The following is a 113671-nucleotide window of genomic DNA, read 5'->3' on the forward strand; positions in this document are numbered from 1 at the left end:
TTGATCACGCCGTCAATGGCGCGGATGGTTTGCACCTGGCGCAACAACAGGTTTATGACCTGATCATTCTCGATGTGAACCTGCCGGAACTCGACGGCTGGAGCGTGCTGGAACAACTGCGTCGCACCCACTCCACCCGGGTGATGATGCTCACCGCACGCGGGCGGCTGGCGGACAAGATCCGCGGTCTGGATCTGGGCGCCGATGATTATCTGGTCAAGCCGTTCGAGTTTCCGGAACTGCTGGCGCGGGTACGCACGTTGATGCGCCGTAGCGAAAACATCCCGGTGCCGCAGGTGCTCAAGGTCGCCGATCTGGAACTCGATCCGGGCCGTCACCGGGCGTTTCGAGGCACGCAGCGCATCGACCTGACCACCAAGGAGTTCGCCCTGCTGCACCTGCTGATGCGCCAGTCCGGCGAAGTGCTGACCCGCACCCAGATCATCTCGCTGGTGTGGGACATGAATTTCGACTGCGACACCAACGTGGTCGAAGTTTCGATCCGCCGCCTGCGGGCGAAAATCGACGACCCGTTCGACAGCAAACTGATCCACACCCTGCGCGGCGTCGGCTATGTGCTGGAGGCCCGGGAATGAAGCCGGCCAGCCTGTCGCTGCGGCTGGGTCTGACGGTCAGCATTCTGGGTGCATTGCTGGTGGTGTTCCTGGCCATCCTCGCGTATTTCGCCCTGACCCATGAGCTGAACGCGCTATCGCGCGACAGCCTGGAAAAGAAGATGGAACAGGTCGAGCACAGCTTGACGCTGTACGCCGACACCGGTGAGATCAGCGCCAAGCCACACATTCTGCTCGATCAGGTCATGGGGCATGACAACCTGACCCTGACCATTTACGACCTGAACAACCTGCGCACCCCGCTGCTCAAGTCCGGCTCGGGCCTGACCGATCCACGGATTGAACTGAAGGCAGTTCGGGCGACCACCGATCAGTTGACCCACACCGACAGCGCCGATGCTGAAGGCGCGAAGTTTCTCACCGTCTCCAAGCTGATTCGCCTCAAGGACGGCAGCAACGTACCGGTGCTGCTGTCGATGGATAACGCCCACGATCAGGCTCTGCTCAGCGCCTACCTGCGCTCGACGCTGATGGCCTTGCCGTTGCTGCTGGTGTTCATCGGCCTGACCGCATGGGGCGCCGTGCAGCGAGGGCTGGCCCCGCTTCGGGAGTTTCGCAAAGTGGCGGCACGAGTGACGACGCAGGATCTCGATCACCGGTTGTCGGTGCTGAACATGCCCCAGGAACTCAGCGAACTGGCGCAGGGCATCAACGTCATGCTCGATCGACTGGACAGCGGCGTGCAGCAGTTGTCGCAGTTCTCCGATGACCTGGCCCACGAACTGCGCACGCCGATCAACAACCTGATGGGCAAGGCCCAAGTGACGCTGTCGCGAGAGCGCTCGGTCGAGGAATACACCAACGTTCTGGTGTCCTGCACCGAAGAGCTGGAGCGGGTCGCGCGGATTGTTTCGGACATGCTGTTCCTGGCCCAGGCGAGCCAGCCTGCGGCACACACCTCGTTCGAGCCGATTGCGCTGGAGGAAGAGGCGTTCAAAGTGGCCGATCTGTTTTCTCTGACGGCACAGGACAAACAGATCGATCTGAAGGTCATCGGCAGCGCTCAGGTATCGGGCGACCGGCTGATGATTCAGCGAGCGATTTCCAATCTGCTGTCCAATGCCCTGCGCCACTGCCCGTCCGGCAAGACCGTTTCGCTGTTCATCGAAAAGGCGCCGAACGAGGTGTCGCTGCGGGTGAGCAATCCCGGCACAGGCATCGAAGCGCAGCACCTGCCGTATCTGTTCGACCGTTTTTACCGGGTCGACAGCAGTCGCACCCGTTCACAGGGCAGTACCGGGCTGGGGCTGGCCATCGTGCATTCGATCATGACCTTGCATCAGGGCTCCGCGCAGGTTCAAAGCCGTCCGGGGGCGATGACGGTGTTCAGTCTGGTGTTTCCTGTGATGCACCGGGAACGGCACTGAACCGTCAAGCCGATTTGTGCGGTGTTTTCTCAAACCTCATGGGAAAAATCACCGCACAAGTGCTGCATCCATCTCCGTAAATCCTTCAGTACGAATTTGCGTCGTCCCCGCGCTGAAACGTCCGACAGCGGCACACGACAGAACGCCTCAAACCGCTGACTCCTTTCGCATGGTTCGCCCGTTGCCACGCAGTGCTGCCCCCCAGAAACACATCCGCCCGGCGTCAATTCACGTTTTATCAGTACGTATTTCGACACCGCTGAAACCCGCGGCTGGAAACGTCCGGACATTTTTGACCCCGCCCTCACCGCCCTTTTAGATTCGGTTCGTGCTTGCAACAGCACTCCCAAACAACAACCAAGGAGCAACATCATGGGCTACATGGGCAGCTTGAACGCAAACCCTATCGATGAACTGGAAGAGCAGGAAGCACCCTCGCCAGAGCAGATCGAAGCGCTGCAACTGACCGAGGAAGAACAGGCGGAACTCAACGCCGAGTGACAGAACCCGCGGGGGCCCTGCGCCCTCGCGGGCTTTCCAGGAAGGGAATCATGGACAAGACAACGTTGGCCGAGCGTGAGCTCACGGCCGCTCAGGCAGAACGGCGTATCCACACCGAACTTTCACGCCTGGGCCTCACACCACACACCCGCACCCTCGGCAGCAAAGTGGTTGCCGTTCAGGCCAGTCTGCATGGCAGCGACAACCGTCATGCCCGTGGCTCCGGCAAGGGCTATGCGAATCAGGCGCACCTGGGCGCGCTCTATGAAGCGCTCGAGCACTATTGGACGGATGAGCTCTGTACCTACGATGTTCACCACGAGACGGAAGGCTATTTCAAAGACACGCCGGTGTTTGCCGATGACTCGCTTCTGCACAGGCTCACTTGCCAGCAAAACGTGCGCATCACCTGCCGGACCTATGTCTGTCCGCCGTGGCATGACCGTTTTTCCTATCCGGTGGCGCTGACCTCGCCGAACGGTTCACGTTTGCCCTCGTCACCGGATATGGCGGACTACCGCGCCGTGCAGCGCTACGCCAGCAACAGCGGCACCGCGATTGGCGCCACTTACAACGAAGCGATGCTGCACGCCGCCAACGAATGCATCGAGCGCGACGCCGTGTCGTTGTTTTTGCTCAACCATTTTTACTACGAAAATCATCCACCACTGCGGCGGGTGGCGCGTCTCACTGAAAGCGACGAACTCGGTCGTCTGTGGGCCGATGCCGAACAGGAGATCGACGGCGAAATCGTGCTGGTGGATATCAGCACCGAGTTCACGACCCGGACTTTTCTGGCCCTCACCACGAAGCCGGGCGCTCACCCACAGGTATTCGGCAGTGGCAGCTCCCTCGACCCGCGCCACGCGGCGTGGCGGGCGCTCACTGAACTGGTGCAATTGCAACTCAGCGCCGCCGAACCCGAATACCGACAGACGCTGAACAACGCGCTGCGCAATCTGCAGCCCTTCCCGCGCCTGCTGCGCTGTGCGCAGTTCGATCCGCAGACGCTCCTGCATCGCTGCGTTCAACACGAAATCAGACTGCCGGATTCCGCTAAATACCTGTCGGTGGAAAACCAACTGTACTTGCTGACTCAAGACCTGCGGATTCATGGCCGTACGCTGGGGGCCGCCATCCTGCAGCGAACCGAGCTCGGCACCACCCTGCTCAACGTGGTGATCCCCGGACTGGAACGCTTCTTCGTGGTCTCCAGCGGCAACGTCGTCATTCCGCAAGCCCGAGGCCGTACGCTGGAGAGGCCAGCCGTATGAACCGACTCGATCGCACCCGGGAACTGACACTGGCCCGTTCGATGCGCCTTTACCTCAACGAGAACGGCACGGTTGGCCACTACCTCGAACCACGAGGCAGCGGACTGCACCACGTTTTTTTCCTGCGGGTGAACGATGAGCTCTGGGTCGGCCGCAAGCTCCTGCAACGTGGCCGGCATTTTCAGTGGCAGGCTAGCAGCGCGCTTAAACCCGACATGTTGTTTGGCCCGCACCTCCACTCATTGTGGGGTGATGACGGGTTGTCGATCGGCTATCGGACGGTCTCCCCCGCAGACAAAGCGCATTTCTTCGAGCACGCCTTGCATCAGGCTGACAGCGAGGTCCTGTTTCCCTTTCCGCTGCTGGATGAGGCGGGCCGGGAAGCGGTCTGCCCGGCAGACTTCTGGCAATACAACGAATCACTGGCCGAACGGCTGAACACTGACGAACACCACTTGCGCGAATACTGCGCCGGGCTGCTCCAGGCCATCACTGAAAAAGGCGCGCTGATTTACGACCCGGCCTGTTCGACCGGCGCGTTCATCGCCCACCTCGCCCGCGCCCTGCCCGACTGTCTGTGCCTGGGCAGCGACCGTTCGGCCTCGATGATCGAACACGCCAGGCGCTGGCACAGCGGAACATCCATCGAATTCGACGTGCTGGAGGCGAGTGAAGCTTTCGATTCCGGGATTCGCTGCGATGTCTTGGTCCTGCGGTTCCTCAACGCCGAAGTCTTGACCCGACGGGATGCCCAGGCCGCATTCGAATCGCTGATCCGCTGCGTCAAGCCCGGCGGCACGATCCTTGTTTTCGGGCACACCCCGGTGTTGATTTCGGTCACCTGGCTCGCCTCCCTCCACCACCTGAAACTTGAATCCAGCGTCGCGGCACGGCCCGGGCAGGTCGAGCTGTTCCAGTTCTATCGTCTGACGGTTCCGGCGCCATGAGTTTTTCCCTGCACAGCCGAGGTTATTACCCGACCGGCGACGGCCATCAACTCTATTGGGAACGGCATGGTGTTCCGGGACACGAACCGGTGTTTTTTATCCATGGTGGTCCCGGCGGGCGTATCAGCCGCCACCATTTGCAGTTCTTCGACACGGGCCGGTTCGACATCATCCTGTTTGATCAACGAGGTTGCGGACGCTCGACGCCCTACGGCGAACTTCGGGATAACACTACCGGGCAGTGTGTCGAAGACATCGATGCCCTGCGCCAGCATTTCGGCTTCGAAAAAATCAGCGTGCTGGGGGTGTCATGGGGTAGCTGGCTGGCGATCCAGTACCAACAGCGCTATCCGCAGCACCTGCTGAAAACCACGCTGGTCTCGGTATTCGTGCCGTTTGCCGACAATGTCCGGGCCTACGATCAGGCGCTCAATGACGGGCTGGCGCAATCGCCTCAAGCGTCGTCAGGCCATCGCGCGAAGGACATCTACCGGATCCTTGGCGAAGGCTGTCCATCGCAGCAAAACCGCGCCGCCATCGAATGGTTGAACGCTGTTCTACGTCGCACAGGGCAGACGATTTGCCCCGACACATTGGAGCGCTTCGTCGATCAGGAAGCCGTGCTCGCGATTCGTCTGGAACTGCATTACCACCTGCAGAACTACTGCTTCACGCCAAAGGATGAAGACCTGACCCTCGATGACAACACCCTGCTGATCCAGGGCATCCGCGATACCCATGGCATGGCCAGCGTGCGCTGGCTCAGGCAACGCATGAACATCCATTGCCGGCTGCTGCACGCCGGGCACAACGCCTTTGAAAACGCCCTCCTTAAAGCGGTGCGCCGAGCGGTGAAACGTGAAATCGAGGGCTAAAAAAAACGGCACCCGAAGGTGCCGTTCCGTCCCGCAAAAGCGCTTACTTGCGTGCCGCCTCCCACGACTTGAGCAGTTCGTTGTAGCTCACGGTTTCGCCCTTCGGCTTCTCGTTGGCCAGCTTCGGTTTTGGTGCGCCCGGTTGGTCGAACCAGTATTGCGCGTCGCGCTCGGGGTTCATTTTCGGTGCGCACACCGCTTGGGCCTTGGACCGTTCCAGACGGGTCATGATCGCGTCCTGATCCTTGGCCAGACCGTCGAGGGCCTGTTGCGGGGTCTTCTCGCCGCTGGCGGCCTCAGCGATGTGGCTCCACCACAGTTGCGCCAGGCGTGGGTAGTCCGGCACGTTGGTACCGGTCGGGGTCCATTGCACGCGGGCCGGGCTGCGGTAGAACTCGACCAGACCACCGAGTTTCGGCGCCAGATCGGTCATCGCTTGCGAGTTGATGTCCGACTCACGAATCGGCGTCAGGCCGACGATGGTTTTCTTCAGCGACACGGTTTTCGAAGTCACGAACTGCGCGTACAGCCAGGCCGCGAGTTTCTGTTTCTCAGGCGTGGACTTCATGAAGGTCCACGAGCCCACGTCCTGATAACCGAGCTTCATCCCTTCTTCCCAGTACGGCCCGCGTGGCGACGGTGCCATACGCCATTTCGGCGTTCCGTCGGCGTTGACCACCGGCAGGCCCGGTTTGGTCATGTCGGCGGTGAAGGCGGTGTACCAGAAGATCTGCTGGGCGATGTTGCCCTGGGACGGCACCGGGCCGGATTCGGAGAAGGTCATGCCCGCCGCTTCCGGTGGCGCGTACTTCTTCAGCCAGTCGACGTATTTGGTGGTGGCGAACACCGCCGCCGGGCCGTTGGTGTCGCCGCCGCGGGTCACGCTGGAACCGACCGGGTGGCAATCCTCGACGCGAATCCCCCACTCATCCACCGGCAAACCGTTGGGAATGCCCTTGTCGCCGCCACCGGCCATGGAGAACCAGGCATCGGTGAAGCGCCAGCCCAGGGACGGGTCTTTCTTGCCGTAGTCCATGTGCCCGTAAATGCGTTTGCCGTCGATTTCCTTGACGTCTTCGCTGAAGAACTTGGCGATGTCTTCATAAGCCGACCAGTTCACCGGCACGCCCAGTTCATAGCCGTACTTTTCCTTGAACTTGGCTTTCAGGTCGGCGCGTTCGAACCAGTCGGCGCGGAACCAGTACAGGTTGGCGAACTGCTGGTCGGGCAATTGATAGATCTTGCCGTCCGGCGCGGTGGTGAAGGAGATGCCGATGAAGTCCTTGATGTCGAGGGTCGGCGAGGTAAAGTTCTTGCCTTCGTTGGCCATCAGGTCGGTGATCGATTCGGTCTTGCCGTAGCGAAAGTGCGTACCGATCAGGTCCGAGTCGTTGACCCAGCCGTCGTAGATGTTCTTGTCCGACTGCATCACGGTCTGCATTTTTTCCACGACGTCGCCTTCCTGCAGCAGGTCGTGGGTCAGCTTGATGCCGGTGATTTCGCTGAAGGCCTTGGCCAGCACCTTGGATTCATATTCGTGGGTGGTCAGGGTTTCCGAGACGACCTTGATGTCCATCCCGCGAAACGGCTCGGCCGCCTTGATGAACCACTTCAGTTCTTCGAGTTGCTGCTCGGCCGTCAGGGTCGACGGCTTGAACTCGCTGCCGATCCATTTTTTTGCGGCATCTTCGTAGGCGTCGGCCCAGGCGGACGCGCTCAAACCGCTGAGTGCCAGCATGGCTGCCAATGAAATGCTATGTCGCAGCTTATTTTTCTTATCGAACATAGAGACCTCCTGTTAGGTTTTCGGAGCAAGATTGCCGAGCGATTCGACTAGCCCCAACGCATCACAGCCAACAGCCACACCAGGGACAACGCGGACGCTACCCAGATGCTCCAGTCGGTCACGCCGATTACCAGCAGATGCAGGTAGGCGCTGCCGAGAAGACCGATGAACAAGCGATCGCCACGGGTGGTGGCAATCGGCAGAAACCCTCGCCGCAAGATGCTCGGCGAGCGCAATTCCCAGGTGGTCATGCCCACCAGGATCAACCCGATCACGATGAAAAACGCCGCCGTCGGGACGGTCCAGCTCATCCATTCCATCATCAGTTCCTCAGACCCGGCCCAGGGCAAAGCCCTTGGCCACGTGGTTGCGAACGAACCAGATCACCAGCATGCCGGGGAGAATAGTCAACACCCCCGCCGCCGCCAGTACGCCCCAGTCAATGCCGGACGCCGACACCGTGCGCGTCATCACCGCCGCGATCGGTTTGGCGTTCACCGAGGTCAGCGTGCGCGCCAGCAGCAGTTCGACCCAGGAAAACATGAAGCAGAAAAACGCCGTCACACCGATGCCGGAGCCGATCAGCGGAATGAAGATCTTCACGAAGAACTTGGGAAAGCTGTAGCCGTCGATGTAGGCGGTTTCGTCGATCTCCTTCGGCACCCCGGACATGAAACCTTCGAGGATCCACACCGCCAATGGCACGTTGAACAGGCAGTGCGCCAGCGCCACGGCAATGTGGGTGTCGAACAGGCCGATCGACGAGTACAGCTGGAAGAACGGCAGCAGGAATACCGCCGGTGGCGCCATGCGGTTGGTCAGCAGCCAGAAGAACAGGTGCTTGTCGCCAAGAAAGCGATAGCGCGAAAAGGCATACGCCGCCGGCAGCGCCACGCTCAGGGAAATGATCGTGTTCAGACTGACGTAGTACAGCGAGTTGATATAGCCGGTGTACCAACTCGGGTCGGTGAAGATCACCTTGTAGTTCGCCAGCGTGAAATCCTGTGGGAAAAGGGTCAGTCCGCCGAGGATTTCGGTGTTGCTCTTGAACGACATGTTCAGCAGCCAGTAGATCGGCACCAGCAGGAACAGGATGTAGAGCAGCAGTGGGATCACTTTTTTCATAGGGGTAAGACGTTTGCTCATGGCCGGGCCTCAGCGGTTGGCATCGTTGTGGGTCATGGCGGTGTAGAACAGCCAGGACACCAGCAGGATGATCAGGAAGTACACCAGCGAGAATGCCGCCGCCGGCCCCAGGTCGAATTGGCCTACGGCCATCTGGGTCAGGGTCTGACTCAGGAAGGTCGTCGAGTTACCCGGCCCGCCGCCGGTGAGCACGAACGGCTCGGTGTAGATCATGAAGCTGTCCATGAAGCGCAGCATCACCGCGATCAGCAGCACGCTCTTCAACTTGGGCAACTGAATGTGCCGGAATACCGCCCAGGCCGAAGCCCGGTCGATGCGCGCGGCCTGGTAATACACGTCGGGAATCGCCCGCAGCCCGGAGAAACACAATAGCGCCACCAGCGAAGTCCAGTGCCAGACGTCCATCACCAGCACGGTGACCCAGGCATCCATGGTGTTCGCCGCGTAGTTGTAGCTGATGCCCATGGCGTTGAGGCTCGACCCGAGCAGGCCGATGTCGGCGCGGCCGAAAATCTGCCAGATGGTGCCGACCACGTTCCATGGAATCAGCAGCGGGATCGCCAGCACGATCAGTACCACCGACGACCAGCGACCCTTGGTCGGCATGGTCAGCGCAATGGCGATGCCGAGGGGGATTTCGATCAGCAGCACACACGCCGAGTAAATGAACTGGCGCAGCAGCGAATCGTGCAGGCGCGGGTCAAGCAGCACCTGTTTGTACCAGTCGGCGCCGACGAAGTAGCGGCTGGACTGGTCGAAGATGTCCTGCACCGAATAGTTGACCACGGTCATCATCGGAATCACGGCACTGAAGGCCACCAGCAGGAATACGGGCAACACCAGCCACCAGGCCTTGTTGTTCTGCACCTTGTTCATGGCTGTACCTCGCTGTCGGTGGCATCCAGCAGAAATTCGTCGGCATAGACCATCAGCCACTGCGCCGGAAAACTGATGTAGGCCGTACCCTGCGGCACCGGTTTGTCCTCGGCCAGGCGCACTTTCAGCGGTGCGCCGTCCAGATCCAGGGTCATTATCTTGTAGGTGCCGAGATCCTCGACGTGTACGACCCGTGCCTGCATCGCATCATCAAACGGCTCGTCCCACACATGGATGAACTCGGGACGGATGCCGACCTTCAGATTTTTCCACTGGCCGTGTTCGATATGGCGCTGTAAGCCGTCGGAGAGCGGCAGATGAGTCGAATTGAAAGCGACCCCGCCCGGTTGCGGCTGCACTTCGATCAGGTTCATCCCCGGGCTGCCGATGAAGTAGCCGACAAAGGTGTGGCTCGGCCGCTCGAACAATTCCCGTGGGGTACCGAACTGGACGATCTGGCCGCCGTACATCACCGCGATCTTGTCGGCGAAGGTCGACGCCTCCAGCTGATCGTGGGTGACGTAGACCATGGTGATGTTGAATTGCTCGTGGATCTGCTTGAGCTTGCGCCGCAGTTTCCATTTCAGGTGCGGGTCGATCACCGTCAGCGGCTCATCGAAGAGGATCGCCGACACGTCATCGCGCACCAGGCCACGGCCCATGGAAACTTTCTGTTTTTCGTCGGCGGTGAGGTTGCGCGCCTTTTTGCTCAACAGGTTCTGCAGGTCGAGGACTTCGGCGATTTCCTGCACCTTGCTGTGTACTTTCGCTTCGGCCAGGCCCTGATTGCGCAAGGGAAAGGCCAGGTTGTCGAACACGGTCATGGTGTCGTAGACCACCGGGAACTGGAAAACCTGCGCGATGTTGCGCTTTTCCGGGGTCAGGTCGTTGACCTCTTTGCCGTCGAACAGCACATGACCCTGGGACGGGCTGAGCAGACCGGAAATGATGTTGAGCAAGGTCGACTTGCCGCAACCCGACGGACCGAGCAAGGCATAGGCGCCGCCCTGCTCCCAGATGTGGCCCATCTCGCGGATCGCGTAATCCTCGGGCCCGCTCGGGGTTTTGCTGTAGCTGTGGGCGAGGTGCTGCAAACGGATTTCGGCCATCAGGCAACCCTCGCGACGCGCCGGCCCGGTGCCTGCACCAGACGGCCCTGCGCATCGAACACAAACAGTTTATGAGTCGGGATATAGATGCGGATCGGCGCATCGACGTCGTATTCGTGAACCCCCGGCAAATGCAGCACCAGCAGAAAATGCTCGTTGCGCACGTGGAGGAAGGTTTCCGAACCGCTGATTTCCGCCACCTCGACGGTCACCGCCAGTTCCAGGTCGTCGTCGTTGCTCGGCACCAGCGAGATGTGGCTCGGGCGCACGCCAAAGCGGAACTCGCCCTCGCCCACCGGCCGCAGGTCGACGTTCAACGGAAAGTGCACGAAGTTGGCGAAACTCACTTCGTTGCCGGCGATGCGCCCCTGCATCAGGTTGATCGGCGGTTCGGAGAACAATTCAGCGGCCAGCACCGTTTGTGGCTGGTGATAGACCTCGGTCGAGGGGCCGCTCTGGATCACCCGGCCTTCATGAAGAATGGTGGTGGTGCCGCCCAGCGCCAGCGCTTCGTTGGGCTCGGTGGTGGCGTAGATGGCGATGGTGTGGCGCGCCTTGAACAGCTCGCGCATTTCCTGGCGCAGCTCCTCGCGCAGTTTGTAGTCGAGGTTGACCAGCGGCTCGTCGAACAGAATCAGTTCGGCATCCTTGACCAGCGCCCGGGCCATGGCGGTGCGCTGCTGCTGGCCCCCGGACAGTTCCAGCGGATAGCGCTTCAGAAACTTCTCGATGCGCAGCATCTTCGCGGTTTCCTGCACCTTGCTCTGGATCTGCTCGTTGGAGATACCGGCCTGGCGCAGCGGCGAGGCGATGTTCTCGAACACCGTCATGGTCGGGTAATTGATGAACTGCTGATAGACCATCGACACGTTGCGCAGACGTACCGGGCGCTGGGTGACGTCGACGCCGTTCATCAGGATGCGGCCGCTGTCGGGCTTGTCCAGACCGGCCATCAGGCGCATCAGACTGGTTTTACCGGACAGCGTGCGCCCGAGCAAAACGTTGAAGGATCCAGGTTCGAATTTCAGGCTCGCATCGTCGATCCAGGTCTGGCCCTCGACGGTACGGCTGACGTGCTCCAGGGTGAGTGACATGGCTCGGCCTTTTTATTATTGGAGTCAAGCGACCTGTCCTGTAGAGCGACATTCGTGCCAGAAACGGCAAGCTGTTGATTTACCGGAAAATTCGATGGAGGCCACGCAAACCGGGGTTCGTAGCTGAACACAAGTGAACAGTCGCGACTGAACAATTGAACAGTCGGGCGATTGACAATGAACAATAGTGAACAACACTCTATGGATGCTTTTTTGCTCGTCGAACGAGCCATAACAAAAACAACAAAGCACCCTTCAGAGACTGCCAATCATGGCCGCACCTGCCCCGCCGCTTTCCCATGACGCCATCGTCCAGGACTCCTGGTCCCGTTGCCGCGCCTTCGGTCTCAATCATCAAAGCGCCCCGGCCTTCGATCAGTTGCCCGCTGCCGGCATCGCGCAGTTGCTCGACCGTCATCATTCGCTGGTGCAGACCACTCACCAGGAAGTGCTGCCGTATTACGAGAACATCCTGAGCAACTCAAACTGCCTGATCATGCTGGCCGACAATCAGGGCCAGGTGCTGACGTCCTGGGGCACCCAGCGCTTTATCGAGCCGAACCTGGCGCGCGGTTTTCAGGCCGGCGCCAGTTGGGTCGAGCGCGCCAGCGGCACCAACGCCATCGGCACGGCGCTGGCCTGCGAGCAGGCGGTGCACATTGAACACGATGAACACTTTCTCAAGGCCAATCGCTTCATGACCGGTTCCGCCGCGCCGATTTTCGATGCAGAGCGCAAGGTCATCGCCGTGCTCGATGTGTCCAGCGACAGCTATCTGCCACCGTCGCACACCCTCGGCATGGTCAAGATGATGAGCCAGACCGTGGAGAACCGGCTGATCCTCAACCTGTTCCATGGCCAGCACTTTCAACTGACCTTCAACACCGGGTTGAACAACCTCGACAGCCAGTGGGCCGGGCTGCTGATCTTTGATGAGAGCGGTCAGGTGCTATCGGCCAACCGACGGGCCGACAATCTGTTGGGCGTGCGGTTGTCGCGGGTCAGCGTTGAAAGCCTGTTCAAGGTGTCGTTGCTGGAGTTGATCAATCAGCCGGACGGTTTGCCGTTTGCCTTGCAGACCTCCGGGCGCAATCGTTTTCAGTGTTTGTTGAAACGGCCTAAACAGGCGCCGATTCAGGCCCGGGTCTTTGCTGAAACCAGAACCGCTGAACCGAAAGTCGTCGTACCTACGGCCATCAGCCTGAGCACGTTGCACTTCGGCGACAGTCGCGTGGAGAAAGCCGTGCGCCAGGCCGAACGCCTGCTGGAAAAGGACATTCCGCTGCTGATTCACGGGGAAACCGGGGTCGGCAAGGAAGTCTTCGTCAAGGCCCTGCACCAGGCCAGCTCCCGCAGCAAACAGGCGTTCATTGCCGTCAACTGCGCGGCGATCCCCGCCGAACTGGTGGAGTCCGAGCTGTTCGGCTACGAGAAAGGCGCGTTTACCGGCGCCAACCAGAAAGGCAGCATCGGACTGATCCGCAAGGCCGACAAGGGCACGCTGTTCCTCGACGAAATCGGCGACATGCCGCTGCCGACCCAGGCCCGCCTGTTGCGCGTGTTGCAGGAGCGTTGCGTGCAACCGGTGGGCAGCAGCGAGCTGTTTCCGGTGGATCTGCGGATCATTTCCGCCACCAACCGTTCGCTCAGGGAACAGGTGCAACTGGGGCGCTTCCGCGAGGACTTGTACTACCGCATTGGCGGCTTGACTCTGGAATTGCCACCGCTACGCGAGCGCAGTGACAAGCAGGCGCTGTTCAAGCGGTTGTGGGAACAGCATCGCGAGCCATCGCAGTGGGCGGGATTGAGTCGCGAGGTGCTGGACTTGTTTGAACGACACCCGTGGCCGGGTAATCTGCGCCAGGTCAGCAGTGTGATGCAGGTGGCGCTGGCGATGGCCGAGGAACAACCGATTCGACCCGAGCATTTGCCGGACGACTTCTTCGTCGATCTGGAGATGGAGCCCGTGGAAGTGGCCGAGCCGTTGGGCATCGATTTGAACGATGCCGAGGCGTTGAACCGGGAGTTGCAACTGGCCGGGGGCAATATTTCCCATCTGGCCCGACGGTTGGGGGTGAGCCGCAATACGCTGTACAAGCGATTGCGGCAGCTTGAGAGCTGAGCGCCTTCATAGCGGATCAGGCCGAAACGGCGGGCTCAACAGGCGCAGCCGATGCGGCCGCCAACGTCCGCAGGCCCATCAACACCACAACCATCATCATCAGACCTGCGGCTATCGCAACGCCGAATCCTGCCCGTGCGCCCCAGGCATCAATTACCAGCCCCGCCAGCATGCCGCCGAGCGCCACGCCGATGCTGATCCCGGTGGTCATCCACGTCAGCCCTTCGGTCATTCTCGCCGCCGGGATGATGATCGTCCCCAGCTTCATGACTACAACCATGGTCGGCGCAAACGAGATGCCGGCGATAAACAACATCGCGGACAGGACATAAACGTCCGGTGAGAACACCGGCAATACGCCGGTGACTGCCGTGACCAGGATCCCGATAAAGAACTGTTTTTCAATCGCCAGCGAAACCCGCAACGCGCCGAAGGTCAGGCCCGCCACCAGCGAGCCGAACGCATAGGCGGCGAGGATGAAGGTGGCAGCCGATGGCCAGCCCTGGGCATTGGCGAAGGCCACAACGGCGACATCGATCGACCCGCCTATGGCCCCCATCGCCAGCAGCGCCAGGACAATGGTGCGAACGCCGGGAATCAGAAGGGTTGAACCACTGTTTTTCCGGTTGCTGGCCACCACTTTCGGTTCGGTCTGACGCTGCATGAGAAACGCCGTCACGCCGACGGCCAGCAGCCCCACCGCCACCAGCGGCCCGGCTTCCGCGAAGAAACTCACGCTCAAACCGATCGCCAGGGGTGGGCCGACGATGTAAGCCAGTTCGGTGAGGACGGTGTCCAGCGAGAAAGCGGTGTGCAGCTGCGGCTTGCCACGAAACAGCTGCGTCCAGCGTGCGCGGATCATGGACGGCATGCTCGGCATCGTCCCCGCCAGTGCCGCCAGTACAAAAAACAACGCAGCGGGCGCCCTCAGGTGCACGGCCACAATCAGCGCCAGCAACATGACGATGCTGAAAACCGTGACGACGGGCAGCACGCGACTCTGGCCATACTGATCAACCTGTTTCGAGATGCGCGGGCCGAGCAGCGCATTGGCCAGGGTAAACGTGCCGGCGACTGCGCCGGCCAGCCAGTAAACGCCGGTCTGCTGCACCAGCATGGTGATGATGCCGATGCCGATCATTGCCTGGGGCAGTCGGGCGATGGAGCTCGCGAGGATCAGCCCGGTGGCGCCGGGTGTCGATACCAGTTCGCGATAGTGGTTTGCCATGATGTCTCCATTCCATAAACGTCGCCGATCAGCATCCGGCTGAGCGCGTTGCCGACATCAAGACCTACGCGAACGTCAAAAGCAATCCCTCACCCCAGCCCTCCCGAAACGTCGGACCGCCCGGAGGGAGAGGGAGCCGACCGAGGTGTCTGGCGTTCTACATCGACCTGAGAGATTGCGTCGATTATGGATTCGGAGAAAACCTTTCAGGTCGGCGTATTTCTTGAATATCCCCCATTCAGTCCCCTCTCCCTCTGGGAGAGGGTTAGGGTGAGGGGCTCTTCTCGCAGCCAAACAAAAACCCGCACAAGGCGGGTTTTGTTTGTAGCAAGCGCAGCGATCAGTCAGCCAGACGCCAGGTCGTGCCGCCCTTGCCGTCTTCCAGCACCACGCCCATGGCGGTGAGCTGGTCGCGGATGCGGTCGGATTCGGCCCAGTCCTTGCTGGCACGTGCCGCCAGACGCGCAGCGATCAGCGCCTCGACTTCAGCTGCATCGACACGCCCTTCGGCGCCGGCCTGCAGGAAGTCATCGGCTTCGAGCTGCAACACACCCAGCACGCTGGCCAGTTCTTTCAGGCGCGCTGCCAGACCGGCCGCTGCATCGAGATCGCTCTCGCGCAGACGGTTGATCTCACGCACCATCTCGAACAGCACCGCGCAGGCTTCCGGCGTGCCGAAGTCGTCGTTCATCACCGTGGTGAAACGCTCGACGAACGCTTCGCCGCCCGCCGGCGCCACGTTCGGCAGGCCTTTCAACGCGTGGTAGAAACGCTCCAGTGCGCCCTTGGCGTCCTTGAGGTTGTCTTCCGAGTAGTTGATCGCGCTGCGGTAGTGGCTCGACACCAGCAGGTAACGCACGACTTCCGGGTGGTACTTGTCGAGCACGTCGCGAATGGTGAAGAAGTTGTTCAAGGACTTGGACATCTTCTCGCCATTGATGCGGATCATGCCGCAATGCATCCACGCGTTGGCGTAGGTCTTGCCGGTGGCCGCTTCGCTCTGGGCGATTTCGTTTTCGTGGTGCGGGAACTCGAGATCGCTGCCGCCGCCATGAATGTCGAAGGTCTCACCGAGGCAGCAGGTGGACATCACCGAGCACTCGATGTGCCAGCCCGGACGCCCGGCGCCCCACGGCGATTCCCAGCTCGGCTCGCCCGGTTTGACGCCTTTCCACAGCACGAAGTCCAGCGGATCTTCCTTCGCTTCGTCGACCTCGATCCGCGCACCGATGCGCAGGTCTTCGATCTTCTTGCGCGAGAGCTTGCCGTAGCCCATGAACTTGCCGACGCGGTAGTACACGTCGCCATTGCCCGGGGCGTAGGCGTAACCCTTGTCGATCAGGGTCTGGATCATCGCGTGCATGCCAGGGATGTGATCCGTGGCGCGCGGCTCCATGTCCGGCTTCTTGATGTTCAGGCGCGCTTCGTCTTCGTGCATCGCGGCGATCATGCGCTCGGTCAACGCTTCGAACGACTCGCCGTTCTCGTTGGCCCGGTTGATGATCTTGTCGTCGATGTCGGTGATGTTGCGCACGTAGGTCAGGTCATAACCGCTGAACCGCAACCAGCGGGTCACCAGGTCGAACGCGACCATGCTGCGGCCATGGCCCAGGTGGCAGTAGTCGTACACGGTCATCCCGCAGACATACATGCGCACCTTGTTGCCATCCAGCGGCTTGAAGACTTCTTTGCTCTTGGTGAGCGTGTTGTAGATCGTAAGCACGGTGTTTCCTTAAGACTTGATCACTGGCCCCACGAATCGCGCAGGGTCACGGTACGGTTGAATACCGGCTGGCCTGGTTTCGAGTCCTTGATATCCGCGACGAAGTAACCTTCGCGCTCGAACTGGAAACGGTCTTCCGGCTGTGCATTGCCCAGCGAAGGCTCGGCACGACAACCGGTCAGCACTTGCAGTGAGTCAGGGTTGATGTTGTCCAGGAAACTCGCGCTGTCTTCGGCCTTCTCCGGGTTCGGAGAACGGAACAGGCGATCGTACAGACGCACTTCGCACTCGATGCTGGCAGCGGCCGGCACCCAGTGGATCACGCCCTTGACCTTGCGGCCTTCAGGGTTCTTGCCCAGGGTGTCCGGATCGTACGAGCAACGCAGCTCGACGATGTTGCCGTCGGCGTCCTTGATCGCTTCGTCGGCACGGATCACGTAGCTGCCGCGCAGACGCACTTCGCCGTTCGGCTCCAGGCGCTTGTAGCCCTTTGGCGGCTCTTCCATGAAGTCATCGCGGTCGATGTAGATTTCACGAGCGAACGGCAGCTTCCGCACGCCGAGTTCTTCTTTCTGCGGATGACGCGGCAGTTCGAGGTTCTCGACCTGATCTTCCGGGTAGTTGGTGATCACGACTTTCAACGGACGCAGCACGCACATGGCGCGCGGGGCGTTCGCGTCCAGGTCCTGACGGATGCTGAACTCGAGCATGCCGAAGTCGACCACGCCGTCGGAACGGTTGGTGCCGATCATCTCGCAGAAATTGCGGATCGACGCCGGGGTGTAGCCACGACGGCGGAAGCCCGACAGCGTGGACATGCGCGGATCGTCCCAGCCGTTGACGTGTTTCTCGTCAACCAGTTGCTTGAGCTTGCGCTTGCTGGTGATGGTGTAGTTGAGGTTCAGACGGCTGAACTCGTACTGACGCGGGTGCGCCGGCACTGGCAGTGCGTCGAGGAACCACTCGTACAGCGGACGATGGCTTTCGAACTCCAGGGTGCAGATCGAGTGGGTGATGCCTTCGATGGCGTCCGACTGACCGTGGGTGAAGTCGTAGTTCGGGTAGATGCACCACTTGTCACCGGTCTGATGGTGATGGGCGTGGCGGATGCGGTACATGATCGGGTCGCGCAGGTTCATGTTCGGCGAGGCCATGTCGATCTTGGCGCGCAGCACACGGGCACCGTCCGGGAACTCACCGGCGCGCATGCGGGCGAACCAGTCCAGGTTCTCTTCCACCGAACGGTCGCGGAACGGGCTGTTCTTGCCCGGCTCGGTCAGGCTGCCACGGTATTCCTTGGCTTGCTCGGGCGTCAGGTCGTCGACGTAGGCCTTGCCGGCCTTGATCAGCTCGATGGCCCAGTCGTGCAGCTGGTCGAAGTATTGCGAGGCGTAGCGCACTTCGCCGGACCATTCGAAGCCCAGCCATTTGACGTCGCTTTCGATCGCGTCGATGTATTCCTGGTCTTCCTTGGCCGGGTTGGTGTCGTCGAAACGCAGGTGAGTGACGCCGCCGAACTCCTGGGCCAGGCCGAAGTTCACACAGATCGACTTGGCGTGGCCGATGTGCAGGTAGCCGTTGGGCTCAGGCGGGAAACGGGTGACGATCTGCGTGTGCTTGCCCGAGTCCAGGTCTGCCTGGATGATCGGCCGCAGGAAATTGACCGGCACGGCAGGGCCGGACTTGGCATTCGAGGTAGGGTCGACAGTGGGCTTGCTCATAGGATCCTTGACTTACATGTGCGCGGCCGCAGAGGGGGCCAGACAAAACAAAGCCGCTATCATAGCCGATGCTGTCAAGGGGCTGACAGAGCAGGCCCTATAAAGGAGTGCATTTAATCGCAGGGATTTGGAAAAACAGCCTCGAAATTCGCGCCTGTCACGCTAAACTGCGCACCTTGGCCCTCACGGGCTGAACCGGTAAAGGGCGCAAATGTCCCAATACCCACGAATTCCTTATAAAGAGTAGCGATCATGACTCAAGTAAAACTGACCACCAACTTCGGTGACATCCTCATCGAACTGAACGCTGAAAAAGCCCCGATCACCGTGGCCAACTTCATCGAGTACGTGAAAAAGGGTCACTACGAGAACGTCGTGTTCCACCGCGTCATCAAAGGTTTCATGATCCAGGGCGGCGGTTTCGAGCCAGGCATGAAAGAAAAGAAAGACAAGAGCCCGAGCATCCAGAACGAAGCCGACAACGGCCTGAAGAACGAGAAGTACACCCTGGCCATGGCTCGCACCATGGATCCGCATTCGGCCTCGGCTCAGTTCTTCATCAACGCCACCGACAACAGCTTCCTGAATCACACCTCCAAGACCGCTCAGGGCTGGGGTTATGCCGTGTTCGGTAAAGTGGTTGCGGGCACCGACGTTGTCGACAAGATCGAAGGCGTTTCCACCACGTCCAAGGCAGGCCACCAGGACGTACCAGCAGACGACGTGATCATCGAGAAAGCCGAGATCATCGAAGCGTGATATTGCTGATTTCAGACTTGCATCTGGAAGAGGAGCGCCCGGACATTACCCGGGCGTTTCTGGATTTGCTCGCCGGACGCGCCCGCTCGGCGAGTGCGTTGTACATTCTGGGCGACTTCTTCGAAGCGTGGATTGGCGACGACGCCATGACCCCCTTCCAGCGTTCCATCTGCCAGGCCCTGCGCGAACTCAGCGACAGCGGCACGGCCATTTTTCTGATGCACGGCAATCGCGACTTCATGCTCGGCAAGGCCTTCTGCAAAGAGGCCGGCTGCACGCTGTTGAAGGACCCGAGTGTCGTGCAGTTTTACGGCGAACCGGTGCTGCTGATGCACGGCGACAGCCTGTGCACCCGCGACGAAGCCTATATGAAGCTGCGCCGCTACCTGCGCAATCCGCTGAGCCTGTTCATCCTGCGTAATCTGCCGTTGCGCACCCGGCACAAGCTTGCGCGCAAGTTGCGCAGCGAAAGCCGGGCGCAGACGCGGATGAAGGCCAATGACATCGTCGATGTCACGCCGGAGGAAATTCCGCGGATCATGCAGGAATACGGGGTGAAAACCCTGGTTCACGGGCACACCCATCGCCCGGCGATCCACAAGTTGCAGATCGGCGATCAGGCGGCGAAGCGGATTGTGCTGGGGGATTGGGATCGTCAGGGCTGGGCGTTGCAGGTGGATGAGAACGGGTTTGCGTTGGCGCCGTTTGATTTTGCGCCACCGCCAGCACTGCCCGCTCCCGCCACCGTCTGATCGTTCCCACGCTCTGCGTGGGAATGCCTCAATGGACGCTCCGCGTCCGCTTCGGCATGGGACGCGGAGCGTCCCGGGCTGCATTCCCACGCAGAGCGTGGGAACGATCTGTCGGACTTAGTGACCGCTGGCGGCCGGGCCTGCCTTGGCAGCAAACGGCGGCTTGGCCAGCCACACAATCAATATCAACCCCATAAACCCCCATCCCAGCAGCGTGAAGTAATCCACTGTGGAGAGCATGTACGCCTGACTGGTGAGGATCTGATCCATCTGCGCATAGGCCGATTGGCTCGCACCACCCAGCGAATGCAAAGTCTCGCGAGTCGCCGGCTCATAAGTGCTGATGCTTTCGCTCATATACGCATGATGCTGATCCGCCCGGCGAATCCAGATCCAGGTGGTCAACGACGCCGCAAAGCTGCCGCCCAGTGTCCGCAGGAACGTCGCCAGACCAGCGCCATCGGCAATCTGGCTCGGCGGCAGGTCCGACATCAGAATGCTCAAGGTCGGCATGAAGAACAGCGCCACACCAATCCCCATGAACAACTGCACCAGGGCGATGTGCTGGAAGTCCACCTCGTTGGTGAACTCGGCACGCATGAAGCAGCTCAGGCCGATCGCCAGGAACGCCAACCCGGCCAGCAGACGCAGGTCGAACTTGTGCGCGTACTTGCCGACAAACGGCGACAGCAGCACCGGCAGAATGCCGATCGGTGCCACCGCCAGCCCGGCCCAGGTCGCGGTGTAGCCCATCTGGGTCTGCAACCACTGCGGCAGGATCAGGTTGATGCCGAAGAACCCGGCGTAACCCAGCACCAGCACCAGCGTGCCGATGCGGAAGTTGCGATAGGCAAACAGCCGCAGGTTGACCACCGGATGCTGGTCGGTCATTTCCCAGATCACGAACACCGCCAGCGCGATCACCGAAATCGCCGCGCCGATGATGATGAAGTTCGACTCGAACCAGTCCAGGTCATTGCCCTTGTCGAGGATCACCTGCAACGCGCCCACGCCGATGATCAGCGTGATCAGCCCGACGTAATCCATCGGCTGATGACTGGTGACCACCGGGCGCTTGGCCAACTGCTGGCGCACTACCATCACCGCGAAAATCCCGATCGGCACGTTGATGAAGAAAATCCACGGCCAGCTGTAACTGTCGGTGATCCAGCCGCCGAGGATCGGCCCGGCAATCGGCGCCACCACCGTGACCATCGCCAGCAACGCCAGGGCCATGCCCCGCCTCGCCGGCGGATACACCGCGATCAGCAGCGTCTGGGTCATCGGGTACAACGGCCCGGCCACCAGGCCTTGCAGCACGCGGAAGCCGATCAGTTCCGGCATAGACGTGGAAATACCGCAGAGGAACGAAGCCAGCACAAACAGGATGGTCGCCCACAGAAACAGCTTCACCTCGCCGAAGCGACGGCTCAGCCACCCAGTGAGTGGCAGCGCGATGGCGTTGCTCACGGCGAACGAGGTGATGACCCAGGTGCCCTGCTCCGAACTCACGCCGAGGTTGCCGGAAATGGTCGGCAACGCCACGTTGGCGATCGTGGTGTCGAGCACCTGCATGAAAGTCGCCAGCGACAGGCCGATGGTGCTGAGCAACAGGCTGGGCGGCGTGAAAGAGGCGTTATTGCTCATCGCGAATCCTATGAAGCCGGGTTGGCGCCGTGTCTGTTACGGACACAGCTGCCCTTTGTGGGAGCGGCGGTGCGACGATTCGACTTGCTCGCGAAAGCGGTGTGTCTGACAACATCTATGTTGAATGTCAGGCAGCATTCGCGAGCAAGCCCGCTCCCACAGGGGGAAAGAGGTCAGCGTTGCGCAGTCTTGCTGACCGCCGCGCTGTTGTCGTGGATCAACTGGGTGATCATCGCGTCGGCTTCGGCCAGTTGGCGGTCGTAGACGTTGGTGCTGAACGAGGCCTTTTGCGGAGGCTGCTGGGCCAGTACCGGACCGCTCTGGTCGTGCAGGTTGACCTCGACATTGGTCGACAGACCGACGCGCAGCGGGTGCTTGGCCAGTTCTTCGGCGTTGACGTGAATCCGTACCGGCACACGCTGCACGATCTTGATCCAGTTACCGGTGGCGTTCTGCGCCGGCAACAGGGCGAACGCGCTGCCGGTGCCTGCGCCGAGGCTGTCGACGGTGCCGCTGAACTTGACGTCGCTGCCGTAGATGTCCGACTCGATCTCCACCGGTTGGCCGATGCGCATGTCACGCAGCTGGGTTTCCTTGAAGTTGGCGTCGATCCACAGCTGATCCAGCGGAATCACCGCCATCAGCGCGGTGCCCGGCTGCACACGCTGGCCAAGTTGCACGGTGCGCTTGGCGACATAACCGGTGACCGGCGCGATCAAGGTGCTGCGTGCGTTGGTCAGGTAGGCCTGACGCAGTTGCGCGGCGGCGGCCATCACGTCCGGGTGCGACGAGACCACAGTGTCATCGACCAGCGCGCTGGTGGTTTTCAGCTGCTGTTTGGCGTTGGCCAAGGCGTTCTGTGCCGAGGTCAGGTCATCGCGGGCGTGGGACAGTTCTTCCTGGGAAATCGCCCCGCCGGCCGCGAGATTTTTCCGGCGGTTGAAGTTGTCCTGGGCTTTTTGCACTTCGGCCTGTTGCGCATTGACCTGGGCCTTCATGCCGTCGACGTTGCTGTACAAGCCGCGCACCTGACGCACGGTGCGGGCCAGATTGGCCTTGGCACTTTGCAGGCCGACTTCGGCGTCGTTCGGGTCGAAGTTGATCAGCACCTGGCCTTCATGCACCAGATCGCCATCGTCGGCACCGATGCTGACCACGGTGCCGGTCACCAGCGGGGTGATTTCCACCACGTTGCCGTTGACGTAGGCGTCGTCGGTGCTTTCGCTCCAGCGCCCGATGAATTCGTGATACGCCCAGACACCGGCACCGGCGAGGGCAACCACAACGGCCAGCACCAGCAGCATCACCTTGCGTTTGCGCGGATTGCCAGTGTCCTGGGCGTTGTCTTGAGCTTGTGTGTTTTCGGCAGTGGCCATGACAAGTACCTTGAATTAGTTGTGCGGCGTGGCTGGGGTGGCGTTGGCTGCGGTCAGGGTTTGCCCCTGGAAGCCGCCGCCCAGCGCTTGCATCAGTCGAATCGACAGGTCGATCTGCTCGGCATTCAGGTTGGCCAGCTGACGCTGGGCCTGCAGCAATTGCTGCTCGATGCTGAGCACGTCCAGGTAGTTGCCGATGCCGGAACCGTAACGCTGGACGACGGTGTTGTAAGAATCCTGGGCAATCTCGGTTGCGTGCTGCTGGGCGCCGATCTGCCGGCCGATGTCACGCAGTTGGTTAATGGTGTCGCTGACATCGCCCAGGGCTTTCACCAGGCTTTTGTTGTACTGCGCCACGGCGAGGTCGTAATCGGCGTCGCGGGCATCGAGGTTGGCGCGCAGGCGTCCGCCATCGAAGATCGGCACCGAAATCGTCGGGGCAATGTTGAAGAAGCGACTGGCGGAACCGAACATCGCGTCCCCCAACAAGGATTCGGCACCAGCGGAAGCCGACAGGTTCAGGTTGGGATAGAAGCGGGTCTTGGCCGAGTCGATGTCCTTGCTCGCCGCCTCGACACGCCAGCGCGCGGCGACCAGATCCGGGCGACGGCCCAGCAGTTCGGCGGGAAGCACCGATGGCAGTGCGACAGCGCTGGCTTGCAGGACTTTCGGCCGAGCGATTTCGTTACCGCGATCCGGGCCTTTGCCGAGCAATACGGCCAGGGCGATTTTGGCGCTGTTCAGGCGCTTTTCAGCGTCGATCAGGCTGGCTTCGGAGCTGGCTTCCAGGCTTTGGGTCTGCTGGAACTGGTACTGGCTGTCGATCCCGGAACTCAGGCGGCGCTGGCTCAGGTCGAGCATCTGTTTGGTGCGTTTGAGGTCTTCGTTGGCCAGGTCATAAACGATGTGCGCCTGACCGAGATCGCTGTAGGCCCGGGCCACGTCGGCGGCGAGGGTCAGTTGCGCGGCCTGACGGTCGACTTCGGCGGCGCGGGCCTGACCGAGTGCGGCTTCCCAGGCGTCACGCTGACCGCCCCACAGGTCGAAGTTGTAATTGAAGCCGGCGCTGATGTTGCGCACGGTGGAGTAAGCCCCGCCCTGCCCCAGCGGATCCTGATCCCGGGCCAGACGCGAACGGCTGATGCCGGCGCTGGCGTCGAGGGTCGGATAGCGCTCGGCATCGGCGGCGTACGCGGCGGCGCTGGCCTGATGGGCGCGGGCGTCGGCGATCTGCATGTCCGGGCTGTCTTTCAGGGTTTCGCGGATCAGACCGTCGAGCTGCGGATCGCCGAGGCTGGTCCACCAGTCGCTCTTCGGCCACGCGGCCTGTGACAGGGTCACGCCGTTGAGCGATTGCCCGGTCTTGAGGGTTTTCGCATCGAGGCTGGCGCCCTGGGTATCGAGGCCACTGTAGTTGGCGCAACCGGCGAGGATCATCGCCGACAGCACCAGTGTCAGGCTGCTGCGCAAGGTTTTACCGCTCATTGTGTTCACCTAACCGCTGGATGGTGATCGGGTCACCGGCTGCCAGCAAAATTTTCTTGAGGATGTATTCCAGGGTTTTCAACTCGTCCGGGGTCACGGCGCCGGCCAGTTCATTCATGGCGTCGGCGCCGATGTGCGGCAGGCGATCGGCCAGTTGCTGGCCCTGCTCGGTGAGTTTCAGTTGCACCTGACGGCGATCGCCTTCGCTGCGTTGGCGAACCAGGAAACCTTTCTGCTCCAGACGGTCGAGCATGCGGGTCATCGAACCGCTGTCCAGCGACAGATGCCGGCACAGCTCGGCCGGGGTGTCGACGCCGAACTGGGCCATGATGATCAACACCTTGAACTGCGCGGCGGTGATGCCGTGGGGTTCCATGTGGGTGTCGATGATCTTGTCCTTGAGCAAGGCCGCACGGCCGAGCAACAGGCCGAGATGGCAATGCTTGAATTCGTCTGGGGTGAAATGCTTCATGTGCTCACCTAATAACTGCCTAGGCAGTGAATGTATGTCGAGATGTTACTGCCTAGGCAGCGAATGTCAACGTAATAGTTAGGTTGCTTTGTAATTAGTTGACCAGTGGACTGGTTTTTTCTGTCGTCCGTGCAGACGCCATCGCGAGCGGGCTCGCTCCCACAGGGGATCTCACGCATACACGGATCAATGTGGGAGCGAGCTTGCTCGCGAAGACAGCGACTCGGTGTAGAGCCGTTCAGGATTTGTCGGAGGGGTGATTCATCGGTGGTGGCTGAAGGGGATGGACTTCACGCCCACGCAACGCAGTTGCCACATAACCGCAGGCACGCCTGGCTCCCGCGTAAATGCCGTGCCAGCCCGGCGGTGCCGGCTCGATGGCGGCATGCAACGCCCGCGCATAATCAAGCACCAGGCCCGGCGTCCAGGCCATGGCCTCGGCGCGTTTGCGCACCTGAGCCGCGACCCAGAATTCGGGGCTGATGATGACCCGGGCGAAATCCAGCATGCTCGAATGCCCCCGGTTCATCGCACCTTCCAGTGCCGCTTCCAGGCTGTGCGCAACGGCACTCGAACAGTTGCGGCTGGTGAGGTTGTAGGTGGTGGTCTGTCGATAGGCCGCCCAGAACGCCTGAAGCCGCGCGGCGTCGTAGTGCGCGAAGCTGACCTGAACCGACGACGGGCACCAGTCGGCGACCTCGCTCGCATAGTCCGGCAGAAACCGCCCCACCACGTCGTTGTTCGGCGTAGCTCGCAGCAACCGCACGAAATCCCGCGCCGAGCGATCGATATCGTCCAGCGGGTAATGGCTGATGTAAATGTCCGGCCCACATTCCAGTGCCGCGTGGCCGGCAGAGATGACGCCGTTGATATCGACCGCCGCGATATAACGATTGAGGAAGCGGTTGCGCACCAGGGTGTCTTCAACCGTACCGCTGGGTGTCCAGACATGGATCACCATTGCGCTGTTGCATGCAGGGGCATGGACCGGGGAAGGCGTCACCGGCGACGGTCTGTTCTTGAACCGCCATGCCTGCTGCAACAAGGCACAGCCCGAAAGAAAGATGCTCATGCCGATGCAGAACGGCACCGTCCCCTTGTAGAGGCTCGGATACGGTTCGAGGATGAACACGCCAAAACCGATCTCGAACAGCGCCACCAGCAGTGACATTCGCCAACCGACAAAGCGCACCACCACCGCAGCCGCCAGTCGAAAACCGCCATCGAGCAGAAAAGCCGCACCGAACAGCACCGCGAGAATCACACCGGCAGCATGCTGTCGGTCGACGATCAGCAGCCCCAGCAGCAGAAACGCCAGACCGCGAGCCTTGCGCAAAACCGCCGCTGTGCCGGTTTTCGGGGCCGGCACCAGCAGAATGATCAGGGCTTCGAGCAACAGCAGATAGCCGAACACATGCAGCGGAAAATACAGAACGCCGTCCAGCGCATCGATGAAGATGGCCACTCCGGCCGCACCCCAGACAACGCCGGTCAATGCCAGTGCTGACCAGCGCCGGCGGACAAAATCGTGACCGAGCAAGACCATACTCAAACGAACCATTGGCGCCCCCGGGGCGTTTCGGGCAGCCGCAAACGGCGCCCTTCAAGCTGCGGTCAGTCTAATACATCCAGAAAAAAGCCGGATCGTGGTGACACGATCCGGCCAGGGGGAACGCGGGCTAGAAATCCCGCTTGTAGAAGATGTCCAGCGAACTGGCCACGCCGCTGGCGGCTTCGAGGTAGACCTTTTTGCTCAGCTTGTAGCGCAGGGCGATGGTGTTGGCCGGCTCGAACACGCCGACGCCGTAACGCAGGCTGAGTTTTTCCGAGATGTTGCCGCTGGCCACCACGCTGGTGGTGTTGCCGCTGCCCTGGGTGTCGAGCTGGAAGTCCTGAATGCCCAAATCACTGGCCAGACTGCTGGTGACCCCGGAACTGCCCATCAGACCCAGACCGAGCGCCGCCTGCGCGAGCATGTTGTTGTCCTCGCCGGTGGTGCTCAGCGGACGCCCCAGCACCAGATAAGACAGCGCTTGTTCCTGGCTCATGGCCGGTTCCGAGAAGATCTGTGTCGTCGGCTGCTCGGCGCTGCCGCTCAGGCGGATACCGGCGATCACATCATCGGTCTGGCGAATCGCTTCGATGTCCAGATACGGCTGGTCGATCGGCCCGGCAAACAGCAGACGCGCGCGACGCACCGTCAGGCGCTGGCCGTAGGCGCGATAACGCCCGTCGTTAAGCCACAGTTCGCCACGGGTATCCATGTTGTCGCCGATATGCACCTGACCTTGCAGATTGGCGGTCAGGCCGAATCCGGCGAAGCTCAGCTTGTCCTGGCCGACCACCACGTCGATGTCCATTTTCATCGCCAGCGGCGGCTTGCCCTCTTCGGTCTGCGCGCCGACGATGATCGTGTCATCGGAGACTTTCACCGTTGATGGCGGCAGTTCGCGCACGGTGATTTCGCCTTTCGGTACCAGCACTTTGCCGGCAATCGCCAGCTCATCGCCGGCCATGGAAATCTTCAGGTCCGGCGCTACTTCCAGTTTCGCGTAGGGCTCGACCGTGACCGGCAATTGCGTGCCCTTGAGCGCCAGATCCACCACCAGCGCCTGACCCCAGGCGATGTTGCCGTTCAGACTGCCCTGCCCGCTCTTGCCGCTTTTCCAGCCGCCGTTCAATTGCACGGCTTCACCGGCGATCACCGCTTGCAGTTGCAACGCTTGCAGCTCGATCGGCAACTCCGGCCCGGACACTTCGCCGTCGCTAAGCTGCACGGTGCCGTTGACCAGCGGCGCGAGCAGCCCGCCGGAAATCGTGCCGCTGCCGTTCAGCCGCCCGGTGAGTTTCTCGACCATCGGCACAAACGGCCGCGCCACCGACAGATCCAGTCCGCTGAGGCGGAATGTACCGCTGAGCGGTTTGTTCTTCGGCAGCGGGTTGAGCTGCGCCTGCACCATCAGCTCACCGAGCTTGCCGCCGACGAAGTTGAGATCAGTGTCGATGCGTTTCGGCGTAAGTTTGCTGGTGAGCTTGAGGGTCTGGTACGGGAAGTCGACCCACTGATCCTTTTCCTTCATGCGCAAGGTGCCGCCGCTGGCGTCAACGCTGATCTGGCCGTTCGGGCCGCTGGCCGGCAGGTCCAGTTGCAGGTCGGCGTTGAGCTTGCCCTGCCAGGCGAAATCCTTCGGCAACCACTGCGCCAGGCTTTCGATCGGGAACTGCTTGAGGTGATAACGCAGCTTCGGCTCCGGCATAAGGCGTTGATCTTCACCGCACAGGCTGGCATTGCCGGACATCCAGCAATGGGCGCCAAAGTTGATCTTGCCGTCGGCCAGACGTTCGAGTTTGGCCGGGTTTTGCAGCTTCCAGTCTTGGCCGCCGGCCTGAATGTCGCCGCTGGCCAGACGCCCGCGCCAGTTGCCCTTGTCCAGATTGCCGTCCAGACCCAGCGCCAGTTTCAGCTTCGGCCCGAGCAGGTCGAGGTTGAGTTTCTGGTTTTTGATATCGCCCTGGGCGCTGGCGGTCAGGGTGCCCAGCGACGTATCGCCGGCCTGGATGCCGCTGCCCTTGAGGTCGATTTTCGCCCGTTGCGCGCTGTCGAGGGCGGCGTCGAGGTTAAGGCTTTGCAGGCGATTTTCCTGGAACGCCAGTTGCGAACCTTGCAGACCGAGCTTGCCCTGCGGTGCCTTGAGCGTACCGGCAACATCGACCCGACCGTTGATCTGCCCGCGCAGCTGCGGCCAGAGCTGGGCCAGACGCGCCAGTTTGATGTCGATCTGCCCGATGAGCTTCTGTTGCAGACTGCCCTTGCCGTTGATGCTGTTATCTCCAAGGCGGATTTGCAGGGCATTCAGATTCCACTGCTCGCCCGCGCCGTCGGCCTTGGCTTGCAGGATCGCCGGTTGCCCGCGCAGTTTGCCCTTCAGGTCGAGGTCGGCATTCAGGCTCAGGCGCTCGTTTTTCATTTCGCCTTTGCTTTTCAACGGTCCGGCCAGGGTGCCCGGCAACTCCGCAACCCAGTACGCCGGGTTGAGCGCCGACAACTCCAGCGCGGTATCCCAGGCAATGCCATCGGCGAACTGCACGTCCACATGGCCTTCGGCCTTACCCTGCCCGGCTTCGAGTTTCAGTTGTGGCAGGAAAATCTGCTTGAGATTGCCGCTGAACGGACTGCTCAGGGTGAACGCTCCCGCCGGCCCATCTGCAGCGGCGGCAAAGTTACCGAGGTACTGACCGTCGGTGTAGGAGACTTCGCCGGTGAAGGTACGCAACGTGACCTGCGGCTCGTCGATCTCCGGATAGAGCCGGTGCCAGGGAAAATCCAGCCAGTTGATATTGGCTTGGGCGCTGAGGCCTTTGCTCCAGTCGACGTTGCCGGTGAGCTTCAGGCTTTGCTTATCGTTGGCTGTCAGGTCGAGGCCGGCAATCTGCGCGCCTTTGGCGTCGACCTTGCCTTTGAGCAGCAACGCCACCGGGCCTTTTTCAGCAGGCAGTGTCGCATTGGCGAGCAATTGGTAACCGTTCTTCAGGTCGCCTTCGCCGGTCAGTACCAGTTGATTGAATTGCAGGGTGTCCGGCAGATCGGCGCTCGGCTTGAACGCCTCCGAGGTGATCCGCACCTTGGCCGGCAGATTCTCCACCAGCGGTTGCAGTTCGCCGCTCAACTGGCCGTCGAGGTAGCCACGGCTGTCGGCGTGCAGGTTGAGAGTTTTCAGCAGGTCGCCGTCGACTTTCAGCGCCAGCGTCCACGGCTCGGGAGCCGGCGACGGCAAGGTCAGATCACCGGTGATGTTCAGCGGCCAGTTGCCGGTCGGTTGCAGCAGGCCGGACAGATTCAGGCTCAACTCGTCGCGTTGCAGTTTCACGCTGTCGATCTGCATTCCCTTGGCGGTCCAGTGCGCCGCCAGTTGCAGGCCTTTCAACTCTTCACTGCCGTTGAACAGCAGGCTGCCGACCTGCACGTCGCCCAGCTCGATGGCCACGGGCAATTGCAGATCAGGAAGCTTGATCGGGCCGCTTTCAGTGACTTCTTCGCTCGGCGGAAATTGCAGGCTGACGGTATCGGCCTTGAGCTGCTGGATGCACAACGTCATGCGCGTCAGGCACAGCGGCGACCATTCGAAGATCGGCTTGCTCAGCTCGACGCGGCTGGTGTCTTGCTGCCAGAGCAGGTGATCGGCACTCCACTGCCCACCGAGACGACCCTGGAAATTGTCGACGCTCAGGCCCGGCACCAGACCCATCACCCAACGGCTGCCGGCCTGCGTTCCGAGCACAGCGGTAATGCTCAATACAATCAGCAGCACCAGCGACAACAGCGCCAGCGCCGATATTTTCAAACCACGCTTCACAGCTCAGGCCCCATGGAAAAGTGCAGCCGGATGCCGCCATCGTCGTCGAGCGCATGAGCCAGGTCGAGGCGGATCGGCCCCACCGGCGAAACCCAGCGCACACCGATACCGACCCCGGTCTTGAGGTTCGGCAGTTCGAGTTTATTGAAGGAGTTGCCCTGATCGACGAAGGTCGCCACGCGCCACTTCTCGGCAATCGAATATTGGTACTCGACGCTGCCGGCCACCATGTAGCGCCCGCCGATGCGGTCGCCCTCGGAGTTTTCCGGGGACAGGCTCTGATAGTCGTAGCCGCGCACGCTCTGATCACCGCCAGCGAAGAAGCGCAGCGACGGCGGCACCGATTTGTAGCCGTTGGTGGCGCTGCCGCCGACCTGTACCCGGCCGAGCAAACGGTGCTTGTCGAACACGGTGGTCAGGCCTTTGACCAGCGCCGTGCCGTAAACCAGGTTGTTGTCCGAACCGAGGCCTTCTTTCGCAACCTTGCTTTCGAAGGTCAGGCGATAGCCATTGTGCGGATCGATGCGGTTGTCGCTCTTGAGGTAGGAATAGCTGACGCCGGGCATCAGCAAGGTGCTCAGACCGGAGTCGTCGCCGAGCTGGTATTCCTCGCGCTGCCATTTCAGCGAGATCACCCGCTGCCAGCCGCTCGGCAGTTTGCTGTGCCATTCCGGGCCGAAGGTCAGCAGCTTGCTCAAGGTGTCGGAACCGTCGATGTCCTCATATTGATAACCGCCGGCCCAGCGCAGTTTGTCGGTCAACGGCGGGTCCAGCGGGATGTCGTAGAACAGGCCGACGTTTTGCCGTGGCGCCGACAGTTCGGCCTCCCAGCCATAACTGTCGCCCTGCGGGTTGACCCAATGGCGGGTCCAGTTGGCCTTGATCCGCGGGCCGACGTCAGTGGAATAACCAAGACCCAGGCCCATGGTGCGCGGCTTGCGGGTGTCGAGTTTGACGTCCACCGGGATCACGTCGTTTTTGGCGGCGGTCGGCGCGGCGTCGACCCGCACGCCTTCAAAATATCCGCTTGATTGCAGGTCGCGGTTGAGTTCGGCGATCAGCTCGGAGTCGTAGGGTTCGCCGGCCTTGAACGGCACCATGCGTTGCAGCAGGTCTTCATCGAACGGTGTGTCGCCCTCGAAACTGACTTTGCCCAGCGCATAACGCGGGCCGCTTTCGTAGATCAGTTCGACGTCGGCGACCCCGGCGCGGGGATCGACCATCAATTTCTGGCTGGTGAAGCGGCCACTGAAGAAGCCATAACGCGAGGCCTGATTCTGAATCAGGCGTTTGGCGTCTTCGTAACGCCCATGGTTGAGCACCGCGCCGGGTTTGAGCACGTCACTTTTCGGGACTCGAAAGGATTTGAGAGAGGCCGCCGGGCCGTCAACACGCACGGTCACGTTGCGCAGGCGAATCGGCTCGCCGGGATCGATGTTCAGCACCAGACGCGGTTTTTCTCCGCCCTTGACGTCACTTTCGATCTGCGGCTGGTAATAACCCAAGGCCTGGGCGGCCTTGCGCGCCTGCTCTTCGGCGCCGCGACTGAAGCGCTGCAAGGCTTCTTCGTCACGATCGCCGAGGCTGCCGATATAGCCTTCTATATTGGCTTTCAGTTCATCGTTGGACGGTTTGATCCGCACATCCAATTCACTTTGCGCCAGCGCCGCGCAGCTGGTTAACAGCATGAGCACGCCACTGGTAAATCTTCCTGGAAACTTCATAGGCGCGGATGCTATCACGGGCTTGGGAGCGTGATAGAACAGGAAATTCCCCCAAAAGTTCGACGGTCATCCCGTTGCTGTTTGTAACACCTGTGGGTTGGCGTGGAAAAACACGTGCTCGCGCACCGGGCCGACGGCCACTTCACCGATTTCCTCGTAACCCTGACGCTTGTAGAACTCCAGGTAACGCGGGTTGCCGGTGTCGAGGATCACGCCTTGGGAGCTTTCGTCCACCGCGCACCAGTTGTGCACCGCTTGCAGCAGCTGTTCGCCGAAGTGTTTGCCTTGAAATTGCGGATGCACGCCGAGCAGCGGCAGCATGTGCACCGAGTCGGTCGGCACGCAGGCCTCAACGGCGGCGTGATATTCCAGATAGCGACGTGTGCAACGAAAACCGGTGCTCAGCACCATGCGCAAACGCCAGGCCCAACTCTCGGTAACACCCAGGCGCCGTTGCGGCGGTGCAATCAGGGCGATACCGATCAGGCGATCGTTGACTAACAGGCCGATGGCGGGCAGATCCTGCAAAAAATGCTGTTTGACCAGCTCCCGTACCGTGGCGCGCACCCGTTGTTCGTAACCCGGACGCTCGGCTTCGAACAGGTAAGCGAAGGTCGGCTCGTGGCGGTAAGCCTGATAAAGAAGGGATCGCGCTTCCCGGGAATAGCCGCGGTCGAGCATGTGGATGTCGGCGATGGCGGTTTGGGTTTCAGGCATGACGGTGATTCTCCCTGGACGGGACTCAACAGGCCCCGTTCTTGTTATACGAGCCTTGGGCTGAAGGGATCGTTCCCACACCCGAAAGACATTAGCAGCGCATATGGACTACCGCCACGCTGGCCCAGATCCTACATGTCAGCTAGCATCGCCCTTTTGCCAGGACTGCCGACCATGAAGATCGTTTCCTTCAACATCAACGGACTGCGGGCCCGTCCGCATCAGCTGGCGGCGCTGATCGAAAAGCATCAGCCGGACGTCATCGGCCTGCAGGAAACCAAGGTCCACGACGACCAGTTCCCGCTGGAAGAAGTGCGGGCCCTGGGGTATCACGTGTATTTCCATGGCCAGAAAGGCCATTACGGTGTCGCCCTGCTCTCGCGTCAGGAACCGATTGCCGTGCACAAAGGCTTCGCCACCGATGAAGAAGACGCGCAGCGGCGCTTTATCTGGGGCACTTTCGCCGACGCCAACGGCGTTCCGGTGACGATCATGAACGGCTATTTCCCACAGGGCGAAAGCCGCGACCACCCGACCAAATTCCCGGCCAAGCAGCGCTTCTACAGCGATCTGCAAGCTCTGCTGGAAAGCCAGTTCCACAATGAACAACCGCTGGTGGTGATGGGCGACGTCAACATCTCCCCGGAAGACAGCGACATCGGCATCGGCCCGGACAACATGAAGCGCTGGCTGAAAACCGGTAAGTGCAGCTTCCTGCCGGAAGAGCGCGAGTGGATGGCCCGCCTGAAAAACTGGGGCCTGACCGACAGCTACCGTCACCTGAACCCGGACGTGACCGACACGTTCAGCTGGTTCGACTACCGCAGCCGCGGGTTTGAAGACGAGCCGAAACGTGGCCTGCGCATCGATGTGATTCTGGCGTCCCACGGTTTGCTGCCACGGGTGAAAGCCGCCGGCGTCGACTATGAACTGCGCGGGATGGAAAAGCCTTCGGACCATGCGCCGATCTGGCTTGAATTGAGCTAATCCGCTTGAGGCAGAAGATCACAACCAGTGGTTGTGATCTTCTGGCCTGTCATCTTTCAGCAACCTCACTGACTTAATCTCCCCGGCAATCCCCTTGGCTGCAATCGGTGCCGGCATGACCATGCGTGTTCTGTTCGTCTTTCTCCTGAGCGCCTGGCTGCAGGTTGGGTTTGCGGCGTTGCCCATTCCCGAGAACGGCCCGGTATTGCGTATCCAGGGTTCCAACACCATTGGCGCGGCGCTCGGTCCGGCACTGGTGGAAGGCCTGTTGCAAGATCAGGGGCTGTTGAAAGTCCACAGCGAAACCCCGGACACCGCCAATGAACAGCGGGTCGTCGGCCTGACGGCCCAGGGCCAAAGAGTCGTGGTGGAGATCGCCGCCCACGGTTCGAGCACCGGTTTCACTGCACTCAAGAACGCCAGCGCCGATCTGGCCGCCTCCTCGCGCCCGATCAAGGACAGCGAACTGCTGAACCTGCAAGCCCGGGGCGATCTGAAAAGCCCCGCCGCAGAGCAGGTTATCGCCATCGATGGCCTGGCAATCATCCTCCATCCCGACAATCCGCTGAATCAACTGAACACCGAACAACTGGCGCGAATCTTCAGCGGCGAGGCGAAGACGTGGGAAGACATCGGCGGCAAGGGTGGGACGATTCATTTATATGCGCGGGATGATCAGTCCGGCACCTACGACACCTTCAAGGAACTTGTCCTCAGCCGTCGTGGGAAATCCCTGAGCAATGCCGCGAAACGGTTTGAATCCAGCGAGCAGTTGTCCGACGCCGTGAGTGGCGATCCGCAGGCCATCGGTTTCATCGGCCTGCCCTATGTGCGACAGGCCAAGGCCGTGGCGATTGTTGACGGGCAATCTCAGGCGATGCTGCCGCTCGCCAGCCTGATCGCCACCGAAGACTATCCGCTGTCGCGGCGGCTGTTCTTCTATCTGCCGCCCGACAGCAACAATCCCTGGGCCAGGGCGTTTGTGGAGTTTGCGCAGAGCCGTCGGGGCCAGGCGATTGTCGCGGCCAACGGTTTTATCGCCCAGACCGTGCAGGCTATCGCCGTCACGCCGAATGCGCTGATGCCCGAGGGTTATCAATCCCTCAGCCGCCACGCCCAGCGTCTGACGGTGAACTTCCGTTTCGAAGAAGGCAGCGCCAGCCTCGACAACAAGGCCCGCCAGGATCTGGCCCGGGTGTTCGACTATATAAAGCACCACGACAAGACCGACCGCGCGGTAACACTGGTGGGCTTCGGCGACGCCAAGGACGACCCGGCACGGGCGGATTTGCTGTCGAAGCTGCGGGCGATGGCGGTACGCAGGGAGCTGGTGAAAAACGGCGTGGTATTGCGCGAGGTGCGCGGGTTTGGCGCGCTGATGCCGGTGGCGACCAACAGCGGGGATGAAGGCCGGATCAAGAATCGGCGGGTTGAGGTTTGGGTTTACTGAATCTGATGGTGATGCGTTGCAGCCACTGACGCCTTGGCGGGCAAGCCCGCTCCCACAGGGATCTTCGGTGAACACAAACGGTGTGAACACCACAGACTTGTGGGAGCTGGCTTGCCAGCGATGAACGACAACGCGCTTTTGGATCAGCGCTCGCTACGCAGCATTTCCTTCGGCACGTACTTGCCGATCTCGAACTTGCCGATCGCGGCGCGGTGCACTTCGTCCGGGCCGTCGGCCAGGCGCAGGGTGCGTTGCATGGCGTACATGTAGGCCAGCGGGAAGTCGTTCGACACCCCTGCCCCGCCATGAATCTGGATCGCCCGGTCGATCACCCGCAACGCGACGTTCGGCGCCACGACCTTGATCTGCGCGATCTCGCTCTTGGCGACTTTGTTACCCACGGTGTCCATCATGTACGCCGCTTTCAGGGTCAGCAGGCGTGCCATGTCGATTTCCATCCGCGAGTCGGCGATCTTGTCGACGTTACCGCCCAGACGCGCCAGCGGTTTGCCGAATGCAGTACGGCTCACCGAACGTTTGCACATCAGTTCCAGTGCACGCTCGGCCATGCCGATCGAACGCATGCAGTGGTGAATCCGGCCTGGGCCAAGGCGACCTTGAGCAATTTCGAAGCCGCGTCCTTCACCGAGCAGGACGTTTTCGTACGGCACTCGCACGTTGTCGAACAGCACTTCGGCGTGACCGTGCGGTGCGTCGTCGTAACCGAACACCGGCAGCGGACGGACGATCTTCACGCCGGGGGTGTCGACCGGCACCAGGATCATCGAGTGCTGGGCATGGCGCGGGGCATCGGGATTGCTCAGGCCCATGAAGATCAGGATCTTGCAGCGCGGATCGCAAGCGCCGGAGGTCCACCATTTCTTGCCGTTGATGACCCACTCGTCGCCATCGCGCACGGCGCGGGCGGCCATGTTGGTGGCGTCGGAGGACGCAACGTCCGGTTCGGTCATGGCGAACGCCGAGCGGATCTCACCGCGCAGCAGCGGTTCGAGCCAGCGCTGTTTCTGTTCTTCGTTGGCGTAACGCACCAGCACTTCCATGTTGCCGGTGTCCGGCGCCGAGCAGTTGAACGGCTCGGGCCCGAGCAGCGAACGGCCCATGATTTCCGCCAACGGCGCGTATTCGAGGTTGGTCAGGCCAGCACCCAGCTCCGACTCAGGCAGAAACAAATTCCACAGCCCTTCAGCCTTTGCCTTGGCCTTGAGTTCTTCCATGATCGTCGTCGGCTGCCAGCGATCGCCTTCTGCGACCTGGCGTTCGAACACGGCTTCGGCCGGGTAAACGTAAGTGTCCATGAACGCGGTCACGCGCTCACGCAGTTCTTGCACCTTGGGCGAATAAGCGAAATCCATGAGCAATTACCTTTTTTCGGCAGGTTGTTTAAGTCATGCAATCGATGCTAGAACAGCGTTGATAATTTACCTAGCCTATTCTCGGCGTGTATAAACATTCATCACCGATATATGATTGATTGATTTTCCTGGCCGCCCTGACCCGCGCCATTCACCTATAACAAGAGAGCCGCGTAATGAATCTGAGCAAGGTCGACCTCAACCTTTTCATCGTCTTCGACGCGATCTACACCGAAGCCAACCTGACCCGCGCCGGGCAGATTGTCGGCATTACCCAGCCAGCGGTGTCCAACGCATTGGCGCGGTTGCGCGAGACCTTCAACGACCCGCTCTTCGTACGCACCGCCCAGGGCATGGTGCCGACGCCCATGGCGCAGAACATCATCGGCCCGGTGCGCAACGCGCTGTCGCTGTTGCGGGTATCGGTTCAGGAAAGCCGCATTTTCAACCCCTCGCAAGCAGTCAAGACTTACCGTATCAGTATGACCGACCTGACTGAGGCTGTGATTCTGCCGCCGCTGTTCCAGCGCCTGCGTCGCCTGGCGCCGACGGTGATCATCGAAAGCTTCCTGTCCAAACGCCGGGAAACCACCAAGGAACTGGCCGCCGGGCGCCTCGATTTCGCCGTGGACGCGCCGCTCAACACCGACCCGCAGGTGCGCCACGTCAAGCTGATGGAAGACCGTTACGTCTGCGCCATGCGCAAGGGTCATCCGCTGGCGACCAAGGAAAAATTCACCCTCGACGATTACCTGTCGCTGACCCACATTCATATTTCCAGCCGGCGCAGTGGCCTGGGCCATGTCGATCTGGCGCTGGGCAAAATGGGCATCCAGCGCAAGATCGCCCTGCGCTCGCAGCACTATCTGATGGCGTCCCAGGTGTTGCAGCAGACCGACATGGTGATGACCGTGCCGGAGCGTTTCGCCCGCCGCCATGACCTGCATGCGTTCAATCTGCCGGTCAACGATGTGCCGCCGGTGGAAACCCATTTGTACTGGCACGAAAGCACCGATCAGGACCCGGCCAACCGCTGGATGCGCGAGCAGATGATCGAGTTGTGCCAGCAAGTGACAGCGCACGAGAAGAAGCTCGACAAGCTGCAGGCGCCCGCTACTTGACGTAAACGTCAACCTGCCATTAGCTTAGCGCCAAGCCCCTTCTTCGAGCGCTTTCATGAGCAGCCAGACCTACAGCATTTCCGACCTCGCCCGCGAGCTGGACATCACCACCCGGGCGATCCGCTTCTATGAAGAACAAGGCCTGCTCAGCCCTGAGCGCCGAGGCCAGGAACGCATCTATTCGCCGCGCGACAAGGTCAGCCTGAAGCTGATCCTGCGGGGCAAGCGCATCGGTTTTTCCTTGGCCGAGTGCCGCGAGCTGATCGAGCTCTATGACCCTTCCAGCGGTAACACCAAACAACTCAACAGCATGCTGGCGAAAATCAGCGAGCGCCGGGCACAGCTTGAACAGCAACTGCTGGACATCGAACAGATGAAGCTGGAACTCGACACCGCCGAAGAACGCTGTGTGCAGGCGCTGGAGCAGACGCTCAAGAGTCAGCAAGTCGCGCAGTAGCCTCCCGACAACCACAACAGGTCAACGCCATGTCCCTCCCCTCCCAAGTACGCCTGATTGAAGTCGGCCCCCGTGACGGCCTGCAGAACGAAGCCCAGCCAATCAGCGTCGCCGACAAGGTGCAACTGGTCGACGCGCTGAGCGCCGCCGGCCTCGGCTATATAGAAGTCGGCAGTTTCGTTTCGCCCAAGTGGGTGCCGCAGATGGCCGGTTCCGCTGATGTATTCGCGCAGATCCAGCGCAAGCCCGGCGTGACCTATGGCGCGCTGGCGCCGAACCTGCGCGGTTTTGAGGATGCGCTGGCCGCCGGGGTCAAGGAAGTCGCGGTGTTTGCCGCTGCGTCCGAAGCGTTCTCGCAGCGCAACATCAATTGCTCGATCAGCGAAAGCCTGGCGCGGTTCGCGCCGATCATGGAATCGGCGAAACAGCACGGCGTTACCGTGCGCGGTTACGTGTCCTGCGTGCTCGGCTGCCCTTATGAAGGCGAGGTCGCCCCGGAACAAGTGGCCATGGTCGCCCGCGAGCTGTACGCGATGGGCTGCTACGAAGTATCGCTGGGTGACACCATCGGCACCGGCACTGCGGGCGCCACCCGCCGACTGTTCGAAGTGGTCTCGAATCAGGTGCCGCGAGAGAAACTCGCCGGCCACTTCCACGACACCTACGGCCAGGCCATGGCCAACATCTACGCCAGCCTGCTGGAAGGCATCGCGGTGTTTGACAGCTCCATCGCCGGCCTCGGCGGCTGCCCGTACGCCAAGGGCGCCAGCGGTAACGTCGCCACCGAAGACGTGGTGTACCTGCTCAACGGCCTGGGGATCGAGACCGGTATCGACCTCGACGGCTTGATTGCCGCCGGCCAGCAGATCAGCGCCGTGCTGGGTCGCCCGACCGGTTCGCGCGTGGCCAAGGCTCGCAGCGCACAGTGAGGGGATGGTGTTACCGCCGAGCGCGAAACGTGGGCACAAGCGAGTAACACGGAAACAAATTGTCTGGTTTTGCCTGAAGGAAAAATCCTTCAAAAAACCCAAACCCTTGATTTACAAGGGTTTATAAAAGTTGGCACGGCTTCTGCTATCTCTATGGCATAACAAGAATAAAAAGCAGCAAACCAATAAAAATAAGACGTACCGACTCTGACATAACAAAAACAACACGGCAGAGACGCAGCTAACAGATTTTTTTGGAGAAGGTGTGCTTTTCAGGGTATTCCTCGGAATGACCCGCAACCGGGCAGAGAACAATAAAACTACCTTCAGGTAGCTCCCGAATCGGTTGGATCGCTTGGCGAGAAAGCAGATCAGCGCTCAAAAAAATACGTTTGCTCTTGACCCCGGATGGGGGTCGCCAAAAAACAGCGGTAAAGGGCCACGGTTGCTAAAAACAACAACAGACCGCCCCTCAATAATAAAAAAGAGCACGCGACGACAAAATTAAAGGGGAGCTTCGGCTCCCCTTTGTGCTGTCTGGCGTTCTGAAATTGTCCGCGACGGATCTCCTCCCCCTTCTCGATCTAGCCCCCACATACAAGTAATCCCCAAAAAAACACGGAGGGTTTACGGCTTTCGCTGTGTGTAAACACGACGCCGCATGGGCGTTTAAAGTACACGAACCGTTACGCCACGAGGGCTACAACACCTTGCGTCGTTGCCTACGCGTACGCCAGAATCCGCCGGCTTACGCGGCTATGGGGTGGGCTATATCGTTTCCCTGTCACTGAAAAACAGTGATCGGGTTTGGTAGCCCGTCTGTAATAGCTGTATGGCAACACCGTATGCAGGCCCTTTTGGGGGCTCTGTTTTATGGTGGTCATGCGTGGGGCTCATTCGTGAGCGCCGGGTTCCTATTGCAGCCGGTCTACCAACCCGCGTATGGCCGCCACCCATCGTTTGGTAGCGTGGGTGATGGCTCCTTGAGATCTGCGATAGGAGTTACACGTATGTTCAAAGCCACACCAAACCCACCAGAAACCGATTCAATCCCCTACGACGCCGCACTCGAAGCCGAAAACATAAAAACGGCCACCGAGCGGGCGATCAATCATTACCTCGATCCTGGGGCGCAGAAGACGTCCAAGCCATCGCGCAAGCCCGGCAAGATCTATCTGGTCAATCCAACGATGGATGACGAAACGCTGCTGGTCGAAGCGTGCGAAACGCTGTCGTCGGCCAGTGACATGGCCCGGGATATTGGCGAAACCGTCGATCCGTCGCAGCGCAAGGCGATGCAGATTCTGCAGCAGGTCATCATGCTGAGTGAGCTGCTGGTCAATCGTGTGCTGGATAACCATCACGTCTCGCGGTAGTTGCCGCCTCGGTGAGGGGCTTGTCCCCTCACTGCCTGGCAGCCGTCTATAAAAATCCTCAAGCGACTCTTTTCCGGAGTTCCAGCTGATGTCCAAGACCGTCATTCCACCGTTAGAAGATCCGGTGTCCCCCTACGAGTTTCCCGATTCTAGAAAGCTCCACGACGCCGCCGAACGCGCCCTCGACTATTACCTGACCCCCGCAGCCCAGATCATGGCCACGCCTTACACCCCCAACGACATGTTCATGGTCAACCCGCAAACCGACACGGAGTCCTTGCTGGCCAATGCCTGCGAGTCGCTCGCGTCAGCCACGGTCATGCTCGGCGACTTTGCCGGCCTGCTGGAAGGGCCGAACCGCAAGACCCTGTTGGGCATTGCGCAAGTGGTGATGTTGGGGGAGTTAGCGGTTAATCAGGCGTTGGAAAATGTAGAAGTAAAGCAATAAGCGCCGCTTTCGAAGCCAGGGTGCGCGCCCTGGCTTCGAAAGCTCTAATCGTCAGCCCTCGTTGCTACGTAACTCCTCGATACTGATCTCGCGCATCCGGAATTTCTGGATCTTGCCCGTCACCGTCATCGGAAACTCCTCGACGAATTTGAAGTACCGCGGCGTCTTGAAGTGAGCGATGCGCTCCTTGCACCACGCTTGCAGTTCTTGTTCGGTGGCGCTGTGGCCGGGATGGAATTTGATCCAGGCGACGATTTCCTCACCGTAACGCGAGCAAGGAATGCCGATCACCTGCACGTCCGCCACCGCTGGATGGGTGAAGAAGAACTCTTCCAGTTCGCGCGGGTAAATGTTTTCGCCGCCACGGATGATCATGTCCTTGTTACGGCCGGCGATGCACACGTAACCCTCGTCGTTCATGCTCGCCAGGTCGCCGGTGTGCATCCAGCCTGCCGCGTCGATGGCTTCGGCGGTGGCATTCGGGTTGTTCCAGTAGCCGAGCATCACGCTGTAGCCACGGGTGCACAGTTCGCCGATGGTGCCGCGTGGCACCGGGTTGCCGGCCTCGTCGATGATTTTGCTTTCGAGTTGTGGCTGGGTGCGGCCGACGGTGGTGACGCGCAATTCCAGTTCGTCAGATGGGCCGGTCTGCAGGGACACGGGACTGGTTTCGGTCATGCCGTAGGCGATCTGCACTTCGCTCATGTGCATTTCGTTGATGACCCGGCGCATCACTTCGATCGGGCAAGTCGCGCCGGCCATGATCCCGGTGCGCAGGGTCGACAGGTCGAACTCGGCGCGCTGCGGCTGATCGAGCATGGCGATGAACATGGTCGGCACGCCGTACAGCGCGGTGGCTTTTTCTTCGGCGACGGTGCTCAGGGTCAGCAGCGGATCGAAGGCATCGTTGGGATAAATCATGGTGCTGCCGTGGGTGATGCAGCCGAGGTTGCCCATGACCATGCCGAAGCAGTGATACAGCGGCACCGGGATCACCAGGCGATCAGCAGCGGTCAGGCCGAGGCTTTCGCCGACCATGTAACCGTTGTTGAGGATGTTGTAGTGACTGAGGGTCGCGCCCTTGGGGAAACCGGTGGTGCCGGAGGTGTACTGGATGTTGACGGGCTGATCGAAGTGCAGGCTGTCGCTGCGTTCACGCAATTGTTCTGGAGAGACACTGGCGGCCAGATCGGCCAGTTGCGACCACGGGAGAAAACCCGAAGGCGGCTGTGAATCGAGGCTGATCAGGCCACGCAACTCCGGCAGGCGCTCGCTGCGCAGTTCGCCGATGGATTGCTCGGCCAGTTCCGGAAGCAAGCCTTGCAACATGCCGTGATAGCTGGAGCTCTTGAACGCCCCGGCGCAGACCAACCATTGGCAGCCGGATTGCTTGAGCACGTATTCGAGTTCGGAGCTGCGGTAGGCCGGGTTGATGTTGACCAGGATCACGCCGAGCTTCGCGGTGGCGAACTGAGCGATGCACCACTGCGCGCAGTTCGGCGCCCAGATGCCAAGTCGGTCACCGGTCTGCAAACCCAACGCCAGCAGCGCTCTGGCATGCACGTCTACCGCGTCGGCCAGTTGCCGCCAGGTGTAACGCAGCTGCTGATGGCGCACCACCAGCGCCTCGCCGTCCGGGTACTGCGCGACGGTCTCGTCGAACTTCTGCCCGATGGTCATCGCCAGCAAGGCTTTGCTCTGGGAACCGCGGGTGTAGCTGCGCTGCGGGTTTGCACTGGGTTGATCCATGACGACCCCTATTGTCTTTATTAGTGGGTGTTGGAACGGAGCTGCGGCAGCTCCGACCATTCAGAACTGGCTCTACTCTCGCTCAAGTTGACGTTAACGTAAAGGGTGATTGACAGCCATTCGTCACAGGCTTACGTTAACGTAAAGGTGAGAACTGAAACGCCCTTCTCCCCACCCTACAAAAAAGCCAAAAGGTGACCCATGAGCTACCCATCCCTGAACTTTGCCCTCGGCGAAACCATCGACATGCTGCGCGATCAGGTTCAGTCCTTTGTCGCCAAGGAGATCGCCCCGCGTGCCGCGCAGATCGACAGCGACAACCTGTTCCCTGCCGATCTGTGGCGCAAGTTCGGCGACATGGGCCTGCTCGGGATCACCGTACCGGAAGAGTACGGCGGCGCTGGCCTGGGTTACTTGGCGCACGTGGTGGCGATGGAAGAAATCAGCCGCGGCTCCGCTTCCGTGGCGTTGTCCTACGGCGCCCACTCCAACCTCTGCGTGAACCAGATCAACCGCAACGGCAATCACGAACAGAAAACCAAATACCTGCCGAAGCTGATCAGCGGCGAACACGTCGGCGCTCTGGCGATGAGCGAACCGAACGCCGGTTCCGACGTGGTCTCGATGAAACTGCGCGCCGATAAACGCGGCGACCGTTTCGTGCTCAACGGCAGCAAGACCTGGATCACCAACGGTCCCGACGCCAACACTTACGTGATCTACGCCAAGACCGACCTGGAAAAAGGCCCGCACGGCATCACCGCATTCATCGTCGAGCGTGACTGGAAAGGCTTCAGCCGCAGCAACAAGTTCGACAAGCTCGGCATGCGCGGCTCCAACACCTGCGAGCTGTTCTTCGATGATGTCGAAGTACCGGAGGAAAACATCCTCGGCGTGCTCAACGGCGGCGTGAAAGTGCTGATGAGTGGCCTCGATTACGAGCGCGTTGTGCTGTCCGGTGGCCCGACCGGAATCATGCAGTCGTGCATGGACCTGATCGTGCCGTACATCCATGACCGCAAGCAGTTCGGCCAGAGCATCGGCGAATTCCAGCTGATCCAGGGCAAGGTCGCCGACATGTACACCCAGCTCAACGCCAGCCGCGCGTACCTTTACGCCGTGGCCCAGGCCTGCGAGCGCAACGAAACCACGCGCAAGGACGCTGCCGGCGTGATCCTCTACACCGCCGAACGCGCCACGCAAATGGCCCTCGACGCGATCCAGATTCTCGGCGGCAACGGCTACATCAACGAATTCCCGGCCGGCCGTCTGCTACGTGACGCCAAGCTGTACGAAATCGGTGCCGGTACCAGTGAGATTCGTCGCATGCTGATCGGTCGCGAACTGTTCAACGAAACCCGCTAAACGGAGCTGTCCATGGCTATCCTGCATACCCAGCTCAACCCTCGTTCATCGGAGTTCGCCGCCAACAGCGCAGCGATGCTCGAACAGGTCGACGCCCTGCACACTCTGCTCGCCCAAGTGGCCCAGGGCGGCGGCGCGAAAGCTCAGGAACGGCACACCTCGCGCGGCAAACTGCTGCCGCGTGAGCGGATCAACCGCTTGCTCGATCCGGGCTCGCCGTTTCTGGAAATCAGTCAGTTGGCCGCCCACGCTGTGTATGGCGAAGAAGTGCCGGCCGCTGGCGTGATTGCCGGGATCGGTCGCGTGGAAGGCGTCGAATGCATGATCGTCGCCAACGACGCGACGGTGAAAGGCGGCTCGTACTACCCGCTGACCGTGAAGAAACACCTGCGTGCCCAGACCATCGCCCAGCAAAACCGTCTGCCATGCATTTATCTGGTGGACTCGGGCGGCGCCAACCTGCCGCGTCAGGACGAAGTGTTTCCGGATCGCGAGCACTTCGGGCGGATCTTCTTCAACCAGGCCAACATGAGCGCCATGGGCATTCCGCAGATTGCCGTGGTCATGGGTTCCTGCACCGCCGGCGGCGCCTATGTGCCGGCGATGGCCGACGAAGCGATCATGGTGCGCAATCAGGCGACGATCTTCCTCGCCGGCCCGCCCTTGGTGAAAGCCGCGACCGGTGAAGTGGTCAGCGCCGAAGATCTCGGCGGGGCCGATGTGCACTGCAGGATTTCCGGGGTCGCCGACCATTACGCCGAAAGCGATGAGCACGCCCTCGCCCTCGCCCGCCGCAGCGTCGCCAACCTCAACTGGCGCAAGCTTGGCGAAGTGCAGCAGCGCACGCCGATTGCGCCGCTGTACGCCAGCGATGAGTTGTACGGCGTGGTTTCGGCGGACGCCAAGCAGCCGTTCGATGTGCGCGAAGTTATTGCGCGACTGGTCGACGGTTCGGTGTTCGATGAATTCAAGGCTTTGTTCGGTACGACGCTGGTGTGCGGTTTCGCTCATCTGCATGGCTACCCGATCGCGATCCTCGCCAACAACGGCATCCTGTTCGCCGAAGCCGCGCAGAAAGGCGCGCACTTCATCGAACTGGCCTGCCAGCGCGGGATTCCGCTGCTGTTTCTGCAGAACATCACAGGCTTCATGGTCGGCCAGAAATATGAGGCCGGCGGCATCGCCAAACACGGCGCCAAACTGGTGACCGCCGTGGCGTGCGCCAAGGTGCCGAAATTCACCGTGATCATCGGCGGCAGCTTCGGCGCCGGTAACTACGGCATGTGCGGGCGGGCCTACGATCCGCGCTTCCTGTGGATGTGGCCGAACGCGCGGATCGGCGTGATGGGCGCCGAACAGGCGGCCGGCGTACTGGTCCAGGTCAAGCGCGAGCAGGCCGAACGCAGCGGCCAGGCGTTCAGCGCCGAGCAGGAAAGCGAGATCAAACAGCCGATCCTCGACCAGTATGAAGAGCAGGGTCACCCCTACTACTCCAGCGCACGGCTATGGGACGACGGTGTCATCGACCCGGCGCAGACCCGCGATGTGCTGGCCCTGGCCTTGTCCGCGTCGTTGAACGCGCCTATCGAACCGAGCCGCTTCGGCGTGTTCCGGATGTGATCGGGAGATCCCTATGAGCGACTTCAACACCCTCGAATTGCACAGCGATCCACGGGGTTTCGCAACCCTGTGGCTGAGCCGCGAAGAAAAGAACAACGCGTTCAACGCCGAGATGATCCGCGAACTGATCCTGGCGCTGGACAAGGTCGCCAGCGATGCCAGCCTGCGCTTTTTACTGGTACGCGGACGCGGCAAACACTTCAGCGCTGGCGCGGATCTGGCCTGGATGCAGCAATCGGCCGAACTCGATTACCACACCAACCTCGACGACGCCCGGGAACTGGCGGAGCTGATGTACAACCTCGCCAAACTGAAAATCCCGACCGTGGCCGTGGTGCAAGGCGCGGCGTTCGGCGGCGCGCTGGGTCTGATCAGTTGCTGCGACATGGCGATTGGCGCCGATGACGCGCAGTTCTGTCTGTCGGAAGTGCGCATTGGCTTGGCGCCGGCGGTGATCAGCCCGTTCGTGGTGCAGGCCATCGGCGAACGCGCGGCGCGGCGTTATGCGCTGACGGCTGAGCGATTCGGCGGGCAGCGGGCGCGGGAAATCGGTTTGTTATCGGAAAGCTATCCGGCAACCGAACTTGAACAGAAAGTCGAGCAATGGATCGACAACCTCCTGCTCAACAGCCCCGCCGCCATGCGCGCCAGCAAGGATCTGCTGCGTGAGGTCGGCAACGGCGCGCTGACCCCGGCCCTGCGCCGTTACACCGAGAACGCCATCGCCCGCATCCGTGTCAGCCCGGAAGGCCAGGAAGGTCTGCGGGCGTTTTTGCAGAAACGTCCACCGAGCTGGCAAGCCGCAACCACCACCAAGGAGCCGCGTTGATGAGCGCACCTGTTCTCACCACCCTGCTGGTGGCCAACCGTGGCGAAATCGCTTGCCGGGTCATGCGTACCGCCAAGGCGCTGGGCCTGACCACCGTCGCCGTGCACAGCGCCACCGACCGTGAAGCGCGGCACAGCCGTGAAGCGGATATCCGCGTCGATCTGGGCGGCAGCAAAGCGGCCGACAGCTATCTGCAAATCGATAAATTGATCGCAGCGGCCAAGGCCAGCGGCGCTCAGGCGATTCATCCGGGTTATGGCTTTCTGTCGGAGAACGCTGGTTTTGCTCGCGCCATTGAAGCCGCCGGCCTGATTTTCCTTGGCCCGCCCGCCTCGGCCATCGACGCGATGGGCAGCAAATCCGCCGCCAAGGCCCTGATGGAAACTGCTGGCGTGCCGCTGGTTCCGGGATATCACGGCGAAGCTCAGGATCTGGGCACCTTCCGCGATGCTTGCGAGCGCATTGGTTATCCAGTGCTGCTCAAGGCCACCGCTGGCGGTGGCGGTAAAGGTATGAAAGTTGTCGAGGACGTCAGCCAGTTGGCTGAAGCGCTGGCCTCGGCCCAGCGTGAAGCGCAGTCATCGTTCGGCGATTCGCGGATGCTGGTGGAAAAATACCTGCTCAAGCCGCGCCACGTGGAAATCCAGGTATTCGCCGATCAGCATGGCAATTGCCTGTACCTGAACGAGCGCGACTGCTCGATCCAGCGCCGGCACCAGAAAGTTGTTGAGGAGGCGCCGGCACCGGGGCTGAGTCCGGAGCTGCGTCGTGCGATGGGCGAAGCGGCCGTGCGTTCGGCGCAGGCCATCGGTTACGTCGGCGCTGGCACAGTGGAGTTTTTGCTGGACGCTCGCGGCGAGTTCTTCTTTATGGAGATGAACACGCGGTTGCAGGTCGAGCACCCGGTGACCGAAGCCATCACCGGGCTCGATCTGGTGGCCTGGCAGATTCGTGTCGCCCGTGGCGAAGCGCTGCCGATCACTCAGGATCAGGTGCCGTTGAACGGGCATGCAATTGAGGTTCGGCTGTACGCGGAAGATCCTTCGAATGATTTCCTGCCGGCGACCGGGCGTCTGGATCTGTATCGCGAATCCGCCGCAGGGCCGGGGCGCCGTGTGGACAGCGGCGTTGAGGAAGGCGATGAGATTTCGCCGTTCTATGACCCGATGCTCGGCAAGCTGATTGCCTGGGGCGAGGACCGTGAACAGGCGCGTTTGCGGCTGCTGAGCATGCTCGATGAGTTCGCGATTGGCGGGCTGAAGACCAACATCAACTTCCTGCGGCGGATCATTGGTCATCCGGCGTTTGCGGCGGCGGAGCTGGATACTGGGTTCATTCCGCGCTATCAGGAGCAACTGCTTCCAGCGCCTGCGGCGCTGAGCGATGAGTTCTGGAGTGTGGCGGCGCAGGCTTTTGCGCAGAGTCTGCCGGGGATGGCTCGGGCAGATGATCCGGCCTCTCCTTGGGCGCTTCACAGCGGTTTGCGCGCCGGGTTGCCACGTGAAATTACTCTGCATCTGAGCTGCGAGGGGCAGGATCGGGCGTTGACGCTCGGTGCTGGCGGCAGTGCAAAACTGATCGGCGAGCAACTGATACTCGAGCACGACGGGCTGCGTCGACAGCTGCGGGCGATTCGTCGTGAAGAGGTGCTATTTCTGCAATGGGACGGCGAGTTGCGACGCGTTGAAACGTATGACCCGATCAGCGCTGTCGAAGCCAGTCACAGCCATCAGGGTGGTCTGACGGCGCCGATGAACGGCAGCATCGTCCGAGTGTTGGTGGAGGCCGGGCAAGCGGTTGAAGCCGGTGCGCAACTGGTGGTGCTAGAAGCGATGAAGATGGAGCACAGCATCCGCGCGCCCCACGCCGGGGTGATCAAGGCGCTGTATTGCCAGGAAGGCGAAATGGTCAGCGAAGGCAGCGCACTGGTCGAACTGGAAGAAGCTTGAAAGATGGATCGATCCTACGCCTGGCGAGGATCGATCTGACTAGTATTTGGCCGTTGCCTGAACCACGACGCCGATAATTCGGCACTCGTCGGTCAACAAGGCTTTCGGCCAGGTCGGATTGAGCGGCACCAGGTAACGCTGGCCGCCCTCTTCGATCAGTTTGCGGAAAATCGCCTCGTCGCTGTCAGGCCACTGGGCGATCACCAGTTTTCCGGGCTCGGCTTCCAGCGCCGGGTCCACCAGAATCATCATCCCTTCGCCGATGCTCTGCCCCGTGGGCGCAGTCATCGCATTCCCCATCACGGTAAGCCAGAACGCCGGGCCACGGGCGTGGTAATCCGTCAGTTCGAAACGCCGCTTGTCCTTGGCACTCGAATACGCTGGCTGGCTCTCACGGGCCTCGACCGGCGCATTCCACTCGCTGACCGGGTAGCGAAAGTAAGGGTTGTACTTCTGCGCCAGAGGCATTTCGTCATCCGCATCGATCTGCGGTTCGCGAATCACCACCGCGACCTCGAGATACTCCATGCCCAGCGCTTTCAGCACGCGGTTCATCTGCGTGATGCCGGGCTCGCGGCGCTTGTTCAGCCAATGGCCGATACCGCCCTGAGACATGCCGACGCGCTCGCCGAGCTCGACTTGAGTGACGTTGAGTTCACTCATTTTGGCCTTGACCAACTCAATCCATTTATCCATGTGCGGCACCATACGTGGACGCCTGCGGCCGGCAAAACACATATTGTAGTATTTAAATTCTGGTCACAAATACTGATAGTACTATGCTTGAGTCACGGATTTGAATCGACCAAGGAGTGACCTTTCACCATGAATATCACCAGCAAAGACTTGCCCGACCTGCAAATGGACACCACCTTCACGTCCCCGCAAGGGTGCGCCGCTGCGCAACGGGCGTTGGACTATTACTTGAAACCAGCTGTGTCAGAACCGGAAGTGGATGAGCGCTTTTTCGGCGTAAACAGCAATCTGAGCGGCGAAGAATCCCTGGTCCACGCCTCCGATCTGCTGCGATGTGCAGCAGCGACGGCGTTCAAGGCGGCGGACGGCCTGCAGGGCGTCAATCGGGATCTGGCGTTTTCGGTCGTGCACATGGTGGACATGGCGCGGGCGATGGTTGATCACTCGCTCGATGGCGCAGTTCGCTGAACACGGGAGTTCGGACGGACGGGAAAGAATTTTCCAATCGCGCAGATAAAAACATTTGACTTGCAAATGATAATGATTATTATTGCAAGCAACTGGTCGCGAGATCAGTCGATGGACCAGAGACCTTAGGTCGGTCTTCTGGACTATCTCCTCATCAGGCTAATCACGGTTTTTGACCCGGCTTTTTGCCGGGTCTTTTTTTTGCCAGTTTTCTGGCTTGTGGCTTCAGGCTAATGAAGTCTTTGGATGCCGCAAATTCGATGGCGCGGATAGTATCAAAAGAATATTGCTTGGCAAGCGGACCCCGGCCACATTGGGGCAAAGTAACGCCAATTAGCACTTGAGAATCAATCGCACAGCCACTAAGCTGCATCCGCGTCATGGAAGACGCCCCCCGCCGCAACCCGCAATTTCCCTCGGTTTCACCCCTGTCTTGCGTGTAAAGTAGCCGCCATAAAAATCATATTCAGGAACCGATTATGACCGTGGCCAAATCTTCGTTCGACATCAGCGCCAACTTCGACAGCGGCAACATCCAAGTCATCGACATCAGCAATCCGCTCAACCCGGTTCTGGCAATTCGGCCAGATACCCGCAGCGCTCATTTCCAGTGGTTCCACTTCAAGGCCAGCGGCCTGCACGTCCATCAGGAACATTGGTTCCGCCTGGTCAACGCCAGCCAGTCTTCCTACAACAAAGCCTGGACCGGCTATCAGGCGGTCGCTTCCTACGACCACGTCAACTGGTTCCGTATCCCGACTCAATTCGAAGGCGACAGCCTGCGCTTCTGCCTTGAAGCCGAGCAGACCCACGCCTGGTTCGCCTATTTCGAACCTTACAGCCGTGGCCGTCATGACTGGCTGATCGAGCAAGCACTGACCAAGGCCGGCACCGAACTGCTGGCCACCGGCAAAAGCGTCGAAGGCCGCGACATCCAGTTGCTGCGCAAAGGCACTGGCGCCGAAGGTCGCCGCAAGATCTGGATCATCGCCCAGCAGCATCCCGGCGAGCACATGGCCGAGTGGTTCATGGAAGGCGTGATCGAACGCCTGGAGCATCATGACGATCCGGTACTGAACAAACTGCTGGCCAGCGCCGATTTGTACCTGGTGCCGAACATGAACCCGGACGGCGCCTTCCACGGTCACCTGCGCACCAATGCCATGGGCCAGGACCTGAACCGCGCCTGGCAGAACGCCAGTCAGGAAGTCAGCCCCGAAGTACTTTTCGTACAACAGCAGATGGAAAAGTACGGCGTCGATCTGTTCCTCGACGTACACGGCGACGAAGAAATCCCCCACGTGTTCACTGCCGGTTGCGAAGGCAACCCGGGTTACACCCCGCGCCTGGAGAAGCTCGAAGAGCACTTCCGCAGCCACCTGAAGCACACCACCAAAGATTTCCAGACCAAGTACGGCTACACCCGCGACGAGCCGGGCCAGGCCAACATGACTCTGGCCTGCAACAGCGTCGGCCAGAAGTTCGACTGCCTGTCGCTGACCCTGGAAATGCCATTCAAGGATCACGATGACGCGCCGAACCCGCTCACCGGCTGGTCGGGCAAACGCTCGAAGCAACTGGGCAAAGACGTGCTGACCACCATCGCAGACATGGTCGACACCCTGCGCTAATCCCCTCGGATTTTCGCTTCACGAAAGATCGCAGCCTGTCTGCGATCTTTTTTTTGCGCCGACTTTTACCCAATCAGGTTGCAAATCAAAACTGGATTACTTACCGTCAATCAAGTTTCAACTTGAAACCTGAAAGGATCCGGGACATGAACACTGCAACACTCGATAAAGGTGTCGTACTGCTTTTCGCCATCGCTTGCGGCCTTGCGGTGGGCAACGTGTATTACGCCCAGCCGCTGCTGGATGCGATGGCCGACGCCTTCGGCCTGTCGCCGGGCAGCATCGGTATCGTCATGACGCTGACCCAGGTCGGTTACGGCCTCGGGCTGTTATTGCTCGTGCCCCTCGGCGACATGCTCAACCGCCGCCGGTTGATCGTCACGCAAACGCTATTGTCCGCCGCAGCCTTGCTGATGATCGCTCTGGCCTCGAACAGCGCCTGGCTACTGATCGGCGTCACCCTGACTGGCCTGCTGGCCGTGGTCACCCAGGTGCTGGTCGCCTACGCCGCTACCCTGGCCGTCCCGGCACAACGCGGAAAGGTTGTGGGTGTGATCACCAGCGGTATCGTCGTCGGCATTTTGCTCGCGCGAACGGTGGCTGGGGGGATGGCTGATCTGGCCGGCTGGCGCTCGATCTATCTGCTGTCGGCGGGGTTGACGCTGGTGATGGCCGCGCTGCTGTTTCGGGTGTTACCCAAAGATGAAGACGCACGACCGACCACGCGTTACGTGGCACTGATCGCCTCAGTGTTCAGCCTGTTTCGTGAGGAACCGGTGCTGCGCCAACGAGCAATCCTCGCCCTGCTCACCTTCGCCAGCGCCATGGTGTTGTGGACGCCGATGGTGTTGCCGCTGGCCGCCCCGCCGCTGTCACTTTCCCACAGTGAAATCGGATTGTTCGGACTCGCTGGCGCGGCAGGCGCACTGGCCGCGGCCAGAGCCGGACATCTGGCGGATCGAGGATTGGGGCAATGGGTCAGCGGCCTGTCGCTGCTGCTGATGCTGGGCTCGTGGCTGCCAATCGCACTTACCCAAACTTCGTTATGGGCACTGCTGCTTGGCGTCATCACCCTGGATCTGGGCTTGCAGGCCGTGCACGTCACCAGCCAGAGCATGATCTACAGCGTCCGCCCAGAGGCACAGAGCCGACTGACTGCCGGCTACATGCTGTTTTACTCGATTGGCAGCGCCTTGGGCTCAATCGCCTCGACGGCCATGTACGCCTGGGCAGGATGGCCGGGCGTGTGCTGGCTGGGTGCCGCAATCAACACGGTCGCGCTGCTTTATTGGTGGAGCACCGTGGCCAAACAGAAACGTGGCGAGGCTGCTTGCGCCCTCGCCACGTCGGACTGACACACGATCAACCGCGATTGCGTCCCCGCAGCATGCTGTCGAGCACCTCGTCGCGGCGCACCCAGCCATGGAACAGCGCCGCCGCCAAATGCAGCAGCACGGTCAGGAACAGCAGATACGCCATATACCCGTGAGCCTTGCGCAGCAACGCAAATACCTGCGCATCCGCCGGCACGATCGACGGCAATTGCAGCGACGTGCCAAGCATCACCGGATCCCCCGCCGCGCTGATCATCGCCCAGCCCAGCAGTGGCAACACCAACATCAGCGCATACAACAACAGATGAGAAGCCTTGGCCGCCATCACCTGCCAGCCCGGCAGATCCGCCGGCAGCGGCGGCTGACGGGTGCCGAGCCGCACCAGAATGCGCACGATCACCAAAGCGAGTATCGCGATGCCCAATGGTTTGTGCAGATTGATCAACCATTCATGCCGCGCCGACACCGAGGTCACCATGCCGGCGCCGATGAACAACATCGCGATGATCATCAACGCCATCAGCCAGTGCAGCAACCGCGCCAGCGGATTGAAATGAGTCGGTTGCGTGCTCATGGGCGAGCCTCCTTTTTGCCGGTTGGCAGTTGGCTGACTTCGCTGGTGCGACGCAGGTAGGAATCGGCGTAACCGGCCGAACGCGCGGCCAGCAACGGATCGTCGGAACCCTGAATGCCGGCCGGCAGCACCAGCGGATCGTAGTTGATGTCACGGCATTCGCCGCTGAGTTGCGGCTGGGTCTTTTCCAGCACCAGGGTGCCGGCGTTCAACACCTTGCGACCGGCGGGCCAGGTCTTGCTCGCATCGTTCACCGGATCGTCGGCGTTGGCCAAGGTGATGTTCAACTGAAAGCGCAGCGGCCCTTCGGCCAGGCGCTGCACCAGATCCTTCTCAAGGAAATCGCTACCTTCGGGCGCAGTCGCACCGGCAGCATCCTGGGCCAGAGGCGTCATGCTCCAGCGCACTGCTTGCTTCTTGCCGCTGGCATCCACCAGATAGAACGCGTTGACGCTGTTGTAGGTTTCCGTCGCGTAACTGGCCGAGGGTTTGGCGGTTTTTATCCAGGTCAGAAACGGCACGGCTTCCGGGTGTGAGGCAAAAAATGCCGGCACTTTGGTCGGATCCGGTTTACCGGTGGCGGGATCCGGCGATTGCGCCTGCTGCAACTGATAGAACGCCTCGGGCGTGCCGACCGGGAACACCGGCATGCTGTTCATCCCGGTGCGCCACTGCTGGCCGTTTGCCTGAGTGAAACGCAGCGCCAGACTGCGGATCGGTACGGCGCTGTCCGGCGCATACGGACTGCCGGCCGGCAACGCAAAGCGCCCGACCACCGGCGTGCGCGGCTCATTGAACACTTGCGCGACAGAATACGCGCGAGCCTCGCCGCTGCTCTCGAAATGTCCGATCACGCAAACACCTTTGGCGTGATTGCGACGAAAGCCGGGATGCACACCGTTGTTCTTTTCCAGCACATCGACCAACGCTTTTGGCGTCAGGCGTTGTGGGTCAAATGAACCATGGACGTAGGCAAACGCCCCGGCCAGGGCTGCGACCACTACGGCGATTCCGCCAAGACGCAACACCAGGTTCGCGGCACTCAGTGGCGGGCGTTGAGGCCCGCCGGGCGGTGAGCTGCGATCAACCATGAAAGACTCCAGGGCCATCGGCCATAGGGAAAGGTGCTATGAGACGCACGCCTCGTAGGATTATTCCCTCTGAACTGTAGTTTCTTTCATGGAGTGGCGTCGGAGTCCAATCGCGGCCGGCTAAATCTGATCGAAACGCGGCGCGCGTTTTTCCAGAAACGCCTGCATGCCCTCCTTCTGTCCAGGTGTCGCGAACAGGCCGTGAAACGAGCGTCGTTCAAACAGTATGCCCTCGCGCAATCCCGACTCTGACGCCCGGTCCACCGCTTCCCGGGCAGCCCGTGTCGCCGTGCGGGGAAATCCGCCGATGCGCTGTGCAATGTCCATGGCCTGCTCCAACAGGTGATCGGCGTCTGTCACCCGCGACACCAACCCTGCCTGCTCGGCCTCACGGGCGGACATGGTGCGACCGGTCAGTATCATGTCCATGGCTTTGGCGCGGCCAATCAACCGGGTCAGGCGTTGCGTACCGCCCATGCCCGGCATCACGCCCAGAGTGATTTCCGGCAATGCGAACTTCGCGGACTCGGCCGCCACGATCACGTCGCACATCATTGCCAATTCACAGCCTCCTCCGAATGCGAAGCCCGCCACCGCCGCGACTTTTGGCGTGCGCAGAGCGGCAAATGCATCCCAGCCGGCGAAATGGTCTTCCTCGATCATTTCCAGGCAGGACTTTTCGTACATCTCCTTGATGTCGGCTCCGGCAGCGAAATAATCCCGGGTACCGGTGATGAGGAAACATCCGACACCCGGATCACTGTCCAGCGGTTGCAAGGCCTCCAGCAATTCGCGCATCAGTGATGTATCCAGCGCATTTCGTGCGTGCGGGCGGTTGAGGCGGATCAGTACCACGGGGCCGTGTCGTTCAATCAATAGGTTCATCGCAATCTCTTTGAATAGCGGAGTGAGTGGAAAAACACCGACGCGCCGTCAGGAATCCCAGATCGCGCCGTAGGCCGGAATACCCCGGGATTCCATTTCCTCGACCACTCGCTCGGTCAGCTTCTGATTGGAAATACAGATCACCGCCTCCGCACCGCGGGCTCGAACGGCGGCATACGCCAGCGCCACCAGATCTGGTTTGCCCAACCGGTCGGTGTCCCAGATATGGGCATCGGGTTGTGCCTGCAGGATTTCCTCCACCAGCGCATCACCATAGGTCTCGCGCGGGCTGCGGGTGGACCAGATCAGGTGGATCGGCACCTGCCGCGCCAGCAGATGCGGCAGCACCGGCCCAATGCCACTGCCGGTGGCGACGTACACCACTGACTTGAACAGGGTTTCGATATGGGCGACGCCTGCCGTGGTGATGCCCTTGACCCAGACATGGCTCGGCGGCTGCTCGATCAGTTCACCGGTCCAGTCGCCGGCACGGGAAATGATCAGGCGAAAACCCTGTTCGTCCGGTGCAGGAATGTTGGCAAACGAGTGCCATTCCCACAGCGGATGGCGACTGATTGCGGTAGAGGATCCGGCGAACGGTGTGTGGTGATTGAACCGGGCAATCACCGCATGCGACGACGGTTTGACCAGCGTCACTGGCACCTTGCGCAGGCGCAGCCAGGGCAAGGCAATGCTGAGTGTCAGGAGCGGCAGCATCCAGAATGAAACGGACGTCAACAGTACTTGCGCCAAGTCGGCGCCAGGATGACGATCCCGGGCAAACACCAGCGTCATGCCCCAGAACAGCAGCAGCGCCGCCCAACCGGCGAACCGATGTGTGCGTTCGAAAGCGTTGTGAAACCGTGAGCGAATCCCCGGCAACGCCATGATCGCCATCAGCAGCAACAACCCCAGAAGCGCGGCGCTGATGGCCAGCAGCGTCAGCGAAACCCCACCTGCCCCGTCGGTCCTTTGCCAGATCATCGAGCCGAGCAGCGCAACGAACCAGACAATCGCGGCCATCGCCCCGCCACTGTGCAAACCGCCGAAGTGATAAACCTTGGCCAGCGAGCGACGAATCGCCAGCGGCCAACACGTGGGAGCCCGGGTCGCCAGCCAGAACAGCAGATTGATCAAGTATTGCTGACGAATCAGGATCGCCATCGACAGGTTCGCCAACACCAGCTGCGACAATGCCTCCAACGCAACCTCCGAGGCCGACCACCACTGTCCGACGGTGATCCCGTACACCAGCGCCCCGAGGTTCGCCAGCAACACCAGCGCAACCAGGCGGTTGTAATGTGAAAACAGCGGCAGCGTTCCCAGGCGCCGCCAGAGCGGACGTCGCGGTGGCAGGGCAAAAGCGTCGTCGACCTGACTCATTGCCCCGCCTCCTGCCGGGCGGCAGCGAGCTGCGCCTGATGCGCCTGTGCCCGCTCAAGCAACAAGCGTTTGTCGACCTTGCCCCTTGAAGTCAGCGGGATGTCGTCCACCGGCAGAATCATCGAAGGCACGCAGTAATAGGCCAGTCGTTCCTCGCAACGGCGTCGCGCCACATCGGTGTCCGTGGATGCAGGGAAGACGAAAGCCACCAGATGACGGTTATCGAACTTCAAGGTCACCGCGCGCTCGCAGCCCGGTGCGGACTCCAGCGCAGCCGACACCGAGTCCAGTTCAACGCGAAAGCCCCGGACTTTCACCTGATCGTCCACCCGGCCCAGGTGCTCCAGTTCGCCGTCAGCAGTCCAGCGCCCCAGATCACGGGTGCGAAACATCATGCGGCCCTGTCCCAGAAACGGATCGAGGCGGTAACGCTCGGCAGTCAGGGCAGGATTGCCCAGATACCCGGCCGTCACACAGTCGCCACCGGCCCACATTTCGCCCTGCTCACCCGGCGCGCACAGTTGGCCCGTTTCATCCAGTACATACACGGTGTTGTTCGGCGTTGGCTTGCCGATCGTCAACGGGCCCGTGCCTCGGTAATGCTGCATGGTGTTGACGATGGTGGTTTCTGTGGGGCCGCAAGCATTGTAGAAATCGCAAAAGGACGCCCAGCGATCAGCCAGGGGCTGCGGGCACGGTTCGCCGGCCAGGGCCACCACCTTCACCTGACTGCAGCGCTCCGGATCCAGCGTGGCGAGAATCGATGGGGTCGCGATGAGCACGTCACACTGCTCGGCGGTTTCGGCAATGTCCTTGCCCCGGATCAGCAGCGTCGCGCCATGGGCCAGACAGCCAAGGATTTCCCAGGCGGCCATGTCGAAGGCGATATTGAGAATCTGCCCGACGTTCATGCCCGGCCGCATGCCGAGATTGCCGGGGCCGGTCAGCAGAATGTTGCAGACATTGCGCTGGGTCACCCTGACACCGTTGGGCTGGCCGGTCGTACCGGACGTAAACAACACAAAACACAGGGCATCCGGTGACGAAATGTCCTCCCCCACATTCACGTCATCGGCAGCCGAGCCCGGTGAGTCGATGAACGTATCCAGATGAATGCAATGCTGCCCGGCTGTCAGCGGAATCCCGTGGGCCAGTGTTGAAAGCGTCAACACCACCTGCGTCGAAGCAACCGACATGATGTGGCTCAACTGCGTGGCCGGAGTAATGCCGACATGCTGGGGAATATAGGCGGCCCCCACCTTCAAGGTCGCGAGCATGCCCACCAGCATCGGGATCGAACGTTCGACAAACAGCGCCACGTGATCGCCCGGGGCTACGCCATGACTCGACAACAAACTGGCCAACCGGTTGGCCTGGCGGTTCAACTCGCCATAGGTAAGGATCTGCCCCTGAAAACGCGCGGCCACATGCTGCGGATGAGTCGCCGCCCGCGCTTCGATCGCACGGTGGATCAACGAGAACTCGGGCTCGGCCACCGGGCCGCAGCCGAATGTCCGCCAGGCGTCATAACCTTCGCTCGGTGTGGCTGGGGTATTCATTACGATTGCATGCATCTCAAACATCCCTTTTGCTCAAATCATCGTTTCAGCCGCTTCGGCCACCGATTGCCTGCTGGCGACATCGGTGGCTGCTTGCGCTTGTCGGACGGGTTGAGCCGGGAGATTTGAATCCATTACACGCACTACAGAACGCGGCGAACTTTCCTACGTCGCCAGTAATGAAATCTTTCAACTCCTGGAATGGAATAAGCTGTGTCGAGAGGCGTCTTTCCTACCACTACCGCGCTTCTGGCCCAGAGCATGTCCCTGTCATGAATACACTCGACGAGCAATTACGCGATCTGATTCCCAGATTGCGCCGCTTCGCGCTTTCGCTGACACGCAACAGCAGCAGCGCCGACGACCTGGTACAGGCCAGCCTCGAGCGGGCACTGTCGGCTTGGGGCGAGAAGCGCGCCGACGGCGATCTGCGCGCCTGGCTGTTTTCGATCCTGTACCGGCAGTTTCTCGATGCGCATCGGCGCTCGCGGCGTTATGCGCGGATGCTCGAATTCTTCACCGGCCGCGATGACGCCGAGCCCTCGGTGGAACGCACCGTGATTGCCCAATCGACCTTGCAGGCTTTCGACCGACTGCCCACCGAACAGCGCGCGCTGCTGCTGATGGTGTCGGTGGAAGGCCTGACTTATAAGGAGGTCGCCGAGATTCTCGACGTCCCCACCGGCACCGTGATGTCGCGCCTGTCCCGTGCTCGCCAGGCCCTGCGCCAGCTCAGCGACGGGGAAATCAGCAGCCCTTCCTTGCGGATACTCAAATGATCAGTCTGCCCCCCAACGAACGTGACCTGCACGCCTACGTCGACCACCAGCTCAGCGAGGCCGACCGGCATGTGCTGGAAACCTGGCTCGCCAGCCATCCGGACGAAGCGGCGCAGGTTCGCGCCTGGCAACAGGACGCCCAGCACCTGCGCGCCGCCCTCGGCGGTGCCTTGCAACAACCGGCCAATCCGGACCTTGATCCGTCGCTGATTCGCCAGCGACTCAAACGCCAGTCGCGCCGCCAATGGGCCAGCGCGGCAATGCTTTTGATTGCCGTCAGCCTCGGCGGTGTCGGTGGCTGGAAAGCCCGGGACATGACCGTGTTTCATCCCCCGGCACCGATGACGGACGCCTTGCAGGCGTACCGCTTGATCGCCCAGCGAGGACTTCTGCCGGCGGACTACAAGGTCGATGGTGACGGCGACATCCAGCGTTGGCTCGACCGTTATTTCACTCAGGCCAATCGCCTGCCGGACCTGACGTCGGCCGGTTTTGCACCGGTCAGCGGCCGTCTGCTGAGCACCGATGAAGGCCCGGCGGCGATGGTGATGTATGAAGACCAGAGCGGGCACAAGGTGAGTTTCTACGTGCGCCCACCGGGACCTAAAAATACCTTTCTGCCCCGAGGCAGCCGCCAGGACGGGGATCTGCAGGCCGAGTACTGGTCCGGCAAGGGCTATAACTACGCGATGATCAGCCCGACCGACACACCCGCAGCGAAAATGCTCAAGCAATCCGTGAGTTTCTAGCCGGTTCAGAACCCCACATCCAGCACCACATTGTCCAGATAGGTTCCGGCGGGTGGTGTGGTCTGGTCGGTGTAGATTTTCGCGTTGTAATTGAAGATCTGGCTGCCGGTGCCCAGCCCGTTGCCGGGGTTGACCTCGGCATCGCTGCTGGCCCGACGGGCCGCACCGACACTGCCCCAACGGGTGGTCCCGGCGCTCTTGAAAATGTCGTAGGCCAGATAGTTGCTGCCGAAAATCATCCGCCGCCGTCCGCCGACACTCAGCGCATTCTGCCCGTCGTTCAGCCCCACGGTGTAGGCACTGCCCTTGGTGCAGGCGAGGTTGATGGTCTGCCCGGTCACCGGGGTGAACGCGCTGACCACCGGCGCGCTGCCGAAAGCGATGTTCGGGGCAGTGATGGTGCAGTCGTTGGACACCGTCAGGTTGACCGTCAGCGTCGTCGTGCCGCTGTTGATGTCACGACCCAGGCACAGCCCGCCCGCACCGATGCCCGAACAATAATTCCAGTTCCAGAAAATGCTCAGGGTTTCGGTGTATACCCCCGCCGCCACGTTGCTGCCGATGGTGGTCCCGAAATAGAGCGGAACGGTTTTCGGCACCGTACCGCCCAGCAAACCCAAGGCATCGATAATGCCGTTGCGGGCGAAGTCATAGGCGGTGCCACGCGTCAGCGGGTAACTGGTGCTGTTGTTGGCGTAGATCGTGTAACCGATCACGTCGCCGGTGGGCCCGAGCAAACCGCTCTGGGTCGAGGTAACGGTGGCCCAGAAATGGTCATTGTTGGTCAACAGAGACAGCAGCGAACCGGTGCAACTCAAGCCTCCGTTCAGGGTAGAACTGAGTTGCGAGGTGGTGCGCACGGCGATCGAACTGATGTTCCCGAACCCGGCCGGTGTGGTGGTGACCACCGAACACAGCGCCTGCGCCAGTCCCGGCAACAGCAACAGCAGCCACAAAACAAACCGCGCCCGGATCATTGGCACACCAGCGGGCCGATCAGCGGCACTTCATCCTGCTGCAGGTCGACGCTGAATTGCGCCTTGCAGGTCTTGCCGTCCGCGAGAGTCACCCGCAGCGAATTCTGCGCCTGAAGATTTTCCAGATAGACCAGCCCATCCCAGCCGACCACCGTCCGCGTACCGCTCTGCTCGTGCAGCACGCCGCTGCCCAGCGGCAATTCCTTTTGTTGCGCGTCCACCAGCACGATACTCGCGGCGATCACCCGGCTCAGCGGAAACTCCAGCAGATAGCCACTGCCCCGGCGCACCGCTACACGCTGTTCGACATTCGGGCTGCGTACGTTGGCCGGAAGGTTCAGCGGATCGATTTCGTACTTGCCGCGGTAATAGGCGCTGCTCCACGGCACCAGCAAGTGGCCGTTACGGTCGGTCTGGCCGACCTGCTGGTTCTCGTAACGCACCGGAATGTCCGCGTAGCCGTCGGTGCTGACCACCACGAACGCATCGTCGATGCGATTGGCAGCGAACACTTGATCATCCATCCACACCAGCGAACCGCTGGCATCGGCCCAACGGGTTTCGGCGTCGGACGTGCCGTAGACGCCCGCCTGCAATTGCACCGATTGCAGGCGCCAGGTCACGTCGGCCTGGCGGTAATCGGCGCCGTCGCCCTTGGCGTAGCCGAGATTGAAGCCCACCCCGCCCTCGGACGGTACGGCGCGGCTGTAGTTGACCCGCTGCTGCGTCTGCCCGGTCTTGCTGCGTTCGCTGCTGATGGCCAGGCTGCCGCGCAGGTCGAACGGAATCACCAGTTGCGCCTGCACCGCCCAGTTGCTGTCGCCGATTTCGCGGTTGGCCGACAGGTAGAAACTGCTGTTGCGCCACAGCGGTTTGCTCCAGCTCAGGTTGAGCAACCGTGTGCGCGTTTCGTCTGCCGCACGAATGTCGAAATACCCGACGCCGAGACTGCCCCAGCGTTCGAGGTTGAGGCTCAGGGTCGCCTGCTCACTGCGCTTGCTGAGTGTGGTGTAAGGGCTGTCGACCACGGTCAGGTCGGCGTAACGGTCGCGGCGTTGCAAACGCTGATAGGAAAAGCTGTAGCGTTGGCCGCTGTATTGATAACCGAGGCTCAATTGCTGACCGCCATCGCCGTCGAAACGACTCTGGCTGATCGCGCTGTTGAGCACCCCGAAATTGCCCAGCCGCAAGTTACCGCCCAGTCCCCCGAGCGTCAGGGTATCCGCCGCCTCGGCGTGACTCTCCAGAGTAAAGGTGTCGCTGACGCCATAACGCAAACTGCCCGAGGTGACGCCCGGCCCATAGCTGAAATCCTTCAGGCCGTAATCCCGGCGTAGCGTACCAGCGGCCACCGAAAAATCGCTCAGGCCCTTTTGCAGCAGGCTGCTGGTGACATAGAACGGCACCGTGGTCGACACCTGCCGGCCCAGCGCATCGGTGGTCACCACCACCGCCTCACCCGCGCCGTTGATAAACGGAATGTTGGTCAGGGTGTACGGCCCCGGTTGCAGGTCGGTGCTGCTGGATTTGTAGCCGTTGATGAACAGATCCACCGAGGACGGCACCGCCGCTTCCCCGGCGAACTGCGGCAGCGGATAGGTCACCAGATCCGGGCGCACCGCAAAATCCCTCGAGAATTGCACGCCGCCCAGCCGCACCGAACTGCTCCAGGGCAAGGCGCCGCTGACCAGGTCCCCGGCCTCGTAGGTCAGCATCCGCTCATCATCGGAGTAGCGCCAGGTGGTGTCGTAACGCAGATAGCCGTTGTCCAGCGTGCTGACCGCATCCCCCGACAACGTACGGCGATATTGCCCGGTGTTCGACAACGTGCCCCAACTGTCGAACACCCGCACTTCGTTCCACGCCGCCAGATAGGTGCCGGCGTCGTCGGTGTCATTGAGGTACAGGTCATAGTTGAACAACGCGCCGAAACTGCTCAGCGCCGGGGTGCGCGGATAGACTTCACGGTTGCCGATGAACTGCTCCGGCAGCCAGTCCGGTGGCACGTCGAGCAGCAGTCGCTGGCTGACGCTGTCGTAATCGCTGTGCAGGCCCGGCAGGCCGTCGAGATCGACTTCGGTACCCGCCTCTTCCGGCAGCTTCATGCCGGTGTCGCGCAATACGCTGGCCGGCAGGAACAGGCGCCCGCCGCGCTGCTCCACCGCCACCACCCGGCCGGTATTCATCTGGTTGACCACCAGTTCCAGAAACAACTGTGCATCGCTGACGGCCTCCATGCCGCTGGGAGGCGGCGGCAATTCGCCGGCCCCGGATGGATGAATGAACATCAGGCACCACGCGCCGGTCATGAGCCACAACGGACGCTGAATACGTCGAGCCCATCCTGGACTCATTAGCGTGTTACGTCCGTCAATGGACTGATTCCTCCTGAAACCGCTGGCGCCGAAGCCTGATCACTTCGACATGACTCGCTACGGCTATCGCGCCGGCGGAATGCTCTGCACCTTCGCCGCGCCATTGATCCGCCCGGCCAGCTCTCCCGTCACCGGTCCCGGTGCCGGCCAGCGCATTACCGCGCCGGGCAATACGTAGCCGAGCAATCCCTCGGCCAGCGGCTTGCTTTGGCTGCCCTGCTTTATGGCCACATCGGTCAGTCGCGCATGAACCGCGCCCTGATTGCGCACTTCCACATAAGGACGCCCCTCCACCGCCACCGTGCGCCAGCTCAGTTGCGGCAGGCCGATGCCCTTGGGGTCACGTTGACGGGCGCTGTCTTCCTTGCTCCACAAACCCGCGCCATAGGCGAACAGCGGCACCGAGTAGCGCATCTGGAAGCGAATCGCCGCAGCGGTCTTGCCGTCTTCGGCAACGGGGGGCTGAGCCGAGGGGATTTCATCGATGATGATCCGGTACGCCAGTTCCTGGCCTGGCGGCACGTCCTTGGTGCGGGTCAGGCGCACCAGTTGCTTCTGGCCCGGCTCGATCTTCGCCACCGGCGGGCTGCCGATCACCTCGCGCTGATTGCGGTATTGCTCTTCGAAACCGCTCTGGCTCCAGCCGAACACGCGGATCTGCAGGTTGGCGGTTTCCGTGCCGCGATTTTCCAGCCACAGCGCACTGGCCTGCTGATCGGCCTCCAGCACCGGATCGATCGGCCAGATCAGCACCGAACTGGCGGCCTGGGCCTTGAGCGTCCCGAACATGACCAGCGCCAGCACGGCGCAACAAACGGACGAATAACGTGACGTGAAAAACCCCATAAACCTGCTCCTTGTCATTTCACATCACCACGACAGCTGCACCTGCAACACATCGCTGTATGTCCCCCCGGGCTGATTGCCCGGCAATTGCACCTGACCGTAGATCGGCAGACTGATGTTGTTCGCGTCGCTGTAGGCCACCGCCACACTCTGGCCAATGCCCAGGCTCTGGCTGTACGCCGCATCGCGAAACAGCGCATACGCCACCTTCGCGCTGCCTCCACTGATCTGCATGCGTCGCCCGCCGCTGTTGTACTGGCCACCATCGACCGTCATGTTCAGCGCCACCCCCGGCGTGCATTGCAGCGTGACGCCACCGGTCAACGCGACCTGCACCGTGCCGGTAGCCAGCGCCGAACGCGAACCGAAATTCAGCCCGCCATAGTTCGATACGCCCCCCACCACCAGACAACCCGGTGTCACCGTGGCACTGACCTGAAAACTCTGGCTGGTCACCGCCGCCAACGGCAGCGGCAAGCTGCCCGCACACAGCAGAAGCAGCGCCGCACAGCGATGTCGGCCCATGACACTAGAACGTCAGTTCAACGGAAATCGTGTCGGTGTAGGTGCCCGCCGGCAGCCCGGCCTTGCCCACCGCCTGACCGTAGATGTTCACGGTCTGCGCCACACCGGTACTGGCGGCGAGGTTGATCACCCCGTCGATGGCCAGCAATTGCGAGTGCCCGGCGTCGGTGTACAGATCGTACGGCACATAGTTGGCAACCCCGTCGTACAACGCGCGGGTACCACCCGGCGAGAGCCCGTCATGGGCGCCGGCGCGGACCTTGACCGTCGGCGTGGTGCCGGCCGAGCACAGGATCGACAGCGCCCCGCCCCCGCCACCCAGCACCTGCCCGGTGGCTGTGGTGAACAGGCTGTTGGCGGTGCCGAAGTTCAACGCACCGAAGTTCAGCCCGGTAGAACCGCCGGAACCGTTGACCTGGCAACTGCTGATCAGGATCAGGCTGGAGGTGATCTGGCCGGTGACCGTGGTGGCGGCATTGACGCTGGAAGCGAGCGTCAGGCCGAGCAACGACAAACCTATCCTTGATGCAATCGTACGCATGGTGTCCGTCCTCTACGGGGTTACCAGTCGAGCGTCACCGTCAGGGTGTCGGTATAGACACCGGCCGGTACCGCACGGGTGTTCGCCACCACCGAGCCAAATACCGGGATGGGTATCTGTGCGCCGCTGGTGACAGCGAAATTGTGTTGTTGACCGATGCTGTAGCTCTGGCTGCCCGAGGCATCGAGGAATAGCTGATAGGGGAGCGTCTGGCGCCCGTTGCTCAGGCGGCGTGTGGTGCCGTCGCCATGGCTACCGCCGTCGATGGTCACGGTGAACCCGGTGACCGAAGGATTGCAGGCGACATTCAGCTGGCCGCTGCCCGCTTCGCTGAGACTGGCCTTGATCGGTGCGTTCCAGGTCGGGCCCTGCTGGCCGAAATCGAGAGAGCCCAGCCCATCCACCGGGCTGGCGGGGCTGGTTGCGTTGGTCACTTCGCAGCCGGCAATCAGCGTCAGCCGCGCAAGGATCTGCCCACTGACTGCCGCTGCCGCGGTCTCGGTGAACAACAGCAATGTGGCTGCGGCGATTACCCGCCCGTGTCTGCCCATCATTGAGCCCCTACTCCTTCAGGATCACTCGACCACTGCGCTCGTCATTGAACGCCCTTCCCTGCGCCACCCGGCTCCACCGAATGGCTGAAAAACTCCGCGATCACCAGGTGACCGTCACCTTCACCAGATCCGAATACCGGCTGACCCGTGGCACCTCCGCCATCCGCTCGATCCGCCCGTATAACGGCAAGTCCACCGTGCCGCTATCCGGCACCCGGCCGCTGACCGGCACGTCTACCACCAGCGGCACCCGCCGTGCGGCGTCCTGATACAGGCGATAAGGAATCGGCTTGCTGCCGGCCTCTCCCGCCATATAACGCACCTCGCCAATGCCACCGTGCAGGCCGCCATCGACGCGCAACTGGTACGGGGTGTCCGGATTGCATTCCAGACGCGGCAGGCGCGAATTGGTCAGCGCCGCACCGAGTGGCCCGTCCCGGTCGCCGAGCCGCGCCGTGGTGCCGAAATCGAGCACGCCCAGTTGCTCGATACCGGCCTCGCGTTGCTGGCCGATCAACTGGCAACCGCGCTGCACATCGACCCGCACCTCGACCTGAAGGTCGGCGGCGTGGACCGGTATCGCGAGCCCGCCCAGCAATGCCCAGACCATCCCTGCATTCACCGCCCGTTCCTTGATGGCGACAGCGTCTCTGTCGTTACAGTGTTTCAGGTTAGCAACGCACGCCGATTGCGCCAGTCGATTGGATCCAGTTACCCGCCGGGATTTGTTTCGAAAGGTTGGCAACATGTCGATTTAAAGTGTTGAAAAATCCTGTACACGCCGCAGATTGCTCTGCGGAAAAACGACAAGGCGCAGTGGAAGCAAAACTATCCGTCTGGTTAAACTACCCCGCCGCGCTCGCGGGGAGCCGGCCCGATGATGACGGAGTGAATGCAGTGCCCGCCCGACCGCCCGAACGTTCGCGTCTGACCCAGCGCTGGTCAGCCTTGCGCCATTTCTTCGGCAAACGCTCCGTCACAAACGCGGGCCAGTGCGCCGCCAGCGCGCAATCGGTGCGTGACTATTTCCGGCAAAAGGCCCACGGCCAGGGCTACACCCTCAGCCACAGCCAGCAGCGGGTCATCGACTGCATGGCTCATCAGGCCGGTCTGTTGTTCGGCACCCCTGCGCAAACCCCGCCCAGCCTGTATCTGCACGGAGCGGTCGGGCGCGGCAAGAGCTGGTTGCTGGACGGATTTTTCCAGGCGTTGCCGATCGAGCAAAAACGCCGCCTGCACTTCCACGGGTTCTTTGCCCAGTTGCATCAGGGCATGTTCGAGCACCGCGACCGCGATGACGCCCTCGCCGTCACTCTCGATACGTTGCTGACGGACTGTCGGGTGCTGTGTTTCGACGAATTTCATGTACATGACATCGGCGATGCGATGCTCATCACCCGTCTGTTCAAGGCGCTGTTCAAGCGCGGAATCCTGTTGCTGGTGACCTCCAACTACCCGCCCGAAGGTTTGCTGCCCAACCCGCTGTACCACGCGCGGTTCAAACCGGTAATCGACCTGATCAATGCGCGCATGCAGGTCATTGAAGTCGGTGGCCCGCACGATTACCGCAGCCAGGCGCGTCGTCACGCGCATCAGGTGTTCACTCAGGGCCATTACGTCTGGCCGGCCAGCCCGGCGCAGCGCCAGGCCTTGAACCTGCCGCCACTCGACGCCACGCCGTTGCCTCTGGCGGTCGGCAGCCGGCATTTGCAGGCGCGGCTGTGCGAAGACCGGCGCATCGGTTTCACCTTCAACGACCTCTGCGAACAGCCCACGGCGGTGATGGATTATCTGGAACTGTGTCGACGCTTCGACCACTGGATCATCGACGAACTGCCGGAGCTGGGCGAATGTTCGATCGCCGCCCAGCAGCGCTTTATCAACCTGATCGACGTACTCTACGACCAGGACAAACACCTGACCCTGCTCGGCCAACTCCCCTTACACGAAAGCCTCGGCGGCCAGGCCATCGATCTGGCCCGCACCCGCAGCCGGCTCGGGCAATTGCGCGAAGTGCACGAACAGGGCTGATTTGCCGTTATCATGCGGCCCATTTCCGGCGCCCCGCGCCTTCTCGAAAGCGATCCTTTTCATGCACACCCTTGCACAACTGCGCGCTGGCGAACTGTCGGGCATCACCCGGCTGGATCTGGCCGAAGGCCTGACTGAATTTCCGCCGGAGATTTTCAACCTGGCCGACACGCTGGAAGTGCTCAACCTCAGCGGCAATGCCCTGAGCAGCCTGCCGGACGACTTGCATCGTCTGACGCGCCTGCGCGTGCTGTTCTGCTCCGACAATCGGTTCACCCAATTGCCGGCGTGCCTGGGCCAGTGCCAGACGCTGTCGATGATCGGTTTCAAGGCCAACCGCATCACTCAGATACCCGGCGCGGCGCTGCCGCCGCAGTTGCGCTGGCTGATCTTGACCGACAACGCCATCGAAACCCTGCCCACGGAACTGGGCGAGCGCCCGTTGCTGCAAAAACTCATGCTTGCCGGCAATCGCCTGCGCACCCTGCCGCCGTCACTGAGTCAGTGCCATCGGCTGGAGCTGATCCGCATCGCCGCCAATCAGTTGACCGAGTTGCCGCAATGGCTGCTGACCCTGCCAAGCCTGACCTGGCTGGCCTACGCCGGCAATCCGCTGGAAACCGAAGCCGATGCCGCCGCCCTCGACAAAGCGCCCCTGATAGACTGGTCGGCGCTGCAGCTGGAGCAACGGCTGGGCGAAGGCGCTTCCGGGGTCATTTACCGGGCGCAGTGGCAGCCTGCGGATCAGCAGGCCACGCCAGTGGCGGTCAAGCTGTACAAGGGTGAAATGACCAGCGACGGCTCGCCGCTGCATGAAATGAACGCGTGTATCACCGCCGGGCTGCACCCGAACCTGATCCGCGTCGAAGGCCGCATCGACCAGCATCCCGATGACCAGCAAGGCCTGGTGATGCAGTTGATCGATCCGAGTTACCGCAACCTCGCCGGGTTGCCGAGCCTGGCGTCCTGTTCAAGGGATGTGTATGCCGAGGATTGCCGTTTCAGTGCCGATGTTGCCCTGCGCATCGCCCGGGGCATTGCGTCGGTCGCCGGGCATCTGCATCGTCACGGCATCACCCACGGTGATCTCTACGGACACAACATTCTGTTGAACGATCAGGGCGACTGTCTGCTGGGGGATTTTGGTGCGGCGTCGTTCCATGCCACGGCGGACACGCCTGAAACCCGTGCACTGCAACGCCTCGAAGTGCGGGCGTTCGGGATTCTGCTGGGGGAACTGCTGGCGCGCACTGACTCGGGGTTGAGCGATGAACAGCGTCAGGTGCTGGAAGACCTGGAACAGCGCTGCTGTCAGCCGCAAGTGCTGGCGCGGCCGGGGTTTGGCGAGATCAGTCTGGCGTTGCAACACGCCTGAAAAAAATCGCAGCCCGAGGGCTGCGATTTTCTGGTGTGTCAGCCGGCCAGACCGACGAACATGTCCTGCACGTCGTCATGGTTGTCCAGGCCTTCGAGGAACGCCTCGACTTCAGCCATCTGCTCGTCGCTCAGGCCGCTGACCGGGTTCTTCGGCTGGTAGCCCAGTTTGGCCGACAGCACGGTGAAGCCTTGTTCCGGCAGGGCTTTCTGCACGGCATCGAGGTCGGTCGGATCGGTCAGGAACAGGGTCGCGCCCTCTTCGCCCGGCTCGAAATCCTGGGCGCCGGCTTCGATCGCGGCCATCTCAGGATCGGCGTCCGGGGTGTCCGGCGACGCTTCGATCATGCCGACATGGTTGAAGTCCCAGGCAACGGAACCGGAAGCACCCAGTTGGCCCTTGCGGAACGCCACGCGGATTTCCGCCACGGTGCGGTTGATGTTGTCGGTCACGCACTCGACGATCAGCGGCACCTGATGCGGTGCGAAACCTTCGTAGGTCACGCGATGGTATTGAACGGTTTCGCCCAGCAGGCCAGCACCCTTCTTGATGGCGCGGTCCAGGGTTTCCTTGGGCATCGAGGCTTTCTTGGCCTGTTCGACCACCAGACGCAGGTGTGCGTTGGTGGCGGTATCGGCACCGTTACGCGCAGCAATGGTGATTTCCTTCACCAGTTTGCCGAAGATCTTGCCCTTGGCGTTGGCTGCCGCTTCTTTGTGTTTAACCTTCCACTGTGCGCCCATTACTCACTCTCTTGATCTGTGGCGCCGAGACATCTATTGGCCGACGCATGGCGCCAAGTTTATACGGCCTAAAGTCGGCAATCGACCAAAAATTCCGATGCGCATCGACATCTTCTACGCGCCTTGTAGGGCGATTCTGAAAAACCGGTTTGCCACGTCCATTCAACGTCGTGTTTTCGTACCCTCTGTGGCCCGTATTGCCTGAACAGAGCCCGCCCGAATGCTCAATGACAAGGAAAGTCCGTTTTCGCTGACCCTGGCCGAAGGCGGGATAAGCCTGCCGGTCCTGCGCTTCAGCGGTCATGAAGCGCTGAATCAGCCCTTTCGGTTTGAAATCGAAGTCATGGGCCTGGCACCCGCCTGGTCACCCGGCACGCTGCTGCATCAGGCGGCGTTTCTGCATCTGGATGACGACCACGGGATTCACGGCATCATCCAAAGCGCCAGTTGCGAACACCGCGCGACGCACCGGATCGCCTACCAACTGGTGCTGATGCCGCATCTGCAAGCGCTGGAGCAACATCCCGTACGCCGGGTCTTCACGCAACTGAACGTGCCGGCCATCCTTGAGCAACTGCTCAGCGAACATCACCTGCCTGCCCACAGCTACCGGATCGAGATGACCGTCGGCCACTACCCGCCGCGGCCGTTCTGCATTCAGTACGAGGAAACCGATCTGGCCTTTGTGCAACGGCTTTGTGAGGAGGAAGGCATCCACTATCACTTCGAACATCAGCCGGACGGCCATGTGGTGGTGTTCGCCGATGACAGTCTGAGCCTGCCGCAGCAACCGACGGCGATTGCTTTCAACACGCAGATCGATGCGCCGGCAACCGGCCTCAGCAGCCTGTTCCAGCGCCATGAGGCGGTGCTGCCTCAGATTCCTGCCGGCGTGCGTGAGCGAGGGCATTCGATTACGGGCCAGGAGGCCGCCAATCACACGCTGGGCAGTCCCGTCGCCCCACCGGGATTTCTGCCGACTGCACAACGTCACGCGGCCCAGCGCAGTCGTCGACTGCTGGAACGCCAACGCTGCCGGTCGCGCTCGATTCAGGGCCGCAGCGATTGTCCGCGACTGCTCAGCGGGCGTCTGTTGCAAGTCATGGAGCACCCGGTAAACGCGTTCAACGAGCAGTGGCTGATCACCGATTTGCGTCATCAGGGCCAGCAACCTTCGATTCTCGATCCCGTGCCGACGGTTCGTCGCTATCACAACGACTTCACCGCGCTGCCCTGGTCGACCCCGTTTCGCCCGCCGCCGAAACAACCGCGCCCGGGCATTCCGGGGTATCAGCCGGCGCAAGTGCTTGGCGCGCCGGGGCAACCGGCGCAGGTGGACGATCAGGGACGGATCGCCGTGCGGTTATGGCCTGACCAACCTGATGCCAGCGCCAGCGAAGGACTGTGGTTGCCAGTGGTCATGCCCCACGTCGGCGGCGGCCTGCCTCGGGAAGATCTGCCCTGCGCCGGCAGCGAGGTCTGGGTGAGTTTTCTCGACAGCGATCCCGACCGGCCGATCCTCTGCCTCGACGTCTGCCGACCCCGACCGGCACAGCCGAAAGAAACCGAGCCCGACGACGACCTCTTGCTCGACTGGCTGCTCAACCGCTCCGCCCCGCCGCGCTGACGATTAACCTTTGTCGGCCTTGCCCGCCGCCGCTGCGAATTTCGCCAGACGCACATCGAGGTGCCGGGGCCGCCGACCGTGATCCTCGGCGCGCTCCTTGCGGCGAATGGCGTTGCGCACCATCAGCGAGCCGAGGTAGCGGATCGGTTCCGGCGGAAAATAGCCCAGCGGCCCATTGACCAGCGGCGAGCGCGTCCACGGGTTGTCGAGGCCCTGCACCAGCGAGGCGAGAATCTGCCCGCCCATGTGGCAAGGCCCGACGCCACTGCCGGAATAGCCGAAACCATAGAACACGTTGCCGCTGGCACTCATCCGGCCGAAGAACGGCAGGCCGGTGACCGAGCGATCCGAAGGGCCGTTCCAGGTTGCGTCGACTTTCACATCGGCGAACGCCGGGAAGAAGTCATCGAGACTGCGTTTGAGCAACCCGGTATAGGGCGAGGGCTGATCGAACACCGGCAGCATCCGCCCGCCATAGGCGAAGGTATTGCCACCCTTGCCGAGCATGATCCGGCCGTCCGGGGTGTTGTGGTAGTAATGCACGAAAATCCGCGAGTCGAGCACCGTGACGCCGCTGGTCAAACCGATTTCCTGCAACAGATCCGGACGTGGCTCGGTGATCAGCATGTCGCTGGAGACGATCGCCACGCTGCGTTCGAACTGCGGAAAAGCGCGGGCCATCCACGCGTTCATCGCCAGCACCACGCGGTCGGCGGTCACGCAGCCGTTCGCCGTGTGAATACGAGCCGGACGGCCCTCTTCCAGCCCGGTCATCGCCGTGCTTTCGTGAATTCGCACGCCCAACTGCAACGCCACCCGGCGCAAGCCACGCACCAATTTGCCCGGCTGCACACTGGCGGCGGCCGGCGAGAACCAGCCCTCCAGGTGTTTTGCCGAACCGGCCATGCGCTGTACATCGGCGACCGGCCGCTGGGTAAACGAGTTGATGCCATTGCGCTCCAGCGCCGCAATCACCGCGTCGGTGGAGCCGCATTGCGCGCGGTTGGTGGCGGTGTAAAGCGTGCCATCGAGTCGGTAATCGGCATCGACGCCGTACTGCTCGCAGAACTCGCCGATGGCGTGGATGCTGCGCTCCGACTCCTTGACCAGCCGCACCGCCTCTTCGACGCCGAACAGCCGCTCGAGGGTGAAATACTTCGCCGACCACGACAACGCACAACCGCCGTTGCGCCCACTGGCGCCGGCACCGCAGATGTCGGCTTCGATCAGCACCACATCGAGTTCGGGGTTCTGCTGCTTGAGCATGATCGCCGTCCACAACCCGGTGTAACCGCCGCCAACGATGCACACGTCGGTGCGCACATCGCCTTGCAGCGGCGGGCAAGGTTCGGACGTGTCGAGCTGCAAAGCCTGCTCCAGCCAAAACGGTCTCATGAAAGTTCTCCAGTCAGTCGGCCACGGCACAGCCTGCCGCGAATGCCGCAGCAGGCCGCGAGGCAGGGTTTATTCAGTTACGCAGGGGTTTGATGGTCAGGGCACGATTGGGCACGTAGGCACGTGGCTCCATGACGCCGACCGGGCGGCTGTTCCAGTGCGGAATCAGCACCAGCGCCGAGAACAGCGCACAACCGGCGAACACGATGAACACCGTCACTGAGTCGAAGTAGCCCGGCAGCAAACCTCCGAGCACTGCACCGACCGAGCCGCAGCCGTTGACGAATCCCGCCGCCGTGGCGCCGGCCTTGGCCTTGCCAAAATCGATCGCGGCCGCGCCGCTGATCATCGAGTCCGGGCCGTACAGGGTCAGGCCCATCACGAACAACAGTGCCACCACCAACATCACGCTGCCGGTGTGCAAGGCGCCCATGAACAGCGCGAGGGTCACGGTCAGCGCCAGCAGACTCAACACGCAGGCCGGCATGCGTCGGGCGCCGAACAGTTTGTCCGAGGCCAGGCCAATCATGATCGGCCCCAGCAGCCCGGCCAGTTCAAACGCGGTGGGAATGATCGCCGCGCCGACCTTGCCGACCGAAGGCATCTGTTCGAACACGATCACCGGGCCCCACAGCAGAATCGCGTAACGCGCCGGTTTCAACAGGAAATACGCCAGACCCAGCACCAGCACCGTACGGTTGCGCAGGATTTCCTTGAGCGGTTCCCACACGCTGAGTTTGCTGTTGGCTTCGGCTTCCTCGGCGCTGATGACCGGCTCCGGCTCCACGGCGGGCAAGCCGACGTCTTCCGGCTTGTCGCGCTGGAAGATAAAGAACAAAACCGCCACCACCGCGACCACCGCCGCGCTGGAAATGAACGCCGCGTGCCACGAACCGATCAGCGTGTACGCCCACCAGCCAGCGAACGGCGACGCCACCAGACCGCCGAACGCATAACAGGAACTCCACAACCCGAGCACTCGCCCGCGTTGTTCGGAGGGGAAGAAACTGCCGAGGTTCTTGCACAGCCCCGACCAGCCGGTGGACTGCGCCAGCCCCTGAATCAGCATGCAAGTGGCGAAGATCGGCAGCGTCGCGAAACTGCCCATCACCAGCGCCGCAGCAGCGGAAATCAGCAAACCACCCAGGACAACAACCCGAGGACCGAAGCGGTCGGCGAGCATGCCCCAGGTGAACTGGCCGATGGCGTAGGCCGCCAGGTAAATCGCGTCGAGGTTGGCCATGGCCATTTTGTCGAGGGTGAAGCTTGGGTCTTCGGCGATGCCCAGTTTGGCCACCGAAAAGGCTTTGCGGGTGAAATAGAACGCGGCGTAAGCGAGCCAGGTGACAGCGAAGATCTGCATGCGCCAACGCGCAATGGTGCCGATGTGCTTGTTCATTGTGGTTCTGACCTCAGGGTGTGAGTGTGCCGGCAGAATCGATGAGTAAACGCCTGTGTTTTTTATTGTTGAGCACTGCGATATCACCCCGTCCCTTCGGCGATACCGGTCAGATGAGTCCTGGTGTTGCACGCACAGGCTCATGGCCAGCGTCGCTGCCCGACCGGGCAGTCAGCGTTGGCGTGAGCCGATCAAAGCAATTACTGTTTAATAAATAAAATCGATTTATCGTATTTCACACATAAGCTCAGCTTGTTACTGAAGTTCGCCTGTAAACGAGGAATCAGCCATGTCGGTTTCCCACGCCCAGCTCAAAGCCTTTCACGCCGTGGCCGTGCACGGAAGCTTCACCAAGGCCGCCGAGCGGCTTTATCTGACGCAACCGGCGATTTCCGACCAGGTGCGCAAGCTGGAAGAACGCTTCGGTGTGTTGCTGTTCCATCGCAACAAGCGCTCGGTGCGCCTGACGGATCTGGGGGAACGCTTGCTGGCGATCACCCAGCGCTTGTTCGTGGTCGAAGCCGAAGCCCAGGAGTTGCTGCAGGAATCCCAGGCCTTGCAGACCGGCAGCCTGATTCTGGCGGTGGATGCACCGGTGCATGTGCTGCCGCAGATTGCCCGGTTTTGTGAGCGCTATCCGGGGATCAGCGTGAAGATCGAGACCGGTAACACCGATGAATCGCTGTTTCGACTGTTCAACTATCAGGCTGATCTGGCGTTGCTCGGGCGCGATGTCAGCGATGAACGCCTGCTGTGCGTGCCGCTGCGCAACGATCCGATGGTGGCGTTCGTCTCGCGCCATCATCCATGGGCCGAGCGTGAATCGATCTGCCTGGAGGATCTGGACGACACGCCGCTGGTGCTGCGTGAACACGGCTCGGTGACCCGCCAGACCCTGGAAGAGGAAATGGCCCGCGCCGGTTTCCGCATCCGCCCGGCGATTCAGGTCGAAGGCCGGGAAGCGGCGCGGGAGGCAGTGGTCGTGGGGATTGGGGTGGGCGTGGTGTCGGCGGCGGAGTTTGGTGCGGACTCGCGGGTTTGCGCGTTGCCGATCACCGATTGCACCCGGCGACTGACCGAGACACTGGTGTGCCTGCGGGAGCAGAGCTCGCGGCGGGTAGTGGCGACGTTTCTCGAGATGGTTCGCGAAAGTCTTGTTCAGACCGGCGCCAACCCGAAAAACGCCTGAATCAACCGCAACTCTCGCCGCCGCTCCACGCAGCCAATCATGTGCCGGTTCACCAGCCCTTCTCCCGCGATGGGAATTGCGACGACACGGGGGTCATGACTGACCTCCACCGATGACACCACCCCCACCCCCAATTCAGCCGCTACCGCCTCCGTCACTGCCTCGCGGCTGTCGAGCTCCAGCAAAACCCGTGGGCTGACCGACGCCTGCGCACAGGCCTGATCAAACGTACGCCGGGTAATCGAACTCGGCTCGCGCAACACCATGATCACCTGATCCAGTTCCTTGAGCCTGACCTCGCCGGAACGCGTCGCCCACGGATGCGCGGCCGGCACCAGTGCGCAGATCCGCGATTCACTCAGTGCTTGCAGATGCAGCCCTTTGCGCGGCTCGACCTCGGTCAGCACCGCCACATCGGCATGCTCGGACAACAACGCCGCCAACGTTTCCTGGGCATTGCCCAACCGCAGATTCACCGTGATCCCCGGATAGCGCGCCCGCAGGCTGGCAAGCATCGGCATGACCATGTGCGGACCGTCCGCCGCCACCTCAAGGCGTCCGGTCAGCAATTGCCGATTAGCCTCAAGCAGCGCCTGCGCCTCTTCGGCCATACCGAACATCGCCCGGGTGATCGCCGCCAGTTTGATGCCCTCTTCTGTCAGCTCGACCCGGCGCGCCGTCCGTCGCAACAGCGTGATCTGGTAATGCTCCTCCAGCGCCTTGATGTGCCCGGTGACCGCCGGCTGGCTGATGAACAAGCGTGCGGCGGCACGGGTGAAGCTGCCTTCCCGGGCCACGGCGTCGAAGGCGCGGAGCTGGAACAGGTTCATTAATAACCCTCACTGATGGCTGGCATAACAACAAACAATTTGATTGATGATCCGCCGAATTGCAACGTAGGTCCCGTAGCTTCATCCCACAGCGCTATCGCGAGGACACACGAATGAGTACTGCCGCACCCATCCTGCTCACTCCCGGCCCGTTGACCACCTCGGCCCGCACCCGCCAGGCGATGATGGTCGACTGGGGTTCATGGGATGACCGCTTCAACCAACTGACCGCCAGCCTGTGCGAACAACTGCTGGCGATCCTCAACGGCGCCGACAGCCATCACTGCGTACCTTTGCAGGGCAGCGGCACCTTCGCTGTCGAAGCCGCGATCGGCACCCTCGTCCCCCGCGACGGCAAGGTACTGGTGTTGATCAACGGCGCCTACGGCAAACGTCTGGCGAAAATCTGCGAAGTGCTCGGCCGCTCGTTCAGCACCTTTGAAACCGCTGAAGACGAACCGACCACCGCCGCCGACGTCGACCGCCTGCTGCGTGCCGACAGCGACATTACCCACGTCGCGCTGATCCACTGCGAAACCAGCACCGGCATCCTCAACCCGCTGCCGGAGATCGCCCAGGTCGTCGAGCAACACGGCAAACGCCTGATCATCGATGCCATGAGCTCCTTCGGCGCACTGCCGGTGGATGCGCAAAAAGTCCCGTTCGACGCGCTGATTGCCGCCTCCGGCAAATGCCTGGAAGGCGTGCCGGGCATGGGCTTCGTGTTTGCACGCAAGGAATCTCTGGCCGCAGCCGCCGGCAATTCGCATTCGCTGGCGATGGACCTGTTCGACCAGCACAGCTACATGAAGAAGACCGGCCAATGGCGCTTCACCCCGCCGACCCATGTGGTCGCCGCGTTGCATGAAGCCCTGCTGCAATACAACGAAGAAGGCGGCCTGCCGGCGCGGCATGCGCGTTACGCCGCCAACTGCCAGGCACTGATGGAAGAGATGGGCAAACTCGGCTTGCGCAGCTTCCTGCCTGCTGCGATTCAGGCGCCGATCATCGCGACCTTCCACGCACCGAAAGATCCGCGCTACCAGTTCAAGGACTTCTACGAACGGGTCAAGGCCAAGGGTTACATCCTCTACCCCGGCAAGCTGACCCAGGTCGAAACCTTCCGCGTCGGCTGCATCGGCCACGTCACCCCCGCGCAGATGCGCGAAGCCGTCGCGGCGGTGGGTGAAGTGCTGCGCGAGATGGAAGTGCTCGACATCTGATTCACCCGGCCCGCTCCCTCATTTGAATTGCATTGCCCACACAGGATTCTGACCAACATGAACTACAACAACCCAACCCAGCTGCAAGCCGCCATCCTCGACTGGGCCGGCACCGTGGTCGACTTCGGTTCTTTCGCACCGACCCAGATCTTCGTCGAAGCCTTCGCCGAGTTCGACGTCCAGGTTTCCATCGAAGAGGCCCGTGGCCCGATGGGCATGGGCAAGTGGGATCACATCCGCACCCTGTGCGATCAGCCGCAGGTTGCCGAGCGCTATCGCAAGGCGTTCGGCCGCACCCCGACCGACGATGACGTGACCGCGATCTACAACCGCTTCATGCCGCTGCAGATCGAGAAAATCGCCGAGCATTCGGCGCTGATTCCCGGCGCGCTGGAGACCATCGCCAACCTGCGTCAGCAAGGGATCAAGATCGGTTCCTGCTCGGGTTATCCGAAGCAGGTGATGGACAAGGTTGTGGCACTCGCCGCCACCAACGGCTACGTCGCCGACCACGTCGTCGCCACCGACGAAGTGCCGAACGGCCGCCCATGGCCAGCCCAGGCGCTGGCCAACGTGATTGCGCTGGGCATCGACGATGTCGCCGCCTGCGTGAAGATCGACGACACCGTGCCGGGGATTCTCGAAGGCCGTCGCGCCGGCATGTGGACCGTGGCGCTGATCTGCTCCGGCAACGCGCTGGGCCTGGATTACGAAGGCTATCGCGCACTGGGCAGCGACGCCTTGGCCAGTGAGCGCAAGCGCATTCACGCGCTGTTCGAAGGTTCGCGCCCGCACTACATGATCGACACCATCACCGATCTGCCGGAAGTGATTGCCGACATCAACAAGCGCCTGGCCAACGGCGAGATGCCGCAAAGCAGCTGATAGCGCCGTCTGCCGCAAACAAAAACGCCAGTGTCTGCCCGACACTGGCGTTTTTTCATGGGCGTTTTCAGTCAAATCGCTGACTCAGCTCAGTGAAAGCTTTTTTAGCCTCGGGCAAACGCGCCAAAGGGGATTACAGTTAAGGCATGCCGTCGCAGAACGGCACGCTTGAGCCCTGAACCGTGAGGAACGCCGTATGCCGTGGACAAATTCCGAATCCCGTTACAGCACCGTGTCGATCCTGTTGCACTGGCTGATGCTGGTGCTGTTGGTGCTGGTGTACGCCAGCATGGAATTGCGCGGGCTGTTTCCCAAGGGCAGCGGCGGTCGCACGCTGATCCGCGAAGTGCATTACATGCTCGGGCTGACCGTGTTCGTGCTGGTCTGGTTTCGCCTGTTCGCCCGCAGCCTGGGCCCGGCGCCGAAAATCTTCCCGGCCTCGCCACAGTGGCAAACCACCCTCGCACGCTTGATGCATTGGGCCTTGTACCTGTTCATGATCAGCATGCCGATTCTCGGCTGGCTGATCACCAGCGCCGAAGGTCATCAGGTGATGTTCTACGGTTTCGACCTGCCGTTGCTGGTGAATGAAGACAAGGTGTTCGCCAAAGACGTCGAGCACTGGCATGTGCTGATCAGCACCATCGGCTACTGGCTGATCGGCCTGCATGCGCTGGCGGGGATCTATCACCATTACGTGGTGCGCGATAACACGCTGCTGCGGATGATGCCCAAGCGCAGCCAGGGTTAACCGTCGAATCCACGCCGACCCTGCAAGCCGCCGGTGTGGACGAAGATCAAGCGTGAACCGCGGGCAAAGCGACCCGCCTCGATCTGTTGTTTGAGCGCCAGCAAGGCTTTGCCGGTGTACAGCGGTTCGAGGGGAATGCCGCTGGCCTGTTCGGTTTGCGCGATGAATTCAAGCAACGCCGGATCGACCTTGGCGAAACCGCCACGACTGGCGTCGATCAGTTCGTAGCCTCCAGCCTTGCCCACAATTGCCTCGAGATTGGCCGCGACGCCGTGATCGTCGGGCACGGCCATTGCGCCGTACACCGCATGTTGTCCGGACTCGGCCAACACCAATCCCGCGAGCGTGGTGCCCGTGCCGCAGGCCAGCCACCAACCGTGGTAGTCGTCCCAGCCGAGCTTACCGAGTTGTTGACTGACCTGATCCTTCAGTGCCGCGCAGCCCTGCGCGCCCGGCAACCCGCCGCCCCCTTCAGGCACCGGATGCAGCGTCGGATACTGCGCCAGCCACGGCTGCCAGAACCCCGGCTCGTGCCGCGCCCTATAGCCGCCGTAACCGAGCCAGTGCAGCTGCATGCCGAAATCCCGCAGATCCCTCACCGTCGGCGTGTCCTGCTGATGCCCGCGCAACAGCCCGACCGTTGCGAATCCCAGGCGTTTGCCCGCAGCCGCCAGCGCATGCAGATGATTGGAGTGCGCACCGCCCAGGCTGATGATGCCTTCGGCGCCCGCACGGTCGGCAGCTTTGAGATGTTCGACGAGTTTGAACCACTTGTTGCCGCTGATCAGCGGATCGATCCGGTCGAGACGCAGGATCGCGACTTCAACGCCGGCGGCGGTGAGCCAGTCCAGATGAAGCGCTTCGAGGGGGGCTTGAGGTAGCCAGTCGGTGGGAGGCAGAAACATGAAGGCCGGCTCTGTGCAAAGAGCCGGCATTCTAGGGTGGATCAGAGCTCGGCGGCCAGACGCGAACCCTGATTGATCGCACGTTTGGCATCCAGTTCGGCCGCCACATCGGCGCCGCCGATCAGGTGCACGTTCTGCCCGGCTTCGACCAGACCGTCGTGCAGCTCGCGCAGCGGATCCTGGCCGGCGCAGATGACGATGTTGTCCACCGGCAGCACTTGCGGCTCGCCGGTTTCGCCGATGCGGATGTGCAGGCCTTCGTCGTCGATCTTCAGGTATTCGACGCTGTTGAGCATCTGCACCTGCTTGTTCTTGAGACCGGTGCGGTGAATCCAGCCGGTGGTCTTGCCCAGACCGTCGCCGACCTTGGATTTCTTGCGTTGCAGCAGGAACACGTCGCGCGCCGGTGCGTGCGGTGCAGCCTTGATCCCGGCCACGCCACCACGGGCTTCCAGATTCGTGTCGATGCCCCACTCTTTCCAGAACGCGGCGCGATCCTGACTGGTGGCCACGCCTTCATGGACGAGGAATTCCGAGACGTCAAAACCGATACCGCCGGCACCGATCACCGCCACACGCTTGCCGACCGGTTTGCGCTCAAGCAACACATCCAGGTAGCTCAGCACCTTGGCGTTCTCGACACCCGGAATCGCCGGCAGACGCGGCGCAATGCCGGTCGCCAGGATGACTTCGTCGTAACCGCCCTCGACCAGTTTCGCCACGTCGACGCGGGTGTTCAGGCACACCTCGACGTTGGTGGTCTGCAGTTTGCGTTTGAAGTAGCGCAGGGTTTCGTAGAACTCTTCCTTGCCCGGCACACGTTTCGCGACGTTGAACTGGCCACCGATTTCGCTGGCCGAATCAAACAAGGTCACCTGATGCCCGCGCTCGGCGGCCACGGTGGCAGCGGACAGACCGGCAGGACCGGCACCGACCACGGCGATCTTCTTGATCTGCTTGACCGGCAGGTAGTTGAGTTCGGTCTCGTGGCAGGCACGCGGGTTGACCAGGCAACTGGTGAGCTTGCCGCCGAAGGTGTGATCGAGGCAGGCCTGGTTGCAACCAATGCAGGTGTTAATTTCGTCGGCGCGGCCTTCAGCTGCCTTGTTGACGAAGTCCGGATCGGCGAGGAACGGCCGCGCCATCGAGACCATGTCGGCATCGCCTTCGGCGAGGATCTGCTCGGCGACTTCCGGGGTGTTGATACGGTTGGTGGTGATCAGCGGAATACTCACCGAGCCACGCAGCTTGGCGGTGACCTTGCTGAACGCCGCACGCGGCACTTTGGTGGCGATGGTCGGGATCCGCGCTTCGTGCCAGCCGATACCGGTGTTGATGAGGGTCGCGCCGGCCTGCTCGATGGCTTTGGCCAGGGTGACGATTTCTTCCCAGGTGCTGCCGCCTTCCACCAGATCGAGCATCGACAGACGGAAGATGATGATGAAGTTCGGGCCGACCGCTTCACGTACGCGGCGTACGATTTCCACCGGCAGGCGCATGCGGTTTTCGTAGCTGCCGCCCCAACGGTCGGTGCGGTGGTTGGTGTGGGCGGCGAGGAACTGGTTAATGAAATAACCTTCCGAGCCCATGATTTCCACGCCGTCGTACTCGGCGGTCTGGGCCAGTACCGAGCAGGTGACGAAATCGCTGATCTGCTTCTCGATGCCTTCCTCGTCCAGCTCTTTGGGCTTGAACGGGTTGATCGGCGCCTGGATGGCGCTCGGCGCGACCTGTTTCGGGCTGTAGGCATAACGGCCGGCGTGGAGGATCTGCATGCAGATCTTGCCGCCCGCATCATGCACAGCGCGAGTGACGATGCGGTGCTTGAGCGCTTCTTCCTCGGTGGTCAGCTTGGCTGCGCCGGAGTACACACCGCCCTCGTCGTTCGGGCCGATACCGCCGGTGACCATCAGGCCGACACCGCCACGGGCACGCTCGGCAAAATACGCCGCCATGCGTTCGAAACCACCCGGCTTCTCTTCAAGGCCGGTGTGCATCGAGCCCATCAGGGTGCGGTTGCGCAGCGTGGTGAATCCCAGGTCCAGCGGGGCCAACAGGTGCGGGTATTGAGTGGCGGTCATCGTTAACTCCACAGCAGCGATCACGGAAAATGCGGGAGCTCTGCGTCCCCCGTCAGTCATGCTCGACAGATTAGGAGTCGCATCGCTGTCACTCAATGACCGAAACTGACAAGTTATTGATCCAAATGCGCAGCGCCCCTTGGCAAGCCGGGGCTGGCGCCCTACCCTGTCCGCACACCCTGTACCCGGTTGTTGTTGGATTTCATGCGCAAACTTCTGTACCTGACTTTTTCCATGGCGCTCATCGCCGCGCTCACCTTCTACGCCATGTGGGCGGCTGACCGCCCGGCCGGTCATTACCTGTCGGACCTGCGGATCAAACTGGCGGTCGATCAGGGCACGCCCGCCGATCGCGGCAACCTGCTGGGCATCCAGCCCGAGCTGTTCCCCACCGACTACCAAAGCCCCGAACGCCTGCACCGCAAGCTCGCCGCCTATTTGCAGCAGGCGCAGGATCAGGGGCTGTTGAATGATAAAACCGTGGTCATCCTGCCCGAGCATGTCGGCACCTGGCTGATGATCAGCGGCGAGAAAGACGAGCTGTACCAGGCCGCCACCCTCGCCGAAGCGATGAACTGGCTGGCCGCGAGCAATCCGGTGCAGTTTGCTCGCGCCTGGCTCGCCGCCAAGGGCAGCAGCCGTCTGGATGACGCGCACCTGCGGATGAAATCCCGGGACATGGCCAAGAACTATCAGGCGCTGTTCGGTGGCCTGGCCAAGGAATTCCACATCACCCTGGTGGCCGGCTCGATCGTATTGCCTGAACCGAACATCATCGATGGCCGGCTCAAGACCGGCAGTGGTGAGCTGTACAACAGCACCGTAGTGTTTGGCCGCGACGGTGCCCCGCTCGGCCAGCCACAACGGCAGATGCGCCCGATCTTCGATCAGGACGACAGCTCCGGCGAGGCTTCCCGGATCAATGTGGTCGATACCCCGGCCGGGCGCCTCGGCGTGCTCATCGGCAGAGACAGCTGGTATCCGGACAACTACCGCAAACTGGATGAGCAAGGCGCGCAACTGATTGCGGTCCCGGCGCTGATCACAGGTCATGGCGTGTGGGATCAACCGTGGAAGGGTTACAAAGGCTTGAGCGTGCCGGACTCGGTCAGCCTGAAACCGGGAGCCGTCAGCGAGGGCCAGGCCTGGCACCAATTGACCCTGACCGCGCAACCGTCGGCCAGCAAGGCGCTGGCCGGCATGAGTGTGTTTCTGCGCGGGCAGTTCTGGGACAAACCGAGTTCCGGGCAAAGTTTCCTCAGCAGCAACGGCCAGCAATTCGCTGACAGCGAAGCCCGTGGCGCGCGCCTGCTGAACCTCTGGTTGTAACCCATGAAACCGCAGCCCATGCGTCTCGGGGATCTGTCGGTGGGCTTCGTCCACAGCCTGGCCGATGCCGTGCGCAGCCATGACGTCGATCCGCTGCCATTGCTCGAGCAGTACGGCCTGGATGCCGCACGACTGGCCGAAGCCGGGGCGCGCCTGTCGATCCCGCGCTACATGCGCCTGGGGCATGGCGCGATTCAGCTTACCGGCGATCCGGCACTGGGTTTGCGCATGGGCCGGCTCAGTCGCCTGAGTCAGGCCGGGCTGGCCGGTGTGACCGCCGCGCAGGCGCCAACCGTGCGCGAAGCCGCTCGCTGCCTGACTCGCTTCGAACCCTTGTACGGCTCCAACTATCGCGGCCAGTCGAGTTTCCACGAAGACGCCAGCGGTGCGTGGCTGCGCTTCTACTCGATCAGCCCGTACAACGCCTACAACCGCTTTGTGGTGGATTCGATCATCGCCGGCTGGCTGCAGCAGTTGTCCAGCGTCAGCCCCGAGCCCTTGCGCACCGAGCGGATCGAGATCGAATTCGATAGCCCGGATTATCGCGACGCTTATGCGGTGCTGGGCGATTGCCCGATACAGTTCGGCGCCGAACACAATCAATTGCGTCTGAGCCTCACCAGCCTGGCCCAACGCAACCCGGAGCATTGCCCCAGCACCTGGAAACATTTGCTCGGTCTGTGCGAACGGGAACTGGAGCAATTGACCCGCACCCGCAGCCTGCGTGAACGCATCACGCAATTGCTCGGGCCATTGCTCAATGGCGGCCGGGAACCGGACCTGGAAGAAGTGGCGGCACGCCTGAAGCTGCCGACCTGGACGTTACGGCGAAAGCTGGCCGAGGAAGGCACGCAGTTTCGCGCGATCCTCAATGACACCCGCCGTGATCTGGCGATGACCTACATCCGCGACACCGAACTGGCATTCGGTGAAATTGCCTACCTGCTGGGCTTTGCCTCGGCCGAAGCTTTCCAGCGCGCCTTCAAGCGCTGGAACGGCCAGACACCGGGCGAATTTCGCCGCAGTCACCGCAAGACAGGCTGACGCCTCACAGCTCGGTGGCGTCTTCCGCAGGCTCTGGTGAATCCAGCTCAAAGGCCTGGAATTCGAGCAGTTCTTCTTGATAGTCATCCATTGCGTAATCCCCCTACTGCTTGCTTGAAATGGCCTGGAACAAATGACCAGTGCCTCGAGCATAAAGTGCCCGTGTGAAGGAAAAATGAAACGCGTCCTTCATGAAATAAACGTAGCAGGCGGTCAGGAATTTATCGCGGGAAATTTTTCGACAGGGCTGGCAGGAAGAAGCTCAAGGGAGATAACAAAACGCCACGCGTCCGACAGAGGTCGGAGGCGTGGCGTAAAGCTTACTGACCGGAGGCAGGCATGGCCGGAATCGGCTCGGAGGGCGGCGGCATGTCCGTCGGGTTGGCCGGCGGCGTGATGGTTTCCGTCGCAGGCGCAGGCTCGGCAACTGGCGCCGGGGTGATCGGTGCAGCTTCGGCCGGCGGTGCTACAGGTTCGGAGCTGGCAGGGGCCGCTTCTGCAGGCGCTGGTGCCGCAGCGGGCTCAGCGGCCGGCGCTGGGGCCGGGGTCGGTTCAGCCGCAGGGGCTGGAGCCAGCGGAGCCGGCGTCGCCTTGGCTTCCGGCACACCCAGGTCGGTCTTCGGTTTCTCGGTGATGTGCGCGGCTTTCTTCGCATCGGCCGGCAGGAACAGCTCGACCAGCGTGAAGAAACGCTCGTAGAACTTCTGCGACGACACGGTTTCGCTGGCGACCTTGACCATCGAATCGTCAGACGAGCCGATCGGCATCGACACCGAACCCAACACTCCGACACCGAGGCTGGCCGAGTTGTTGGTCTTCTTCAGTGCGTAGCGGTCCTGCAGGGCGTTGGCGAACACGGTGGCGTGATGGCCGGCGCTGCCATCATCGGCGCACACCACGTTGAAGCTGATCTCCAGGTGGGTTTCGCCGGTCTGCTGGAAGCTCTTGTGCCCGCTGACCAGTTTCGGGTCATTGCTGGTAATGATGTAGCCCTGGCTGAGCAACGCTCGGCGGGCCGCTTCGCAACTGGCGGTGTCGGTCACCGGGTAATTGCGCGAAAAGGTGCCGGAGTCGTCGAAATTCTCATGCTCGTAGATGGGCTTGTCCTTGGAGCAGCCGGCAGCGGCGGTCAGCAACAACGCCAACCCGATGAAACGCACGGGAATAGAATTCAACATTAAACATCCTGAGGGAAAACGGTCCGGGGCGTATTGTGCAACAGATCGCTGCCCCGCGGCGTATGGATTAGTGTCTTAAAACAGTTACAACTCTACCGGTCATGAGCGACAGGAAAAAGTCGCGCCGATAAATGATCGATGAACACCCGCAATTTGGCAGTTGCGTGCCGGCTCGACGGCCACAAAACCCAGAACTGCCCGACGTGCTGCAGATGCTCCTCCAGTACGCGCTGCAGGCGACCCTGTTGCTGAGATTCATGGATCATGAAGTCCGGCAGACAGGCGATGCCCATGCCCGCCAGCGCCGCATGCCGCACGGCTTCGATCGAGGTACTGACCAGACGTGTCGGCAGGGTCGGCTCGGGCGCGCCCTCCTCGCGTTTGAGCGGCCAGGACTCCAGTTTGCCCGTGGCGTGAAACGTATGGCGCAGGCAGGCGTGCTGCGTCAGTTCGGCCGGGGTCTGAGGTTCGCCGCACTCGCGCAGATACGCGGGACTGGCCACCAACACCATATGAAACTCGCCCAACGGTCGTGCCATCAGTCGCGAGTCTCGCGGTTTACCCGTTCGGATCACCGCATCGAAACCTTCGTCCACCACATCCACCATGCGATCGGTCAGGTCCAGATCCAGCTCGATCTGCGGATACAGCGCCATGAACTCGTTCATGACCGGCATCACCAGGTCATGCACCTGCGGCAGGCTGACCCGCAACTTGCCGTGAGGCGCCGCTGCGGCATCGCACATTTCAAATTCAGCCGCTTCGACCTCCGCGAGGATCTTGCGGCAACGTTCAAGAAACAGCGCGCCTTCGCTGGTCAGCGTGATGCTGCGAGTGGTGCGGTGAAACAACCGCACATTGAGCCGTGCCTCCAGGCGGGCGATGCTTTTGCCGACCGCCGACGAAGACACGCCCTGCAAGCGACCGGCCTCGGTAAAACTGCGGGTTTCCGCCACCTGCACGAACACCGAAATACTGCCCAGGCTGTCCATTTATCCCTCCCTGATTCACGACATTCTTGTCCGAGATGTTCGGAACCCTAACCTGTTTTTCCCGAATGTGCAGCGCCCTACCCTATGGCCTTCGTCTCCTTTGGCAAAATGGAAACCCGCCCATGAACGATGCGCCACTCACTTCCCCCACGCTCGCCGGCACCGTCGAGCCCGCAGAACGATTACCGCTGGGTGCATTGCTCGCACTGGCCACCGCCGGATTTATCACCGTGCTGACCGAGGCGATGCCCGCCGGCCTGTTGCCACAGATGAGCGCGGGGCTTGATGTCTCTCAGGCCCTGATCGGGCAACTGGTCACGCTGTACGCCATTGGTTCGATGCTGGCGGCCATTCCACTCACCATTGCCACCCGGGGTTGGCGTCGACGCCCGCTGCTGCTGTCGGCCATTGGTGGGTTCGCCATTGCCAACAGCATCACTGCGCTGTCGGAGCTGTACTGGCTGACCCTGATTGCACGCTTGATCGCGGGCGTATTCGCGGGGCTGCTGTGGGCGTTGCTGGCCGGCTACGCAAGCCGGATGGTCGCACCCCACTTGCAAGGCCGGGCCATTACGGTGGCCATGCTCGGGGCACCCCTTGCGCTGTCGCTGGGCATTCCGGCCGGGACGCTGCTGGGCACGGCGGTCGGCTGGCGCCTGAGCTTCGCGATCATGACCGGGCTGACCGTGCTGCTGGTGATCTGGGTGCGTTGGCAAGTACCGGACTTCGCCGGTGAACGCGCCGGCAAACGCCTGCCACTGCGCCAGGTGTTTACCCTGCCGGGCGTGCGATCCGTGTTGTTTGTAACCTTGTCCTACGTCGTCGCGCACAACCTGCTGTACACCTACATCGCGCCATTTCTGGAGCCATCGGGACTTGGCGGAGAAATCGACCGAGTGTTGCTGGTATTCGGCCTGGCGTCAGTACTGAGCCTGTGGATCGTCGGCAGTCTGATTGATCGCTGGCTGCGTCAGTTGGCGCTGGTCAGTGCAATGCTGTTCCTGCTGTCAGCGATCGCACTGGGCCTGTGGCGCGAATCGCCGGGCGTGGTCTACACCGCCACCGCCGTCTGGGGTCTGGCGTTCGGCGCGATGCCCTCTCTGTTGCAGACAGCCCTGGCGAAAACTGCCAAGGAGGCTGCCGATACCGCGCAATCGATGCTGGTGACTCTATGGAATGTCGGCATTGCCGGCGGCGGGCTTGCGGGCGGTCTGCTGCTGAACAACCTGGGCGTCGGGAGTTACCCGTGGATTGTCGCGGGTCTGTTGCTGCTGACTCTGTATGCGACCACCAATGCCCGGAGCCATGGTTTCCCGAACGCCGGATAGCGTGCACAAAAAAGCCCCGGATTTTCATCCGGGGCTCGGGTCTTGCGGCTCAGCCAGGCATCAGAAACGCTTGATGTCGGCTTCGGCTTCCAGCTGTTTGCGGTACGCCGCGAAGTCTTGCTGGCCCACGCGCGATGCGAGGAAGCGACGGTATTGCGCTTTCTCTTCATCGGTCGGAGCCGCCGCTTCGTTCACACCGTTCAGGCGCACGATGGTCAGGCTGCCGTCCGCCAGCGTAACGCTGGTGAAGGTCGGCTTGTCCTTCGCGGCCGGTTTCGGCATGCGGAACAACGCTTGCAGCACCGCCGGATCAACGCCTTCCTGAGCGCGGTTTGCTGCTTCGGTAACTTTCCAGCTCTGACCGTCCACCGCCTTGTCCAGCGGGTTCTTGCCATCACGCAGACTGGCGATCAGTTGCTCCGCCTTGGTCTTGGCAGCCGCGCTGGCGTGCTCTTTGGTCAACTGGGCGCGAATGGCGGTGGCCACGCTTTCCAGCGGCAATTGAGCAGGCTTCAGGTGCTCCTTGGCGCGCAGCACGATCACGGTTTCCGGATCCAGCTCGATGGCGGTGCTGTTGGCACCCTCTTCCAGCACTTCGGTGCTGAACGCAGCAGTCACAACGGCACGGTTGGCTGCAACGCCTTCGCCACCTTCACGGCCAAACGGCTTGGAGGTGTGCACGGTCAGTTTCAGGTCCTGCGCTGGCTGGGCCAGGTCGGATGCTTCGAACGAAGAGTCTTCCAGTTGCTTGGTCGCCTCGACGAAACGCTGCTCGACTTGCTGGGTTTTCAGCTCGCGGGTCAGCTTGTCTTTCAGGCTGGCCAGCGTCGGCACTTCAGGCGCCTCGACACCCAGCAGCTTGATCAGGTGGAAACCGAAGTCGGTGCGAACCGGCTCGGACACCTGATCCTTGTTCAGCGAGTACAGGGCTTTCTCGAAGGCCGGATCGTAAACGCCAGGACCGGCATAACCCAGGTCACCGCCGTTGTTGGCCGAACCCGGATCCTGCGAGAACTCCTTGGCCAGCGCTTCGAATTTCTCGCCCTTGGCCAGACGCGCCTGGACTTCTTCGATCTTCGCCTTGGCCTGAGCTTCGGTGGTCTTGTCGTTGACTTCGATCAGAATGTGCGCAGCACGACGCTGTTCCGACAGGTTGGCGATCTCTTTCTGATACGCCGCCTGCAGGTCTTCGTCCTTGACGGCGACCTGATCGAAGAACGAAGCCTTCTTCAGCTCCAGGTAATCGATGACCACTTGATCCGGGGTCATGAATTCCTTGGCGTGCTCGTCGTAGTAAGCCTTGACCTCGTCATCGGTCAGCTTCACGGCCGAAGGGTCAGCCTTGATGTTCAGCGTGGCGAAATCGCGGGTCTGTTTTTCCAGACGGGCGAAGGCCAGCACCTGAGCATCGGTCACGAAACCGCTGCCTGCCACACCGGCGCGCAGTTGGCCGATCAGCATTTCCTGAGCCAGCATCTGGCGGAACTGCATGCGGCTGTAGCCCAGTTGACGGATCACCTGATCGAAACGGTCGGAGCTGAACTTGCCGTCGACCTGAAATTCAGGCGTCTGCAGGATCACTTGATCCAGGGCCGCTTCGGAGAAAGCGAATTTCGATTGTTCTGCGCCTTGCAGCAGCAGCTTGCGATCGATCAGACCCTTGAGGGCCGATTCGCGCAGCATTTTTTCGTCCAGCAAGGAAGCGTCGAAGTCCTTGCCCAGTTGTTGCATCAGCTGACGGCGTTGCATATCCACCGCCTGGCTCAGCTCGTTCTGGCTGATTTCTTCACCGTTGACCTTGGCCGCCTCATTCTTGTGAGTCGTGGCCTGGAAAATGGCGTCGAAACCGGTCAGAGCCATCAGTGCAACGATGACTCCGATAATGGTCTTGGCAATCCAGCCTTGTGAATTGTCCCTGATATTCTGCAGCATGCGTCCCCCAGAAACGGTTGAACTTCAAAATTAGGCAACCGTGGAGCGTGGGTAGAATCCGGATAGAAGAAAGGCGCATCCGAGGATGCGCCTTCTCGTAACTGGCGGAGCGGACAGGGCTCGAACCCTCGATCCCGGTGTGACAGGCAGCTATTCCAACCGCCTGCTCTACCGCTCCGCTGCCAAGTCAGGCATGACCCCGACCCGGATGGGTAAAAACCTGAATCAAACTTAGTTGACGGCTTCTTTCAGGGCTTTACCGGCTTTGAAACCTGGCTTTTTGGCTGCCGCGATTTCCAGAGTCTTGCCGGTCTGTGGGTTACGACCAATGCGAGCTGGACGATCAGTCACGGAGAAAGTACCGAAACCAACCAGAACAACGGAGTCGCCAGCCTTGAGAGCGCCAGTGACGGATTCGATTACAGCGTCCAGCGCACGGCCAGCAGCAGCTTTCGGGATATCAGCGGATGCAGCGATAGCATCAATCAGTTCCGACTTGTTCACTCTAAGTCCCCTTATATCTATTTGAGTATGATTCTAAGTTTTTTGGTGAAAGCAAAAACGAGTGCTGAATGGCCTACAGACACTTAAGAGCCGCTTTATAACAAGGGCTCTAAAAAGCTGTCAAGGAAGCCCCCCAGGCAAAAGCGTATTAATGCGTGCTAATTCTTTCCTTAGAGTCAGACTCACGTTTTTCGTCCTTGGCAACTATCTCCGGAGCCACATCCGGCAAGGGCTCCGGCGCGTATTGCAGCGCAATTTGCAGGACCTCGTCAATCCATTTAACCGGTTTGATCTGCAGATCCTGCTTGATATTGTCAGGAATCTCCTTCAGATCGCGCACGTTCTCTTCCGGAATAATCACTGTCTTGATTCCGCCACGGTGAGCGGCCAGCAGTTTTTCCTTCAGACCGCCAATGGCAAGGACTTGACCACGCAGGGTGATCTCGCCGGTCATGGCAACATCGGCGCGCACAGGAATACCCGTCAAAGCCGACACCAGCGCAGTACACATGCCTACACCGGCGCTCGGGCCGTCTTTCGGCGTAGCGCCTTCCGGCATGTGGATGTGCGTGTCACGCTTCTCGTGGAAGTCCAGCGGAATGCCCAGGCTCTTGGCACGGCTGCGCACCACGGTCAGGGCCGCAGTGATCGATTCGACCATTACGTCACCCAGCGAACCGGTCTTGATCAGTTGACCTTTACCCGGCACTACGGCGGCTTCGATGGTCAGCAGTTCGCCGCCCACCTGAGTCCAGGCCAGGCCGGTCACTTGACCGATCTGATCCTGTTGCTCGGCCAGACCGTATCGGAACTTGCGAACGCCGAGGAAATGCTCCAGCAGATCAGCTGTCACTTTTACCGAGAAGCGTTTTTCCAGTGCGTGCTCTTTGACCGCCTTGCGGCAGACCTTGGCAATCTGCCGCTCGAGGCCACGCACACCGGCTTCGCGGGTGTAGTAACGGATGATGTCGCGGATCGCTTCTTCGTCGAATTCCAGCTCGCCCTTCTTCAGGCCGTTGGCTGCAATCTGCTTCGGCGACAGGTACTTGACCGCAATGTTGATCTTCTCGTCTTCGGTGTAACCCGGCAGACGGATCACTTCCATCCGGTCCAGCAGCGCCGGCGGAATGTTCATCGAGTTCGAGGTGCACAGGAACATCACATCCGAAAGGTCGTAATCGACTTCCAGATAGTGGTCGTTGAAGTTGTGGTTCTGCTCAGGATCGAGCACTTCCAGCAACGCCGACGCCGGGTCGCCACGCATGTCGCTGCCCATTTTGTCGATTTCATCGAGCAGGAACAGCGGGTTGCGCACACCCACTTTTGTCATCTTTTGAATCAATCTTCCTGGCATCGAACCGATGTAAGTCCGACGGTGACCACGGATTTCCGCTTCATCACGCACGCCACCGAGGGCCATGCGCACGAATTTGCGGTTGGTGGCATGGGCGATCGACTCGGCCAGCGAGGTTTTACCCACGCCCGGAGGACCGACCAGGCACAACACCGGGCCACGGATTTTCTTCACGCGTTTCTGCACGGCGAGGTATTCAAGGATGCGTTCCTTGACCTCTTCGAGGCCGTAGTGATCGGCGTCGAGAATGTCTTCGGCACGAGCCAGGTCCAGACGCACCTTGCTCTGGGCCTTCCACGGCACCTGAACCAGCCAGTCGATGTACGAGCGCACCACGGTGGCTTCGGCAGACATCGGCGACATCTGCTTGAGCTTGTTCAGCTCGGCAGTGGCCTTGGCCAGGGCATCTTTCGGCAGACCGGCAGCGTCGATACGCTTTTTCAGGTCTTCGATTTCGTTGTGGCCTTCGTCGCTGTCGCCGAGCTCCTTCTGAATGGCCTTCATCTGCTCGTTCAGGTAGTACTCGCGCTGACTGCGCTCCATTTGCTTTTTGACGCGGCCACGAATGCGTTTTTCGACTTGCAGCAGGTCGATCTCGGCGTCCAGCAAGGCCAGAACGTGCTCGACCCGGGCCGACAAATCGATGATTTCGAGGATTTCCTGCTTCTGCTCGATCTTCAGCGCCATGTGCGCGGCCATGGTGTCTACCAGGCGACCAGGCTCGTCGATGCTGTTGAGCGACGACAGGACTTCAGCCGGGACTTTCTTGCCCAGCTGCACATATTGTTCGAACTGCGACAGCAGGCTGCGCACGAACACTTCGGATTCGCGCTCGGCGGCGTCGACTTCGTCGATCAGCGAGACTTCGGCACGGCAGTGGCCATCGACTTCGCTGAAGCGCTCGACAGCGCCACGCTGCTCGCCCTCGACCAGAACCTTGACGGTGCCGTCAGGCAGCTTGAGCAGCTGCAGAACAGTGGCGATGGTACCTACGCGATAGAGAGCTTCTTCACCGGGATCGTCGTCAGCCGGGTTTCTCTGGGCCAGCAGCAGGATCTGCTTGTCGCCCGTCATCGCGGCCTCGAGGGCTTCGATGGATTTCTCGCGCCCCACGAACAGCGGGATAACCATGTGCGGATACACAACGACATCACGCAATGGCAGGAGAGGCAATTCGATGGTGGTCTTCATGATTTCGCCTCTACGGCGGCCATATGGCCGTAATCAGATGGAATTAAGCTTGAAACCAAGATGGGGGCTGCCTTGAAAAAAAACAAGCGCAAAGCGGATGTAAAAAACGACATAAAAAAAAAGAGGCCCGAAGGCCCCTTCTTTGTACCGGCAGACCGGGCGCTTACGCGTCAGGTGCAGCCTTGGCAGCCGGCTCACTGTTTTCGTAGATATACAGTGGCTTGGACTTGCCTTCGATCACGCTTTCATCGATCACGACTTTGCTCACCTCGGACTGCGAGGGGATTTCATACATCGTGTCGAGCAGCACACCTTCGAGAATCGAACGCAGGCCACGGGCACCGGTTTTACGTTCCAGGGCACGCTTGGCGACCGATTTCAGCGCGTCGGAACGGAATTCCAGATCCACGCCTTCCATCTCGAACAGCTTGGCATACTGTTTGGTCAGGGCATTTTTCGGCTCGGTGAGAATCTGCATCAGCGCAGCCTCATCCAGCTCGTCCAGCGTCGCGAGGACCGGCAGACGACCGACGAATTCCGGGATCAGACCGAACTTGACCAGGTCGTCAGGCTCGACTTCACGCAGGGACTCACCGACTTTCTTGCCTTCTTCCTTGCTGCGCACTTCTGCGTTGAAACCGATGCCACCCTTGGTGGAACGGTTCTGAATGACCTTCTCCAGACCGGAGAATGCGCCACCGCAGATGAACAGGATGTTGCGGGTATCAACCTGAAGGAATTCCTGCTGCGGATGCTTGCGGCCACCTTGCGGCGGAACCGAAGCGACCGTGCCTTCGATCAGTTTGAGCAAGGCCTGCTGCACGCCTTCCCCGGAAACGTCCCGGGTAATCGACGGGTTGTCGGACTTGCGGGAAATCTTGTCGATTTCGTCGATGTAGACAATGCCCATCTGGGCTTTCTCTACGTCGTAATCACACTTCTGCAGCAGCTTCTGAATGATGTTCTCGACGTCTTCACCCACATAACCCGCCTCGGTGAGGGTGGTTGCGTCGGCGATGGTGAACGGAACGTTCAGCAAGCGGGCCAGGGTTTCGGCCAGCAGGGTTTTACCGGAGCCTGTCGGGCCGATCAGCAGGATGTTGCTCTTGCCGAGTTCGACGTCGTCAGCCTTTTTGTCACGCTGGTTCAGACGCTTGTAGTGGTTGTACACCGCTACTGCCAGAACCTTTTTGGCACGTTCCTGACCAATTACATACTGATCAAGGATGCCGCTGATTTCTTTAGGCGAAGGCAATTTATGCGCGCTGCTTTCGGCCTGTGCTTCCTGCACCTCCTCGCGGATGATGTCATTGCACAGGTCGACGCACTCGTCGCAGATAAAGACCGAGGGGCCGGCAATCAATTTGCGCACTTCATGCTGGCTTTTGCCACAGAAGGAGCAATAGAGCAGCTTGCCGTTGTCCTCGCCGTTGCGGGTGTCAGTCATTCGTTCGATCCAAATCCGATAGGCTTGCAACACAAGATGAAGGCTATTGCGGGCTTTTTCAAGCCCGCCGCTGATCAGACGCGCCGACCAAGCCTATTTTGAGCTGCTTATTTTTAAGCTGGGCGCTGGTTGATCACTTCGTCGATCAGACCGTATTCCTTCGCAGCTTCTGCACTCATGAAGTTGTCGCGGTTGGTGTCGCGCTCGATTTCTTCAAGCGTACGGCCGCTGTGCTTGGCCATCAGCGTGTTCAGACGCTCGCGGATGAAGAGGATTTCCTTGGCATGGATTTCGATGTCCGATGCCTGTCCCTGGAAACCGCCCAGTGGCTGGTGAATCATCACGCGCGAGTTCGGCAGGCAGAAACGCTTGCCGGGTGCACCGGCCGTCAGCAGGAATGCGCCCATGCTGCACGCCTGACCGATACAAGTAGTCGATACGTTTGGCTTGATGAACTGCATGGTGTCGTAGATCGACATGCCCGCTGTCACCGAACCGCCCGGGGAGTTGATGTAAAGATGGATGTCCTTGTCCGGGTTTTCCGCTTCAAGGAACAGCAATTGCGCGCAAATCAGGTTGGCCATGTAATCCTCTACAGGACCCACCAGAAAGATCACTCGTTCCTTGAGAAGACGCGAGTAGATGTCATAGGCGCGCTCGCCACGAGCAGATTGCTCGACAACCATCGGGACCAGGCCGCCGGCGGCCTGGATATCAGAGTTCTGCTGAATATAGGAATTACGGAACATGCTCTGCAGTCACTCCCAAATAGTCATGTCTTGAATACGCATAAGCCAGCTCGAAGGCTGGCTTATGGTGTGTGCTTCTAACGCAAAAACAATCAGTCGGCTTTTGGAGCTTCTACCGGCTTGACCGCTTCTTCGTAAGAGACCGATTTGTCGGTCACGCTAGCTTTCTGCAGAACAGTATCCACAACTTGTTCTTCCAGCACAACCGAACGGACTTCGTTCAGTTGCTGCTCGTTCTTGTAGTACCAGGACACGACCTGCTCAGGCTCTTGGTAAGCCGAAGCCATTTCCTGAATCATTTCGCGAACGCGGGCTTCGTCTGGCTTCAGGTCGAACTGCTTGACCACTTCAGCAACGATCAGACCCAGTACAACGCGACGCTTGGCTTGTTCTTCGAACAGCTCGGCCGGCAGTTGGTCTGGCTTGATGTTGCCACCGAACTGCTGAACAGCCTGCACGCGCAGACGGTCAACTTCGTTGGACAGCAGAGCCTTAGGCACTTCGATCGGGTTGGTGGCCAGCAGACCGTCCATTACCTGATTCTTGACCTTGGATTTGATCGCCTGACGCAGTTCACGCTCCATGTTCTTGCGAACTTCGGTGCGGAAACCGTCGATGCCGCTTTCCTTGATGCCGAATTGAGCGAAGAACTCTTCGTTCAGCTCAGGCAGTTTTGGCTCGGAAACGGTATTTACAGTCACGGTGAACTCGGCGGTTTTGCCAGCCAGGTCCAGGTTCTGATAGTCCTCTGGGAAGGTCAGGTTCAGAACGCGCTCTTCGCCGGCTTTAGCACCAACCAGGCCTTCTTCGAAGCCAGGGATCATGCGGCCGGAACCCAGTACCAGCTGAGTGCCCTTGGCGGAACCGCCAGCGAACACTTCGCCGTCAACCTTGCCAACGAAATCGATGTTCAGCTGGTCTTCGTTCTGGGCAGCGCGATCGGCTACTTCAAAACGGGTGTTCTGCTTGCGCAGGATGTCCAGCATCTTGTCCAGATCGGCGTCAGCCACGTCAGCGCTCAGGCGCTCGACGGTGATGCCTTCGAAGCCGGCAACGGTGAACTCAGGGAACACTTCGAATACGGCTACGTATTCCAGGTCCTTGCCAGCTTCGAGCGACTTAGGCTCGATCGACGGCGAACCGGCCGGGTTCAGCTTCTGCTCAACCACAGCTTCGTAGAAGGAGGACTGGATCACGTCGCCGATCGCTTCCTGGCGCGCATCAGCACCGAAACGGCGCTTGATTTCGCTCATTGGCACTTTGCCTGGACGGAAGCCAGCAATCTTGGCCTTTTGGGCAGTCTGCTGCAGACGCTTGTTGACCTGAGTCTCGATGCGCTCAGCCGGCACGGTGATGCTCATGCGGCGCTCAAGAGCAGTAGTATTTTCAACAGAAACTTGCATGGATATTCCTCGTTGCACAGACGTTAGCCGGCCGTTTCCGACCCAAGAATCAAGGGCAAGCATTCTAGTAGGTCAAACTCAAGAAGTCACCCTACTGAAAACGGGTAAAAAAACAGCAGGCCATTTGAAGGCGGGGACAAACGGTTGCGCCTCGCCCTGTTAGCAAATACAGCCAATTCAAGCCAGGGCTCCGCGCCAACCTCTTCTATATATAGAGGCGGTTGAATCATCTCCCTGACAGCCGACCTCGCAAGCAAGACCGGCAGGCAGCGCAGCATCATCGAGCAACATTGATACGACGAAGCACCCTGCCCTGCGACCCGAAACCTGCAGCCGCCAAAATCCGAAACCGTAAAACAAAAAAGGCGCCAGACTGTTAAATCTGGCGCCTTTCGGAATATGGGGTGGACGATGGGGATCGAACCCACGACAACGGGAGTCACAATCCCGTGCTCTACCAACTGAGCTACGCCCACCATATTGCGTGCCAAAGAAGCCAAACAACTTCTTTGTAGAACTTCACCCGGCCAACGGCATGAATGAAGCTTTGATTGGTGCGGATGAAGAGACTCGAACTCTTACGCCTCGCGGCGCTGGAACCTAAATCCAGTGTGTCTACCAATTCCACCACATCCGCGGATGAAGCTTTTTAAAGCAAAGGCGCCAGACTGTTACATCTGGCGCCTTTCGAAATATGGGGTGGACGATGGGGATCGAACCCACGACAACGGGAGTCACAATCCCGTGCTCTACCAACTGAGCTACGCCCACCATATCGCGTTACTTGTGCCAATGCTGCCTAATGGCGCACCCGGCAGGACTCGAACCTGCGACCATCCGCTTAGAAGGCGGATGCTCTATCCAGCTGAGCTACGGGCGCCTTGTTAGCTGTACCCTTGGAGGACTACAAACTAAGTGCTTTCCAGTCTCGCAAAACGTTGATTTCGCTCGACCTTCTTAACCAGTGCTAGGCTGTGCCCGACAAGTGCGACGAATAGTATAGAGCGACCTGAAGGTCGTCAAATCCTTTTTGAAAAAAATTCATTTAATTAAAGGGCTTAGGGGAATTTGCTGACCAAGCGCCTTTGCCCTCACCGTTTGACATGCGAGAATGCGTTCTCTTTTTTTCCCCTCTCGATGGTTAATCACGCGCAATGACTGCACAACTAATCGACGGCAAATCAATCGCCGCCAGCCTGCGCCAGCAGATCGCCCAACGGGTAGCCGAACGTCGCGAGCAAGGCTTGCGCACTCCCGGCCTCGCGGTGATCCTGGTCGGCAGCGATCCTGCCTCTCAGGTTTATGTCTCGCACAAGCGTAAAGACTGTGAAGAGGTCGGCTTCCTCTCTCAAGCCTACGACCTGCCTTCCGAAACCACTCAAGAAGCGCTGACCGATCTGATCGATCGACTGAACGACGACCCGGCAATCGACGGCGTTCTGCTTCAACTTCCCCTGCCGGAGCACCTGGACGCCTCCAAACTGCTGGAGCGCATCCGCCCGGACAAGGACGTCGACGGTTTCCATCCTTATAACGTCGGCCGTCTGGCCCAGCGCATTCCGCTGCTGCGCCCGTGCACCCCGAAGGGCATCATGACCCTGCTGGAAAGCACCGGTGCCGATCTGTACGGGATGGACGCAGTCGTTGTCGGCGCTTCCAACATCGTCGGTCGCCCGATGGCGATGGAACTGCTGCTGGCCGGTTGCACCGTGACCGTCACCCACCGCTTCACCAAGGATCTGGCCGGCCACGTCGGCCGCGCCGATCTGGTGGTCGTGGCCGCCGGCAAGCCGGGCCTGGTCAAGGGCGAGTGGATCAAGGAAGGCGCGATCGTGATCGACGTCGGCATCAACCGTCAGGACGACGGCAAACTGGTCGGTGACGTCGTTTATGAAACCGCCCTGCCCCGCGCTGGCTGGATCACTCCGGTCCCGGGCGGCGTCGGTCCGATGACCCGCGCCTGCCTGCTGGAAAACACCCTCTACGCGGCAGAAACCCTGCACGCCTGAGTCGCGTTTTCCACACTCCGAGAACCCCGCCTTGTGCGGGGTTTTTCATGCCCTCGAAAAAACCTTTACCGTTCGCCGGAAACCCCTATTTTTACAGGGCTTTTCACGACTTTTTCATGCCCTTCAAACAACCATCGACAGTTCTTCAGCCATACTCCTAAAATGCGTCGTTTTTACGACACAGGCCGTTACAAAATACGGCATTTCCAACCTTCATGAGTTCGCCCGCGTGAATATTCGTCTGTCCATCCTGAGCCTGGTTTTTGCATTTTCAGGCACGCTCCTCACGCCAACGGTCAACGCCGCCGAAACCACCGCGGCCCCTCGAGACGCTTCGCAATTGAAGATCGCCTCCGGCAGCGCCCTGCTGATGGATCTGCAGACCAACAAAGTCATTTATTCCAGCAACCCGGACGTGGTGGTGCCCATCGCTTCCGTGAGCAAGTTGATGACCGGTTTGGTAGTGGTTGAAGCGCACCAGAACATGGACGAATGGATTGACGTCGACATCAGCCGCACACCGGAAATGAAAGGCGTGTTTTCCCGCGTCAAACTGCGAAGCGAACTGCCCCGCCGCGAGATGCTGCTGATTGCCCTGATGTCCTCGGAAAACCGCGCCGCCGCCAGCCTGGCTCACCACTACCCGGGCGGTTACGCTGCATTCATCGCCGCAATGAACGCCAAGGCCAAGGCGCTGGGCATGACCAGCACGCATTTTGTGGAACCTACCGGTCTGTCGGAGCGCAACGTTTCCACCGCTCGCGACCTGAGCAAGCTGCTAGTGGCTGCGCATAAACAGCCGCTGCTCATCGAGCTGACCACCACCAAGGAAAAGACCGTTTCGTTCCGTAAACCCAATTACACCCTGGGTTTCCGCAACACCGATCACCTGGTCAACAAGGCCGACTGGGATATTCGCATCACCAAAACCGGCTTCACCAACCCGGCCGGCCACTGCCTGGTACTGGTGACCCGCATGGCCAACCGCCCCGTCGCCTTGGTGATTCTCGACGCGTTCGGCAAATACACCCATTTCGCCGATGCCAGCCGCATCCGCAGCTGGGTGGAAACCGGCAAGAGTGCCAACGTCCCGGCCGTGGCTCAGCAATACAAGGCCGACAAGAACCTCAAGAGTCGCCAGAGCGGCGTGATCGAAGCCTCCAAATAATCCGTCACCCATGAAAAAGCCCCGAATCGTCGGGGCTTTTTCATTTATGCACTCAGTCGTTGGGCAACGGCATCTTGTCGTCATCGGGAATGCCGTCACCGGCACTCGGGTCGCGCGAATGCTCTGGCGTGACCACCGCCGGACGCGCCAGCGGATCGCGCATGGGGCTGTCCGGATCCAGCACCGGATCAACTTCCGGCTCAGGGGTGGTGGGCACACTGTCAGGTTTGTGGTCGTCGAAACTCGAATCGGTACTCATATGCACCTCGCTTAAGGCTTGAGATCAGCCAAGGGATCGTAAGGCTTGGCCGGACGCTTGGGATCATCGCCCGGCTGCACATCCTTCGGCGCCTTCGCCGGGCCAATCGGATCGACTTGCGGATCGTCCAGATCAGGCGAGTCCGGATCGAAGCCCAGATCGTCGCCACTGCCATGTTCGGAAGAATGCGGCCCACTGGGTGAATTGGGGATTGCCATGTTCATCTCCTGATACCAGGCCCGTAAAACACGGGACGCTACAGTTCAGAAGCGCATCCCCCGCCAGGGTGCCCGACAAGCGACGAACGGAACCTCAATCCGCCGCCAGCGCCTTCCTCGCCTGCGCCGCTTCTCGCTCCTGGCCGGCTTGCGCCAGTGCATCGGCGGCCTTAAGCCAGCGCTGTTGATCGACCGCTGCCGGAATCTGCGTCGGTTTCTGGATCAACACTGCCCAGCCGCCGGATTTTTCGAGGGCTGACTCAAACGAGCTGAAGCTCATCAATTCACGGCGATTCATCCCGGCGCGCAGCAGCACCTTTTGCCTCAAGCGGTCATAGCCCGACAGGATCGCGTAACGCGGCTCCGCCCAAAACGCCGATCCCTCGCTGAAACGCACCATCACCGGATACCCGGCCGCCACTTGAGTCAGCAGCGCCGGCAGATTGCTGTCCAGCGGATACACGACCATGCCGTATTCACGTGCGAGGTCCTGTAAATTCTGTTGCAACTTGTCCTCGGCGCCCGGCAAGTGCAGCGGTTTTTCCAGCAGACCCGGCGTGATCACGATGCCCTGCTGCGACAGCAGGCTGGCCAGCACTTGCGGCCCACTTTGATAGGCCTCACCGCGATAGAAGGTGCCGCTGAGCTCGACCCGCTCCGGCAGGCGCTTGACCTCTGGCGCCACACTGCCCGCACACCCCACCAATGCTGTCACGCAACCGGCCACCAGCAGCGCCGCGCGAATCCGGGAAAATAGCTGCACCATCGTCACTCTCTTGATCAGTTACCGGTCATCGTGTTCCGGCTTGGTCGAGGATCATAGGACGGCGCCACGCTGCGGTATAGCCCAAAGCGGCAGATGCATCGGTTGCATAGAGCGAACTGATTGGTCACCACCGACCTTTGGTCAATAGCCTGAAACACGCCAGCGACTAGACTGTCACTCAGACAAGAGCCAAAGAAAGAGCGCCCGACGCAGGGCAAAGAGGAGGCACAGATGAGCCTGACCATGACCATCGTCATGCTGATTGCCGGCTGGCTGGCCGTTGCCGCCGCCATGCTGTGGGGCGTGTTGCGGATTTCCCGCCGCCATCACCACCCGGTACAACCTGCACCGACCAGGAAGATCGAGAAACACGACGCCCGTCACGCCACCGCGCACTGACTTTCCGTAACCGACACAAACAAAAAGGCCGCCTGGACTCTCGCGAGTTCAGGCGGCCTTTGGTTTTCCAGCGTTTACGCTTCGGCAGTCAGTTTCTTCTGCTTGGCACGGCGCGACATCATGTTCAGCACTTCAATCGCAGCCGAGAACGCCATGGCGGCATACACATAACCTTTTGGTACGTGGGCGCCGAAGCCTTCGGCGATCAGCGTCATGCCGATCATGATCAGGAAGCCCAGAGCCAGCATCACCACCGTCGGGTTGTCGTTGATGAACTTGGCCAGCGGATCAGCCGCAAACAGCATCACCAATACCGAGACAACAACTGCAATCACCATGATCGGCAAGTGTTCGGTCATGCCGACAGCGGTAATGATGCTGTCGATCGAGAACACCATGTCCAGCATCAGGATCTGCCCGATGGCGGCGGCGAAGCCCAGGGTCACCTTCGACGTCGCGGTCTTCGGATCTTCCGGCGCCGGGTCCATGCTGTGATGGATCTCCGTGGTGGCTTTCCACAACAGGAACAGGCCGCCGGCGATCAGGATCATGTCTTTCCAGGAGAACGCGTGGCCGAGGATCTCGATGACCGGCGCGGTCAGCTGAACGATGAACGCGATGGTGCTCAACAAGGCCAGACGCATGATCAGCGCCATGCCGATCCCCAGACGACGAGCCTTCTGCCGGTACTGCTCGGGCAATTTGTTGGTCAGGATCGAGATAAAGATCAGGTTATCGATGCCAAGCACGATCTCCATCACCACCAGTGTGGCCAAGGCAATCCAGGCGGTCGGGCTGGCGGCGAGTTCTAACAGATATTCCATGGGTCAGTCCTGACTCTGTGTAAGACGGTTTAGATTTCCTGGGAGGACGATTCGGATTTTTCTTCGTCGTCTTTCGGTTCTTTCTTGCTGATCAGATTGCCGGTGGCATCGCTGAGCGCCTCTTCGGCAGCTTTATGCGTGTCGTCGATGGCTTGCTTGGCCGCTTCAGCCGCCTGCCCCATCAGTTGCTGGGCGCTCTTTTCGGCCTGGTCGCAACCGGCCAGTACCAGTAAAGACGCGATCAACAACGCCGTAGTTTTTAGTTTCATGATGCTTCCCTCGATAGAACAGACAGCGCCGTACAGACCGGCCGTCGATGGCTGGGCATTCTAGGTAGACAAACACTTCAGGAAAATTCGTATTTTTAGCGGCTATACTTCGATTTATACGAACTGTATTTGACGGACCGAACCCCATGCTCAATTACCGACAACTGCATTACTTCTGGGTGGTGGCCAAGACCGGCAGCATCGTGCGCGCCTGCGAGCAACTGAACCTGACGCCGCAGACCATCAGCGGGCAGATTTCCCTGCTCGAACAGACCTATGGCATCGAGTTGTTTCAACGGGTCGGCCGGCAATTAGAGCTCACCGAGGCCGGGCGCCAGGCCCTGCCCTACGCCGAGCAAATGTTCCAGCTCGGCGGCGAACTGGAGCTGATGCTGCGCGCCCAGCCCAATGAACAGCAGATCCTGTTCCGGGTCGGCGTGGCGGATGTGGTGCCCAAATCCATCGTCTATCGCCTGATCGCGCCGACCATGGAATTGAGCGAGCCACTGCGCATCACCTGCCGCGAAGACAAACTCGAACGCCTGCTGGCGGATCTGGCGATCCAGCGTCTGGACCTGGTGATCTCCGACAGCCCGATGCCCTCGCACCTGGACATCAAGGGCTACAGCCAGAAACTCGGGGAATGCGGGATCAGTTTCTTCGCCACCGCCGAACTGGCAGCGCAATACGGACAGGATTTCCCGCGCAGCCTGCACGGTGCACCACTATTGATCCCCGGCGCGGAAACCGTGGTGCGCAGCCGTTTGCAGCGCTGGTTCGCCGAGCAGCAGATTCAGCCAAGGATTGTCGGGGAGTTCGATGACAGCGCTTTGATGCAGGCGTTCGGCCAATCCGGCAGCGGGATTTTCATTGGCCCGAGCGTGATTGCCGATGAGGTGAAGCGCCAGTACGGCGTCGAGTTGATCGGCCAGACCGACGCGGTGAGCGAGTCGTTCTACGCGATCTCGGTGGAGCGCAAGGTCAAGCACCCCGGCATCAAAGCGATTACCGAAGGTGCCCGACGCGAGCTGTTTACAGCGTTTTAAGCCGGAGCGCAGACGTCGCGCGGCTTGAGCACCATCAACACCATGGCGAGGAAAATCGACAGCAGAATGAACCCGGCAGCGGCGAAGCCCACAAAGCCGAGGCCGGCGCTGTCGATCACTCGACCGCCAATGATCGCGCCCAGACCAATCCCGAGGTTGGCCCCGGCAATGTTCAGCGACGCGGCGAAGGCCGGCGCTTCCGGTGCGGCTTTCATCAAGCGCACGTGACTGACCAGAAACAGCGCCGCCTGAGTCACGCCCCAGATGCCCATCGCCGCCGCCAGACCCAGCGACGAATTGATGTTCGGCACCAGCGCCACCATCCCCGGGATCATGAACGCGCAGAACATCACCGAGGCCATCAGCGGATGACGATCCACCGCACGACCACCCAACGAGTTGCCGATCAGACCGACCGCACCAAAGCCCATCAGGCACCAGCCGACCACGGTGCCATTGAAGCCGGCCAGACGCTCGAGGATGTCCGCCAGATAGGTGTAGGCGGTGAACATGCCGCTGAACACCAGGATCGACAGCAGCACATGGCCCAGCATCAGCGGGCTGCGCAGGATCTTGAACTGCGAAGCGAAACTGACCTGATGCTGGTGCAGACTGGTTTTCGGCAGATAGACAAACAGCAGCAGCGCCTTGGCGAACGCGATCACCGCCAGAATGGCGAACGCACTGCGCCAGCCGAACGCATCGGAAATCAGCGTGCCGACCGGAATGCCGAACACGGTGGCGCAGACGATGCCGAAGCCGATCTTGGCGATCGCGCGACCGGCGAAGTCCGGGCCGACGATGTCCACCGCCGTTTCACTGGCCAGCGCCCAGAACACCGGCAGCCCCAGCGCCGGGATCAGTCGGGCAATCGCCATGACCCAGATGTTCGGCGCCAATGCCGCGACGGTATTGGCCAGACCGAACATGATCAGGATGGTGATGAACAGTTTGCGGCGCTCGAAGCGGGCGAAATATGCGGTCAAGAAAGGACCGAACATCGCCACGGTGAAAGCGAATAGAGTCACCAGCAGCCCGGCCTGCGGGATGGTGACGGCCAGGTCGCGAGCAATCGCCGGCAGCAGGCCGACGATGACGAACTCCGTGGTCAGCACCGTGAACCCGGCGGCGGACAACAGAAGGATGGGCAACAGCATGAGGAACTCCAGCAAAACGACGACACCAGCGTTAACCCGAGGGCCCGCTGGCAGAACTTGAAAATAAGGATGCGCAATCTTAACAGAGTGTTTCCCGAGTGACTTGCACAAACCTGTCTAAGTTGCAGAGGGATCCGGTGGCAGATCGTCACAGGTCTGAAGGATCCGGACGACGCTGTGATAAAGTCCGCGCCCTGCAAAACGTACACCCTGTTCAACCACCCGTTTAACGGTGTGGCTGGCGCGTCAGTCCTTTCGGTTTGTGTCCGTGGCCTGCCCCCGATCAATCGCCCGGATCACGTAACCTTGCACCCTATAAAAACAGAGATGCCGTTATGACCGCTTCATCCCCTTCTCTATTGCAACGTCTTAAAAGCCTTAGCCTGGTCACCCAGATCCTGATCGGCCTGATTGCCGGCATCGCCCTTGCGCTGTTCGCGCCGGAAGCGGCCAAAGGCACAGCCTTCATCGGCAAAGTGTTCGTCTCGGCCCTGAAAGCCGTGGCGCCTATCCTGGTGTTCGTGCTGGTCATGGCCTCGATCGCCAACCACAAGCACGGCCAGGAAACCCACATCCGGCCGATCCTGTTCCTTTACCTGCTGGGCACCTTCGCCGCTGCCGTGGTCGCGGTGATTGCCAGCATGATGTTCCCGTCGCATCTGGTGCTGTCCACCGACAATATCGCCGTAAGCGCGCCGGGCGGCATCAGTGAAGTGCTGCAAAGCCTGTTGCTGAGCGTGGTCGACAATCCGGTGAGCGCACTGATGAACGCCAACTTCATCGGCATTCTGGCCTGGGCCATCGGCATGGGCGTGGCGATCCGGCACGCCGGTGACACTACACGCGAAGTGCTGGGTGATCTGTCCAACGGCGTGACAGTGATTGTCCGGGTCGTGATCCGTTTTGCGCCGCTGGGTATTTTCGGCCTGGTGGCATCGACCCTGGCCACCTCCGGATTTGGTGCATTGATCGGTTACGCGCACCTGCTGGCGGTGCTGCTCGGCTGCATGCTGTTCGTGGCGCTGGTGATGAACCCGTTGATCGTGTTCTGGAAGCTGCGTCGCAATCCGTACCCGCTGACGCTCCAGTGCCTGCGTGAAAGCGGCATCACTGCGTTTTTCACCCGCAGCTCGGCGGCGAACATTCCGGTCAACCTGGAATTGAGCAAGCGCCTGGGCCTGCATGAAGACACCTACTCGGTGTCGATCCCGCTCGGCGCCACCATCAACATGGCGGGTGCGGCGATCACCATCACCGTGCTGACCCTCGCCGCCGTGCACACCTTGGGTATCGCCGTGGACATCCCGACCGCGATCCTGCTCAGCGTCGTCGCTGCGATCTGCGCCTGCGGTGCCTCGGGCGTGGCCGGTGGTTCGCTGCTGCTGATCCCGCTGGCGTGCAGCCTGTTCGGCATCCCGAGCGAAATCGCCATGCAGGTGGTGGCCGTCGGTTTCATCATCGGCGTGCTGCAGGATTCGGCCGAGACGGCGCTGAACTCCTCCACCGACGTGCTGTTCACCGCCGCCGCGTGCCTGGGCGAAGAGCAGAAAGCCCAGCGTCCGGCGTAAAAACCCGGCGCAACAAAAAGCCCGCCAAGGCGTAAACCTTGGCGGGCTTTTTGTTGAAGAACGTTTTAGAACGCGCCCATGTAATCGCGCTTGCCTACTTCCACACCGTTGTGACGCAGCAATGCGTAGGTGGTGGTGACGTGGAAGAAGAACTGCGGCAGGCCGTAGCTCAGCAGGTAAGCCTGGCCACTGAAGCGCTTCTCTTTCGGGGTGCCCGGGCGAGTCACGATCTCGATGCCTTCCTTGCCATTGATCTGCTCTGGCTTGATCTCGCCGATGAAGGCCAGAACCTTGGCGATCAGCGCTTGCAGTTCGGCGAAGGTGGTTTCGGTGTCGTCATATTTCGGGATTTCGATTTCGGCCAGACGCGAGGACACGCCCTTGGCGAAGTCCACGGCGATCTGCACCTGACGCACCAGCGGGAACATGTCCGGGTACAGACGCGCTTGCAGGAAGGCGTTCGGGTCGATGTTTTTCTCGGTGGCGTGGGCTTCAGCCTTTTTCAGCACATCGCTCAGGGCGTTGAGCATTTGTTGAAAAACCGGGACGGATGCGGCGTACAGGGAAATGGTCATGGCAGTCTCACGTGGTGGCTGGTTGAATCGTGGGGGCGATTATAGCCATGCTCGCAGGGCGGCGCGGCTTGTCTTTTATCCAGCAAGGATTAGGCTAGGCGCCTTCGACTGCAGAGGGAACGCGCGATGACCACCGAATTTGAAACCCGCTCCGACGAACCTCGGCTCAACGCCACGGAAATCCGCATTCTGGGCTCGTTGATCGAGAAACAGGCCACCAGCCCGGAAACCTACCCGTTGACCCTCAACGCGCTGGTGCTGGCCTGCAACCAGAAAACCAGCCGGGAACCGGTGATGAACCTGACCCAGGGCCAGGTCGGCCAGAGCCTGCGCGCTCTCGAAAGCCGCGGTTTCGCCAAACTGGTGATGGGCAGTCGCGCCGACCGCTGGGAGCACAAGGTCGACAAGGCGCTGGAGCTGGTGCCGGCGCAATTGATTCTGACCGGATTGATGTTCCTGCGCGGCCCGCAGACCGTCAACGAACTGCTGACCCGCAGCGGTCGCATGCATGAGTTTGAAGATTCAGAACAAGTGGTGCATCAGCTGGAACGCCTGATCGCCCGGGAGCTGGCGGTATTGATTCCACGTCAGGCCGGCCAGCGCGAAGATCGCTACACCCACGCACTGGGCGATCCGGCGGACATCGAGGCGATTATCGCGGCGCGGCAGAGTCCGAGTGATCGCGGGGCTGCCAGCGGCGTGTCAGTGGAGCGCATCGAAGAGCTGGAAGCGCGGATTGCAGCACTGGAAGAGCGTCTGGCCCGCCTCGAAGAATAAGCGCACCGGGGCGGCGTTATTCGCCGTCCCAGTAATCCACCCCGTCCGCCTGCCGCGCCACCGCGACGAATCCCGAGGCATTGCCTTCGGCATCGACGCTGAAGTTGTCCATCACCGCGTATTTGTTCGAATCCGGGTACTCGCAGATTTCCGGTTGCTGCTGGGTGCTGACCGCCAGATAGCGCAGCTCCGCAGCACTGGTATTGATGATCTGATGCGCGGCTTCCGGGCCGCCCGGCGGACAGGCGATCACGTCACCGGCGCGGATCGGGAAACGTTCGGCGCCGAGGCGCACCTCCCCTTCCCCGGCCACCACGTAAAACATTTCCTCATTGACCCGATGACTGTGAAACGGACTGCCGCGCATGCCCGGCGGCAGCGCATACAGACGATATCCGAGCTTCTGCGCGCCCAATTGCTGGCCGACCCGGGCGAACCGTTGCTGATAACGCCCGGCGGTTTCGCCCTCGGGGGACAGGGCTTCGGGAAGCGGTTCGAGTTCGACGTCATTCAGGTTGAGAATGGGCGGATGCATGCAAACCTCGGCTTTTGTGATGGGCAAGTCTGTGCTTGCTGATCCGGCAGTATAGGCAACGACAAATCCGGGCGAATATGCCGTTGCTCAGGCTCCATCAGCTACGGGCAAACGCCACCGCCGCATCGAACTGCTCGACAGTCGGCCGCACGCCGGTGTACAGCACGAACTGCTCCAGCGCCTGGATCGCTATCACTTCCAGCCCGGTGATCACTTTTTTGCCTTCGGCACGACCGCGCACGATCAGCGAGGTTTCCGAGGGGATCGCCACCACATCGAACACGGTGTCGGCAGACTTGATCACATCCACCTCAAAAGAAAGCTGACCCGCTTCCGGACCGCCATCCATCCCGACCGGAGTTACGTTGATCAACATCTGCGGGCGCTCGTCACCCAGTTCCGCCTGCCAGCGATAGCTCAGGGAATCCGCCAGCGCGCGGCCGGCGCGCTCGTTGCGGGCCACGATCAAACCATTTTTGTAACCGCCATCGCGCAAGGCACTGGCCACAGCCTTGGCCATGCCGCCGCTGCCGCGCAGGGCGAAAGTCGTGTCCTTCGGCACCGCGTGGGTTTCCAGCAACTGAGCAATGGCGATGTAATCGGTGTTGTAGGCCTTGAGATGGCCGTTGGTGTTGACGATGGTGTTGATCGACTGGATCGCCGCCGCCGAAGCATCCAGTTCATCGACCAGCGCAATGCAGGCTTCCTTGAACGGCATCGACACGCCGCAACCGCGAATCCCCAGCGCGCGGATCCCGCCGACCGCACCGGGAAGGTCCTGGCTGCTGAACGCCTTGTAGTAGAAATTCAGACCCAGTTGTTCATACAAATGGTTATGAAAACGCAGACCGAAATTCCCGGGACGCCCAGACAGGGACATGCACAATTGGGTGTCTTTGTTGGGGTTCATCTGCATGGGAGGCTCCTTCGAATGCACTTTCGGATGGACGGGATTAGCCAGGCCATCGGGTTCTGAACGATCATAAGGCGGTCTGTTCCGGGCATCACAGCCGATGCCGGAAATCCGGTAAACAAACCGGTACAGACCTTACACAAAATTTACCTAGCGGCCGTGCTGTTTTTCAAAATGTTGCTGTCTTAGAAGTATCCCCGCGCCATCCCGAGCCTGTTGCAGGTTCGGACGCCGGGTCGAAGAACCGAGGAATTATCATGATTCGTAAACTCCCCATCGTGGCCTTGTTGATTGGTGCATTCGCGATCACGGGTCAGGCAGAAGCCCACGGCGGTGGCTGGCAGGGCCCGGCGGTATTTGGTGCGATCGTCGGCTCGGCCATCATCGGCTCGGCGCTCATCAACCAGGATCGGCCGGTGTACGTCCAACAGCCTGTTTACGCTCAACCGGCACCGGTCTACGTGCAGCAACCGCCGCCACCGGTCTACTACCAGCCGGCCCCGGTTTATGTGCAGCAACCGGTCTACGTCCAACCGGCCCCGGTCTATTACGGCCCGCCGCGCGGTTATTACGGCCGGCCACACTATTACGGTGGCCCGCGCTGGTAACCGGCACACGAAGCCCCGCTTGAGAGCGGGGCTTTTTATTGCTCGCAGATTATTGCCCACGGAAAAGCCAACCGTCCGTCGGCCAAGGTCTGAAAAAATCTCGCCAAAGTCGCTGTGGGGACAGTTTGAACCGTTAAAGTCGGCATGATGGACTCGACCGTCGGGGGCAAAATACAAACGGTCATCTATTTGTCATGACGGAACCGCACTCTGAATCCGTCCGCATACAACAGGTTGATAACAACAAGGACGACTTGAATGCCTACACAGAATCCACACCGCATCGTCGGTTTATGCACCTCGAGCAAGGTCTACAACGCCCTGACCGAACTCAAGCACCTGGAAGGCCACCGCACGGCGAAGTTTCTCTCGCTACTGGCGGAAAACCTGGTGCGCAAGGGTTTTCTCAACGAACACGAGATTGTGCACATGCTCGATCAAGTGGTGGATTGAGCCAGTCCTCACTGGCATCAATGACCACTATCGAAAGCGTTGATTGTTCCTGAAAAGGCCAATTCCCTAAGGTAGCTCCATAGATTGATGGAGGTACTTCTCATGGCTCAGGTTCAAATCATGTCCGTTATCGGCAGCGCCGTTCCCGCATCGCTCAGAGAGCTGGGCTTGCTCGCCTGCTGGTATCTGGTTCGCGACGGCGAGCCGGTCAGCGGCCCGCTCACGTCCTTGCCGGCCGCCCAGGCACTGTCACAGCAACTGGTCAACGATCCGTTCAAGGCCTAAGGCAGCTGCACTTTCGGTTTGCTCTCGATGAACAGCGCCCAGCTCGACATGAACAGGGCCGCGATCAGCGGCCCGATCACAAAGCCGTTGAGCCCGAAGACGGCCAATCCGCCCAGGGTCGAGATCAGGATCATGTAGTCCGGCATCCGGGTGTCCTTGCCCACCAGGATCGGGCGCAACAGGTTATCCACCAGACCGATCACGAATACCCCGAACAACCCCAGCACCACCCCCTGCCAGATCATCCCGCTGAGCAGAAAGTACGCCGCGACCGGTACCCAGACAATTCCCGCCCCCACCGCCGGCAGCAACGACAGAAACGCCATCAGCACCGCCCAGAGCAATGAGCTGGGAATGTCGAGAAACCAGAAAATCGCCCCGCCCAGCGCACCCTGCGTGATCGCCACCAGCAGATTGCCCTTCACCGTCGCGCGCACCACCCGATTGAATTTCAGCTGCAAACGACGTTTGTGATGCTCCTCGAGCGGTATCGCCGTGCGCACCTTGCGCGCCAGTTCGGCGCCGTCGCGCAGGAAGAAAAACAACAGGTACAACATGATGAAAAAACTCACCACGAATTCGAACGTGCCCTGGCCGAAACTGAACGCCTGGCTTGCCAGCACCTGACTGCCCTGCATGGAAGCCTTGACGATCTTCTCGCGCAAGGCATTGAGTTCACCCATGCCGAAGCGGTCGAGCAAGTGTTGAAAGTAAGGCGGCAGGCTGTGCTTGAACTGCGCCAGATAGGCGCCGATATCGAGCTTGCCGCTCTCGATATTGTCGTAAAGCGTCGCCCCTTCCTGCACCAGCAGCACGCTGATGACGATCACCGGCAGGATCGCGATCACCAGGCAGATGCTCAAAGTACACAGCGATGTGAGATTGCGTTGCCAGCCGAATTTCAGTTGCAACTGGCGCTGCATCGGTGCGAACAGGATGCCGAGGATCACCGCCCAGAACACCGCGCCGTAGAACGGCAGCAGGATCCAGATAAAAGCGACCGTCACCAGAAACAGCAGCACGGTGAGGGATTTGAATTGCAGACTCTTTTGGTTCATGTCCGGTCCAGGTCAGTCAGGCGCCACCCGCGCCCGTCCCGTTTAGTCAGCCAGCGTCAGCGCGAGTGCCCTGTTTCTTCATGGAGCATAGATCCAGATCAATAAACCCTCGGCGCAACTGCTCTACCCTGCCGCGCTTTTGCGACCGACGCCGCCATGACGACCTCCTTCACCCCCGAACTGCTCGCCCCCGCCGGCACCCTGAAAAACATGCGCTACGCCTTCGCCTACGGGGCCGATGCAGTGTATGCCGGCCAGCCGCGCTACAGCCTGCGGGTGCGCAACAACGAGTTCGATCACGCCAATCTCGCGCTCGGCATCCGTGAAGCCCAGGCCCAGGGCAAGCGCTTCTACGTGGTGGTCAACATCGCGCCGCACAACGCCAAGCTGAAGACCTTCCTCAAGGATCTTGCACCAGTGATCGAGATGGCGCCGGATGCGCTGATCATGTCCGACCCCGGACTGATCATGCTGGTACGCCGACACTTTCCGCACATGCCAATCCACCTGTCGGTGCAGGCCAACACGGTGAACTGGGCGAGTGTCGAGTTCTGGCAGCAACAAGGGCTGAGCCGAATCATCCTGTCCCGTGAACTGTCGCTCGAAGAGATCGGCGAAATCCGCGAACAAGTGCCGGGCATGGAGCTGGAAGTGTTCGTCCACGGCGCACTGTGCATGGCCTACTCCGGCCGCTGCCTGCTCTCGGGTTACATGAACAAGCGCGACGCCAATCAGGGCACCTGCACCAACGCCTGCCGCTGGAAATACTCGGCGCAGGAGGCCACTGAAAACCAGCTCGGCGAGATCGTGCAGACCTTCGAACCGCAACCGACCCTCGGCCTCGGCGCCCCCACCGATCAGGTGTTCCTGTTGCAGGAAGCCAACCGTCCCGGCGAACTGATGCCGGCCTTCGAAGACGAACACGGCACCTACATCATGAACGCCAAGGACCTGCGCGCGGTACAGCACGTCGAACGCCTGACCCGCATGGGCGTGCACTCACTGAAGATCGAAGGCCGGACCAAATCGCACTTCTATTGCGCACGCACCACCCAGGTCTATCGCCGGGCCATCGACGATGCGGTGGCCGGCCGCGAATTCAACCGCAGCCTGATGACCGATCTGGAATCCCTCGCCCAGCGCGGCTACACCGAAGGTTTCCTGCGCCGCCATGTGCATGACGAATACCAGAACTATCAGAACGGCAGCTCAGTGTCGGAGCGTCAGCAGTTTGTGGGTGAACTGACCGGCGAGCGCCGGGATCGACTGGCCGAGGTCAAGGTGAAAAACCGCTTCGCACTGGGCGATCATCTGGAACTGATGACGCCCAAGGGCAACTTCCATTTTGATCTGCATGAACTGCAGAACCTGAAAGGTGAAGCCATCGACGTGGCGCCGGGGGACGGGCACACGGTGTACCTGCCGATTCCGGATGCGGTGGATTTGCGCTTCGGGTTATTGATGCGGGATATCGGCGCCGCCTAATTATCCAATCCGCCCTACTCAGAGTAGAAACCTCCAATCGGGCAAGGCGACATGGATGGCGGCCATCAAGACTTGTCGAGTAACGCCGATAAACAGAGAGATCAAAAAACACTTCCCTTGCCAGGAATCGATCACAAAATGACGGCGGGGCAACCAAGTGCTTGGCCTACAAGGAGCGTTATCCAATGCTAGACCTCATATACATCGTCGAAGACCAGCCTGCATCCGCCCCCTCTGAAATAGATGACTCACGCTACACCCCAAACTTCACACTCTCAGGTCAAGACCCTGCGCTCCTGAGTGCAAAACCCAACTATTCAGGGCCAACTGCGGCTGCGCTAGCGGCCCTGTCCGCGTCGTCATTCCTGACTCCTATGCTGCCAATTTCTCTGATAGCTGGCGCCGCTGCAGCGGGTGCAGCAAGCATTGGCGGATCGCTTTTCACAAAAGATCGCAGTGCCACACCCGAGCAACCGCTCCCAGTCATAACAGAGGAATCACGTTCGCTCGCAGCGTACATACGACACCATTCGTTGTCCCGCAGCCAAGCAAAAGACGCTGGATATCGCTTCCAGCCTGGGCACCCCGTTGTTGGCAAGGCGTACCGTAAACACCCACTGAATGACTACCCAAATCCGGAAAATGGGAAACTGTACATCCCAAGCGACAGCTACGATGCAATCCTTCTGGAAGAGCGCGAGTCAGAACTGATCAAGCTGCTAGTCCATCTCGGGGCTACGAAAATCAGCATTACCAAAAAAGCCTCGGACAAAACCCGCAATACCATTACCGGAGGAGTGTCGGTGCAAGCCGGCTCCCTGGGAGGTGGAGATGCCAGTTACATGGGTAAAACTGAGCGCGACACTGACACACTCGACACTCGTGAATTCTCGCTAACTGGCAGATCCTGGAAAGCAGACAGCAAAGCCGATCGAGACAACTTCTTTTGGCTTTCCTACGAGCCATCCTGGAAGGCTGTCGTATTCGCCCGCGAAGTCGGCGGGTGCCTGACAGCCTCACTGGAAATAAAAGAGACCACGTCATTCTCCACGGACAAAAACCTGGAACTGTCAGTTAAGGCAAAACTAGTTGAAGTCGGCGCAC

Annotated in this window: 103 protein-coding genes and 4 tRNA genes (2 of these 107 only partly in view); 46 read left to right on the plus strand and 61 right to left on the minus strand. The window is 60.9% G+C overall.

What is annotated here, in order from left to right; genetic code table 11:
• From L6D82_RS11195 to L6D82_RS11215, 6 genes are all read left to right on the plus strand, one after another.
• Positions 1-596, plus strand: the 3' portion of a protein-coding gene (locus L6D82_RS11195; RefSeq protein ID WP_007951475.1) for a heavy metal response regulator transcription factor. It extends 79 nt beyond the left edge of the window; the window shows 596 of its 675 coding nt (coding positions 80-675); its start codon lies off the left edge, out of view; the stop codon is at positions 594-596.
• Positions 593-2002 (plus strand): heavy metal sensor histidine kinase, encoded by a 1410-nt coding sequence (locus L6D82_RS11200; protein ID WP_085745969.1) that lies wholly within the window; start codon positions 593-595, stop codon positions 2000-2002. The genes L6D82_RS11195 and L6D82_RS11200 overlap by 4 nt, the downstream gene beginning before the upstream one ends.
• A 372-nt stretch (positions 2003-2374) precedes the next feature.
• Positions 2375-2503: a hypothetical protein gene (locus tag L6D82_RS28545; RefSeq protein ID WP_007951477.1), complete on the plus strand. Its 129-nt coding sequence runs from the start codon at positions 2375-2377 to the stop codon at positions 2501-2503.
• A gap of 50 nt (positions 2504-2553) precedes the next feature.
• Positions 2554-3777 carry a YcaO-like family protein gene (locus L6D82_RS11205; RefSeq protein ID WP_085745968.1) on the plus strand — a complete coding sequence of 408 codons (1224 nt, stop codon included), beginning with the start codon at positions 2554-2556 and terminating at the stop codon, positions 3775-3777.
• Entirely contained in the window at positions 3774-4724 is a 951-nt protein-coding gene (locus L6D82_RS11210; protein ID WP_236189047.1) for a class I SAM-dependent methyltransferase, read from the plus strand. The genes L6D82_RS11205 and L6D82_RS11210 overlap by 4 nt, the downstream gene beginning before the upstream one ends.
• Positions 4721-5599: an alpha/beta fold hydrolase gene (locus tag L6D82_RS11215; RefSeq protein ID WP_102717010.1), complete on the plus strand. Its 879-nt coding sequence runs from the start codon at positions 4721-4723 to the stop codon at positions 5597-5599. Before L6D82_RS11210 ends, L6D82_RS11215 begins: the two co-directional genes overlap by 4 nt.
• Positions 5600-5642: 43 nt before the next feature.
• Here the strand turns inward: L6D82_RS11215 and L6D82_RS11220 are convergent, their stop codons facing one another.
• Genes L6D82_RS11220 through L6D82_RS11245 form a run of 6 tightly spaced genes read right to left on the minus strand, consistent with a single transcriptional unit; the run spans position 5643 to position 11610 of the window.
• Positions 5643-7385 (minus strand): ABC transporter substrate-binding protein, encoded by a 1743-nt coding sequence (locus L6D82_RS11220; protein WP_007951484.1) that lies wholly within the window; start codon positions 7383-7385, stop codon positions 5643-5645.
• A gap of 47 nt (positions 7386-7432) precedes the next feature.
• Positions 7433-7705, minus strand: coding sequence for a DUF2160 domain-containing protein (locus L6D82_RS11225; protein WP_039767461.1), 273 nt, complete (start codon positions 7703-7705; stop codon positions 7433-7435).
• Between the two features lie 10 nt (positions 7706-7715).
• Positions 7716-8510, minus strand: coding sequence for a carbohydrate ABC transporter permease (locus L6D82_RS11230; RefSeq protein WP_373870903.1), 795 nt, complete (start codon positions 8508-8510; stop codon positions 7716-7718).
• 30 nt (positions 8511-8540) lie between these two features.
• Positions 8541-9407, minus strand: a complete 867-nt coding sequence (locus L6D82_RS11235) for a carbohydrate ABC transporter permease (RefSeq protein ID WP_007951487.1) — start codon at positions 9405-9407, stop codon at positions 8541-8543.
• The gene (locus L6D82_RS11240; protein WP_236189050.1) at positions 9404-10516 is read right to left on the minus strand and encodes an ABC transporter ATP-binding protein; all 1113 of its coding nucleotides are present in this window, start codon (positions 10514-10516) and stop codon (positions 9404-9406) included. The genes L6D82_RS11235 and L6D82_RS11240 overlap by 4 nt, the downstream gene beginning before the upstream one ends.
• Entirely contained in the window at positions 10516-11610 is a 1095-nt protein-coding gene (locus L6D82_RS11245; protein ID WP_236189053.1) for an ABC transporter ATP-binding protein, read from the minus strand. Before L6D82_RS11245 ends, L6D82_RS11240 begins: the two co-directional genes overlap by 1 nt.
• Positions 11611-11881: 271 nt before the next feature.
• Between L6D82_RS11245 and L6D82_RS11250 the strand changes: the two genes are divergently transcribed.
• A complete protein-coding gene (locus tag L6D82_RS11250) occupies positions 11882-13732 on the plus strand; it encodes a sigma-54-dependent Fis family transcriptional regulator (protein ID WP_236189055.1) in 1851 nt (616 codons plus the stop codon).
• A gap of 16 nt (positions 13733-13748) precedes the next feature.
• Here L6D82_RS11250 and L6D82_RS11255 read toward each other — a convergent pair whose 3' ends face one another.
• From L6D82_RS11255 to L6D82_RS11265, 3 genes are all read right to left on the minus strand, one after another.
• Positions 13749-14960 (minus strand): MFS transporter, encoded by a 1212-nt coding sequence (locus tag L6D82_RS11255; RefSeq protein ID WP_236189057.1) that lies wholly within the window; start codon positions 14958-14960, stop codon positions 13749-13751.
• A gap of 340 nt (positions 14961-15300) precedes the next feature.
• Positions 15301-16683, minus strand: coding sequence for a cysteine--tRNA ligase (gene cysS / locus L6D82_RS11260; RefSeq protein WP_236189059.1), 1383 nt, complete (start codon positions 16681-16683; stop codon positions 15301-15303).
• Positions 16684-16703: 20 nt separating this feature from the next.
• Positions 16704-18404: a glutamine--tRNA ligase/YqeY domain fusion protein gene (locus tag L6D82_RS11265; RefSeq protein ID WP_102687174.1), complete on the minus strand. Its 1701-nt coding sequence runs from the start codon at positions 18402-18404 to the stop codon at positions 16704-16706.
• A 252-nt stretch (positions 18405-18656) separates the two neighbouring features.
• On the opposite strand from L6D82_RS11265, the gene L6D82_RS11270 reads away from it, so the two are divergent.
• Positions 18657-19163 (plus strand): peptidylprolyl isomerase, encoded by a 507-nt coding sequence (locus L6D82_RS11270; RefSeq protein WP_129972701.1) that lies wholly within the window; start codon positions 18657-18659, stop codon positions 19161-19163.
• Entirely contained in the window at positions 19160-19915 is a 756-nt protein-coding gene (gene lpxH / locus L6D82_RS11275) for a UDP-2,3-diacylglucosamine diphosphatase (protein ID WP_236189061.1), read from the plus strand. Before L6D82_RS11270 ends, lpxH begins: the two co-directional genes overlap by 4 nt.
• Positions 19916-20032: 117 nt before the next feature.
• Here lpxH and L6D82_RS11280 read toward each other — a convergent pair whose 3' ends face one another.
• The 8 genes from L6D82_RS11280 to L6D82_RS11315 all read right to left on the minus strand — a co-directional run bounded on the left by L6D82_RS11280 (position 20033) and on the right by L6D82_RS11315 (position 32690).
• Positions 20033-21562 carry a DHA2 family efflux MFS transporter permease subunit gene (locus L6D82_RS11280; RefSeq protein ID WP_102717016.1) on the minus strand — a complete coding sequence of 510 codons (1530 nt, stop codon included), beginning with the start codon at positions 21560-21562 and terminating at the stop codon, positions 20033-20035.
• A 173-nt stretch (positions 21563-21735) separates the two neighbouring features.
• Positions 21736-22938: an HlyD/EmrA/EmrK family protein gene (locus tag L6D82_RS11285; protein ID WP_085745958.1), complete on the minus strand. Its 1203-nt coding sequence runs from the start codon at positions 22936-22938 to the stop codon at positions 21736-21738.
• Positions 22939-22953: 15 nt separating this feature from the next.
• On the minus strand, positions 22954-24423 hold the full coding sequence (locus L6D82_RS11290; RefSeq protein ID WP_236189064.1) for an efflux transporter outer membrane subunit: 1470 nt from the start codon (positions 24421-24423) through the stop codon (positions 22954-22956).
• Positions 24413-24895 (minus strand): MarR family winged helix-turn-helix transcriptional regulator, encoded by a 483-nt coding sequence (locus tag L6D82_RS11295; RefSeq protein ID WP_085608360.1) that lies wholly within the window; start codon positions 24893-24895, stop codon positions 24413-24415. Before L6D82_RS11295 ends, L6D82_RS11290 begins: the two co-directional genes overlap by 11 nt.
• A 238-nt stretch (positions 24896-25133) precedes the next feature.
• Entirely contained in the window at positions 25134-26456 is a 1323-nt protein-coding gene (locus tag L6D82_RS11300) for a hypothetical protein (protein WP_236189066.1), read from the minus strand.
• 118 nt (positions 26457-26574) lie between these two features.
• Positions 26575-30249 (minus strand): translocation/assembly module TamB domain-containing protein, encoded by a 3675-nt coding sequence (locus tag L6D82_RS11305; protein ID WP_236189067.1) that lies wholly within the window; start codon positions 30247-30249, stop codon positions 26575-26577.
• Entirely contained in the window at positions 30246-31973 is a 1728-nt protein-coding gene (locus L6D82_RS11310) for an autotransporter assembly complex protein TamA (protein WP_039767489.1), read from the minus strand. Before L6D82_RS11310 ends, L6D82_RS11305 begins: the two co-directional genes overlap by 4 nt.
• A gap of 66 nt (positions 31974-32039) precedes the next feature.
• Positions 32040-32690, minus strand: coding sequence for a GNAT family N-acetyltransferase (locus L6D82_RS11315; protein WP_007951503.1), 651 nt, complete (start codon positions 32688-32690; stop codon positions 32040-32042).
• Positions 32691-32864: 174 nt separating this feature from the next.
• Between L6D82_RS11315 and xthA the strand changes: the two genes are divergently transcribed.
• Positions 32865-33677 (plus strand): exodeoxyribonuclease III, encoded by an 813-nt coding sequence (xthA, locus tag L6D82_RS11320; protein ID WP_236189068.1) that lies wholly within the window; start codon positions 32865-32867, stop codon positions 33675-33677.
• 115 nt (positions 33678-33792) lie between these two features.
• Positions 33793-35127 (plus strand): substrate-binding domain-containing protein, encoded by a 1335-nt coding sequence (locus L6D82_RS11325; protein WP_236189069.1) that lies wholly within the window; start codon positions 33793-33795, stop codon positions 35125-35127.
• 143 nt (positions 35128-35270) lie between these two features.
• On the opposite strand, the gene L6D82_RS11330 is transcribed toward L6D82_RS11325, so the two are convergent.
• Positions 35271-36500 (minus strand): acyl-CoA dehydrogenase, encoded by a 1230-nt coding sequence (locus L6D82_RS11330; RefSeq protein ID WP_129972696.1) that lies wholly within the window; start codon positions 36498-36500, stop codon positions 35271-35273.
• Positions 36501-36676: 176 nt separating this feature from the next.
• Here L6D82_RS11330 and L6D82_RS11335 point away from each other — a divergent pair, with 176 nt between their 5' ends.
• The 5 genes from L6D82_RS11335 to L6D82_RS11355 all read left to right on the plus strand — a co-directional run bounded on the left by L6D82_RS11335 (position 36677) and on the right by L6D82_RS11355 (position 40831).
• Positions 36677-37621 (plus strand): LysR family transcriptional regulator, encoded by a 945-nt coding sequence (locus L6D82_RS11335; RefSeq protein WP_011334997.1) that lies wholly within the window; start codon positions 36677-36679, stop codon positions 37619-37621.
• Positions 37622-37676: 55 nt separating this feature from the next.
• Positions 37677-38078 carry a MerR family transcriptional regulator gene (locus L6D82_RS11340; protein WP_039767497.1) on the plus strand — a complete coding sequence of 134 codons (402 nt, stop codon included), beginning with the start codon at positions 37677-37679 and terminating at the stop codon, positions 38076-38078.
• 29 nt (positions 38079-38107) lie between these two features.
• On the plus strand, positions 38108-39007 hold the full coding sequence (locus L6D82_RS11345; protein ID WP_236189070.1) for a hydroxymethylglutaryl-CoA lyase: 900 nt from the start codon (positions 38108-38110) through the stop codon (positions 39005-39007).
• Positions 39008-40017: 1010 nt separating this feature from the next.
• On the plus strand, positions 40018-40383 hold the full coding sequence (locus L6D82_RS11350; protein WP_085745951.1) for a DUF6124 family protein: 366 nt from the start codon (positions 40018-40020) through the stop codon (positions 40381-40383).
• Between the two features lie 88 nt (positions 40384-40471).
• A complete protein-coding gene (locus L6D82_RS11355) occupies positions 40472-40831 on the plus strand; it encodes a DUF6124 family protein (protein ID WP_096822298.1) in 360 nt (119 codons plus the stop codon).
• Between the two features lie 51 nt (positions 40832-40882).
• On the opposite strand, the gene L6D82_RS11360 is transcribed toward L6D82_RS11355, so the two are convergent.
• Entirely contained in the window at positions 40883-42580 is a 1698-nt protein-coding gene (locus L6D82_RS11360) for an AMP-binding protein (RefSeq protein WP_236189075.1), read from the minus strand.
• A 201-nt stretch (positions 42581-42781) separates the two neighbouring features.
• Here L6D82_RS11360 and L6D82_RS11365 point away from each other — a divergent pair, with 201 nt between their 5' ends.
• Genes L6D82_RS11365 through L6D82_RS11380 form a run of 4 tightly spaced genes read left to right on the plus strand, consistent with a single transcriptional unit; the run spans position 42782 to position 48343 of the window.
• Positions 42782-43945, plus strand: a complete 1164-nt coding sequence (locus L6D82_RS11365) for an isovaleryl-CoA dehydrogenase (RefSeq protein ID WP_064597789.1) — start codon at positions 42782-42784, stop codon at positions 43943-43945.
• Positions 43946-43957: 12 nt separating this feature from the next.
• Positions 43958-45565 carry a carboxyl transferase domain-containing protein gene (locus L6D82_RS11370; protein ID WP_102717023.1) on the plus strand — a complete coding sequence of 536 codons (1608 nt, stop codon included), beginning with the start codon at positions 43958-43960 and terminating at the stop codon, positions 45563-45565.
• A gap of 13 nt (positions 45566-45578) precedes the next feature.
• Positions 45579-46394 carry a gamma-carboxygeranoyl-CoA hydratase gene (locus L6D82_RS11375; protein WP_085745947.1) on the plus strand — a complete coding sequence of 272 codons (816 nt, stop codon included), beginning with the start codon at positions 45579-45581 and terminating at the stop codon, positions 46392-46394.
• Positions 46394-48343 carry an acetyl/propionyl/methylcrotonyl-CoA carboxylase subunit alpha gene (locus L6D82_RS11380; RefSeq protein WP_236189076.1) on the plus strand — a complete coding sequence of 650 codons (1950 nt, stop codon included), beginning with the start codon at positions 46394-46396 and terminating at the stop codon, positions 48341-48343. The genes L6D82_RS11375 and L6D82_RS11380 overlap by 1 nt, the downstream gene beginning before the upstream one ends.
• Before the next feature lie 39 nt (positions 48344-48382).
• Here the strand turns inward: L6D82_RS11380 and L6D82_RS11385 are convergent, their stop codons facing one another.
• Entirely contained in the window at positions 48383-49039 is a 657-nt protein-coding gene (locus tag L6D82_RS11385; RefSeq protein WP_085746264.1) for a LexA family protein, read from the minus strand.
• A gap of 129 nt (positions 49040-49168) precedes the next feature.
• On the opposite strand from L6D82_RS11385, the gene L6D82_RS11390 reads away from it, so the two are divergent.
• Positions 49169-49507, plus strand: coding sequence for a DUF6124 family protein (locus tag L6D82_RS11390; RefSeq protein ID WP_102687157.1), 339 nt, complete (start codon positions 49169-49171; stop codon positions 49505-49507).
• 163 nt (positions 49508-49670) lie between these two features.
• Here the strand turns inward: L6D82_RS11390 and L6D82_RS11395 are convergent, their stop codons facing one another.
• Positions 49671-49889 (minus strand): hypothetical protein, encoded by a 219-nt coding sequence (locus tag L6D82_RS11395; RefSeq protein ID WP_236189077.1) that lies wholly within the window; start codon positions 49887-49889, stop codon positions 49671-49673.
• Between the two features lie 97 nt (positions 49890-49986).
• On the opposite strand from L6D82_RS11395, the gene L6D82_RS11400 reads away from it, so the two are divergent.
• Positions 49987-51138 carry a M14 family metallopeptidase gene (locus L6D82_RS11400; protein ID WP_102687156.1) on the plus strand — a complete coding sequence of 384 codons (1152 nt, stop codon included), beginning with the start codon at positions 49987-49989 and terminating at the stop codon, positions 51136-51138.
• Positions 51139-51284: 146 nt separating this feature from the next.
• Complete coding sequence (locus tag L6D82_RS11405) at positions 51285-52493, plus strand: MFS transporter (protein WP_236189078.1); 1209 nt, start codon at positions 51285-51287, stop codon at positions 52491-52493.
• Between the two features lie 7 nt (positions 52494-52500).
• Here the strand turns inward: L6D82_RS11405 and L6D82_RS11410 are convergent, their stop codons facing one another.
• From L6D82_RS11410 to L6D82_RS11430, 5 genes are all read right to left on the minus strand, one after another.
• Positions 52501-53046 (minus strand): cytochrome b, encoded by a 546-nt coding sequence (locus L6D82_RS11410; RefSeq protein ID WP_236189079.1) that lies wholly within the window; start codon positions 53044-53046, stop codon positions 52501-52503.
• The gene (locus L6D82_RS11415; protein ID WP_102717026.1) at positions 53043-54137 is read right to left on the minus strand and encodes a catalase family peroxidase; all 1095 of its coding nucleotides are present in this window, start codon (positions 54135-54137) and stop codon (positions 53043-53045) included. The genes L6D82_RS11410 and L6D82_RS11415 overlap by 4 nt, the downstream gene beginning before the upstream one ends.
• 120 nt (positions 54138-54257) lie before the next feature.
• Positions 54258-55022, minus strand: a complete 765-nt coding sequence (locus L6D82_RS11420; RefSeq protein ID WP_236189080.1) for an enoyl-CoA hydratase-related protein — start codon at positions 55020-55022, stop codon at positions 54258-54260.
• Between the two features lie 48 nt (positions 55023-55070).
• Positions 55071-56405 (minus strand): hypothetical protein, encoded by a 1335-nt coding sequence (locus L6D82_RS11425; RefSeq protein WP_236189081.1) that lies wholly within the window; start codon positions 56403-56405, stop codon positions 55071-55073.
• Entirely contained in the window at positions 56402-57964 is a 1563-nt protein-coding gene (locus tag L6D82_RS11430; RefSeq protein WP_236189082.1) for an amino acid adenylation domain-containing protein, read from the minus strand. The genes L6D82_RS11425 and L6D82_RS11430 overlap by 4 nt, the downstream gene beginning before the upstream one ends.
• Before the next feature lie 272 nt (positions 57965-58236).
• Here L6D82_RS11430 and L6D82_RS11435 point away from each other — a divergent pair, with 272 nt between their 5' ends.
• Both L6D82_RS11435 and L6D82_RS11440 read left to right on the plus strand, forming a co-directional pair.
• The gene (locus L6D82_RS11435) at positions 58237-58743 is read left to right on the plus strand and encodes an RNA polymerase sigma factor (RefSeq protein WP_085745937.1); all 507 of its coding nucleotides are present in this window, start codon (positions 58237-58239) and stop codon (positions 58741-58743) included.
• Positions 58740-59492 carry an anti-sigma factor family protein gene (locus L6D82_RS11440; RefSeq protein ID WP_236189084.1) on the plus strand — a complete coding sequence of 251 codons (753 nt, stop codon included), beginning with the start codon at positions 58740-58742 and terminating at the stop codon, positions 59490-59492. Before L6D82_RS11435 ends, L6D82_RS11440 begins: the two co-directional genes overlap by 4 nt.
• Positions 59493-59497: 5 nt before the next feature.
• Here L6D82_RS11440 and L6D82_RS11445 read toward each other — a convergent pair whose 3' ends face one another.
• The 7 genes from L6D82_RS11445 to L6D82_RS11475 form a co-directional block, all read right to left on the minus strand.
• Entirely contained in the window at positions 59498-60469 is a 972-nt protein-coding gene (locus L6D82_RS11445) for a Csu type fimbrial protein (RefSeq protein WP_236189085.1), read from the minus strand.
• Positions 60466-62823 carry a fimbria/pilus outer membrane usher protein gene (locus tag L6D82_RS11450; RefSeq protein WP_236189089.1) on the minus strand — a complete coding sequence of 786 codons (2358 nt, stop codon included), beginning with the start codon at positions 62821-62823 and terminating at the stop codon, positions 60466-60468. The genes L6D82_RS11445 and L6D82_RS11450 overlap by 4 nt, the downstream gene beginning before the upstream one ends.
• Before the next feature lie 84 nt (positions 62824-62907).
• Complete coding sequence (locus L6D82_RS11455) at positions 62908-63690, minus strand: fimbrial biogenesis chaperone (RefSeq protein ID WP_085745933.1); 783 nt, start codon at positions 63688-63690, stop codon at positions 62908-62910.
• Positions 63691-63714: 24 nt separating this feature from the next.
• Positions 63715-64215: a Csu type fimbrial protein gene (locus tag L6D82_RS11460; protein WP_085745932.1), complete on the minus strand. Its 501-nt coding sequence runs from the start codon at positions 64213-64215 to the stop codon at positions 63715-63717.
• Between the two features lie 4 nt (positions 64216-64219).
• The gene (locus L6D82_RS11465; protein WP_007951533.1) at positions 64220-64756 is read right to left on the minus strand and encodes a Csu type fimbrial protein; all 537 of its coding nucleotides are present in this window, start codon (positions 64754-64756) and stop codon (positions 64220-64222) included.
• A gap of 20 nt (positions 64757-64776) precedes the next feature.
• Positions 64777-65310 carry a Csu type fimbrial protein gene (locus L6D82_RS11470; RefSeq protein ID WP_134022330.1) on the minus strand — a complete coding sequence of 178 codons (534 nt, stop codon included), beginning with the start codon at positions 65308-65310 and terminating at the stop codon, positions 64777-64779.
• A 100-nt stretch (positions 65311-65410) separates the two neighbouring features.
• Positions 65411-65920, minus strand: coding sequence for a Csu type fimbrial protein (locus tag L6D82_RS11475; protein ID WP_236189119.1), 510 nt, complete (start codon positions 65918-65920; stop codon positions 65411-65413).
• Between the two features lie 287 nt (positions 65921-66207).
• Here L6D82_RS11475 and zapE point away from each other — a divergent pair, with 287 nt between their 5' ends.
• Entirely contained in the window at positions 66208-67341 is a 1134-nt protein-coding gene (zapE, locus tag L6D82_RS11480; RefSeq protein WP_102717034.1) for a cell division protein ZapE, read from the plus strand.
• Positions 67342-67402: 61 nt separating this feature from the next.
• Positions 67403-68716 carry a leucine-rich repeat-containing protein kinase family protein gene (locus L6D82_RS11485; RefSeq protein WP_102687146.1) on the plus strand — a complete coding sequence of 438 codons (1314 nt, stop codon included), beginning with the start codon at positions 67403-67405 and terminating at the stop codon, positions 68714-68716.
• Between the two features lie 38 nt (positions 68717-68754).
• On the opposite strand, the gene L6D82_RS11490 is transcribed toward L6D82_RS11485, so the two are convergent.
• Positions 68755-69459 carry a YebC/PmpR family DNA-binding transcriptional regulator gene (locus L6D82_RS11490; RefSeq protein WP_007961154.1) on the minus strand — a complete coding sequence of 235 codons (705 nt, stop codon included), beginning with the start codon at positions 69457-69459 and terminating at the stop codon, positions 68755-68757.
• Between the two features lie 220 nt (positions 69460-69679).
• On the opposite strand from L6D82_RS11490, the gene L6D82_RS11495 reads away from it, so the two are divergent.
• The gene (locus tag L6D82_RS11495) at positions 69680-71086 is read left to right on the plus strand and encodes a type VI secretion system Vgr family protein (protein WP_102687145.1); all 1407 of its coding nucleotides are present in this window, start codon (positions 69680-69682) and stop codon (positions 71084-71086) included.
• Positions 71087-71089: 3 nt separating this feature from the next.
• Here the strand turns inward: L6D82_RS11495 and L6D82_RS11500 are convergent, their stop codons facing one another.
• Positions 71090-72481 (minus strand): FAD-dependent oxidoreductase, encoded by a 1392-nt coding sequence (locus L6D82_RS11500; RefSeq protein WP_134022328.1) that lies wholly within the window; start codon positions 72479-72481, stop codon positions 71090-71092.
• 73 nt (positions 72482-72554) lie between these two features.
• Complete coding sequence (locus tag L6D82_RS11505; RefSeq protein WP_007951542.1) at positions 72555-73880, minus strand: MFS transporter; 1326 nt, start codon at positions 73878-73880, stop codon at positions 72555-72557.
• A gap of 289 nt (positions 73881-74169) precedes the next feature.
• On the opposite strand from L6D82_RS11505, the gene L6D82_RS11510 reads away from it, so the two are divergent.
• A complete protein-coding gene (locus tag L6D82_RS11510; protein WP_007951543.1) occupies positions 74170-75069 on the plus strand; it encodes a LysR family transcriptional regulator in 900 nt (299 codons plus the stop codon).
• On the opposite strand, the gene L6D82_RS11515 is transcribed toward L6D82_RS11510, so the two are convergent.
• Positions 75039-75899: a LysR substrate-binding domain-containing protein gene (locus L6D82_RS11515; RefSeq protein ID WP_236189090.1), complete on the minus strand. Its 861-nt coding sequence runs from the start codon at positions 75897-75899 to the stop codon at positions 75039-75041. The genes L6D82_RS11510 and L6D82_RS11515 overlap by 31 nt on opposite strands.
• A 113-nt stretch (positions 75900-76012) precedes the next feature.
• On the opposite strand from L6D82_RS11515, the gene L6D82_RS11520 reads away from it, so the two are divergent.
• The 3 genes from L6D82_RS11520 (at position 76013) to L6D82_RS11530 (ending at position 78758) form a co-directional block, all read left to right on the plus strand.
• Positions 76013-77122, plus strand: coding sequence for a 2-aminoethylphosphonate--pyruvate transaminase (locus tag L6D82_RS11520; protein ID WP_102687143.1), 1110 nt, complete (start codon positions 76013-76015; stop codon positions 77120-77122).
• 57 nt (positions 77123-77179) lie between these two features.
• A complete protein-coding gene (gene phnX / locus L6D82_RS11525; RefSeq protein ID WP_085745923.1) occupies positions 77180-78007 on the plus strand; it encodes a phosphonoacetaldehyde hydrolase in 828 nt (275 codons plus the stop codon).
• A gap of 196 nt (positions 78008-78203) precedes the next feature.
• Positions 78204-78758 carry a cytochrome b gene (locus L6D82_RS11530; protein ID WP_102687142.1) on the plus strand — a complete coding sequence of 185 codons (555 nt, stop codon included), beginning with the start codon at positions 78204-78206 and terminating at the stop codon, positions 78756-78758.
• On the opposite strand, the gene L6D82_RS11535 is transcribed toward L6D82_RS11530, so the two are convergent.
• Together L6D82_RS11535 and L6D82_RS11540 are read right to left on the minus strand one after the other, a co-directional pair.
• Positions 78755-79663 (minus strand): 1-aminocyclopropane-1-carboxylate deaminase/D-cysteine desulfhydrase, encoded by a 909-nt coding sequence (locus L6D82_RS11535; RefSeq protein WP_085745921.1) that lies wholly within the window; start codon positions 79661-79663, stop codon positions 78755-78757. The genes L6D82_RS11530 and L6D82_RS11535 overlap by 4 nt on opposite strands.
• 41 nt (positions 79664-79704) lie before the next feature.
• Positions 79705-81744 carry an NADPH-dependent 2,4-dienoyl-CoA reductase gene (locus L6D82_RS11540; RefSeq protein ID WP_085745920.1) on the minus strand — a complete coding sequence of 680 codons (2040 nt, stop codon included), beginning with the start codon at positions 81742-81744 and terminating at the stop codon, positions 79705-79707.
• 204 nt (positions 81745-81948) lie between these two features.
• Here L6D82_RS11540 and L6D82_RS11545 point away from each other — a divergent pair, with 204 nt between their 5' ends.
• Together L6D82_RS11545 and L6D82_RS11550 are read left to right on the plus strand one after the other, a co-directional pair.
• Positions 81949-83073 carry a nitrilase-related carbon-nitrogen hydrolase gene (locus L6D82_RS11545; protein WP_102687140.1) on the plus strand — a complete coding sequence of 375 codons (1125 nt, stop codon included), beginning with the start codon at positions 81949-81951 and terminating at the stop codon, positions 83071-83073.
• A gap of 3 nt (positions 83074-83076) precedes the next feature.
• Complete coding sequence (locus tag L6D82_RS11550) at positions 83077-84117, plus strand: AraC family transcriptional regulator (RefSeq protein WP_102687139.1); 1041 nt, start codon at positions 83077-83079, stop codon at positions 84115-84117.
• A gap of 320 nt (positions 84118-84437) precedes the next feature.
• Here the strand turns inward: L6D82_RS11550 and L6D82_RS11555 are convergent, their stop codons facing one another.
• The gene (locus L6D82_RS11555; RefSeq protein ID WP_134022324.1) at positions 84438-85295 is read right to left on the minus strand and encodes a DUF2242 domain-containing protein; all 858 of its coding nucleotides are present in this window, start codon (positions 85293-85295) and stop codon (positions 84438-84440) included.
• Positions 85296-85387: 92 nt separating this feature from the next.
• Positions 85388-86287, minus strand: a complete 900-nt coding sequence (locus L6D82_RS11560) for a LysR family transcriptional regulator (protein WP_085745917.1) — start codon at positions 86285-86287, stop codon at positions 85388-85390.
• 122 nt (positions 86288-86409) lie between these two features.
• Between L6D82_RS11560 and L6D82_RS11565 the strand changes: the two genes are divergently transcribed.
• The gene (locus L6D82_RS11565; protein WP_102687136.1) at positions 86410-87615 is read left to right on the plus strand and encodes an MFS transporter; all 1206 of its coding nucleotides are present in this window, start codon (positions 86410-86412) and stop codon (positions 87613-87615) included.
• Between the two features lie 60 nt (positions 87616-87675).
• Here the strand turns inward: L6D82_RS11565 and L6D82_RS11570 are convergent, their stop codons facing one another.
• From L6D82_RS11570 to L6D82_RS11615, 10 genes are all read right to left on the minus strand, one after another.
• Complete coding sequence (locus tag L6D82_RS11570) at positions 87676-89547, minus strand: SurA N-terminal domain-containing protein (protein WP_129973751.1); 1872 nt, start codon at positions 89545-89547, stop codon at positions 87676-87678.
• Between the two features lie 231 nt (positions 89548-89778).
• On the minus strand, positions 89779-90051 hold the full coding sequence (locus L6D82_RS11575) for an HU family DNA-binding protein (protein WP_002552737.1): 273 nt from the start codon (positions 90049-90051) through the stop codon (positions 89779-89781).
• Between the two features lie 148 nt (positions 90052-90199).
• Positions 90200-92596 carry an endopeptidase La gene (gene lon / locus L6D82_RS11580; protein ID WP_007951557.1) on the minus strand — a complete coding sequence of 799 codons (2397 nt, stop codon included), beginning with the start codon at positions 92594-92596 and terminating at the stop codon, positions 90200-90202.
• 163 nt (positions 92597-92759) lie between these two features.
• Positions 92760-94043, minus strand: a complete 1284-nt coding sequence (gene clpX, locus L6D82_RS11585; protein WP_007951558.1) for an ATP-dependent Clp protease ATP-binding subunit ClpX — start codon at positions 94041-94043, stop codon at positions 92760-92762.
• A gap of 113 nt (positions 94044-94156) precedes the next feature.
• The gene (gene clpP, locus L6D82_RS11590) at positions 94157-94792 is read right to left on the minus strand and encodes an ATP-dependent Clp endopeptidase proteolytic subunit ClpP (protein ID WP_007951559.1); all 636 of its coding nucleotides are present in this window, start codon (positions 94790-94792) and stop codon (positions 94157-94159) included.
• 92 nt (positions 94793-94884) lie between these two features.
• Positions 94885-96195, minus strand: a complete 1311-nt coding sequence (gene tig / locus L6D82_RS11595; RefSeq protein WP_011335037.1) for a trigger factor — start codon at positions 96193-96195, stop codon at positions 94885-94887.
• Between the two features lie 400 nt (positions 96196-96595).
• A tRNA-His gene (locus tag L6D82_RS11600) sits at positions 96596-96671 on the minus strand.
• A 76-nt stretch (positions 96672-96747) separates the two neighbouring features.
• A tRNA-Leu gene (locus L6D82_RS11605) sits at positions 96748-96832 on the minus strand.
• 58 nt (positions 96833-96890) lie between these two features.
• Positions 96891-96966, minus strand: a tRNA-His gene (locus tag L6D82_RS11610).
• Between the two features lie 32 nt (positions 96967-96998).
• A tRNA-Arg gene (locus L6D82_RS11615) sits at positions 96999-97075 on the minus strand.
• Between the two features lie 274 nt (positions 97076-97349).
• On the opposite strand from L6D82_RS11615, the gene folD reads away from it, so the two are divergent.
• Positions 97350-98204 carry a bifunctional methylenetetrahydrofolate dehydrogenase/methenyltetrahydrofolate cyclohydrolase FolD gene (gene folD / locus L6D82_RS11620; protein ID WP_085608325.1) on the plus strand — a complete coding sequence of 285 codons (855 nt, stop codon included), beginning with the start codon at positions 97350-97352 and terminating at the stop codon, positions 98202-98204.
• A 229-nt stretch (positions 98205-98433) separates the two neighbouring features.
• Positions 98434-99372, plus strand: coding sequence for a D-alanyl-D-alanine endopeptidase (pbpG, locus tag L6D82_RS11625; protein WP_007951562.1), 939 nt, complete (start codon positions 98434-98436; stop codon positions 99370-99372).
• Between the two features lie 52 nt (positions 99373-99424).
• On the opposite strand, the gene L6D82_RS11630 is transcribed toward pbpG, so the two are convergent.
• From L6D82_RS11630 to L6D82_RS11640, 3 genes are all read right to left on the minus strand, one after another.
• Positions 99425-99631, minus strand: a complete 207-nt coding sequence (locus tag L6D82_RS11630) for a hypothetical protein (RefSeq protein ID WP_039767620.1) — start codon at positions 99629-99631, stop codon at positions 99425-99427.
• An 11-nt stretch (positions 99632-99642) separates the two neighbouring features.
• Complete coding sequence (locus L6D82_RS11635) at positions 99643-99849, minus strand: DUF6021 family protein (RefSeq protein WP_064380821.1); 207 nt, start codon at positions 99847-99849, stop codon at positions 99643-99645.
• Between the two features lie 94 nt (positions 99850-99943).
• Complete coding sequence (locus L6D82_RS11640) at positions 99944-100615, minus strand: peptidase C39 family protein (protein ID WP_236189091.1); 672 nt, start codon at positions 100613-100615, stop codon at positions 99944-99946.
• A gap of 231 nt (positions 100616-100846) precedes the next feature.
• Between L6D82_RS11640 and L6D82_RS11645 the strand changes: the two genes are divergently transcribed.
• On the plus strand, positions 100847-101014 hold the full coding sequence (locus L6D82_RS11645; protein ID WP_007951566.1) for a hypothetical protein: 168 nt from the start codon (positions 100847-100849) through the stop codon (positions 101012-101014).
• Positions 101015-101088: 74 nt separating this feature from the next.
• Here the strand turns inward: L6D82_RS11645 and L6D82_RS11650 are convergent, their stop codons facing one another.
• Positions 101089-101838, minus strand: coding sequence for a TerC family protein (locus L6D82_RS11650; protein WP_085745910.1), 750 nt, complete (start codon positions 101836-101838; stop codon positions 101089-101091).
• A gap of 29 nt (positions 101839-101867) precedes the next feature.
• Positions 101868-102107 (minus strand): hypothetical protein, encoded by a 240-nt coding sequence (locus L6D82_RS11655; RefSeq protein ID WP_007951568.1) that lies wholly within the window; start codon positions 102105-102107, stop codon positions 101868-101870.
• A gap of 146 nt (positions 102108-102253) precedes the next feature.
• On the opposite strand from L6D82_RS11655, the gene nhaR reads away from it, so the two are divergent.
• Positions 102254-103153, plus strand: coding sequence for a transcriptional activator NhaR (gene nhaR / locus L6D82_RS11660; RefSeq protein WP_007951569.1), 900 nt, complete (start codon positions 102254-102256; stop codon positions 103151-103153).
• On the opposite strand, the gene L6D82_RS11665 is transcribed toward nhaR, so the two are convergent.
• Positions 103150-104310, minus strand: a complete 1161-nt coding sequence (locus L6D82_RS11665; protein ID WP_007951570.1) for an MFS transporter — start codon at positions 104308-104310, stop codon at positions 103150-103152. The two genes, nhaR and L6D82_RS11665, sit on opposite strands and share 4 nt — an antisense overlap.
• 335 nt (positions 104311-104645) lie before the next feature.
• Between L6D82_RS11665 and sstT the strand changes: the two genes are divergently transcribed.
• On the plus strand, positions 104646-105878 hold the full coding sequence (sstT, locus tag L6D82_RS11670) for a serine/threonine transporter SstT (RefSeq protein WP_064384078.1): 1233 nt from the start codon (positions 104646-104648) through the stop codon (positions 105876-105878).
• A 65-nt stretch (positions 105879-105943) separates the two neighbouring features.
• On the opposite strand, the gene L6D82_RS11675 is transcribed toward sstT, so the two are convergent.
• Positions 105944-106453 (minus strand): DUF1993 domain-containing protein, encoded by a 510-nt coding sequence (locus L6D82_RS11675; protein ID WP_011335046.1) that lies wholly within the window; start codon positions 106451-106453, stop codon positions 105944-105946.
• A gap of 126 nt (positions 106454-106579) precedes the next feature.
• Here L6D82_RS11675 and L6D82_RS11680 point away from each other — a divergent pair, with 126 nt between their 5' ends.
• Positions 106580-107230, plus strand: coding sequence for a YceH family protein (locus L6D82_RS11680; protein WP_134022319.1), 651 nt, complete (start codon positions 106580-106582; stop codon positions 107228-107230).
• A 16-nt stretch (positions 107231-107246) separates the two neighbouring features.
• Here the strand turns inward: L6D82_RS11680 and L6D82_RS11685 are convergent, their stop codons facing one another.
• Together L6D82_RS11685 and L6D82_RS11690 are read right to left on the minus strand one after the other, a co-directional pair.
• A complete protein-coding gene (locus L6D82_RS11685; protein WP_102717049.1) occupies positions 107247-107765 on the minus strand; it encodes a cupin domain-containing protein in 519 nt (172 codons plus the stop codon).
• Between the two features lie 97 nt (positions 107766-107862).
• Positions 107863-108681, minus strand: a complete 819-nt coding sequence (locus L6D82_RS11690) for a shikimate 5-dehydrogenase (RefSeq protein ID WP_236189095.1) — start codon at positions 108679-108681, stop codon at positions 107863-107865.
• 254 nt (positions 108682-108935) lie between these two features.
• On the opposite strand from L6D82_RS11690, the gene L6D82_RS11695 reads away from it, so the two are divergent.
• The 3 genes from L6D82_RS11695 to L6D82_RS11705 all read left to right on the plus strand — a co-directional run bounded on the left by L6D82_RS11695 (position 108936) and on the right by L6D82_RS11705 (position 110024).
• Positions 108936-109286: a hypothetical protein gene (locus L6D82_RS11695; protein WP_007951578.1), complete on the plus strand. Its 351-nt coding sequence runs from the start codon at positions 108936-108938 to the stop codon at positions 109284-109286.
• A gap of 258 nt (positions 109287-109544) precedes the next feature.
• Entirely contained in the window at positions 109545-109739 is a 195-nt protein-coding gene (locus L6D82_RS11700) for a hypothetical protein (RefSeq protein WP_007951579.1), read from the plus strand.
• A gap of 102 nt (positions 109740-109841) precedes the next feature.
• On the plus strand, positions 109842-110024 hold the full coding sequence (locus L6D82_RS11705) for a hypothetical protein (protein ID WP_085745903.1): 183 nt from the start codon (positions 109842-109844) through the stop codon (positions 110022-110024).
• Here L6D82_RS11705 and L6D82_RS11710 read toward each other — a convergent pair.
• Positions 110021-111082 (minus strand): AI-2E family transporter, encoded by a 1062-nt coding sequence (locus tag L6D82_RS11710; protein WP_085745902.1) that lies wholly within the window; start codon positions 111080-111082, stop codon positions 110021-110023. The two genes, L6D82_RS11705 and L6D82_RS11710, sit on opposite strands and share 4 nt — an antisense overlap.
• A 156-nt stretch (positions 111083-111238) precedes the next feature.
• Between L6D82_RS11710 and trhP the strand changes: the two genes are divergently transcribed.
• Together trhP and L6D82_RS11720 are read left to right on the plus strand one after the other, a co-directional pair.
• On the plus strand, positions 111239-112567 hold the full coding sequence (trhP, locus tag L6D82_RS11715) for a prephenate-dependent tRNA uridine(34) hydroxylase TrhP (RefSeq protein WP_134022317.1): 1329 nt from the start codon (positions 111239-111241) through the stop codon (positions 112565-112567).
• 185 nt (positions 112568-112752) lie between these two features.
• On the plus strand, positions 112753-113671 hold the 5' portion of the coding sequence (locus L6D82_RS11720) for a hypothetical protein (RefSeq protein ID WP_102717052.1). The gene runs 89 nt beyond the window's last position; the window shows 919 of its 1008 coding nt (coding positions 1-919); its start codon is at positions 112753-112755; its stop codon lies beyond the right edge, outside the window.

The organism is Pseudomonas paraglycinae, assembly GCF_021601625.1.
GTDB classification, from domain to species: Bacteria; Pseudomonadota; Gammaproteobacteria; order Pseudomonadales; family Pseudomonadaceae; genus Aquipseudomonas; species Aquipseudomonas paraglycinae.

Bases quoted from the DNA above. Each gene is read 5' to 3' on its own strand.
- L6D82_RS11200 (WP_085745969.1), top strand. From the start codon at position 593: ATGAAGCCGGCCAGCCTGTCGCTGCGGCTGGGTCTGACGGTCAGCATT.
- L6D82_RS28545 (WP_007951477.1), top strand. From the start codon at position 2,375: ATGGGCTACATGGGCAGCTTGAACGCAAACCCTATCGATGAACTGGAA.
- L6D82_RS11205 (WP_085745968.1), top strand. From the start codon at position 2,554: ATGGACAAGACAACGTTGGCCGAGCGTGAGCTCACGGCCGCTCAGGCA.
- L6D82_RS11210 (WP_236189047.1), top strand. From the start codon at position 3,774: ATGAACCGACTCGATCGCACCCGGGAACTGACACTGGCCCGTTCGATG.
- L6D82_RS11215 (WP_102717010.1), top strand. From the start codon at position 4,721: ATGAGTTTTTCCCTGCACAGCCGAGGTTATTACCCGACCGGCGACGGC.
- L6D82_RS11220 (WP_007951484.1), bottom strand. From the start codon at position 7,385: ATGTTCGATAAGAAAAATAAGCTGCGACATAGCATTTCATTGGCAGCC.
- L6D82_RS11225 (WP_039767461.1), bottom strand. From the start codon at position 7,705: ATGGAATGGATGAGCTGGACCGTCCCGACGGCGGCGTTTTTCATCGTG.
- L6D82_RS11230 (WP_373870903.1), bottom strand. From the start codon at position 8,510: ATGAAAAAAGTGATCCCACTGCTGCTCTACATCCTGTTCCTGCTGGTG.
- L6D82_RS11235 (WP_007951487.1), bottom strand. From the start codon at position 9,407: ATGAACAAGGTGCAGAACAACAAGGCCTGGTGGCTGGTGTTGCCCGTA.
- L6D82_RS11240 (WP_236189050.1), bottom strand. From the start codon at position 10,516: ATGGCCGAAATCCGTTTGCAGCACCTCGCCCACAGCTACAGCAAAACC.
- L6D82_RS11245 (WP_236189053.1), bottom strand. From the start codon at position 11,610: ATGTCACTCACCCTGGAGCACGTCAGCCGTACCGTCGAGGGCCAGACC.
- L6D82_RS11250 (WP_236189055.1), top strand. From the start codon at position 11,882: ATGGCCGCACCTGCCCCGCCGCTTTCCCATGACGCCATCGTCCAGGAC.
- L6D82_RS11255 (WP_236189057.1), bottom strand. From the start codon at position 14,960: ATGGCAAACCACTATCGCGAACTGGTATCGACACCCGGCGCCACCGGG.
- L6D82_RS11265 (WP_102687174.1), bottom strand. From the start codon at position 18,404: ATGAGCAAGCCCACTGTCGACCCTACCTCGAATGCCAAGTCCGGCCCT.
- L6D82_RS11270 (WP_129972701.1), top strand. From the start codon at position 18,657: ATGACTCAAGTAAAACTGACCACCAACTTCGGTGACATCCTCATCGAA.
- L6D82_RS11280 (WP_102717016.1), bottom strand. From the start codon at position 21,562: ATGAGCAATAACGCCTCTTTCACGCCGCCCAGCCTGTTGCTCAGCACC.
- L6D82_RS11285 (WP_085745958.1), bottom strand. From the start codon at position 22,938: ATGGCCACTGCCGAAAACACACAAGCTCAAGACAACGCCCAGGACACT.
- L6D82_RS11290 (WP_236189064.1), bottom strand. From the start codon at position 24,423: ATGAGCGGTAAAACCTTGCGCAGCAGCCTGACACTGGTGCTGTCGGCG.
- L6D82_RS11295 (WP_085608360.1), bottom strand. From the start codon at position 24,895: ATGAAGCATTTCACCCCAGACGAATTCAAGCATTGCCATCTCGGCCTG.
- L6D82_RS11300 (WP_236189066.1), bottom strand. From the start codon at position 26,456: ATGGTTCGTTTGAGTATGGTCTTGCTCGGTCACGATTTTGTCCGCCGG.
- L6D82_RS11310 (WP_039767489.1), bottom strand. From the start codon at position 31,973: ATGAAGTTTCCAGGAAGATTTACCAGTGGCGTGCTCATGCTGTTAACC.
- L6D82_RS11315 (WP_007951503.1), bottom strand. From the start codon at position 32,690: ATGCCTGAAACCCAAACCGCCATCGCCGACATCCACATGCTCGACCGC.
- xthA (WP_236189068.1), top strand. From the start codon at position 32,865: ATGAAGATCGTTTCCTTCAACATCAACGGACTGCGGGCCCGTCCGCAT.
- L6D82_RS11325 (WP_236189069.1), top strand. From the start codon at position 33,793: ATGACCATGCGTGTTCTGTTCGTCTTTCTCCTGAGCGCCTGGCTGCAG.
- L6D82_RS11330 (WP_129972696.1), bottom strand. From the start codon at position 36,500: ATGGATTTCGCTTATTCGCCCAAGGTGCAAGAACTGCGTGAGCGCGTG.
- L6D82_RS11335 (WP_011334997.1), top strand. From the start codon at position 36,677: ATGAATCTGAGCAAGGTCGACCTCAACCTTTTCATCGTCTTCGACGCG.
- L6D82_RS11340 (WP_039767497.1), top strand. From the start codon at position 37,677: ATGAGCAGCCAGACCTACAGCATTTCCGACCTCGCCCGCGAGCTGGAC.
- L6D82_RS11345 (WP_236189070.1), top strand. From the start codon at position 38,108: ATGTCCCTCCCCTCCCAAGTACGCCTGATTGAAGTCGGCCCCCGTGAC.
- L6D82_RS11350 (WP_085745951.1), top strand. From the start codon at position 40,018: ATGTTCAAAGCCACACCAAACCCACCAGAAACCGATTCAATCCCCTAC.
- L6D82_RS11355 (WP_096822298.1), top strand. From the start codon at position 40,472: ATGTCCAAGACCGTCATTCCACCGTTAGAAGATCCGGTGTCCCCCTAC.
- L6D82_RS11360 (WP_236189075.1), bottom strand. From the start codon at position 42,580: ATGGATCAACCCAGTGCAAACCCGCAGCGCAGCTACACCCGCGGTTCC.
- L6D82_RS11365 (WP_064597789.1), top strand. From the start codon at position 42,782: ATGAGCTACCCATCCCTGAACTTTGCCCTCGGCGAAACCATCGACATG.
- L6D82_RS11370 (WP_102717023.1), top strand. From the start codon at position 43,958: ATGGCTATCCTGCATACCCAGCTCAACCCTCGTTCATCGGAGTTCGCC.
- L6D82_RS11375 (WP_085745947.1), top strand. From the start codon at position 45,579: ATGAGCGACTTCAACACCCTCGAATTGCACAGCGATCCACGGGGTTTC.
- L6D82_RS11380 (WP_236189076.1), top strand. From the start codon at position 46,394: ATGAGCGCACCTGTTCTCACCACCCTGCTGGTGGCCAACCGTGGCGAA.
- L6D82_RS11385 (WP_085746264.1), bottom strand. From the start codon at position 49,039: ATGGATAAATGGATTGAGTTGGTCAAGGCCAAAATGAGTGAACTCAAC.
- L6D82_RS11390 (WP_102687157.1), top strand. From the start codon at position 49,169: ATGAATATCACCAGCAAAGACTTGCCCGACCTGCAAATGGACACCACC.
- L6D82_RS11395 (WP_236189077.1), bottom strand. From the start codon at position 49,889: ATGACGCGGATGCAGCTTAGTGGCTGTGCGATTGATTCTCAAGTGCTA.
- L6D82_RS11400 (WP_102687156.1), top strand. From the start codon at position 49,987: ATGACCGTGGCCAAATCTTCGTTCGACATCAGCGCCAACTTCGACAGC.
- L6D82_RS11405 (WP_236189078.1), top strand. From the start codon at position 51,285: ATGAACACTGCAACACTCGATAAAGGTGTCGTACTGCTTTTCGCCATC.
- L6D82_RS11410 (WP_236189079.1), bottom strand. From the start codon at position 53,046: ATGAGCACGCAACCGACTCATTTCAATCCGCTGGCGCGGTTGCTGCAC.
- L6D82_RS11415 (WP_102717026.1), bottom strand. From the start codon at position 54,137: ATGGTTGATCGCAGCTCACCGCCCGGCGGGCCTCAACGCCCGCCACTG.
- L6D82_RS11420 (WP_236189080.1), bottom strand. From the start codon at position 55,022: ATGAACCTATTGATTGAACGACACGGCCCCGTGGTACTGATCCGCCTC.
- L6D82_RS11425 (WP_236189081.1), bottom strand. From the start codon at position 56,405: ATGAGTCAGGTCGACGACGCTTTTGCCCTGCCACCGCGACGTCCGCTC.
- L6D82_RS11430 (WP_236189082.1), bottom strand. From the start codon at position 57,964: ATGAATACCCCAGCCACACCGAGCGAAGGTTATGACGCCTGGCGGACA.
- L6D82_RS11435 (WP_085745937.1), top strand. From the start codon at position 58,237: ATGAATACACTCGACGAGCAATTACGCGATCTGATTCCCAGATTGCGC.
- L6D82_RS11440 (WP_236189084.1), top strand. From the start codon at position 58,740: ATGATCAGTCTGCCCCCCAACGAACGTGACCTGCACGCCTACGTCGAC.
- L6D82_RS11445 (WP_236189085.1), bottom strand. From the start codon at position 60,469: ATGATCCGGGCGCGGTTTGTTTTGTGGCTGCTGTTGCTGTTGCCGGGA.
- L6D82_RS11450 (WP_236189089.1), bottom strand. From the start codon at position 62,823: ATGAGTCCAGGATGGGCTCGACGTATTCAGCGTCCGTTGTGGCTCATG.
- L6D82_RS11455 (WP_085745933.1), bottom strand. From the start codon at position 63,690: ATGGGGTTTTTCACGTCACGTTATTCGTCCGTTTGTTGCGCCGTGCTG.
- L6D82_RS11460 (WP_085745932.1), bottom strand. From the start codon at position 64,215: ATGGGCCGACATCGCTGTGCGGCGCTGCTTCTGCTGTGTGCGGGCAGC.
- L6D82_RS11465 (WP_007951533.1), bottom strand. From the start codon at position 64,756: ATGCGTACGATTGCATCAAGGATAGGTTTGTCGTTGCTCGGCCTGACG.
- L6D82_RS11470 (WP_134022330.1), bottom strand. From the start codon at position 65,310: ATGATGGGCAGACACGGGCGGGTAATCGCCGCAGCCACATTGCTGTTG.
- L6D82_RS11475 (WP_236189119.1), bottom strand. From the start codon at position 65,920: ATGGTCTGGGCATTGCTGGGCGGGCTCGCGATACCGGTCCACGCCGCC.
- L6D82_RS11485 (WP_102687146.1), top strand. From the start codon at position 67,403: ATGCACACCCTTGCACAACTGCGCGCTGGCGAACTGTCGGGCATCACC.
- L6D82_RS11490 (WP_007961154.1), bottom strand. From the start codon at position 69,459: ATGGGCGCACAGTGGAAGGTTAAACACAAAGAAGCGGCAGCCAACGCC.
- L6D82_RS11495 (WP_102687145.1), top strand. From the start codon at position 69,680: ATGCTCAATGACAAGGAAAGTCCGTTTTCGCTGACCCTGGCCGAAGGC.
- L6D82_RS11500 (WP_134022328.1), bottom strand. From the start codon at position 72,481: ATGAGACCGTTTTGGCTGGAGCAGGCTTTGCAGCTCGACACGTCCGAA.
- L6D82_RS11505 (WP_007951542.1), bottom strand. From the start codon at position 73,880: ATGAACAAGCACATCGGCACCATTGCGCGTTGGCGCATGCAGATCTTC.
- L6D82_RS11510 (WP_007951543.1), top strand. From the start codon at position 74,170: ATGTCGGTTTCCCACGCCCAGCTCAAAGCCTTTCACGCCGTGGCCGTG.
- L6D82_RS11515 (WP_236189090.1), bottom strand. From the start codon at position 75,899: ATGAACCTGTTCCAGCTCCGCGCCTTCGACGCCGTGGCCCGGGAAGGC.
- L6D82_RS11520 (WP_102687143.1), top strand. From the start codon at position 76,013: ATGAGTACTGCCGCACCCATCCTGCTCACTCCCGGCCCGTTGACCACC.
- phnX (WP_085745923.1), top strand. From the start codon at position 77,180: ATGAACTACAACAACCCAACCCAGCTGCAAGCCGCCATCCTCGACTGG.
- L6D82_RS11530 (WP_102687142.1), top strand. From the start codon at position 78,204: ATGCCGTGGACAAATTCCGAATCCCGTTACAGCACCGTGTCGATCCTG.
- L6D82_RS11535 (WP_085745921.1), bottom strand. From the start codon at position 79,663: ATGTTTCTGCCTCCCACCGACTGGCTACCTCAAGCCCCCCTCGAAGCG.
- L6D82_RS11540 (WP_085745920.1), bottom strand. From the start codon at position 81,744: ATGACCGCCACTCAATACCCGCACCTGTTGGCCCCGCTGGACCTGGGA.
- L6D82_RS11545 (WP_102687140.1), top strand. From the start codon at position 81,949: ATGCGCAAACTTCTGTACCTGACTTTTTCCATGGCGCTCATCGCCGCG.
- L6D82_RS11550 (WP_102687139.1), top strand. From the start codon at position 83,077: ATGAAACCGCAGCCCATGCGTCTCGGGGATCTGTCGGTGGGCTTCGTC.
- L6D82_RS11555 (WP_134022324.1), bottom strand. From the start codon at position 85,295: ATGTTGAATTCTATTCCCGTGCGTTTCATCGGGTTGGCGTTGTTGCTG.
- L6D82_RS11560 (WP_085745917.1), bottom strand. From the start codon at position 86,287: ATGGACAGCCTGGGCAGTATTTCGGTGTTCGTGCAGGTGGCGGAAACC.
- L6D82_RS11565 (WP_102687136.1), top strand. From the start codon at position 86,410: ATGAACGATGCGCCACTCACTTCCCCCACGCTCGCCGGCACCGTCGAG.
- L6D82_RS11570 (WP_129973751.1), bottom strand. From the start codon at position 89,547: ATGCTGCAGAATATCAGGGACAATTCACAAGGCTGGATTGCCAAGACC.
- lon (WP_007951557.1), bottom strand. From the start codon at position 92,596: ATGAAGACCACCATCGAATTGCCTCTCCTGCCATTGCGTGATGTCGTT.
- clpX (WP_007951558.1), bottom strand. From the start codon at position 94,043: ATGACTGACACCCGCAACGGCGAGGACAACGGCAAGCTGCTCTATTGC.
- clpP (WP_007951559.1), bottom strand. From the start codon at position 94,792: ATGTTCCGTAATTCCTATATTCAGCAGAACTCTGATATCCAGGCCGCC.
- tig (WP_011335037.1), bottom strand. From the start codon at position 96,195: ATGCAAGTTTCTGTTGAAAATACTACTGCTCTTGAGCGCCGCATGAGC.
- folD (WP_085608325.1), top strand. From the start codon at position 97,350: ATGACTGCACAACTAATCGACGGCAAATCAATCGCCGCCAGCCTGCGC.
- L6D82_RS11630 (WP_039767620.1), bottom strand. From the start codon at position 99,631: ATGAGTACCGATTCGAGTTTCGACGACCACAAACCTGACAGTGTGCCC.
- L6D82_RS11635 (WP_064380821.1), bottom strand. From the start codon at position 99,849: ATGGCAATCCCCAATTCACCCAGTGGGCCGCATTCTTCCGAACATGGC.
- L6D82_RS11640 (WP_236189091.1), bottom strand. From the start codon at position 100,615: ATGGTGCAGCTATTTTCCCGGATTCGCGCGGCGCTGCTGGTGGCCGGT.
- L6D82_RS11645 (WP_007951566.1), top strand. From the start codon at position 100,847: ATGAGCCTGACCATGACCATCGTCATGCTGATTGCCGGCTGGCTGGCC.
- L6D82_RS11650 (WP_085745910.1), bottom strand. From the start codon at position 101,838: ATGGAATATCTGTTAGAACTCGCCGCCAGCCCGACCGCCTGGATTGCC.
- L6D82_RS11655 (WP_007951568.1), bottom strand. From the start codon at position 102,107: ATGAAACTAAAAACTACGGCGTTGTTGATCGCGTCTTTACTGGTACTG.
- nhaR (WP_007951569.1), top strand. From the start codon at position 102,254: ATGCTCAATTACCGACAACTGCATTACTTCTGGGTGGTGGCCAAGACC.
- L6D82_RS11665 (WP_007951570.1), bottom strand. From the start codon at position 104,310: ATGCTGTTGCCCATCCTTCTGTTGTCCGCCGCCGGGTTCACGGTGCTG.
- sstT (WP_064384078.1), top strand. From the start codon at position 104,646: ATGACCGCTTCATCCCCTTCTCTATTGCAACGTCTTAAAAGCCTTAGC.
- L6D82_RS11675 (WP_011335046.1), bottom strand. From the start codon at position 106,453: ATGACCATTTCCCTGTACGCCGCATCCGTCCCGGTTTTTCAACAAATG.
- L6D82_RS11680 (WP_134022319.1), top strand. From the start codon at position 106,580: ATGACCACCGAATTTGAAACCCGCTCCGACGAACCTCGGCTCAACGCC.
- L6D82_RS11685 (WP_102717049.1), bottom strand. From the start codon at position 107,765: ATGCATCCGCCCATTCTCAACCTGAATGACGTCGAACTCGAACCGCTT.
- L6D82_RS11690 (WP_236189095.1), bottom strand. From the start codon at position 108,681: ATGCAGATGAACCCCAACAAAGACACCCAATTGTGCATGTCCCTGTCT.
- L6D82_RS11695 (WP_007951578.1), top strand. From the start codon at position 108,936: ATGATTCGTAAACTCCCCATCGTGGCCTTGTTGATTGGTGCATTCGCG.
- L6D82_RS11700 (WP_007951579.1), top strand. From the start codon at position 109,545: ATGCCTACACAGAATCCACACCGCATCGTCGGTTTATGCACCTCGAGC.
- L6D82_RS11705 (WP_085745903.1), top strand. From the start codon at position 109,842: ATGGCTCAGGTTCAAATCATGTCCGTTATCGGCAGCGCCGTTCCCGCA.
- L6D82_RS11710 (WP_085745902.1), bottom strand. From the start codon at position 111,082: ATGAACCAAAAGAGTCTGCAATTCAAATCCCTCACCGTGCTGCTGTTT.
- trhP (WP_134022317.1), top strand. From the start codon at position 111,239: ATGACGACCTCCTTCACCCCCGAACTGCTCGCCCCCGCCGGCACCCTG.